The sequence below is a fragment of the Agrococcus sp. GW821-FHT14H11 genome (assembly GCF_058803545.1).
In genome coordinates, this window is the sequence record NZ_JBXAPA010000001.1 from 1 (window position 1) to 109792 (window position 109792).

Annotated in this window: 111 protein-coding genes, 5 tRNA genes and 3 pseudogenes (1 of these 119 cut by a window edge); 55 read left to right on the forward strand and 64 right to left on the reverse strand. The window is 71.7% G+C overall.

The window, feature by feature from the left end; genetic code table 11:
* The first annotated feature begins 104 nt into the window (after window positions 1-104).
* Window positions 105-800, forward strand: a complete 696-nt coding sequence (locus AC1RNL_RS00005; RefSeq protein ID WP_492934072.1) for an SGNH/GDSL hydrolase family protein — start codon at window positions 105-107, stop codon at window positions 798-800.
* A gap of 129 nt (window positions 801-929) precedes the next feature.
* Here the strand turns inward: AC1RNL_RS00005 and AC1RNL_RS00010 are convergent, their stop codons facing one another.
* Together AC1RNL_RS00010 and galU are read right to left on the reverse strand one after the other, a co-directional pair.
* Window positions 930-1286: a histone-like nucleoid-structuring protein Lsr2 gene (locus AC1RNL_RS00010; RefSeq protein WP_492934073.1), complete on the reverse strand. Its 357-nt coding sequence runs from the start codon at window positions 1284-1286 to the stop codon at window positions 930-932.
* Window positions 1287-1342: 56 nt separating this feature from the next.
* Complete coding sequence (gene galU, locus AC1RNL_RS00015) at window positions 1343-2236, reverse strand: UTP--glucose-1-phosphate uridylyltransferase GalU (protein ID WP_492934074.1); 894 nt, start codon at window positions 2234-2236, stop codon at window positions 1343-1345.
* A 519-nt stretch (window positions 2237-2755) separates the two neighbouring features.
* On the opposite strand from galU, the gene AC1RNL_RS00020 reads away from it, so the two are divergent.
* From AC1RNL_RS00020 to AC1RNL_RS00050, 7 genes are all read left to right on the forward strand, one after another.
* Window positions 2756-4066, forward strand: a complete 1311-nt coding sequence (locus AC1RNL_RS00020) for a glycosyltransferase (protein WP_492934270.1) — start codon at window positions 2756-2758, stop codon at window positions 4064-4066.
* Between the two features lie 147 nt (window positions 4067-4213).
* Entirely contained in the window at window positions 4214-5089 is an 876-nt protein-coding gene (locus tag AC1RNL_RS00025; protein WP_492934075.1) for an ABC transporter permease, read from the forward strand.
* Window positions 5082-5918, forward strand: coding sequence for an ABC transporter ATP-binding protein (locus AC1RNL_RS00030; RefSeq protein WP_492934076.1), 837 nt, complete (start codon window positions 5082-5084; stop codon window positions 5916-5918). Before AC1RNL_RS00025 ends, AC1RNL_RS00030 begins: the two co-directional genes overlap by 8 nt.
* 35 nt (window positions 5919-5953) lie before the next feature.
* On the forward strand, window positions 5954-7192 hold the full coding sequence (gene wecB / locus AC1RNL_RS00035) for a non-hydrolyzing UDP-N-acetylglucosamine 2-epimerase (RefSeq protein ID WP_492934077.1): 1239 nt from the start codon (window positions 5954-5956) through the stop codon (window positions 7190-7192).
* The gene (locus AC1RNL_RS00040; RefSeq protein ID WP_492934078.1) at window positions 7189-7914 is read left to right on the forward strand and encodes a DUF6270 domain-containing protein; all 726 of its coding nucleotides are present in this window, start codon (window positions 7189-7191) and stop codon (window positions 7912-7914) included. Before wecB ends, AC1RNL_RS00040 begins: the two co-directional genes overlap by 4 nt.
* Before the next feature lie 22 nt (window positions 7915-7936).
* A complete protein-coding gene (locus tag AC1RNL_RS00045) occupies window positions 7937-9823 on the forward strand; it encodes an FkbM family methyltransferase (protein ID WP_492934079.1) in 1887 nt (628 codons plus the stop codon).
* Window positions 9820-13062, forward strand: a complete 3243-nt coding sequence (locus AC1RNL_RS00050; protein WP_492934080.1) for a glycosyltransferase — start codon at window positions 9820-9822, stop codon at window positions 13060-13062. Before AC1RNL_RS00045 ends, AC1RNL_RS00050 begins: the two co-directional genes overlap by 4 nt.
* Here the strand turns inward: AC1RNL_RS00050 and AC1RNL_RS00055 are convergent.
* Window positions 13059-14309, reverse strand: coding sequence for a glycosyltransferase family 4 protein (locus tag AC1RNL_RS00055; RefSeq protein WP_492934081.1), 1251 nt, complete (start codon window positions 14307-14309; stop codon window positions 13059-13061). The genes AC1RNL_RS00050 and AC1RNL_RS00055 overlap by 4 nt on opposite strands.
* Before the next feature lie 25 nt (window positions 14310-14334).
* Window positions 14335-15579, reverse strand: coding sequence for a UDP-N-acetyl-D-mannosamine dehydrogenase (gene wecC, locus AC1RNL_RS00060; RefSeq protein ID WP_492934082.1), 1245 nt, complete (start codon window positions 15577-15579; stop codon window positions 14335-14337).
* Window positions 15580-15808: 229 nt separating this feature from the next.
* Between wecC and AC1RNL_RS00065 the strand changes: the two genes are divergently transcribed.
* Both AC1RNL_RS00065 and AC1RNL_RS00070 read left to right on the forward strand, forming a co-directional pair.
* Window positions 15809-16552 carry a DUF6270 domain-containing protein gene (locus tag AC1RNL_RS00065; protein ID WP_492934083.1) on the forward strand — a complete coding sequence of 248 codons (744 nt, stop codon included), beginning with the start codon at window positions 15809-15811 and terminating at the stop codon, window positions 16550-16552.
* A gap of 158 nt (window positions 16553-16710) precedes the next feature.
* Complete coding sequence (locus tag AC1RNL_RS00070) at window positions 16711-18879, forward strand: hypothetical protein (RefSeq protein ID WP_492934084.1); 2169 nt, start codon at window positions 16711-16713, stop codon at window positions 18877-18879.
* An 11-nt stretch (window positions 18880-18890) separates the two neighbouring features.
* On the opposite strand, the gene AC1RNL_RS00075 is transcribed toward AC1RNL_RS00070, so the two are convergent.
* Window positions 18891-20774 (reverse strand): glycosyltransferase family protein, encoded by a 1884-nt coding sequence (locus tag AC1RNL_RS00075; RefSeq protein WP_492934085.1) that lies wholly within the window; start codon window positions 20772-20774, stop codon window positions 18891-18893.
* A gap of 83 nt (window positions 20775-20857) precedes the next feature.
* A complete protein-coding gene (locus AC1RNL_RS00080) occupies window positions 20858-21517 on the reverse strand; it encodes an arsenate reductase/protein-tyrosine-phosphatase family protein (protein ID WP_364197771.1) in 660 nt (219 codons plus the stop codon).
* 163 nt (window positions 21518-21680) lie between these two features.
* Here AC1RNL_RS00080 and AC1RNL_RS00085 point away from each other — a divergent pair, with 163 nt between their 5' ends.
* Window positions 21681-22187 carry a VanZ family protein gene (locus AC1RNL_RS00085; RefSeq protein ID WP_492934086.1) on the forward strand — a complete coding sequence of 169 codons (507 nt, stop codon included), beginning with the start codon at window positions 21681-21683 and terminating at the stop codon, window positions 22185-22187.
* A gap of 30 nt (window positions 22188-22217) precedes the next feature.
* Here the strand turns inward: AC1RNL_RS00085 and AC1RNL_RS00090 are convergent, their stop codons facing one another.
* Window positions 22218-22640: a MarR family winged helix-turn-helix transcriptional regulator gene (locus tag AC1RNL_RS00090; protein WP_492934087.1), complete on the reverse strand. Its 423-nt coding sequence runs from the start codon at window positions 22638-22640 to the stop codon at window positions 22218-22220.
* A 130-nt stretch (window positions 22641-22770) separates the two neighbouring features.
* Between AC1RNL_RS00090 and AC1RNL_RS00095 the strand changes: the two genes are divergently transcribed.
* The 3 genes from AC1RNL_RS00095 (at window position 22771) to AC1RNL_RS00105 (ending at window position 26556) form a co-directional block, all read left to right on the forward strand.
* Entirely contained in the window at window positions 22771-24219 is a 1449-nt protein-coding gene (locus AC1RNL_RS00095) for an HNH endonuclease signature motif containing protein (RefSeq protein ID WP_492934088.1), read from the forward strand.
* Between the two features lie 153 nt (window positions 24220-24372).
* A complete protein-coding gene (locus AC1RNL_RS00100) occupies window positions 24373-25899 on the forward strand; it encodes a hypothetical protein (protein WP_492934089.1) in 1527 nt (508 codons plus the stop codon).
* A gap of 60 nt (window positions 25900-25959) precedes the next feature.
* Window positions 25960-26556 carry an NADPH-dependent FMN reductase gene (locus AC1RNL_RS00105; protein ID WP_492934090.1) on the forward strand — a complete coding sequence of 199 codons (597 nt, stop codon included), beginning with the start codon at window positions 25960-25962 and terminating at the stop codon, window positions 26554-26556.
* A 30-nt stretch (window positions 26557-26586) separates the two neighbouring features.
* On the opposite strand, the gene AC1RNL_RS00110 is transcribed toward AC1RNL_RS00105, so the two are convergent.
* Both AC1RNL_RS00110 and AC1RNL_RS00115 read right to left on the reverse strand, forming a co-directional pair.
* On the reverse strand, window positions 26587-27426 hold the full coding sequence (locus AC1RNL_RS00110; protein ID WP_310121741.1) for a phosphatase PAP2 family protein: 840 nt from the start codon (window positions 27424-27426) through the stop codon (window positions 26587-26589).
* Between the two features lie 87 nt (window positions 27427-27513).
* On the reverse strand, window positions 27514-28788 hold the full coding sequence (locus AC1RNL_RS00115) for a glycosyltransferase (RefSeq protein WP_492934091.1): 1275 nt from the start codon (window positions 28786-28788) through the stop codon (window positions 27514-27516).
* A gap of 65 nt (window positions 28789-28853) precedes the next feature.
* Here AC1RNL_RS00115 and AC1RNL_RS00120 point away from each other — a divergent pair, with 65 nt between their 5' ends.
* Both AC1RNL_RS00120 and AC1RNL_RS00125 read left to right on the forward strand, forming a co-directional pair.
* Window positions 28854-29330, forward strand: a complete 477-nt coding sequence (locus tag AC1RNL_RS00120) for a hypothetical protein (protein WP_492934092.1) — start codon at window positions 28854-28856, stop codon at window positions 29328-29330.
* Between the two features lie 164 nt (window positions 29331-29494).
* Window positions 29495-29857: a hypothetical protein gene (locus tag AC1RNL_RS00125; protein WP_492934093.1), complete on the forward strand. Its 363-nt coding sequence runs from the start codon at window positions 29495-29497 to the stop codon at window positions 29855-29857.
* A gap of 257 nt (window positions 29858-30114) precedes the next feature.
* On the opposite strand, the gene AC1RNL_RS00130 is transcribed toward AC1RNL_RS00125, so the two are convergent.
* Both AC1RNL_RS00130 and AC1RNL_RS00135 read right to left on the reverse strand, forming a co-directional pair.
* Window positions 30115-30411 (reverse strand): AzlD domain-containing protein, encoded by a 297-nt coding sequence (locus AC1RNL_RS00130; RefSeq protein ID WP_492934094.1) that lies wholly within the window; start codon window positions 30409-30411, stop codon window positions 30115-30117.
* Window positions 30412-30418: 7 nt separating this feature from the next.
* Window positions 30419-31153, reverse strand: a complete 735-nt coding sequence (locus AC1RNL_RS00135; RefSeq protein ID WP_492934095.1) for an AzlC family ABC transporter permease — start codon at window positions 31151-31153, stop codon at window positions 30419-30421.
* A gap of 6 nt (window positions 31154-31159) precedes the next feature.
* Here AC1RNL_RS00135 and AC1RNL_RS00140 point away from each other — a divergent pair, with 6 nt between their 5' ends.
* Window positions 31160-31714 carry a helix-turn-helix domain-containing protein gene (locus tag AC1RNL_RS00140; RefSeq protein ID WP_492934096.1) on the forward strand — a complete coding sequence of 185 codons (555 nt, stop codon included), beginning with the start codon at window positions 31160-31162 and terminating at the stop codon, window positions 31712-31714.
* A 534-nt stretch (window positions 31715-32248) separates the two neighbouring features.
* Here AC1RNL_RS00140 and AC1RNL_RS00145 read toward each other — a convergent pair.
* Complete coding sequence (locus tag AC1RNL_RS00145) at window positions 32249-32629, reverse strand: histidine kinase (protein ID WP_492934097.1); 381 nt, start codon at window positions 32627-32629, stop codon at window positions 32249-32251.
* A gap of 10 nt (window positions 32630-32639) precedes the next feature.
* Window positions 32640-32909, reverse strand: a pseudogene (locus AC1RNL_RS00150) (SCO6880 family protein); the annotation flags it as partial.
* 321 nt (window positions 32910-33230) lie between these two features.
* Between AC1RNL_RS00150 and AC1RNL_RS00155 the strand changes: the two are divergent.
* Both AC1RNL_RS00155 and AC1RNL_RS00160 read left to right on the forward strand, forming a co-directional pair.
* Window positions 33231-33923, forward strand: a complete 693-nt coding sequence (locus tag AC1RNL_RS00155) for a recombinase family protein (RefSeq protein WP_492934098.1) — start codon at window positions 33231-33233, stop codon at window positions 33921-33923.
* Window positions 33886-34242: pseudogene (locus tag AC1RNL_RS00160) on the forward strand (recombinase family protein); the annotation flags it as partial. The gene AC1RNL_RS00155 and the pseudogene AC1RNL_RS00160, both read left to right, overlap by 38 nt.
* 613 nt (window positions 34243-34855) lie before the next feature.
* Here AC1RNL_RS00160 and AC1RNL_RS00165 read toward each other — a convergent pair.
* The 5 genes from AC1RNL_RS00165 to AC1RNL_RS00185 form a co-directional block, all read right to left on the reverse strand.
* Window positions 34856-34928, reverse strand: a tRNA-Ala gene (locus AC1RNL_RS00165).
* A gap of 60 nt (window positions 34929-34988) precedes the next feature.
* Entirely contained in the window at window positions 34989-36194 is a 1206-nt protein-coding gene (locus AC1RNL_RS00170; protein WP_492934099.1) for a hypothetical protein, read from the reverse strand.
* Window positions 36195-36251: 57 nt separating this feature from the next.
* Entirely contained in the window at window positions 36252-36917 is a 666-nt protein-coding gene (locus tag AC1RNL_RS00175; protein ID WP_128188590.1) for a GNAT family N-acetyltransferase, read from the reverse strand.
* A gap of 10 nt (window positions 36918-36927) precedes the next feature.
* Complete coding sequence (locus tag AC1RNL_RS00180) at window positions 36928-37848, reverse strand: NAD-dependent epimerase/dehydratase family protein (protein ID WP_492934100.1); 921 nt, start codon at window positions 37846-37848, stop codon at window positions 36928-36930.
* Complete coding sequence (locus AC1RNL_RS00185) at window positions 37845-38834, reverse strand: GDP-mannose 4,6-dehydratase (protein ID WP_492934101.1); 990 nt, start codon at window positions 38832-38834, stop codon at window positions 37845-37847. Before AC1RNL_RS00185 ends, AC1RNL_RS00180 begins: the two co-directional genes overlap by 4 nt.
* Window positions 38835-38970: 136 nt before the next feature.
* Between AC1RNL_RS00185 and AC1RNL_RS00190 the strand changes: the two genes are divergently transcribed.
* The 3 genes from AC1RNL_RS00190 to mscL are packed head-to-tail and all read left to right on the forward strand — an operon-like array spanning window position 38971 to window position 40291.
* Entirely contained in the window at window positions 38971-39561 is a 591-nt protein-coding gene (locus tag AC1RNL_RS00190) for a 5-formyltetrahydrofolate cyclo-ligase (RefSeq protein WP_492934102.1), read from the forward strand.
* Window positions 39562-39571: 10 nt separating this feature from the next.
* Window positions 39572-39844 carry an FmdB family zinc ribbon protein gene (locus AC1RNL_RS00195; protein ID WP_492934103.1) on the forward strand — a complete coding sequence of 91 codons (273 nt, stop codon included), beginning with the start codon at window positions 39572-39574 and terminating at the stop codon, window positions 39842-39844.
* Between the two features lie 39 nt (window positions 39845-39883).
* On the forward strand, window positions 39884-40291 hold the full coding sequence (gene mscL, locus AC1RNL_RS00200) for a large conductance mechanosensitive channel protein MscL (protein ID WP_492934104.1): 408 nt from the start codon (window positions 39884-39886) through the stop codon (window positions 40289-40291).
* A 107-nt stretch (window positions 40292-40398) separates the two neighbouring features.
* On the opposite strand, the gene AC1RNL_RS00205 is transcribed toward mscL, so the two are convergent.
* Window positions 40399-40608 carry a hypothetical protein gene (locus AC1RNL_RS00205; RefSeq protein ID WP_492934105.1) on the reverse strand — a complete coding sequence of 70 codons (210 nt, stop codon included), beginning with the start codon at window positions 40606-40608 and terminating at the stop codon, window positions 40399-40401.
* On the reverse strand, window positions 40605-44456 hold the full coding sequence (locus tag AC1RNL_RS00210; protein ID WP_128188583.1) for an ATP-binding protein: 3852 nt from the start codon (window positions 44454-44456) through the stop codon (window positions 40605-40607). The genes AC1RNL_RS00205 and AC1RNL_RS00210 overlap by 4 nt, the downstream gene beginning before the upstream one ends.
* 162 nt (window positions 44457-44618) lie before the next feature.
* On the opposite strand from AC1RNL_RS00210, the gene AC1RNL_RS00215 reads away from it, so the two are divergent.
* Together AC1RNL_RS00215 and AC1RNL_RS00220 are read left to right on the forward strand one after the other, a co-directional pair.
* Complete coding sequence (locus AC1RNL_RS00215; RefSeq protein WP_492934106.1) at window positions 44619-45110, forward strand: DUF305 domain-containing protein; 492 nt, start codon at window positions 44619-44621, stop codon at window positions 45108-45110.
* Window positions 45111-45201: 91 nt separating this feature from the next.
* Window positions 45202-45612 (forward strand): four-helix bundle copper-binding protein, encoded by a 411-nt coding sequence (locus AC1RNL_RS00220; RefSeq protein WP_128188582.1) that lies wholly within the window; start codon window positions 45202-45204, stop codon window positions 45610-45612.
* 79 nt (window positions 45613-45691) lie between these two features.
* Here AC1RNL_RS00220 and AC1RNL_RS00225 read toward each other — a convergent pair whose 3' ends face one another.
* Both AC1RNL_RS00225 and AC1RNL_RS00230 read right to left on the reverse strand, forming a co-directional pair.
* Window positions 45692-46756 carry a lipid II:glycine glycyltransferase FemX gene (locus AC1RNL_RS00225; protein WP_146355413.1) on the reverse strand — a complete coding sequence of 355 codons (1065 nt, stop codon included), beginning with the start codon at window positions 46754-46756 and terminating at the stop codon, window positions 45692-45694.
* A gap of 145 nt (window positions 46757-46901) precedes the next feature.
* Entirely contained in the window at window positions 46902-47423 is a 522-nt protein-coding gene (locus tag AC1RNL_RS00230) for an AAA family ATPase (protein ID WP_281439982.1), read from the reverse strand.
* A gap of 318 nt (window positions 47424-47741) precedes the next feature.
* Here AC1RNL_RS00230 and AC1RNL_RS00235 point away from each other — a divergent pair.
* Together AC1RNL_RS00235 and AC1RNL_RS00240 are read left to right on the forward strand one after the other, a co-directional pair.
* Window positions 47742-47918, forward strand: a pseudogene (locus AC1RNL_RS00235) (IS481 family transposase); the annotation flags it as partial.
* 19 nt (window positions 47919-47937) lie between these two features.
* The gene (locus AC1RNL_RS00240) at window positions 47938-48129 is read left to right on the forward strand and encodes a hypothetical protein (RefSeq protein WP_128188579.1); all 192 of its coding nucleotides are present in this window, start codon (window positions 47938-47940) and stop codon (window positions 48127-48129) included.
* 47 nt (window positions 48130-48176) lie between these two features.
* On the opposite strand, the gene AC1RNL_RS00245 is transcribed toward AC1RNL_RS00240, so the two are convergent.
* Window positions 48177-48248, reverse strand: a tRNA-Arg gene (locus AC1RNL_RS00245).
* 100 nt (window positions 48249-48348) lie between these two features.
* Here AC1RNL_RS00245 and AC1RNL_RS00250 point away from each other — a divergent pair.
* From AC1RNL_RS00250 to AC1RNL_RS00260, 3 genes are all read left to right on the forward strand, one after another.
* Window positions 48349-48768, forward strand: coding sequence for a DUF6153 family protein (locus AC1RNL_RS00250; RefSeq protein ID WP_246990471.1), 420 nt, complete (start codon window positions 48349-48351; stop codon window positions 48766-48768).
* Window positions 48769-48865: 97 nt separating this feature from the next.
* A complete protein-coding gene (locus tag AC1RNL_RS00255; protein WP_128188577.1) occupies window positions 48866-49471 on the forward strand; it encodes a DUF305 domain-containing protein in 606 nt (201 codons plus the stop codon).
* 103 nt (window positions 49472-49574) lie between these two features.
* Complete coding sequence (locus AC1RNL_RS00260; protein ID WP_128188576.1) at window positions 49575-50429, forward strand: WD40/YVTN/BNR-like repeat-containing protein; 855 nt, start codon at window positions 49575-49577, stop codon at window positions 50427-50429.
* On the opposite strand, the gene AC1RNL_RS00265 is transcribed toward AC1RNL_RS00260, so the two are convergent.
* The 4 genes from AC1RNL_RS00265 to AC1RNL_RS00280 all read right to left on the reverse strand — a co-directional run bounded on the left by AC1RNL_RS00265 (window position 50426) and on the right by AC1RNL_RS00280 (window position 54417).
* A complete protein-coding gene (locus tag AC1RNL_RS00265; RefSeq protein WP_246990469.1) occupies window positions 50426-51700 on the reverse strand; it encodes a heavy metal translocating P-type ATPase in 1275 nt (424 codons plus the stop codon). The two genes, AC1RNL_RS00260 and AC1RNL_RS00265, sit on opposite strands and share 4 nt — an antisense overlap.
* A gap of 212 nt (window positions 51701-51912) precedes the next feature.
* On the reverse strand, window positions 51913-52704 hold the full coding sequence (locus AC1RNL_RS00270) for an NlpC/P60 family protein (protein WP_146355419.1): 792 nt from the start codon (window positions 52702-52704) through the stop codon (window positions 51913-51915).
* 99 nt (window positions 52705-52803) lie between these two features.
* Entirely contained in the window at window positions 52804-53601 is a 798-nt protein-coding gene (locus tag AC1RNL_RS00275; protein WP_492934107.1) for a C40 family peptidase, read from the reverse strand.
* Between the two features lie 144 nt (window positions 53602-53745).
* Window positions 53746-54417: an iron-dependent transcriptional repressor DtxR gene (locus AC1RNL_RS00280; RefSeq protein ID WP_246990465.1), complete on the reverse strand. Its 672-nt coding sequence runs from the start codon at window positions 54415-54417 to the stop codon at window positions 53746-53748.
* A gap of 80 nt (window positions 54418-54497) precedes the next feature.
* Here AC1RNL_RS00280 and serC point away from each other — a divergent pair, with 80 nt between their 5' ends.
* Entirely contained in the window at window positions 54498-55598 is a 1101-nt protein-coding gene (gene serC, locus AC1RNL_RS00285; protein ID WP_128188571.1) for a phosphoserine transaminase, read from the forward strand.
* Here serC and AC1RNL_RS00290 read toward each other — a convergent pair whose 3' ends face one another.
* Both AC1RNL_RS00290 and AC1RNL_RS00295 read right to left on the reverse strand, forming a co-directional pair.
* Entirely contained in the window at window positions 55599-56126 is a 528-nt protein-coding gene (locus AC1RNL_RS00290) for a DUF3027 domain-containing protein (protein ID WP_400531512.1), read from the reverse strand. It lies immediately after the preceding gene.
* Window positions 56110-56484: a cold-shock protein gene (locus AC1RNL_RS00295; RefSeq protein WP_146355429.1), complete on the reverse strand. Its 375-nt coding sequence runs from the start codon at window positions 56482-56484 to the stop codon at window positions 56110-56112. Before AC1RNL_RS00295 ends, AC1RNL_RS00290 begins: the two co-directional genes overlap by 17 nt.
* 95 nt (window positions 56485-56579) lie before the next feature.
* Between AC1RNL_RS00295 and AC1RNL_RS00300 the strand changes: the two genes are divergently transcribed.
* The 6 genes from AC1RNL_RS00300 (at window position 56580) to AC1RNL_RS00325 (ending at window position 62969) form a co-directional block, all read left to right on the forward strand.
* Window positions 56580-56891 (forward strand): hypothetical protein, encoded by a 312-nt coding sequence (locus AC1RNL_RS00300; protein ID WP_492934108.1) that lies wholly within the window; start codon window positions 56580-56582, stop codon window positions 56889-56891.
* Entirely contained in the window at window positions 56891-58567 is a 1677-nt protein-coding gene (locus tag AC1RNL_RS00305) for a helicase-associated domain-containing protein (protein WP_492934109.1), read from the forward strand. Before AC1RNL_RS00300 ends, AC1RNL_RS00305 begins: the two co-directional genes overlap by 1 nt.
* Before the next feature lie 25 nt (window positions 58568-58592).
* Complete coding sequence (locus AC1RNL_RS00310; RefSeq protein WP_128188568.1) at window positions 58593-60245, forward strand: DNA repair helicase XPB; 1653 nt, start codon at window positions 58593-58595, stop codon at window positions 60243-60245.
* 64 nt (window positions 60246-60309) lie between these two features.
* Window positions 60310-61005 (forward strand): response regulator transcription factor, encoded by a 696-nt coding sequence (locus tag AC1RNL_RS00315; RefSeq protein ID WP_128188567.1) that lies wholly within the window; start codon window positions 60310-60312, stop codon window positions 61003-61005.
* Window positions 61006-62616 carry a sensor histidine kinase gene (locus AC1RNL_RS00320; protein ID WP_492934110.1) on the forward strand — a complete coding sequence of 537 codons (1611 nt, stop codon included), beginning with the start codon at window positions 61006-61008 and terminating at the stop codon, window positions 62614-62616. It begins immediately after the preceding gene.
* A gap of 62 nt (window positions 62617-62678) precedes the next feature.
* Window positions 62679-62969 carry a WXG100 family type VII secretion target gene (locus AC1RNL_RS00325; protein ID WP_128188566.1) on the forward strand — a complete coding sequence of 97 codons (291 nt, stop codon included), beginning with the start codon at window positions 62679-62681 and terminating at the stop codon, window positions 62967-62969.
* Window positions 62970-63228: 259 nt separating this feature from the next.
* On the opposite strand, the gene groL is transcribed toward AC1RNL_RS00325, so the two are convergent.
* The 3 genes from groL to AC1RNL_RS00340 form a co-directional block, all read right to left on the reverse strand.
* Window positions 63229-64848 (reverse strand): chaperonin GroEL, encoded by a 1620-nt coding sequence (gene groL / locus AC1RNL_RS00330; protein WP_128188565.1) that lies wholly within the window; start codon window positions 64846-64848, stop codon window positions 63229-63231.
* Between the two features lie 110 nt (window positions 64849-64958).
* Entirely contained in the window at window positions 64959-65501 is a 543-nt protein-coding gene (locus tag AC1RNL_RS00335; protein WP_492934111.1) for a LytR C-terminal domain-containing protein, read from the reverse strand.
* Window positions 65498-65851, reverse strand: coding sequence for a DUF3263 domain-containing protein (locus AC1RNL_RS00340; protein ID WP_492934112.1), 354 nt, complete (start codon window positions 65849-65851; stop codon window positions 65498-65500). The genes AC1RNL_RS00335 and AC1RNL_RS00340 overlap by 4 nt, the downstream gene beginning before the upstream one ends.
* A 73-nt stretch (window positions 65852-65924) precedes the next feature.
* Here AC1RNL_RS00340 and msrB point away from each other — a divergent pair, with 73 nt between their 5' ends.
* Window positions 65925-66323, forward strand: coding sequence for a peptide-methionine (R)-S-oxide reductase MsrB (gene msrB / locus AC1RNL_RS00345; protein ID WP_128188562.1), 399 nt, complete (start codon window positions 65925-65927; stop codon window positions 66321-66323).
* On the opposite strand, the gene AC1RNL_RS00350 is transcribed toward msrB, so the two are convergent.
* Window positions 66307-67290 (reverse strand): DMT family transporter, encoded by a 984-nt coding sequence (locus tag AC1RNL_RS00350; RefSeq protein WP_310121821.1) that lies wholly within the window; start codon window positions 67288-67290, stop codon window positions 66307-66309. The genes msrB and AC1RNL_RS00350 overlap by 17 nt on opposite strands.
* 48 nt (window positions 67291-67338) lie before the next feature.
* On the opposite strand from AC1RNL_RS00350, the gene AC1RNL_RS00355 reads away from it, so the two are divergent.
* Window positions 67339-67410 (forward strand) — tRNA-Thr (locus AC1RNL_RS00355).
* A 36-nt stretch (window positions 67411-67446) separates the two neighbouring features.
* Here the strand turns inward: AC1RNL_RS00355 and AC1RNL_RS00360 are convergent.
* Window positions 67447-68436, reverse strand: coding sequence for a DsbA family protein (locus AC1RNL_RS00360; protein WP_492934113.1), 990 nt, complete (start codon window positions 68434-68436; stop codon window positions 67447-67449).
* Window positions 68436-69320, reverse strand: coding sequence for a DsbA family protein (locus tag AC1RNL_RS00365; protein ID WP_128188559.1), 885 nt, complete (start codon window positions 69318-69320; stop codon window positions 68436-68438). Before AC1RNL_RS00365 ends, AC1RNL_RS00360 begins: the two co-directional genes overlap by 1 nt.
* A gap of 173 nt (window positions 69321-69493) precedes the next feature.
* Between AC1RNL_RS00365 and AC1RNL_RS00370 the strand changes: the two genes are divergently transcribed.
* Complete coding sequence (locus AC1RNL_RS00370) at window positions 69494-70567, forward strand: ABC transporter ATP-binding protein (RefSeq protein WP_492934114.1); 1074 nt, start codon at window positions 69494-69496, stop codon at window positions 70565-70567.
* 107 nt (window positions 70568-70674) lie between these two features.
* Window positions 70675-71979: a DUF4032 domain-containing protein gene (locus tag AC1RNL_RS00375; RefSeq protein ID WP_492934115.1), complete on the forward strand. Its 1305-nt coding sequence runs from the start codon at window positions 70675-70677 to the stop codon at window positions 71977-71979.
* A 28-nt stretch (window positions 71980-72007) separates the two neighbouring features.
* On the opposite strand, the gene rlmB is transcribed toward AC1RNL_RS00375, so the two are convergent.
* From rlmB to AC1RNL_RS00395, 4 genes are all read right to left on the reverse strand, one after another.
* On the reverse strand, window positions 72008-72979 hold the full coding sequence (gene rlmB / locus AC1RNL_RS00380) for a 23S rRNA (guanosine(2251)-2'-O)-methyltransferase RlmB (RefSeq protein ID WP_146355478.1): 972 nt from the start codon (window positions 72977-72979) through the stop codon (window positions 72008-72010).
* Window positions 72976-74385, reverse strand: a complete 1410-nt coding sequence (gene cysS, locus AC1RNL_RS00385; protein WP_246990444.1) for a cysteine--tRNA ligase — start codon at window positions 74383-74385, stop codon at window positions 72976-72978. The genes rlmB and cysS overlap by 4 nt, the downstream gene beginning before the upstream one ends.
* Window positions 74386-74491: 106 nt before the next feature.
* On the reverse strand, window positions 74492-75670 hold the full coding sequence (gene ispD, locus AC1RNL_RS00390) for a 2-C-methyl-D-erythritol 4-phosphate cytidylyltransferase (RefSeq protein WP_492934116.1): 1179 nt from the start codon (window positions 75668-75670) through the stop codon (window positions 74492-74494).
* A gap of 134 nt (window positions 75671-75804) precedes the next feature.
* Window positions 75805-76293: a CarD family transcriptional regulator gene (locus AC1RNL_RS00395; RefSeq protein WP_128190352.1), complete on the reverse strand. Its 489-nt coding sequence runs from the start codon at window positions 76291-76293 to the stop codon at window positions 75805-75807.
* 213 nt (window positions 76294-76506) lie between these two features.
* Between AC1RNL_RS00395 and AC1RNL_RS00400 the strand changes: the two genes are divergently transcribed.
* Entirely contained in the window at window positions 76507-76971 is a 465-nt protein-coding gene (locus tag AC1RNL_RS00400; protein WP_310121841.1) for a hypothetical protein, read from the forward strand.
* 6 nt (window positions 76972-76977) lie between these two features.
* Here the strand turns inward: AC1RNL_RS00400 and AC1RNL_RS00405 are convergent, their stop codons facing one another.
* A complete protein-coding gene (locus AC1RNL_RS00405) occupies window positions 76978-77658 on the reverse strand; it encodes a response regulator (protein WP_310121843.1) in 681 nt (226 codons plus the stop codon).
* The gene (locus AC1RNL_RS00410; protein ID WP_128190355.1) at window positions 77655-78800 is read right to left on the reverse strand and encodes a sensor histidine kinase; all 1146 of its coding nucleotides are present in this window, start codon (window positions 78798-78800) and stop codon (window positions 77655-77657) included. Before AC1RNL_RS00410 ends, AC1RNL_RS00405 begins: the two co-directional genes overlap by 4 nt.
* A gap of 140 nt (window positions 78801-78940) precedes the next feature.
* Here AC1RNL_RS00410 and phoU point away from each other — a divergent pair, with 140 nt between their 5' ends.
* On the forward strand, window positions 78941-79642 hold the full coding sequence (gene phoU / locus AC1RNL_RS00415) for a phosphate signaling complex protein PhoU (RefSeq protein WP_310121846.1): 702 nt from the start codon (window positions 78941-78943) through the stop codon (window positions 79640-79642).
* Window positions 79643-79710: 68 nt separating this feature from the next.
* On the opposite strand, the gene AC1RNL_RS00420 is transcribed toward phoU, so the two are convergent.
* Window positions 79711-80457 (reverse strand): phosphoglyceromutase, encoded by a 747-nt coding sequence (locus AC1RNL_RS00420; protein ID WP_492934117.1) that lies wholly within the window; start codon window positions 80455-80457, stop codon window positions 79711-79713.
* 174 nt (window positions 80458-80631) lie between these two features.
* On the opposite strand from AC1RNL_RS00420, the gene AC1RNL_RS00425 reads away from it, so the two are divergent.
* From AC1RNL_RS00425 to AC1RNL_RS00435, 3 genes are all read left to right on the forward strand, one after another.
* Entirely contained in the window at window positions 80632-81108 is a 477-nt protein-coding gene (locus AC1RNL_RS00425; protein ID WP_492934118.1) for a hypothetical protein, read from the forward strand.
* A 77-nt stretch (window positions 81109-81185) separates the two neighbouring features.
* On the forward strand, window positions 81186-81809 hold the full coding sequence (locus AC1RNL_RS00430; protein ID WP_492934119.1) for a DUF305 domain-containing protein: 624 nt from the start codon (window positions 81186-81188) through the stop codon (window positions 81807-81809).
* A gap of 99 nt (window positions 81810-81908) precedes the next feature.
* Window positions 81909-82406, forward strand: a complete 498-nt coding sequence (locus AC1RNL_RS00435) for a DUF305 domain-containing protein (protein WP_492934120.1) — start codon at window positions 81909-81911, stop codon at window positions 82404-82406.
* 25 nt (window positions 82407-82431) lie between these two features.
* Here the strand turns inward: AC1RNL_RS00435 and AC1RNL_RS00440 are convergent, their stop codons facing one another.
* Window positions 82432-83271 (reverse strand): DUF3626 domain-containing protein, encoded by an 840-nt coding sequence (locus AC1RNL_RS00440; RefSeq protein ID WP_492934121.1) that lies wholly within the window; start codon window positions 83269-83271, stop codon window positions 82432-82434.
* A gap of 40 nt (window positions 83272-83311) precedes the next feature.
* On the opposite strand from AC1RNL_RS00440, the gene AC1RNL_RS00445 reads away from it, so the two are divergent.
* The gene (locus AC1RNL_RS00445) at window positions 83312-84151 is read left to right on the forward strand and encodes a class I SAM-dependent methyltransferase (RefSeq protein ID WP_492934122.1); all 840 of its coding nucleotides are present in this window, start codon (window positions 83312-83314) and stop codon (window positions 84149-84151) included.
* A 10-nt stretch (window positions 84152-84161) separates the two neighbouring features.
* On the opposite strand, the gene ygfZ is transcribed toward AC1RNL_RS00445, so the two are convergent.
* Genes ygfZ through AC1RNL_RS00465 form a run of 4 tightly spaced genes read right to left on the reverse strand, consistent with a single transcriptional unit; the run spans window position 84162 to window position 86269 of the window.
* A complete protein-coding gene (gene ygfZ / locus AC1RNL_RS00450) occupies window positions 84162-85229 on the reverse strand; it encodes a CAF17-like 4Fe-4S cluster assembly/insertion protein YgfZ (RefSeq protein WP_492934123.1) in 1068 nt (355 codons plus the stop codon).
* Window positions 85226-85846, reverse strand: coding sequence for a heme-binding beta-barrel domain-containing protein (locus AC1RNL_RS00455; RefSeq protein WP_364195346.1), 621 nt, complete (start codon window positions 85844-85846; stop codon window positions 85226-85228). The genes ygfZ and AC1RNL_RS00455 overlap by 4 nt, the downstream gene beginning before the upstream one ends.
* Window positions 85847-85849: 3 nt before the next feature.
* Window positions 85850-85972, reverse strand: coding sequence for a hypothetical protein (locus AC1RNL_RS00460; protein ID WP_263970107.1), 123 nt, complete (start codon window positions 85970-85972; stop codon window positions 85850-85852).
* A gap of 36 nt (window positions 85973-86008) precedes the next feature.
* Entirely contained in the window at window positions 86009-86269 is a 261-nt protein-coding gene (locus AC1RNL_RS00465) for a hypothetical protein (RefSeq protein ID WP_128190066.1), read from the reverse strand.
* A 79-nt stretch (window positions 86270-86348) separates the two neighbouring features.
* Here AC1RNL_RS00465 and AC1RNL_RS00470 point away from each other — a divergent pair, with 79 nt between their 5' ends.
* The 5 genes from AC1RNL_RS00470 (at window position 86349) to AC1RNL_RS00490 (ending at window position 91473) form a co-directional block, all read left to right on the forward strand.
* Window positions 86349-86990 (forward strand): winged helix-turn-helix domain-containing protein, encoded by a 642-nt coding sequence (locus AC1RNL_RS00470; RefSeq protein ID WP_146355498.1) that lies wholly within the window; start codon window positions 86349-86351, stop codon window positions 86988-86990.
* Complete coding sequence (mshD, locus tag AC1RNL_RS00475; RefSeq protein WP_492934124.1) at window positions 86987-87790, forward strand: mycothiol synthase; 804 nt, start codon at window positions 86987-86989, stop codon at window positions 87788-87790. The genes AC1RNL_RS00470 and mshD overlap by 4 nt, the downstream gene beginning before the upstream one ends.
* A gap of 12 nt (window positions 87791-87802) precedes the next feature.
* Window positions 87803-90061 (forward strand): RNA degradosome polyphosphate kinase, encoded by a 2259-nt coding sequence (locus AC1RNL_RS00480; RefSeq protein WP_492934125.1) that lies wholly within the window; start codon window positions 87803-87805, stop codon window positions 90059-90061.
* Window positions 90058-91005: an NUDIX hydrolase gene (locus AC1RNL_RS00485; RefSeq protein ID WP_492934126.1), complete on the forward strand. Its 948-nt coding sequence runs from the start codon at window positions 90058-90060 to the stop codon at window positions 91003-91005. Before AC1RNL_RS00480 ends, AC1RNL_RS00485 begins: the two co-directional genes overlap by 4 nt.
* 120 nt (window positions 91006-91125) lie before the next feature.
* Window positions 91126-91473 (forward strand): GIY-YIG nuclease family protein, encoded by a 348-nt coding sequence (locus AC1RNL_RS00490; protein WP_492934127.1) that lies wholly within the window; start codon window positions 91126-91128, stop codon window positions 91471-91473.
* A gap of 273 nt (window positions 91474-91746) precedes the next feature.
* Here AC1RNL_RS00490 and pstB read toward each other — a convergent pair whose 3' ends face one another.
* From pstB to AC1RNL_RS00530, 8 genes are all read right to left on the reverse strand, one after another.
* Window positions 91747-92526: a phosphate ABC transporter ATP-binding protein PstB gene (pstB, locus tag AC1RNL_RS00495; protein WP_146355510.1), complete on the reverse strand. Its 780-nt coding sequence runs from the start codon at window positions 92524-92526 to the stop codon at window positions 91747-91749.
* A gap of 7 nt (window positions 92527-92533) precedes the next feature.
* Window positions 92534-93619, reverse strand: coding sequence for a phosphate ABC transporter permease PstA (gene pstA / locus AC1RNL_RS00500; RefSeq protein WP_310121881.1), 1086 nt, complete (start codon window positions 93617-93619; stop codon window positions 92534-92536).
* Window positions 93620-93622: 3 nt separating this feature from the next.
* On the reverse strand, window positions 93623-94555 hold the full coding sequence (gene pstC, locus AC1RNL_RS00505; RefSeq protein ID WP_492934128.1) for a phosphate ABC transporter permease subunit PstC: 933 nt from the start codon (window positions 94553-94555) through the stop codon (window positions 93623-93625).
* A 110-nt stretch (window positions 94556-94665) separates the two neighbouring features.
* Window positions 94666-95769: a phosphate ABC transporter substrate-binding protein PstS gene (locus tag AC1RNL_RS00510; protein WP_492934129.1), complete on the reverse strand. Its 1104-nt coding sequence runs from the start codon at window positions 95767-95769 to the stop codon at window positions 94666-94668.
* 342 nt (window positions 95770-96111) lie between these two features.
* Window positions 96112-96696 (reverse strand): hypothetical protein, encoded by a 585-nt coding sequence (locus AC1RNL_RS00515; protein ID WP_492934130.1) that lies wholly within the window; start codon window positions 96694-96696, stop codon window positions 96112-96114.
* 111 nt (window positions 96697-96807) lie between these two features.
* A complete protein-coding gene (locus AC1RNL_RS00520) occupies window positions 96808-97437 on the reverse strand; it encodes a DNA-directed RNA polymerase subunit beta (RefSeq protein WP_492934131.1) in 630 nt (209 codons plus the stop codon).
* Between the two features lie 32 nt (window positions 97438-97469).
* On the reverse strand, window positions 97470-98054 hold the full coding sequence (locus tag AC1RNL_RS00525) for a hypothetical protein (protein ID WP_492934132.1): 585 nt from the start codon (window positions 98052-98054) through the stop codon (window positions 97470-97472).
* A gap of 65 nt (window positions 98055-98119) precedes the next feature.
* Window positions 98120-100669 carry an HAD-IC family P-type ATPase gene (locus AC1RNL_RS00530; protein WP_492934133.1) on the reverse strand — a complete coding sequence of 850 codons (2550 nt, stop codon included), beginning with the start codon at window positions 100667-100669 and terminating at the stop codon, window positions 98120-98122.
* A 121-nt stretch (window positions 100670-100790) separates the two neighbouring features.
* On the opposite strand from AC1RNL_RS00530, the gene AC1RNL_RS00535 reads away from it, so the two are divergent.
* Window positions 100791-100863, forward strand: a tRNA-Lys gene (locus tag AC1RNL_RS00535).
* Window positions 100864-100879: 16 nt separating this feature from the next.
* Here AC1RNL_RS00535 and AC1RNL_RS00540 read toward each other — a convergent pair.
* From AC1RNL_RS00540 to AC1RNL_RS00550, 3 genes are all read right to left on the reverse strand, one after another.
* Window positions 100880-101710: a MetQ/NlpA family ABC transporter substrate-binding protein gene (locus AC1RNL_RS00540; protein WP_492934134.1), complete on the reverse strand. Its 831-nt coding sequence runs from the start codon at window positions 101708-101710 to the stop codon at window positions 100880-100882.
* A gap of 81 nt (window positions 101711-101791) precedes the next feature.
* The gene (locus AC1RNL_RS00545) at window positions 101792-102463 is read right to left on the reverse strand and encodes a methionine ABC transporter permease (RefSeq protein ID WP_310121903.1); all 672 of its coding nucleotides are present in this window, start codon (window positions 102461-102463) and stop codon (window positions 101792-101794) included.
* Window positions 102460-103233, reverse strand: coding sequence for a methionine ABC transporter ATP-binding protein (locus tag AC1RNL_RS00550; protein WP_310121905.1), 774 nt, complete (start codon window positions 103231-103233; stop codon window positions 102460-102462). The genes AC1RNL_RS00545 and AC1RNL_RS00550 overlap by 4 nt, the downstream gene beginning before the upstream one ends.
* 123 nt (window positions 103234-103356) lie before the next feature.
* Between AC1RNL_RS00550 and AC1RNL_RS00555 the strand changes: the two genes are divergently transcribed.
* Window positions 103357-104004 (forward strand): GyrI-like domain-containing protein, encoded by a 648-nt coding sequence (locus AC1RNL_RS00555; protein ID WP_492934135.1) that lies wholly within the window; start codon window positions 103357-103359, stop codon window positions 104002-104004.
* A 4-nt stretch (window positions 104005-104008) separates the two neighbouring features.
* On the opposite strand, the gene AC1RNL_RS00560 is transcribed toward AC1RNL_RS00555, so the two are convergent.
* Window positions 104009-104590 carry a PepSY domain-containing protein gene (locus AC1RNL_RS00560; protein ID WP_492934136.1) on the reverse strand — a complete coding sequence of 194 codons (582 nt, stop codon included), beginning with the start codon at window positions 104588-104590 and terminating at the stop codon, window positions 104009-104011.
* Window positions 104591-104617: 27 nt separating this feature from the next.
* Window positions 104618-105550, reverse strand: coding sequence for an aldose 1-epimerase family protein (locus tag AC1RNL_RS00565; RefSeq protein ID WP_310121914.1), 933 nt, complete (start codon window positions 105548-105550; stop codon window positions 104618-104620).
* A 108-nt stretch (window positions 105551-105658) separates the two neighbouring features.
* Between AC1RNL_RS00565 and AC1RNL_RS00570 the strand changes: the two genes are divergently transcribed.
* A complete protein-coding gene (locus tag AC1RNL_RS00570; protein WP_492934137.1) occupies window positions 105659-106447 on the forward strand; it encodes a helix-turn-helix transcriptional regulator in 789 nt (262 codons plus the stop codon).
* Here the strand turns inward: AC1RNL_RS00570 and AC1RNL_RS00575 are convergent.
* Together AC1RNL_RS00575 and AC1RNL_RS00580 are read right to left on the reverse strand one after the other, a co-directional pair.
* Window positions 106444-106875 (reverse strand): hypothetical protein, encoded by a 432-nt coding sequence (locus AC1RNL_RS00575; RefSeq protein WP_492934138.1) that lies wholly within the window; start codon window positions 106873-106875, stop codon window positions 106444-106446. The genes AC1RNL_RS00570 and AC1RNL_RS00575 overlap by 4 nt on opposite strands.
* A 104-nt stretch (window positions 106876-106979) precedes the next feature.
* Window positions 106980-107053, reverse strand: a tRNA-Leu gene (locus tag AC1RNL_RS00580).
* A gap of 159 nt (window positions 107054-107212) precedes the next feature.
* Between AC1RNL_RS00580 and AC1RNL_RS00585 the strand changes: the two genes are divergently transcribed.
* The gene (locus tag AC1RNL_RS00585) at window positions 107213-108571 is read left to right on the forward strand and encodes an extracellular solute-binding protein (RefSeq protein ID WP_492934139.1); all 1359 of its coding nucleotides are present in this window, start codon (window positions 107213-107215) and stop codon (window positions 108569-108571) included.
* 68 nt (window positions 108572-108639) lie between these two features.
* On the opposite strand, the gene AC1RNL_RS00590 is transcribed toward AC1RNL_RS00585, so the two are convergent.
* Both AC1RNL_RS00590 and AC1RNL_RS00595 read right to left on the reverse strand, forming a co-directional pair.
* A complete protein-coding gene (locus AC1RNL_RS00590) occupies window positions 108640-109611 on the reverse strand; it encodes a carbohydrate ABC transporter permease (protein ID WP_492934140.1) in 972 nt (323 codons plus the stop codon).
* Window positions 109608-109792, reverse strand: the 3' end of a protein-coding gene (locus AC1RNL_RS00595; protein WP_492934141.1) for a carbohydrate ABC transporter permease. Its footprint extends 721 nt past the window's final position; the window shows 185 of its 906 coding nt (coding positions 722-906); its start codon lies off the right edge, out of view — the gene reads right to left on this strand; its stop codon occupies window positions 109608-109610. Before AC1RNL_RS00595 ends, AC1RNL_RS00590 begins: the two co-directional genes overlap by 4 nt.

Sequence of the window (109792 nt, forward strand, 5' to 3'; positions counted from 1 at the left end):
CAAGGCATCCGAGGAGCCTGTCGAGTAGCAAGTCAGGCGCCCGCGAGGCCGCCGCGCCCATTCTCAATGTCGAGTAGGCGGCCGCAGGCCGCCGTATCGAGACCATGCAGCGCCGCAGTCGGCTCATCGCCCTCACCGCGATCGCCGCCCTCGCCCTCCTGCTGGCCATCGCCCTCTGGCCGCGCCCCACCGCATCCCCCGACCCACAGACGAGCCGCATGCCCGACGCGTCCCTCCCGCCCGACGCCCCGGTCGCCGTCTTCATCGGCGACTCCTACACCGTCGGCACCGGCACGTCGCTCGACGGCAGCGGCTTCCCCGCCATCCTCGGCGAGCGCCGCGGCTGGCGGGTCGTCAACCTCGCGATCCCCGGCACCGGCTACGCCACCGGCCGCGCCGACGGCCGCTGCCCGCCGCCCGGGTGCACCGCCTACATCGGGATGCTGGCGGATGCGACGGCGCACGACCCGGACGTCGTCGTCGTGTCGGGCGGGCGCAACGACCTGGTGCGGCAGCACCTCGAGCCCGCGGTGGTCGCCTTCTACCGCGAGCTGCGGCAGCAGCTGCCGGACGCCCGCCTCGTGGTCACCTCGCCGCTGTGGGACGACTCCCCCACGCCGCAGTCGCTCGTGGAGCTGCGCCGCCTCGTCGAGCGCGAGGCGACGGCCGCAGGCGCTGAGTACCTCGACCTCGGCGACCTCTTCGCCGGCCGTCCCGACCTCATCGCGCCGGACGACCTCCATCCGGACGAGGAGGGCCTCGCGCTCATCGCGGCCCGCATCGACGAGCTGCTGCCCTGACCGCTGGTCGTGTAGCGGTTGACCCCGCTGGCCTCCTCCGCTGGTCGAGTAGCGGTCGGCGCAGCCGACCGCGTATCGAGACCAAGAAGGGCCGCCCACCGGGCGGCCCTTCTCAGACACTGACTGCATTCACCGATTCCGGTAGCGCTCCACGATGTCCGCCGGGATGCGGCCGCGCGTCGCGACCTTCAGCCCCTGCGACTCCGCCCACTCGCGGATGTCTGCGGTCTCGCTGCTGCCGCCGCGACGGCTGGGCGCCGCGTTCGACGTCTTGCGACGCCCGGAGACGCGACGCGATGCGCGGATGTAGCGCTCGAGGTCGTTCTCGAACTCCTCGATGTGCGCATTGTTGAGATCGATCTCGTACTCGGCTCCATCGAATGCGAAGCGCACGGTGCGGCCTGCGCCGTCGTCGATCGCATCGCCGGAGAAGTCATCGACGAGCTGAACCAAGGTCTTCTTTGCCATGCGCAAAAGGTAGCGCATTCAACCCTGTGAACCTATTCCCCGTGGGCGAAGAATAGGGGTACATGCGGAAAGGCTCAGTCGCCGAGCGAAGCGGCGAATTCCTTGAGCCAGGAACGGAGGCCGGGGCCGATGTCCTCCCGCTCGGTCGCCATCTCGACATTCGCCTTGATGTAGTCGAGCCGGTCGCCGGTGTCGTACCGGCGGCCGCGGAAGATGACGCCGTGCACGCCGCCGTCGGAGTCGTCCTCGGCCATCGTCAGCAGCGCATCCGTCAGCTGGATCTCGCCGCCGCGTCCGGGCTGCGTCTGCTCGAGCACGGGGTAGATCTCCGGCTTCAGCACGTAGCGCCCGACGATCGCCAGATTCGAGGGCGCAGAGCCGCTCTCGGGCTTCTCGACGAGGCCGCGCACGCGCACGACGTCGTCCTCGTCGGTCGCCTCCACCGTCGCGATGCCGTAGAGGTGCGCCTGCGACGGGTCGACCTCCATGAGCGCCACGACGCAGGTGTCGCGCACGTCATGCACCTCGAGCATGCGCTCGAGCAGGTGGTCGCGGCCGTCGATGATGTCATCGCCGAGCAGCACGGCGAACGAATTGTCCCCCACATGCGCCTTCGATCGGAGGACAGCGTGCCCGAGCCCCTTCGGATCTCCCTGCCGCACATAATGCACATTCGCCAGATCGGTGGACTCGGCGACGCGCGAAAGGCGATCCTCGTCGCCCTTCTTCATGAGGATGGCCTCAAGTTCCGTCGCGCGATCGAAATGGTTCTCCAGCGCATTCTTGTTCCGCCCGGTCACGAACAGCACATCGGGCAATCCGGCGCGCACCGCCTCTTCGACCACGTACTGGATCGCGGGCTTGTCGACGACGGGAAGCATCTCCTTCGGGAGCGCTTTGGTCGCCGGGAGGAATCGCGTGCCGAGGCCCGCAGCAGGAATCACGACCTTGGTGACGGAATGCGGCATGGGGTCAGGCTAGTGGGTGGAAGAATTGCCGTCATGTCTGAGGTCGGCGCGCGTGACGGGATGTATCGAGAGAGCCGAGCCCGTCGAGCCTCGCGCCTGGCGCACAACGTCGCGATGGCGAGCACCACTGCGTCACGCTCCCTGCTGGAGGACCCGCTCACCTTCGGCGTGCAGGTCGCACGGCGATTCCCTCGCGCTCGCACCGCCCTGCTGTCGCTCGCTCGTGCCACTGGCGGGCCGGAGCGCGAACTCGCCCGAACCTGGCTCTCGGGGGACCTCACCGCCACCCGAGCGATGCTCGATGACCTCTCGGCCAGAGGCCCGCTCGGCCGACTGGCAGCTGAGATCGCGCACGCATCGGGTCGCCCAGAGCTGATCGCCGATGACCCGGCCGTGCATCCGGTCGCTCGCGCGCGTGCGGCCTGGCAGCTGGGCGAGGCGTCGAAGGCGATCGCTCTCCTCGCTGACCGCGCGCCGCGCACGCGGCTCCATCGCGTGCTCCGTGCCGAGCTGGCGCTCATGACGCCAGGGACGCGGCTGCGTTGGAGCCCGCGCGACGACGTCCGCATCGGAGAGCCACGATCGGGCATCCTCCACCTCCTGACGAACTCCCTCCCCCACACGCAATCCGGCTACACCGTCCGGTCGCACGCGGTGCTGGCGGCGCAGCGCGAGGCCGACCTCGCGCCGACCGCGATGACGCGCGTCGGCTACCCGGTGGTCGTGGGCGGGATCGGCGCCGCGGCGCTCGACGTGGTCGACGGCATCGAGTACCACCGCGCGCTGCCGCGCCACCTCGCCGCAACCCCCGATGGTCGGCTCTCGCAGCAGGCGGATGCGCTGCTGTCGCTGGCCAGGCAGGTGCGGCCGTCCGCACTGCACACCACGACCCACTACCCGAACGCGATCGTCGTCCGCGAGGTCGCGCAGGCGCTCGACGTGCCGTGGGCGTACGAGGTGCGGGGCATGCTCGAGCAGACCTGGGTCGCGGGTCTCGGCAGCGAGGAGGCCCGGCATCGCGCGTTGGCGAGCGAGCGGTTCCGCTTGACCCGCGAGCGCGAGGCCGAGCTCGCGACTGTCGCCGATGTGGTGTTCACGCTCTCGGGCAGCATGCGCGACGACCTTGCAGCGCGCGAGGTGCCGCGCGAGCGCATCCACCTCGTGCTCAACGGCATCGACGCGTCGCTGCTCGAGCGAACCCCGCCGCCGGCAGCCGATGCACGCAGCGCACTAGACCTGCCGCGCGCCGGCTTCTGGGTGGGATCCACCTCGTCCCTCGTTGACTACGAGGGCTTCGACGTGCTGCTGGAGGCCGTGCGGATCGCGCGGTCGCGGGGCCACGACATCCGCGTACTCCTCGTCGGCGAGGGCACCGCGCGCGGAGCGCTCGAGGCGCAGGCCGCGGCCGCGGGCATCGCGGACGCGGTGCGCTTCACCGGCCGGGTCGCACGGGATGCCGTCGCTTCCTACCGGGACGCCCTCGACCTCTTCGTCGTGCCGCGGCACGACCGCGAGGTCACCCGCACTGTTTCTCCACTCAAACCCGTCGAGGCGATGGCGAGCGGACGGCCGCTCGTCGTGAGCGCTCTGCCTCCATTGCTCGAGGCCATCGGCGACGAGCTCGTCGCCCTGGGCGCCGCGGTCGCTGCGGGCGATGCGGCCGCGCTCGCCGACACCATCGAGCGCTTGGCGCGCGACGAGCCGACTCGCGCAGGGCTCGTCGCACTCGGCCGGGAGCGCGCCGCCCAGCGGACGTGGACATCCGTCGGCTCGACCTACCGCCGCGAGTTCGGTGCAATCGGCGCAGAACCGTCGATGTGGGAACATTGAGCGGACGCGCCCGGTGCGTGCCACCCCATGCCCCCGAACTCGGATTGCTCAGAAATGCGAATGACCCCTTCGTCGCCGCGACCTGAGTTCAGGGGACTCCGGACGCAGTGGCGACGGGCCTGGTCGACGCGACAAGCCGGCGAGGCGATGCTCTCGACGCCGTTCCGACGCACGCTGAAGGCGGAATACGGCGACCTCTCGGATCTCCGCCGCGTGGGCAGGCGCCCACCGTTGCGTGAGTACGTCACCGAGCTCTGGGACCGTCGCCACTTCATCTGGGCGGGCGCTCGCGGTGAGGCCATGACGCGGTACTCGAACGAACGGCTCGGTATGGCGTGGTACGTCATCCGCCCCTTGCTCGACGCCGCCTTCTATTGGGTCATCTTCGACCTCGTCTTGAACATTGGCGGCGACCTTCCGAACTACTTCGCGTTCGTCCTCATCGGCGTCTTCATGTTCCAGCCGACGTCACGGGCGGTCAGCGGCGGAGCCTCGCTGATCCGCAGCTCCAAGCCGCTGATCCGGGCATTTGCATTCCCCCGCGCCGCGCTCGCCGTCTCGCTCGTGGTGCGCGATGTGCTTAGCTCGCTGCCCGCGCTACTGGTGATGATCGCGATGATCATGGCCATCCCGCCACACGAGCTGCCCACGACCGCATGGTCCCTCTTCCCTGTGATCCTTTGCCTGCAGCTGCTACTGAACCTCGGACTCGCCCTCGTCTTCGGCTGGCTGGGAAGCCTCCTTCCGGATCTCGCACAGGCGATGAGCTTTGCGACAAGGATCATCATGTATGGCTCCGCGGTGATGTTCCCTATCGATCGGTTCATCCACGACCCAGTCGTTCTGGGGATCGTCGAGTCGAATCCGGTCTTCCAACTTCTGCACGCGTACCGCGCCGTGCTCATCGACGGCGCTGTGCCGGGCGGCGCTACCTGGCTGATCCTGCTCGGATGGGTCACCGGGTTGCTGGTCCTCGGCTTCACGGTGTTCTGGCTTAACGAGGAGCGGTATGGCCGTGAGTGAGTTGCACGCGGGATGGCGCCTGAGCGGTGAGCCAAAAGTCACGATCGCGGCCGAGGACATCCGCCTCCGCTACACCGTCCAACGCAACCGCGACGCGCGCTGGTGGCGGGGCGGAAGCCGCCAGTCTGTAACCGGCCCCGTACTCCGGGGCATCAGCCTCGCCGCTCGCGAAGGCGAGTCGATCGGCATCGTCGGCCTCAACGGCTCGGGGAAGAGTTCCCTGCTGCGGGTGCTAGCCGGGCTCCAGCCGGCGACGTCCGGCACCGTCGTCGCCTCAGCGCAGCCGCAGCTGCTGGGCGTCAGCGCTGCTCTCGTACCGGAGATGTCGGGCGAGGAGAACATCTGGCTGGGCACGCTCGCAATGGGCATGTCGCCCGATGAGGCGTACTTCGCCAAGGAACGCATCGAGCAGCTCGCTGACCTTGGCGATCGCATCAGGCAGCCGATGCGCACCTACTCCTCGGGCATGGGCGCGCGCCTGCGATTCGCGATCTCGGTGGCGGCGGATCCGGAGATCCTCATGATCGACGAGGCGCTCTCGACCGGCGACGCCTCGTTCACGGAGCGCGCGAAGGAAGCCATGGACGGCCTCATCAATCGGGCCGGCACTGTGTTCCTTGTCAGCCATGCGGCGAAGACCATCGAGGACATGTGCGCGCGTGCGCTGTGGCTCGACAACGGCGCGCTGATCGCCGACGGCCCCGCGGAGGACGTCGCGAACATGTACCGCTACTACGCTCACAGCATCGCGATTGGCAAGCACGAGGCAGCCAAGAAGGCGTTGGTCAGCGCGACTGCGTCGCACCCGCCGAGCTTTCCGCCTGCCTAACCGACCCTCCCTGTCACGCGTTTGAGGAGATCCTGATGCCCCACAAGGTCATGACCGTGTACGGCACGCGACCGGAGGCGATCAAAGTCGCCACCGTAATCGAGGCGCTCGAGCGCGACCCCCGCTTCGAGTCCATCCCGGTCGTCACCGGCCAGCATCGCGAGATGCTCGATCAGGTGAACGAGCTGTTCGGCATCATTCCCCGGCACGATCTCGACCTCATGCGGCCCGGCCAGTCCCTCAACAGCATCGTCTCGCGCGCGATCGCCGGCATCGATGAGCTCATCGTCGTCGAGCAGCCCGATGTGGTGATCGTGCAAGGCGATACCTCGACTGCGATGGCGGCGGCGGTCGCCGCCTTCAACCGGCAGGTGACGGTCGTGCACCTCGAAGCCGGCCTGCGCACCGGCGACATCGATTCCCCGTTCCCTGAGGAGGCCAATCGCAAGCTGATTGGCCAAGTCGCCAAGCTGCATCTAGCGCCGACGACCGGCTCGCGGGACAACTTGCTGCAGGAAGCGTTCGACCCGAAGACTATCGTGGTCACCGGCAACACCGTCATCGACGCACTTCTGGAAGCGTCGAAGTGGGATACGGTGCCGACCGATCCAACTGTGGCCGAGGCGATCCGGAGCGGGCGCCCGATCATCTTGGCAACGACGCACCGCCGCGAGAACCTCGGCGACAGCATGGACTCCATCGGCCGCGCGATCGCGGAGATCGCCCGCCGGCACGACGACCACCTCGTCGTGCTGCCGGTCCACCGGAACCCGGCGGTGCGCGGCGCTGTGCTGCCCCACCTCGAAGGCATCGCCAATGTCGTCGTCACGGAGCCGCTGCCGTACGCGGACTTCACGAAAGTCATGGCGGCTTCGCGACTCGTGCTCACCGATTCGGGCGGCGTCCAGGAGGAGGCGCCGAGTCTCGGTAAGCCGGTGCTCGTGATGCGCGAGAATACCGAACGGCCCGAGGCGGTCGAGGCGGGCACGGTGCTTCTCGTCGGCACCGACTTCGAACGTGTCGTGTCTGCGACGACGCGGCTGCTCACGGACGCCGCCGCATACGAGGACATGGCCACGGCAGTCAACCCGTACGGCGACGGCGCGGCATCCGCCCGGACTTTGGAAGCGATAGCCGAGATCCTCGGCGTGGGCGAGCGGCAGCCAGACTTCGACGCAACGCAGTTGCACACGATCCGATTCGGCGCGAGTTCCACTAGCACGGGCGGGACGCTGGCGAAGAGCGCCCGCACGACTGGAAAGGACCGACTGTGACGCAGACGGGACGTAACGACGGCGGCGAGCGCTACTTCATCTACGGCTCGTGCGTCACGCGGGACGCGTTCGCGCTAGATGGAGCACCGCCGCTCACGCACTACTTCGCGAGGTCATCGATGGGCTCGGCGTTCGCTGCGGCCCCCGCAGAGATGCCGGATTTCGACCTCGAGGCGAATCCCTCGGCATTCCAGCGTCGGATGGTGGAGGCCGATGTCCGGAAGCTGCTGCCGAGGCTCCTCGCCTCGGATGCGTTCGACGCCCTGCTCATTGACCTCATCGATGAGCGCTTCGCGCTTCGCCAGATCGGAGACAGCGTGGTCACGCAGTCGCCAGAGATCTCGCCCTGCTTGCCGAAACCCAGGCCTGAAGAGCTTGTGACTTCGGGCTCTCCCGAGCACCGCCGGCGGTTCCGGGAGGGCCTCGATTCGCTGCTCACCATCGTTCCGCCGGATCGAATCATCCTCAACCGGGTCTATTGGAGCGAAGTCGACGAAGTGGGCGAGCCTTTCGCGAACCAGCGAGCGACCGCTGCCGCCAATGCGCTCCTCGATGACTTCTACGAGCTCGCCCGCGAGCGGGGGGTGGTTCGCGAGCTGTCATACTCGCCTGACCTGCTTGTCGCGAACGCCCACCACAAGTGGGGGCGGAGCCCCTTCCACTACGTGCACCCGTTCTACCAGAGCACCCTCGACCAGCTCGCACAAAGCGGCAATCGCTGATCTATCAGGAAGGGCGAGCCAAGTGACTGACGTCGCGCACGAACGCGTGGAGGGCATTGCGACGCTGAGCGTCGGCGACCGCGCGTACCAGGTCGTCGTCCCCGACGCGGGATCGGACTACATCCAGCGAATTCTGGCGAGAGGCGAGATCTACGAGCAGGGGCTGCTTGTCGACATGGCGCGACGCGTCGAGCCGGGGCAACTCGTGCTCGACGTAGGCGCGAACGTCGGAAACCACTGCCTATACCTCGCCGCGAGCGGCATACGCGTGATCGCGTTCGAGCCCGACGCGCACCTCACGCAGGCCATCAGGCGGTCCGTCGCCCTGAACGGTTTCGACGAGCTGCTCGAAGTGCGAGAGAGCGCGGTGGGCGCGCGATCCGGACGAGGAACATTGCTCAGGCGGGACGAGAAGAACCTCGGCGCGCAGTTCGTCCGAGCCGGGGGCGATGAACCCGAGTCCGATGACGTGGCGGCCGTCGGCGAAACAGGCATCCTCACGCTCGACCAACAGGCCTATCCGGATCGGGTCGCCGCCGTGAAGATCGATGTGGAGGGCATGGAGCTCTCGGTGCTGGAGGGTGCCGCGCTCCTGCTCGAGCAGGACCGTCCGCTGGTGTACATCGAGGTGCTCAGCGCCGAGCACTTCCGCCAGGCCTATCAGCGGCTCGGCCCTCTCGGATATCGCTACGAGGCCACGTTCAACTATTCGCCCACGCACCTCTTCGCACCGGGGCACGAGCCTGTCGATGACACGACGATCGAAGCGACGGTGCAGCTCGCCACGCGAATGTACACGGCCGAGGAGAGCACACGGTCGACGCAGGAGCGGCTGAACGCGGCGAACGCGAAGTACCGCGGCGCCACCGAGCTCATCGGCAACTTGCGCTCCGGCGCGACTCTCGCCGGTGGTGGCGCGAACGCCGACGCGGCTGCCCGCGCAGACAGGGCGCTGGAGCTCCTCGCCTCAAGCCAGCAGCGCGAGGTTGAGCACGCGGCACGTATCGTCGAGCTGCGGGAGGCCCTCCTCGCGAGGGACGCCGAAGCAAGCATGCTCCGGCGCACAGAGGAGTCGGCTCGCGCTGCAGTGACCGATCTCAAGGCCAATCAGTCCACGGGCGGCGTAGGCGAGCCAGGCGATGGAGTCCGAGTGGATCGACTCTTAGAGGAGCTCGATCAGGCCCGCTCGCGCGCGGAGCGCGTCGAGCTCGAGCGGGACGTGCTCGCCACTCGGCTCCGAGCCGCGAGCACGCGCCTGGCTGCCCGGCGCAGGCGCGCGTCGCAGGCTCGACGAGAGCTCGATGAGCTCGCTGCTCGCCTGGACGACGAGTTGCAGAGCCGCGATCACGATCGTGCCCTCCTTGTGCACGCGGAGCAAGAGCTGGAGCAGCTCGGCGCTGCGCTCGAATTGTCCCAGCGAGCCGGGGAGAAGCTGCGCGCACGCCTCGCGGTCGCCGAACACGAGGCCGAGGGGGACGCCCAGCGGGCCGCGCGCGCGCGGGATGACCGCCACGTGGTGCGCACGTGGATAGCGGAGGCGCAGGAGCGCGAGCGGCAGCTCGAACGGCGCATTGCGCTACTGACGACGGGCGACGGGATCAAGCCCGATGAGATCGGGCAATACGTCCCGATCGAGACTCTGCACGAGTTGCGCGCTGAACACGCGAGGACGAAAGCACGGCTGGAGCGGCTGGACGAGGCCGAGCGACAGGTGCGCATGTACCGAGCGCGACTCGTCGAGGTGCGCGGGAGCAAGACCTTCCGCCTGGGCAAGGCGTTGCGTGAGGGCGTGACCTCGTTCCGCGGCTTCCTCCGGATGCCGCTCGTCATGCTCCGCATCCTCCGCGAGCCGGCCGACGCCGCTCGCTCTTCGACGACGTCCGCTCAGACCGAGGAGACCCGAGTATGAGCCGTCAGGCAGACTCCAGCGCGCCCGACTTCATCGAGGGTCGGCGACGCTCGGTGGAACCGGTGCCCATCCGGCTGCGGGGCGGCCGCGCCGGCCGCCTGACCGTCGCTTGCGTGCTCGACGCGTTCTCGTTCAACTCGTTCAGCCCTGAGGCAGATTTCGCGCCGCTGACGATGCGCGACTGGCGTGCGGAGATCACCGCCGCTCAGCCCGACCTGCTCCTCGTCGAGTCCGCGTGGCGCGGGTTCAAGGACACGTGGTGGAACACCGTGTCGCGCTGCGGACCGGAGATCCTCGGAATCCTTGACTGGTGCCGAGAGCGCGGCATACCTACCGCCTTCTGGAATAAGGAAGATCCCGTGCACTTCGGGACTTTCCTGAACCTGGCGAGCCGGTTCGATGCCGTCTTCACCACCGACCTCGACTGCGTCCCCCGCTACAAGGCCAAGCTCGGTCATGAACGCGTCCACTTCCTGCCATTCGCGGCGCAGCCGCTGCACCACAATCCGGTCGAGCTGTTCGACCGGATCGAAGGCTGCGCCTTCGCTGGCGCCTACTACAAGAAGTACCCGCACCGGAATCGCGATCTTGATGACCTCGCGACCGCCATCACCGAACTCGGCCGGTTCGACATCTATGACCGGAACTTCGCGAAGCCGCACCCCGACCACACGTTCCCGGAGCGCTACCGCTCGCACATCGTCGGCGGGCTGCTACCCGAGGAGATCGACGTGGCGTACAAGGGGTATACGAGCAACCTCAACTTGAACTCCGTGCAAGAGAGCCAGTCGATGTTCGCGCGCCGCGTGTTCGAGCTCGTGGCGTCGAACACAACGGTAATCAGTAACTTCGCGCGCGGCCTGCGCCTAATGTTCGGGGACCTGGTCATGACGGTCAGCGGCTCCGCCGAGATCCAGCGCCGTGCGGCGGCACTCGATGCAGTCGAGAACGGGCATGAGCGGTTGCGCAACCAGGCGTTGCGCAAGGTGATGGCCGAGCACACCTACAGCGAGCGACTAGCGTACATCGCAAGAATGTGCCGCCTCCCTCTCGATCCGGCGGCCGTCGTGGTGCCTGCGATCGTCGCGCACATAGAGGACGCACCCGCGCTGGCGCACGTCTGCAGGATGGCCGTCCACCAGTCTCACGACGACTGGCGCCTGATCCTCTGGGGGGAGGGCGCGGAGGTCGTGTCGGTCCCGGGTGCCGCGGTCGAAGTGGTGGAGTCGGCGAGTGCTGCCCTCGACGCGGCCCGGGCGTCCGGAGCGACCCATGTTGGCGCCTGGGACGCGTCGAGTTGGTACGGCCCCGGCTACCTCGACGATCTCGTCGGAACGCTCGCTTGGGCGGACGTCGACGGCGTCGGTCACGTCGAGCGCTGGAGCAACGCGAGCGGAGCCCTGGTGCGCCGCGACGGCGGATCGGCCTGGACGATGCAGCGAGCGATCAATCTGGGACGGGGCATTGTGAGGATCAAGGGGCTGGAGGAACTCCCCTCAAGCTTCTCCGGCCTCGCTGTCTCGACGCTCGACTTTTGCGAGGGCGGCACGGAGCTGCCGCTCGACGCGCTGGAGCCGGTATCGGCACTCGACCTCGACGCGGGGATGAGCCTCAGTGCGCTTCGCGACTATGCCGATCGGCTGCACGCCGAGCCAGAGCAGGTCGACGCTTCTCTTGCCGTACCCCTGCCTGAGCTGTTCGAGGGGATCGCATCCCGTGGGCACGTGCGGGTTGCTCGGCTCGACGACGGTACTTTCGCGGTGGAGTCCGATCTCGAAACTCGTCAGCACGAGTATCTGTACAGCCGGACGACGCTGCCGCTCGACGTGCTCCCGAGCGACGACCGTCAGGTCGCGCACTTCACCGCGACACCCGGACTGAATGTGATGCTGGTTGTCGTGTATCTCGACGCGGCGCAGCGGAAGCTCGGGCACACCATGCTGAGCAACGGCAAGAACGTCGCGCTCAGAGCACCCGACGGCACGGCGCGCGTGCGCATCGGGCTCCGCGTCTCTGGAGGCGGCGAGACACGCATCGAGCAGTACCAGCGCGCTCCGCTACAGTCCGCACCGCAGCCGCTCGTGATGCGGACTGAGAACCTGCTCGTCACCAACATCTATCCCTCCTATGACCAGCTCTACCGGAACGGTTTCGTCGCATCTCGTGTTCGGGCCTACGCGCAGGAGGGCTTTGAGGTCGACGTCGCACTCGTCGACGCTCGCATCGATGCGCCCCGCTTCCGCGAGTTCGGTGACGTGGACGTGGCGACGATGAACGCCCAGACCCTTCGGCGCACCGTCGAGGGATCCGGCATCCGTCGCGTGCTCGTCCACTTCCTCGACACCGAAGTCTGGCAGGCGCTTCGGGACGCCGACTCGGACGCGGCGGTGACCGTGTGGATCCATGGCTTCGAGGTGCAGCCGTGGTACCGCCGGTCCTTCCAGCATGCGAATGAAGATGAGCTGACCGCGGCCAAGGAGCGCTCGGCGGAGCGCATGGCGATGTGGCGCGAGGTGTTCGACGCGCCGCCCGCCGGCTGGCAGTTCGTGTTCGTCTCCGACTACCTCGCAGAGCAGACGTTCGAGGATGTTGGCGTTCGGCTGCCGGACGACCGCTACCGTGTCATCCATAACCCCATCGACACGTCTCTTTTCCGCTTCCGCCAGAAGGCCGCCGACGACCGCTACCGGGTGCTCTCTGTGCGCCCTTACGCTTCCAACGTCTACGCGAACGACCTCGCGGTCGCGGCGGTCCTGCGACTGCGCCAGACGCGCCCGGACTTCGAGCGGTTCCGCTTCGCCTTCTACGGCGACGGCCCGCTGTTCGACAGCGTGACGGAGCCCTTGCTTGGCCTGGCCAACGTCGAGCTGCATAAGCGATTCCTGACGCAGCTCGAGATCGCCGAGCTCCACCGGGACTACGGTGTCTTCCTCACCCCCAGCCGCATGGACACCCAGGGCGTCTCGCGCGGCGAGGCGATGTCCTCGGGCCTGGTGCCGATCGCTTCCGACGTTGCCGCCGTACCCGAGTTCGTCGACGAACGATCCGGGATTCTGGTCGCCGCTGAGGATGCGGAGGGACTCGCGGAAGCGATGGCCTGCCTCGTCGACGACCCCGCTCGCTTCGAGGCGCTCTCTCGCGGCGCTGCGGAGCGCGTCGCAGAGCAGGTCGCCGCCGAGCGGGTGATCGCGCAGGAACTTTCGCTCGCGCGCCGCCCCTGGCCGCGGGCTGCGGGCTAGGGGCGGGTCGCCCCGCCCCACTCCGCGACCACTCTGCTCAGCGCGTCGGCGTAGGTGTGCGCCAGCCCCTCGTGCGAGGCGTTGGCGCGCACCCAGGGGATCGACTGCGCTTCGACGTCGAGCCCCGAAGGGTCCTGAGCGAGCCGAGACCATGCCGCGACCAACGCGTCGCAGTCGCCTGGAGCGACGACCGTGCCACCGCCCGAGTCGGCGAGCAGCGCGGCCGCCTCACCCGCGAGTAGGCCGGTGACATGGCGCCCAGACGCCAGGGCGTCGAAAAGTTTCGACGGAATGGTCCATTGCATCGGCTCCCAGGCCCGCAGGGAGACGATGATCGAGTCGGCCCACGCGTAGTGTGTCGACACCTCGCTGGCCGGGATCGGCCCGCGGATGTCGACGTGTCCGCCTAGTCGGCGATTCAGCTTTGTCAGGCGCGCGACATCGGCGCCGTAGCCGACGAACCGGGCTTCGATCGAGACCCCGTCCGCGCGCAATGCGGCGACGGCTCGCACGACCGTCTCCAGGCCCTGGCTGCGCCCCATATTACCCATGTACAGCACACGAAGCGGCTCGTGCGCAGCATCGCGTGGCGGGAGCGCCGCGTATCGGTCCGGGTCAACGCCGTTTCGGACGACTAGCACCTGATCGATGCCGCGTTCTCGCAGCACGGTCGCGAAAGTCGAGGTCGTCGTCACGACCAGCTGCGCCGACTGCTGCCACCGTGTGACCGATTCGTGTATGCGCCGCTTGAGCAGTCCAACAAGCCCTCGTCCGCCCTGAAGACCGGGCGTATGGGAGACGAGATCGGGCCAGGCGTCCCGCATTTCGGCTACGAATGGAACCCCCAAACGCCTGGCGAGCAGCGCTCCTGCCAACAGCGTCGGCACTGCCGGTGCCGTGGCGATAACCACATCCGGCGCGACCTCGCCGCGTGCAACAGCGCGGCGCACGTGCCGCTGTGTCGAGATCGCGGCCACGAGATGGTCGACGGTGCGCGACACGATGCCGCGGCCATGCGGCACGTACGCGACGCGGTAGACGCGGGCGCCGCCGGCGCCCGGGCCCACCGTCCCCGACCGGAGAGATCGGTGCTGCGGCTCGATGAACCCGCGCAAGTAGTGCGGGGGCGGGCAGAACACCGCGACCTCGTGCCCTGCCGCGACCCAGCGCGCGATCAAGGCCGACCACCGTCGTTGCGGGGCCGAGTTCTCCGGCTCGAAGTAGTGGGAGAGGAGCAGTACGCGCATGGGGTGGGCTGCCAGCGTCAGTCAGTCATCGCCACAGGCCCTTGGTGTCGATCACGATCTTGCCCTGGAGCGCGGCGCGGTCGATATCCCTGAACTGGTGGTGGTCGACGAGGACAGTGACGATGTCAGCCCGTTCGAGAGCCTGGGTTGGCGACACCAGCTCGACGTTGGGGAGATCAACCAACGACGCGGGCAGCTCCTCGATGTTCGGCTCGACGACAAGCAGGCGGGCGTGCGGTACCTCAGCCGCCAGCTTCTCGACGATCGACTTGGACGGAGACTCGCGCAGGTCGTCGATATCGGCCTTGAACGCGATGCCCAGCATCGCGATGACCGGGTCGCGGAACTTCGCCGCCTTGGCCATCACCTTCTCAATCACGAAGTGCGGCTTGGCGTCGTTCACTTCGCGGGCGAGGCGCACGAGCTTGGCCTCCTCGGGGGCAGCCGCGACGATGAACCAGGGATCGACCGCGATGCAGTGCCCGCCGACGCCCGGGCCTGGCTGGAGGATGTTGACGCGAGGGTGGTGGTTCGCGAGCTCGATGAGCTTCCATACGTCGATGCCGAGGCGGTCGCTGATGACCGACAGCTCGTTCGCGAACGCGATGTTGACGTCACGGTACGAGTTCTCAACGAGCTTCGCCATCTCGGCCGTGCGCGCGTCGGTCATTAGCAACTCGCCCTTGCAGAACGTCGCATAGAGTTCGCGGGCCTTGGCAGCTGCTTGCTCGGTGACGCCACCGATGATGCGGTCGTTGTCAACGATCTCGATCATGATGCGGCCGGGGAGCACGCGCTCGGGGCAGTGCGCGAGGTAGAGGCTGTTGTGCTCGCCTGGCGCCAGCGTGAGGTCCGGGCGGGCTACGAGAATGTACTCGCCCATCTTCTCGGTGAGGCCGGGAGGCGAGGTCGACTCGAGGATTACGAGCTCGCCGCCCCGCAGCCGCGGGGCGATTGACTCGGCTGCAGCCTGCACGTACTTCGGGTCGACATCGTAGGACTCGGTGAACGGCGTCGGCACCGCCACGATGTACGAGTCGGCGTGCGGCATCTCCACCTGCGCCTTGAGGCGCCCCTGGGCGACGACACCCGCGACAACCGACTCGAGGTCGGGCTCGACGAACGGCACTCGTCCGGCGTTGATCTCATCAACGTGACGCGGGTTGACGTCGACGCCGATCACGTCGTGATTGTTCGCGGCGAGGATGGCGGCCGTGGGCAAGCCGATGTAGCCGAGACCGACGACGCAGACGGTCTGTGTGGGTTCCATAGTGCTATTCCTCGCAAGTATCGTTCGTCAGTCCCGCCCTGGGCGAGCGCGGCAGCGTCACCATCCGCGCGCGCCTGGGAGCGCGCATCAATTCAAATCTACCCACTGCAGGGCGCAGGGGTCGAACGCCTCGTGGCCGGATACCCTTGCTGGACACGCGCTGGGTTTCCCTGGCGCCCTGATCTGCACCTGGAGCGCTGTGACCGGAAGCGATGATCACGCGACTCGAGTGCTCGTCTACGGCAGCTGCGTCGCACGCGACGCGGTTGATTTTGCGTCCCCGGCATCAGTCGACCTCCGCGGCTATATCGCGCGCCAGTCGCTCCTCTCGGCCGGGAACGACGCGTCAGCGCACCTGCCCGACCACCTGACGGTCTCGTCGAAGTTCCAGGAGCGGATGATCCGCGCCGACTTCTCCGGCGGGTTGTTCGGGCGGCTCGAGGCCCTAGCCACCGAAGTCGATGTGCTGCTCTGGGATCTGGCCGACGAGCGGCACGGCGTCTACCGCTTCAGCGACGGCACCGTGGCCACCCGCAGCATCGACACCATCCGCATCCCTGAGCTGGAGGAGCGATTCGAGGACGCCGAGCACATCGAGTTCGGCAGCGACGAGCACCTCGCGATCTGGGCGAAGCACGTCGCAGACTTCGAGCAGCGGCTGCGCGCCCTCCGCCTCTTCGATCGCACGGTGGTGCTGCAGGTGCCCTGGGCTGTGCTGACGACCGAGGGCAAGCCGTCGCCTTGGAGCATGGGCGTGCGCGCGGCCGACGCGAACAAGCGCTTCAAGCGCTACTACGCGCAGCTGCGCAACAGAGGCTTCCGCATGCTCGAAGTCGACGCGTCGATCGTGGTCGCCGATCCCAACCACAAATGGGGGCTTGCCCCGTTCCACTACTCCCACGCGGTATATCGCGACGTGCTGCGCAGACTGAGCGACGATTTCGGCTACACCGCGATCCAGAAGCGCCACTAACACCTGCAGCGTGGGATGCCCCGCTGGGCGCTGTCTCGCGACAGCCGCCATCGCTTCCTAGTAGCCTGAGAGCGTCACAGCAAGGCTCTTCCAAAATCACTGCGCGTGGAGAGGCCGTGCCGCAGTGCGACACAGCGACCAGGAGGAGTGGAGTGCCCGTGGACCTTCCCGAACCTGAGGACTTGGAAACCTTCCGTCTCGGCCGACGGGTGATCGTCGGGGAATGGCGTCACATTCACGCTGACATCGGCGAAGGAATATACGTAGACGCGCTTCTGCGTTTCGCAGATGCATCCGCGCCACTCCTGTGCTTCCTGCCTGCGGCGCAGCCCCGCGAGAATCGACGCAACCCGGTCTATCACCGATGGACCTGGGCCGACGAGTTCGCTGACGTCAACATCGCGATCCTGAGTGAATCTACGCTCTACGCGAGCGAGACCCTTCTGGCGGGCTGGATGATGCACCCGACGCTAGACATCCCAACCGAGGTCGCCAGCGTGCTCGACGCGGTTCGAGCGACGTGGAAGTTGCGGAACTCGGCGACGCTGTTCTACGGGTCATCTATGGGTGGCTTCGAGGCGCTGCAGATGGCCTCGGTGACGCCCGGGTCCCGGGCCGTCGCCGAGGTGCCCCAGTTGGACATGGTCCGATACGCGTTCCCGCAAGCCCTCGAAGACATGGAGCGCGACCTCCTCCGTGGCTCCTTCATGCGGCACCGTCGCGTCCACCCTGAGCAGGTGTCGATCCTGGAGCGGTTCCGCCACAGCGCGCGCGTTCCCTCCGCGCGCCTAATCACTAATGCAGCCGACCACACGGTCGAGGACATCCTCCGACTTCCGCTGGAGGCAGCACAGCTCGAAGTCTCGGACCGAGGGCTGGTCTCGGTCGATCTCTGGCCCGACCCGATCGGCCACCGACCGTTGAGTCGAGAGTCGATCGTGCCCGTACTGCAGCGGGAACTGGCAGACCTCAGGCCCAGCGCGTCCGCGACGGCGAGTCCCCCGACGCAGGTCTCAGAGAAGCCGAAACCGCCCGTCCTCGCGGACTTCCGCCCGCTACTCGAGCAGGGCCTGACCCTCGCGGCCAGCGTGGAGCTCACCAGGGATGCGGAGGATCGGCAGCGCTACGAGGCTGCGCTCGCGGCACTGTTCGCGGCGGCCGAAGCCGACCCGACCCAGGATCTCCCGCTCCTCCGAGCATGCTCGCTCATGAAGGTCTGGGACATGAACTACTCCGCGCGGTACCTCGAGACTGCTCGCCGCGCCCTGGCGCGCCGAGAGTCCGTGGCCGCGGCGTCCTTCGTGGCGCGGGGACTTCTCGCCAGCGAGCCCGCACCGGATGCGCTGCGCAGGATCGAAGAGCTGCGGGGCGGTATCCAGGATCAGGACACTGCGTCAATCCTGGGCATCTTCCGTGCGATCGCCCTCTACAACGCTGGCGAGATCGCTCGCTATGAGGACGAGGTCCGAACCGTACGACAATCGCTGCGGCGAGATTTCGAGAGCTACATCCTGGTCCCGTTCTCGACCGTGATGCTCCCGTCCGACATGAGCGATGCGGTGCCCGACCCGGAGCTGGTCGGCGCTCTGGAGTACGGGCTCGAGGGGGTCGAGTTCGGGGGCGTTCAGCGCGAGTACAGCGTCGTGATCTCGTGTGACCTCACCTACTTGCAGGCATTCGGCCCGATGCTCGTGTCGTCGTTCGAGCAGGCATGTAGTCCGGGTGCGCGTCTTGTCATGGTCGTGCTGGGCTCTCGAGAGAGCGCGGAAGCAGAGGTCGAGCGCCTGCAGTCGCTGTCCGACCGCTGCGAGTTCGTGTTCATCGACGTCGAACCCGGAGCGAACCTAGGGCCGCTCGCGTCACTGGTGCGATTCGTCGTCACGCCGAAGATACTCGCCTCGACAGCGTCTCCAGTAATTCTCATGGATGTCGACGCTGTCATCCTGAAGGACCTCTCCTCCCTCATCGAAAGCCTCGGCGATGCCGATCTGGGAGTGCGACTACTCGGAAGCAGCCCGGCGCCGTGGGAGATGTACGCGGCCGGGGTCGTCGTGTTCAGGCCGACGCCCGCAGGACGATGCGTCGCAGACGCGGCGGCTGCGGGTGCTTTGCACAAGGCGCGGCGCGGCGCGGCCCAGTGGTGGATCGATCAGAACGCTCTCGAGTTCGGCATCCGTTCTGCTCAAGCGGCGGCCCCGTCCAAGCTGATCGTCCACGATTTGATGGGCGCATCGAATGCTTGGCTCGTCCTTCCCACAGGCCCCCGGGACACGAAGGTGAAGGTGCTTCGGGCGGCCTTGGATCGGGTCGCCCCATCGTCCCGCTGACGCCTTCCGGCTCAGAGCAGCACGTGCTCCGCGGCCAGCCCGAAGCTCAGCACCTGGCTGTTCGCCAGGATCCGCTCGTCCTCGGTGCTCCAGGTGTGCCCGTCCCGGGCGCCGCGCATCTGGATGAAGCCGAAGCGGTCGGCGCTGTAGATGCCGCCTCCAGCCGCGAGGATGCCGCGCTGGAAGGTGGTGTCCTCCCCCAGCGTGCGATCCTCGAACGGCGTCGCGAGCCACGTCGCGCGCGGCCCGACCATCGTCGGGCCGCCCACGAGATCGACCCAGCGGTGCTCGCGGTGCGGATTCTGCAGCACGGTGGCTCCGACCGCCTCGAGGTGGAGGTATCGCGCCTCCTTGCCGACCAGCTCGGCCCCCGAGTAGTCGAGCGCGAAGCACGCGTCGGCGAGGTAGTGCTCGCCGTAGAGGTCGTCGTCGTCGAGCTTCGCGATCACGTCGCCGTCGCTCGCCGCGACGAGCGCGTTGAGGTTGGCGCCGAGCGAGCGATCCATGCCTGCGCGCAGCACGACCAGCTCCGCGAGCCCCGCCTCGCGCGCGAGCGCCTGCAGCTCGGCCTCGTCCTGGTCGAAGCCGTGCAGCAGCAGCAGCAGCTGCACATCGACGCCCACCTGCTTCGCCGTGGTGCGGATGATGCCGGGCACGAGGTGCGGGCGGATGGTCGGGGCGATCACGCTGACGCTGGGCCGCCGCCACGCGGCGGGGTCGTCGATCCCGAGCGCGCCGAGCACCTGCGTCGCCCGGTGCGAGAAGGTGTGGTGCCGCCAGATGTGGCGTTGCGCCAGGTGCACCTGCCGGTCGCGCAGCTCGGGGCTGCGCACGAGGGCGCGCAGCATGAGCTCCGCCTCCTCCCGATCGTCGACGATCGTCACCTCGCCGCGCGGGAACCAGTGCTCGACTGCGGCGCTGCGCGTCGACACGACGGGCGTGCCGCTCGCGAGGATCTCGAACACGCGGCGGGCGAGCATCGTGGGGCTGTCGACGACCGAGTTCACGTTGAGCATGACCTTGTGCGCGCGGTACGCGGTGAGCATGCGCTCGTAGTCGAGCGAACCGCGCACGTACGGCAGGAAGGCCTCGGGGAAGCGGTACTTCGGGTCGTCCTCGAAGCGCGAGTAGATGTCGAAGCCGATCCCACGCCGCTCGGCGACGTCGGCGGCCGCGCCCAGCAGCAGATCCATCTGTGCCTGGCGCTCGGGGAACTTGTGCGACCAGTAGCTGCCGCCGAAGCCGATGTCGCGCACCTGGTGCAGGCCCTGCTGCCGCATCGGGTGGTGCAGCGCCGGCTGCGCCGCGAACGCGAGCTCCTCGACCCGGTCGTGGCCGAGCGCCTCGCGGTAGCGGTCGATGAGCGCCGCGTCGGTGGTGAACACCTGGTCGAAGATGCGCGCCGTGTCGAGGAAGTCCTCGAAGTGCGGCGGATCCTCCTTGTTCCAGAAGGCGGTCGGGATGCCCTGCTCGCGGCAGTGCGCGACGAGCGCTCGCAGGGGCTCGCTCGGGGCCTTCGAGCCCGTCAGCTGGTAGCGCCAGGCGCCGCCGGAGCCGGCCCACGCCGACTCCACGAGCAGCAGGTCGATCGGCGCCTCGCCGAGCTGCCGCCGCCAGCCGTCGGGCGTGAGCTCGACGACCGCGAACTCGTAGCCCCACGCGCTCGCCGAGAAGGTGTCCATGATCACGCCGACACGCACGCTCGGGCGCCGCGTCGGCCGGTCGACGACGGGCCAGATCGGCATGTCGTCGGTGAGGCTCCGCGCGACCGCCGGATCGCCGTTGCGCGCCGCGGCCCCGCGTCGCAGGCGCCACGAGCGCAGCTGCTGCACGCCTCCCTTGCGCAGATGCCACAGGCCGGTCCTCAGGGTCTGCAGCGTCTTCACGGTCTCCATCCACGGTCGCGTCGTGCTCTGCCCGCCATCCTAGGCGGCGGGCGGCCGCGCGCCCTGGGCCCGCGCGGGCCGTCGCGCTCGGCTCAGGCCGCGTTCGCGCGCGCGAGCGAGGCGAGCGCGACGACCAGCCGGTCGACCTGCCGGGCCACGGCATCCGCCGACCGCCGGTAGACGGCGGCCGAGCGCCGGTAGGGGTCCTCGATGTCGAGGTCGGCCCGCTGCGCGTGGTCGATCATCGAGCGGTCGGCGCACGCCGCGACGACGCGCGATAGGAAGGCGGGGATGCCGTCCTCGCCGAGCGGCCGCACCTGCGCGCCGCGATGGCCGGCGGCGACCCGCTCCGTCAGGCAGGCGAACTCGACGAGCGTGAACGCCCGTCGGTGCGCGGTCGGCGCCGAGGCGACGGCGGCGCTGCGATGCTCGCGCGCCAGGGCGAGCACCAGGTCTGCGCGCTCGACGAGCGCGGGCTGCAGCCGCCGGGCGCGGTGGCCGTCGGCGCCGTGCAGGCCGAGACGGCCGGCCTCCGCCACCGCGAGCGGCTCCATGCGATGGCCGTCGAGCGCCATCGTGCCGGCGCTCGTCACCTCGATCACTGCCGGGTCCCACCCGGGGAAGGCGCTCGGCAGACGCTGCCGCAGCAGCAGCTCGGCCTGCGGCGAGCGGCAGATGTTGCCGGTGCAGACGGTGAGGATGCGGAACACGGGCGCCGTCGACCGGATCATCGCGTGTCGAGGTCCCGTCATGATCGGAACGCTAGACCCGCCGTCGCCGCGCCGGGCGGTGCTCGGCGAGGACTGATCGAGGCTTCGCACACGGGTGCGGATGCGGTGTGGTCGGTGCTGAGGATCGGTGCCGTTGCGCGCCCTTCGTCAGGTCGCGCAAAGCCGCCCGCGACAGACTCGACGGGTGTCCTCCGAGCCTCGCGTCGTCGTCGTGCCCCGCGCGCGACGTGCGCCGCTGCGGCGGCTCGGCATCGTCGGACTGCTGCTCGGCATCCCTGTGGTGCTCGTCGTGACGCTGTGGCCGACGCACTTCCTGCTGCGGGCGAAGCCGCGCGTCGTGCGCGGCATCGAGTGGCTGCAGGCGCGCGACCTCGCCGACTGGCTGAGCTGGACGCGGCTCGAGGTGCTCGCCAACGTCGCGATGTTCGTGCCGCTCGCGCTCTTGCTCGTCTTCGTGCTCGGCGCCCGGCGCTGGTGGATCGCGGTCGCGCTCTGCGTCGCGCTCAGCCTCGGCGTCGAGGTCGTGCAGCACTTCCTCCCCGGGCGCGTGGCCTCCGTGCGCGACATCGTCGCGAACGGCATCGGTGCGTTGCTGGGGGCGCTGCTCGCCGTCGCCATAGAGGCCGTCGTGCGGTCAGTGCGGCGTCGGTCGGCGTTAGCGGAGGCGCAGCGCCGAGCCAGCACGGGCTGAGACGCCCACGAGTCGCCGCGACCGCGCGCGTCAGGGCCGGTCGCGCTCGAGCGTCGATGCCAGGATCAGCGCCGCCCGCTCCAGCGCTGCGCGCTCGCGCCGCCCGAGGTGGGTGAAGCGCGGCTCGAGCAGCACGCCGTCGGCCTCGCGCTGCTCGTCCCGCGCGGCGATCCCCGCGGCGGTCGGCTCCAGCCGGGTCGTCCGTGCCGAGCCGCGCCGGCGCATCCAGCCCGCCTCCTCCGCCTGCCGCACGAGCGCCGTCATCGTCGGCTGCGCGACGTGGCAACGGCGGGCGAGCGCGGTGACACCCATCGGGCCCTCGAACTGCAGCACGACGAGTGCGCGCACGGTGAGCGGCGACATGCGGTGCGCACTGCGCTCACCTGCGAGCCGACCGAGCAGGTGGCCGCTCTCGGCGAGCCGCACGAGGGTCGCTGCGAGTCTGGTGGGCATGGCGCGACTCTATAGCGATCGGATGCCTGAACGGCACCCCTCGCAAGTGCGGGAGAGATTGTGGAAAGTTCGCGCGTGTCGTAGATACGTTCGATAGACTAGCCGCATTCCAACGTTGGAGGGGGCGACCATGGCACCGCAGCCGACCAGCCGCACCTCCGATGCGCTGCGCTCCCTTGACGTCGCACTCGACGCCATCGCGGCCGCCGCGGGCACCCTCGACGCCCTGCTGCCGCACCTCGACGACGCGCAGCGGCGCGACGTGGTGGCACGCGTGGGCGACATCGGTCGCGGAGGCGACGCGCTCAAGGTGCGCGTCGCCGACGACCTCGCGAAGCGCCACGACGGCCTTCCGAAGGACGAGCGCTTCCCGCTGTGCTGCGGCTACAAGGATCCGCTCGAGATGCTCACCGCCGAGCTCGGCGCGTCCCGGCGCACGGCTCGGCAGCTGCTGCGGGCCGCGAGCGCCACGCGGGCGTCGATCGGCATCACCGGGGCCACCGTGCCCGCGAGGTTCCCGATCCTGGGCGGCGCGCTCGAGACCGGCGCCATCTCGCTCGAGGCGGTCGGGGCGGTGCTCGATGCGCTCGGCGATGCACCCGATCGTGCGCACGCCGACGACGTCGCGGCCGCCGAGGAGGCGCTCGTCGCATCCGCCATCGGCGACCGGAGCACCCACCGCGACGACACCGGCACCGATGCGCCGATGCCGCCCGAGCTGCTCGCGCGCCTCGCACGCATGTGGCGCGACGCGATGGATCCGGATGGCGCCGAGCCCCGCTACGAGCGGCAGCTGGCCGAGCGGGGCTTCAGCTTCGGCACCCGTCCCGATGGCATGGTGCAGGGCCGGCTCATCTGCACGCCCGACCAGGGCGCCGTGCTCGCCGCCGCCTTCGACGCGTTCACCGGCCCGCGCACGAAGCCGCGCTTCCAGAGCGACGACGAGCGCGCCGCAGCAGCGCTCGAGGTCGATGATCGCTCGCGGCCGCAGCAGATGGTCGACGCGCTCATCGCCATGGTCGGGCGGTCCGTCGAGCAGCGCGACGTGCCGCGGGTCGGCGGTGAGGCGCCGGTCGTCGTCGTGCACGTCGCCAAGCAGAGCCTCGAGGCCGCCGCAGCGGGCACCCCGGGCTGCACAGCGACGGTCGAGCGCACGGGCGACTGCATCCCCGTGCACCTCGCCGCCGCGATGCTGTGCGACGGCCGCATCCAGAGTGCCGTGACCGGCGCCGACGGCCTCCCGCTCCACCTCGGCCGCACCGACCGCCTCTTCTCCCGTGCCCAGCGGCGCGCGCTCGCCATCCGCGACGGCGGCTGCCGCGCCCCGGGCTGCACCTTCCCCGTCGGCTGGACGGAGGCGCACCACATCGTGCCGTGGGAAGCAGGCGGCCCGACCGACCTCGACAACGGCATCCTCCTCTGCTCCCACCATCATCACGAGGTCCATCGCGGCACGCTCGAGGTGCAGTGGGCGTCCGGAGGCTGGGTCGTCGTGCCGAGGACCAGGCGCGCCACGCGCATCCGCGGCTTCGGTCGCCGCATCACCGGCGCCCCGCCGCAGCTGCAGCCCACCGCGTAGGCACTCGCCGCCACCGGCGTGCGCAGCGTGTCCCGCATGCGGCTTGCGCAGCGCTGCCGAGCCGCGCCGCGCAGGCAGCCGTCGGATACGCTCGATCGAGCCGCAGCGACCCGGTCGCGACCGGCGCACGACGCCGACCACGGGAGCCCGACGATGCTGGAAGCGCTGCTCGGCGACCGCCACGAGCGCCGGCAGCGCCAGGCGATGCAGGCGTTCCGCCGACGCGAGCAGCAGCTGCGCCCCGCGTACAAGATCTGGGGCTACAAGAACGTCTTCGCGAAGGGCTTCCTCGTCACCCGCGGTCCGACCGCCCACGCGCCCGTCGAGACGTGGGAGCACGACGCGGTCGGGCCCTGGCACGTGCGCGTCGACCCCGTGCTCGACCGGCAGGTGGCGCGCTCCGAGCGCGCCGAGGTGCTCGTGCTCGGGCAGGCGTTCGACGACGGCGGCCCGAAGACCCGCGACCGCGTGGTCGAGCGCATCCTGCGCGCGGTCACCGCGCATCCCGACTCGGCCGCGCAGACGCGCGCGCTCGACGAGACGATCGCCTGGCTCTCGGGCCGCTATGTCGTGCTCGTCGCCCGCGGCGAGCGGCTCGACGCCTGGGGCGACCCACTCGCCACCCGCTCGCTCTACTGGCACCGCTCCGCGACCGGCGTCGCGCTCGCCTCGCACAGCGCGATCCTCGCCGACATCGCCGGCGGGCTCGACAGCAGCCGCATGCGCTGGGTGCTCGAGCACCCGCACTACCGCTCCCCCGCCGGCCGCTGGCTGCCGGGCCTCATCACGCCGCACGACGAGGTCGGGCAGCTCTACGCCAACGGGCGGCTCACCGTCGAGGGCTCGACCGTCTCGAACGAGCGCTTCTTCCCGCTCGCCGACCGCGTCGAGCTGAGCACGGCGGATGCGTCGGCGCGTTTCCGGGACGACCTGCGGCAGCAGGTGCGCAACTGGATCTCGGTCGCCCCCGTCACCGTGCTCTCGCTCACCGCCGGCCGCGACTCCCGGGCCGTGCTCGAGGCCGGGCTCGTCGACCTGCAGCGGGCGGGTGCGCTGACGCTCACCTACCACCCGTTCCACGTCGCCTCGAAGAGCACCTACGCCGACTTCCTCACCGCCGGGCGGCTCTCCGCCGCCGCGGGGCTGCCCCACATCGGGCTCGACGTGCCCATCCTGAAGCCGACCTCCGAGATGGCGCGCCTCTACCGCGCCACCTTCCCCACCTGGCAGCGCTACGCCAACCTCGCCGGCGCGCTCTACCTGCACGCGCCCGCGCGGGCGGCCACGATCTTCGGGGTCGGCGGCGCCATCGTCACCGGCATGTGGAAGGACACCTCGGTGCGCGAGCTCACCCCGCAGCTGCTCGCCGCCAAGTACGCCGCATCGCCGTTCCAGCACGACCCCGAGCTGCACGACGAGCTCGCCCGCTGGATGGACTTCACCGACTTCTCCGACGACGCCCTGCGCGGCTACGACTTCTACGACTTCTTCCACTGGGAGCACCGCATGACCAAGTGGGGCGGCAGCGGCTACAGCGAGTACGACCTCGCGACGATCCCCGCACCGGTGCTCAGCTCCCGGCGCCTGCTCGCCGCGGCGCTGTCGCTCCCCAAGGAGCAGCGGGTCGCCGCCGAGGTCTACCGCGCCATCTCGGAGGCCGGCGCGCTCCCCGCCCGGTAGCGCCCCGCGCATCCGCCACGCACTCTCGACGCATCCAGGGAGCGGGTGCAGGCTGGAGCCATGCCTGAGACCTACAGCCACGAGCCCCCGTACACGATCGGCGTCATCTGCGGCAGCATCGCCGCGTCGTCGATCAACCGCCGCCTCGCCCGCGCGCTCATGAAGCTCGCGCCCGCCGACCTCGAGTGCTCCTTCATCGAGATCGACCAGCTGGCCCTCTACGACCGCGATCGCGACGACGCGTACCCGCCCGAGGCGACCGCCTTCAAGGAGGCCATCCTCGCCGCCGACGGCATCCTCATCGTCACGCCCGAGTACAACCGCTCGATCCCCGGCGCGCTCAAGAACGCGATCGACTGGGCGTCGCGCCCGTACGGCGAGAACGCCCTGACCCGCAAGCCCGTCGGCGTCATCGGCGCCTCGCCCGGCGGCATCGGCACGGCCGTCGGCCAGCAGCACCTGAAGACCATCCTGTCGTTCTGCAACGCCCCGATGATGAACGAGATCGAGGCCTACGTGCAGTACCCCGACGGCCTCGTCGACGACGACGACGAGGTCACCGTCGCGTCGACGAAGGAGTTCCTCAGCACCTACATGCAGGCCTACGACGACTTCGTGCGCCGCGTGCTGACGGTGGTGCCGCAGCAGCAGGCCTGAGCGGCGCCGCCGCGCGAGGCCGGGTCCGCCCTACGGCGCCGGCACGGCCTCGCCGTCGGGCTCGACGGATGCGCGCCTGACGGTCAGGTAGAGGCGGTGCGCCGTGATCACGAGCACGAGCCACGCCGCCCCGAGCGCCCACGCCGCGACCACGTCGGTGAGCCAGTGGTGTCCGAGCACCACGCGGCTCAGCCCGATCGTGATCGCGAACACCGCGGCGACCGCGATCGTGAGCACCCGCTGCCAGCGGCGCTCGAGCCGCAGCACGATGAGGTACGCGACGATGCCGGCGATCACGGTCGCGTTGAGCGTGTGCCCGCTCGGGAACGAGGCGGAGTGCTCGTACGGCGGCACCGCGAGCTCGAGCGGCGGCCGCGAGCGGCCGATGAAGCCCTTCGCGACGATCGTCATGAGCAGCGAGCCGAGGCCCGCCGACAGCATGAGGATGACCGGCGTCCACGAGCGGCGTCGGATCGCGAGGAGGAGCATCACCGCGATCGCCAGCACCGGCATGCCGATGACGCCGGCGACATCCGTGTAGGCCGTCACCGCCGGCCCGAACCACCCGGGCCGCCAGTCGGCGAACCACGCCGTGATGGGCATGTCGAGGTTGGCGAGGCCGTCCTCGTCGGTGACCGCCTCGTACACCTCCGCACCGCCCGCGGCGAGCCCGGCCGCGACCGCCAGGCCGATCGCGAGCGTCAGCAGCAGCGCGGCGTGGGGGCCGAGCCTGCGCCCGATCTGCTCGACGAGCCGCGCCACCACGCGACCGACGCGCGTCGTCCAGTGCGTGAGGTCGCGCCCGCCTACGTAGCGGTCGCGGCGCACCTCCCCCGCCGGTCCCTGCTCCGGTCGCGCGTCGTCGTCCATGCCCACCCCGTCCCGATCGTGGCGACGATCCTCTCGCGCGCGCCTGAGGACCAGCCCGCAGCGCGTCGGCGCTCCGTCGCCCGGTGCTCAGTCGCAGTGGGGCGTGGGCACGAGCAGGCACTCGACGAGCTGGGCCGCCCGCGACGCCCCGCCGAGCGCCGCGAGCTCGTCGGCGATCTGCCGCGCGCGCGTGCGGTAGCGCGGCTCGCGCAGCACCTTGCGCACCGCGGCGAGCACGCGCGGCGGCCTCGGCCGCCCCGTGCGCAGGTCGATGCCGGCGCCCGACCACGCGACGCGCGCGGCGACCTCGGGCTTGTCGGCCGAGCCGCCCGCGACCACGAGCGGCACGCCGCACGCGAGCATCTCGAGCACGCCGCCCCAGCCGCCGTTCGTCACCCCGACGTCGGTGTGCGGCACGACCGCCGAGTAGGGCACGAAGTCGACCAGCCGCGCGTTCGCCGGCACCTCGCGGTCGATGGTGCGCCCGGCCGTCGTGCCGATGACGCGCACGGGCACATGGGCCAGCGCGTCGAGCGTGGGCAGCAGCAGCGCGGTCGGGTCGGTGTCGACCGTGCCCTGCGTGACGAACACGACCTGGCGCGGCTCGTCGGCGAGCGTCTCGGCCCAGAGCGGCGGCGGCGCGAGCGGCCCCGTCCTCGGCTCGAGCCAGCCCACGAAGCGCACCGAAGCGGGCAGGTCGCCGGGGTCGTACTCGAGCGACGGCGAGCCCGTCGCGAGCACGAGCCGCGGCGAGTAGAGCGCCTCGTCGAACGGACGCCCGGGCCCGAGCCCCAGCTCGGCGCGGGCGGCGCGCAGCGAGCGGTCGAGGGGGCCGGATGCGTTGCGCACGACGGCGCGCAGCATGCGGTCGCGCGCCCGGCCGAGCCACGTGCGCGCGGGCTGCATCGCGAGGCCCGGCGGCGGCAGGTCGCGGCTGCGCATCGTGAGCGGCATGAGCGACACGCTCGCCCACGGCAGCCCGAGCACCTCGGCCGCGAGGCCGGTGCCGACGGCCATCACGTCGCCGACGAGCGCGTCGAAGGGCGTGCGCTCGTGCGCGGCGCGGATGTCGCCCACCTGGCCGGGCGCGGTGCCGATGAAGAGCTCGCCGAGGTTGGCGAGCGTGCCGAGGGGCCCCGGGGGCGCGACGCCGGGGAACGCCTCGGCGAGGCGGTGCTCGTCGAAGTCGAGCGCGTCGCGCCAGACGAGCGTCTCGCAACCGAGCCGGTCGAACGCCTCGACGTGGCGATCGCCCGTGTAGGCGGTCACCCGGTGCCCCCGCGCGAGCAGCGCAGCGGCGACTGCCGTCATCGGCCGGACGTGTCCGGCGAACGGCATCGCAGTCACGAGCAGGTGCGCCACCTTCGCACGATACGCCCGCGACGACCCGATTGAGGGGATTAGTAGAACACTGTTATGGTTACCCTGTGCCTCGAGCCCTGCAGCTCGCCCTCGGCATCGTGGCGGTCGTCGTCGGGCTGTCGCTGGGTGCGATCATCATGACCGTCTGGCGGCCCTGCGCCGCGGCGGTGATGCCGCTCGACCCGATCACGTCACCGGCGTGCGCGCACGTCGCGAGCGGTCCGAACACCGCGTGGATCGGCCTGCTGCTGTGGCCGGTCGCGCTCGCCGCCGCCGGCCTCGCCGCGATTCGCGCGATCTCGCGCGGCTGGGGCGCCGTGACCGCCGCGGTGGTGGTCGTGCTGGCGCTCGCCGCGCTCGCGGCGAACCCCATGGTCGAGTACGTGCTGCTCAACCAGGTGCCGCAGTCGTGGGACGAGCCGCCCGGCACCGGGTCGCTCACCGCCGCCCTGTTCGTGCTGGCGGGGCTCGTGATCGCCACGACGCTCGTGCCGCGGCCGCGCGGCGGGCCGCGCATGGCGGAGGAGCGGCGCTGGGTCTGACGGATGCGCAGGAGACGACGACAGCCCCGCCTCGCGGCGGGGCTGTCGATGTGGTGGACCTCCGTAGAGAGTTCGAGAACCCCTGCCCGGCCCTGAAAACTGTGACTTCTCGCCGGTCGCGGGGCGTCTACCAGCGGGACCGCAGGCCCCTGGAGCCGTCTGTAGTGGACGAGCGGGGTCGGATGGTGCGTGCAGTTGGGATGACTCAAACCTTTCTGAGCCCGGCACAGGTAGACGAGCTGGTAGCTCTCTACCAGGAGGGCGCGACGCTGGTGGAGTTGAGCGAGCGGTTCAGCGTTCACCGCCGCACGGCGGCGGCCCATCTGGTCCGCCGTTCGATCCCGATCCGCAGGCGCGGTCTTGATGAGTGCGACCTCGCCGCAGCCGTCGAGCTGTACGACGGCGGGTTGAGTCTTATGGAGGTCGGCCTGCGGTTCGGGGTCAGTCAGCAGGCGGTTAGGCGCGCTCTGGCAAACGTCGATGTGCCGATCCGCGCCAGCGGTAGACGGGCACGAGCATCGGCATGACCGGCTGTGGCTGGGTGTCGATGCCACTGCAGAGCGTGGATTTCCACGCTGCTCCTCTCTGAAAGCATGGGAAACAGGGCCTCCTGAAGCTGGTGTGTGGTCAGAGACCACCAGCATCCAGAGGCCCACCTCATGCGACGGAGCGACCCAGAGTGAGGGGATTTGATGAGCAGAACTGGGGAGATTCAGTGAGCGCCATCAACGAACGCGTCGTGTTGAACCGGCTCTGGCTGCTCATTCTGTGGTTCCTCGTTTCGTCATGTGAACAGTCGCAGGAACGCTGTTGTCAGGCTGGCGATAAGCACGACGAGGATGAGCGGTAACCGGAGGACGGCCGCGGTACCTGCGGCGAGTACCCCGGCAGTGCGGGTCCAGTCGGCCAGGTCTTGCCCGTCGTACAGGGCGGAGGTTGCTGCGACGGCGGCAAGGAGTATGGCGACGGCTTGTTCGAGACCCTGGTCCAGCTTCTCGGGGATATCTGTCCCCCCTGAGGTGGTGCCAGCGAGCCTAACGACGTACGTGCCAACGGCGAGCACTACGCATGCGGTGAGCATTTGGGAATCAATCACGCTGAGAACCTCGCTTCCACCCCAGACCGAGGGAGACCAGGGCCGCCAGCGGCGCGACTCCAGGCGGCACGAAGGGTGTGACTGCGACTGCGAGCAGAACTCCACAGGCCACGATGATGGCCGCATGCTTGCTGCGCACAGCGCCTAAAACCATCGCGAAAAGGATCGCGGGAAAGACCGCGTCCAATCCCAGCGCCGAGACATCGGTGAGGGCTCGGCCGAGGAGCACACCGATCGCGGCACCCGCAGGCCAACTGAGAAGAATCGCCCAGCCGAGCACCCAGAAAGCTCGCCGACGACGTGGAGAGTCGTGCTGCGCCGATGCGTAGGCAACCGTCTCGTCGTTGACGAAGTGTGCCGCGAGCAGGCGTGTCCATCCTCTGTGGAGGAACCGGGATGCGGCGATCCCGTACACGCCGTTGCGCAGGTTCACAAGCAAAGCGCCCGCAGCGGCCGCGAGTGGTGCCGCGCCGGCGAGGATCGAGGCGATGAACATCAACTCGGCCGAGGCAGCGAGGACCGCGACGGCCAGAGCAATCACGAGCCACGCAGGCAGTCCGACCTCCGAGGCCAACGCACCGAAGGAGACGCCGACCACCAACACCGCGGAGGCGATCGAACCGACATCGCCCACCATCCTCCGCACGGACCATTCTGATGAACTCACGTCTATTATCATGAACGACTCCCCGCGGTTCGTCAATCCGTACGGTTCGTTAGCTATCATGAACGCATGGTTGGTGACTCAGTGCGGCAGCACATCGGTGGGGCGGTGCGCCGCGAGCGGACCCGCATCGGTTGGAGCGCCGCCGAGCTCGCCCGCCGAGCAGGTATCTCCAAGGCCAGCGTCTCCCAACTCGAATCGGGCGCCGGCAACCCAAGCGTCGAGACCTTGTGGTCTCTCAGTGACGCCCTCGGTGTACCATTCTCGACGCTCGTCGACCCCGGCTCCGCAGGCCCGACGCTGATCCGCGCTGCCGATGCCCAGCCGATCACGGCGGTGGGAAGCGCCTACTCCGCCTCTCTGCTTTCGGCGTGTCCGACCGGAGCCCGACGCGACATCTACCTGGTGACGGCCGAGCCAGGTGAGCCTCGTTGCTCCGCACCTCACCAGGACGGCACCACCGAACATGTCATCCTGGTCACCGGCTCAGCCGATGTCGGGCCTCCCGGCGATCCCCAGCGCCTAGGACCCGGCGACTACATCTCGTACCGAGGCGACTCCGAGCACATCTTCGCTGCCCATACCTCGGGCACGGTCGCGATCCTGATCTCCGAACTGCGGTAGTCAGACGACTCGTGTGTCCGCGGCGACAGGCTCCGTCCAGCCAATCGCCTGACAGGCGATAACATCACGACGCAAGAGCGCGCCCATCCGCCACCGATTGGCAGGCATCGCTCGCCTGATGAGGTCCCCTTCCAGCCGACCTCATCAGGCGAGCGGTTCAGCGTTCACCGCCGCACGGCGGCGGCCCATCTGGTCCGCCGTTCGATCCCGATCCGCTGGCGCGGTCTTCATGAGTGCGACCTCGCCTACGCCGCAGGACTCGCAGGCGGCCCTCTCCTCACCGGCTTCACCACCGCGATGGTCATCACCGCGGTCGTGCTCGCCGTGATTGGCGGAACATCACTCGCTCGGCTCCCATGAGCACCCCGATGAGAGAACACACCCCGCGCGAAGAGTGCGAGCTTGGAAGCACGTGTCTACGGGTGGAGTGCTGAGGGGAAGCCTGCGCGCCCGTATTCGAGAGGCTGGTGCACGTCGCCGGGATCGAACACGCGAGACCCCGAGCTGGACCACGCGCCAGGAGGAACCGACTGCCTACGTCGCGGCACGGTAGCCCTCACCGGGACAGGCCTCACTCGATCGGCGAGCGTAGCCACGCTCGCGGCGGTCCGGGGCCGACCGCGAACAGCACGCCTCAGTGAGGTTCGCGGTGGCGGCCCGTACGGTCATCAGCCCGAGTCCGTGGGACGCGAGGTCGTGCAACTCGCGGGCGATTCGCAGCCGCTCAGTCTGCGCGGCTTTCTCCGCAGCCCAGTCGGTCAGCTGATCCTCGTAGGCGCGGCGCTGGGCGCGGGTTCGCAGCAACGCCCAGGTGGCAACGATGACGGCAGTGGCGACGATGAGCGAGACCGCCACGACCAGGTAGGGCGAATCCTGCCCGAGAGCCAGGAGGGCGAGCAGGAGCACGACGAGCACGCCCGCCGCCCGCGTGGTGGGCGGAGTCGGTGCGCAGCCGGGCCCAGGACTCGTTGACGGCCACCGGACCTGCGGTGGCGAGGTGCTGGCCGAGTTCGCCGTGGCGCTCCAGGGTGGCGGCGATGGCCGGGTCGTACGCGCTGCGCAGGATGACCGCGATCTGCCCCGGGGTCAACCAGCCGGAGGGTTTCAGGTCGGCGGAGCGTAGCGCTGCGACCAGGGTGGACATCTCCTGGCGCAGGACGGCGGCGGCCCCGCGGATGCCGCCGCCAGCGATCCTGGCCGTCAACGTCGCGGTCGGTGACACCGACGCTGAGGGCCTGCACCTGGCGAACTCCCCGAAGGGCTACTACGCCAGACTCGGCCGGGCCACCAACCGGCGCAACAGCGAGTGTCGCAAGACCGTTGGTAGAATGAAACAAGCAAAAGCCTCGCGTACGCGGGGTGTTGTGGTCCTAAACCCCGCCTCTGGCGGGTAACACGCACCGTGACCCCGTCGGGTCTCGTCCTACAGTCACACCGATGGCTGCTCTCACGACCAACATCCCCTCCCAGGCATCTGGGGGCGCGAGGGACGAATCGTGTGAGAGGCAAGGACCCGATGACCACCACAACTCCTGCTGCTGATCCGGCGGCCAGCCTGATCGACCCGCCCACCAGCACGGCAGCTGCCATCTCCTATCTGCGGGTCTCCACCCGCGAACAGGCGTCCAAGGGCGGCACCGACGAAGGCTTCTCCATTCCCGCCCAACGCGAGGCCGTGCGCCGCAAAGCAGACCAGCTCGGTGCAACCATCATCGAGGAGTTCGTCGACGCCGGAGCCTCAGCGAAGTCCGCCCAGCGGCCCGACCTGATGCGAATGATCCAATACGTCAAGGCCAACAAGGTCGCCTACTGCATCGTCCACAAAGTCGACCGGCTCGCCCGCAACCGCGCCGACGACGTGACCATCCACCTTGCCCTCCAACAGGCCGGGGTCATGTTGGTCTCGGCCACCGAGAACATCGACGAGACTCCCTCCGGCATGCTGCTGCACGGCATCATGTCCACCATCGCGGAGTTCTACTCCCGCAACCTCGCCACCGAGGTCACCAAAGGCATGACACAGAAAGCAATCGGCGGTGGCACCCTTGGCAAAGCCCCAATCGGCTACCTCAACGTCCGCCTCCGCGACGACCAGGGCCGCGAGGTCCTCCGAGTGGGCATTCAAGGCCTACGCCTCGGGGAACTGGACCGTCAGCCAGCTTCACGACGAACTCACTTCCCGTGGCCTGGTCAGTGTCCCCACCCCTAAGCGGCCACCGAAGCCGCTCGCGGTCTCCTCCGTGCATCGACTGCTGACCAACCCCTACTACAAAGGCGATGTCGTCTACCGCGGCACCCGCTACAAGGGCACCCACCCCGTGCTCGTCCCGCCTGAGGTCTGGTACCAGGTCCAGTCCGTCCTGACTGCCCACAAGAGTGCTGCCGAGGCCACCCAGGTCCATGACCACTACCTCAAAGGCACCGTCTACTGCGGCCAGTGCGGATCCCGGCTGATCGTGTCCAACGCCAAGAACCGCCACGGCAACGTCTACTGCTACTTCGTGTGCTCCGGTCGGCACTCCAAGCGCACCGACTGCACGCGAGGGGCGATCCTGATCGAGGACGTCGAGAGGCTCATCGAGGACTACTACGCCCGCGTGCAGATCAGCCCCGCCCAGCGCGATGCTCTGTCCGGGATGCTGCACCACGAGTTCGACGGGCTCATGGCCGCCGAGACCGACGAACTCGAACGCCTGACCAAGCACCGCGACCGGCTCGAACACGAACAAGACCGGCTCATGCAAGCCCACTACGCCGACGCCGTGCCGCTGCCGGTGCTCAAACGAGAACAGGACCGCATACTCGGCGATCTCGACAGCCTCAACCGGCGCATCGACGCCCACCACGGCGACTACGCCGACGCTCGTGCCCACCTTGATGACGCGTTGAACCTGCTGGCCGACTGCGGCGACATCTACCAGCGCTGCGACGACGCCAACCGGCGCCTGTGCAATCAAGCCTTCTTCACCAAGGTTTACATCGACGAAGACGGCGAGCTTCGGGTCGAGAACAACCGCCCCTTCGAGATGCTCCTCGACCCCGAAGTCAACGCCAACGCCCTCAACTGGGTTCAGGACAGCGACAAGGCCCGTACCCGAGCCAACGATTCCGTTGGCAAGGGTCCGAGCCTTGTGCGTGGGGTGGACCCGGGGGGAATCGAACCCCCGACCTTCTCATTGCGAACGAGACGCGCTACCAACTGCGCCACGGGCCCGGACCGGTTCAGAGTACCCGACACCCGCCCCAGCGGCGAAATCGGGGCGACGGCTCCGGCTCAGACGACGCGACGGGCGAACGCGGCGTGCACGTCGAGCCCGTCGAGGTCGTCGTCGACGAGCCCCATGGCGGCGAAGCGGGAGCCGCCGGCGGGCGCCGGGCGGCGGACCGGGTCCTCGCGACGGATCGCGTGCTCGTCCTCCTGCGTCTCGAGCGGCGCATCCGAACGCACGACGTCGAGCGACTCGGCCGCGCCGATCGCGGCGCCGAGCTGCACCTCGCGGATCGGCACCGCGGGCGCGGTCGGCGCCATGCGCCGCTCGGTCTCGGTCGGCACCTGGGCGAGCTCGCCCGTGACGATCTCCTCGAAGCTCGGCTCGAGCTGGGTGACGCGCGCGAGCGGGCCGGAGATGGCCTTGCGGTCCTCGGCGAGCTGCTGGCGCGCCCGCCGCAGCAGGTCGTCGCTCGGCGACGGCGGCTGGTACTGCACCCGCGCCCGCGGCTCGGGCAGCGGCTGCGGCGACCATGCGCGCGAGGCCAGCACCTCGTCGGTGCGGAGCGCGGCCGGCGTGGCGGCGGCGACCCGCGGCGCCTCGCCCGTGCGCGACGCCTGCCGCGCCACGACCTGCTCGGCCATGCGCGCCTCGGACGCGACCGCCTCGGCCGCGACCTGCCGTGCCTCGACGAGCGTGCGCACGTGCGGCGCCGTGGCCTCGGCGACCCGGCGCATCCGCGCCGACGACGCGTTCACCGTGACGAGCCCGGCAGCGCCGAGCACGGCGACCGCGCCGCCGACCGCGAGCAGCACCTGCATGCCCGGCACCGCGGCGCCCACGACCATCGCGGCGACCGCGACGAGCACGAGCGCGAAGCACGCCAGGCGCGTGCGGCGCAGCCGCTGCGCGCGCGACACCGACGACTTCACGGCGGCGCGCACCTCGCGCTCCACCGCCTTGATCTGCTCGTCGAGCTCGCGGGCGCGGGCGACGGCCTTCGCGTGCTCCATCGCCTGCTTGAGGCGGGCCTCCTTCGCGACCGCGCGCTGCTGCACGGCGATGGTGCGCGCGTCGGCCTCGAGCCGCACCTCCTCCGGCGACTCGGCCGACTCGGCCATGATGCGGAGCGTCTGCTGCAGCCGGATGGCGTTGCGCTCGGTCGCCAGGTACTCGCGCTTCCGCGTCCACACGGGCACGAGGTAGACGACCCAGAGCACGACGGCGACGATGAGGATGAGGGTCGTCCCGAGACCTGCGAACTCTGGCATGTCCTGCACGGTAGTGGCGCGGCGCACCCGATCACGGGAGGGCGCGCGGCGGTTCGATCAGGCGCGCGGCGAACTTCCCGCGCGCGGGTCGCCGCCGACCGGCACGGGGTAGACCGAGCGGTCGAACGGCGGCACCCGGCCGGCCTCGAAGCGCTGCAGGAGCGGCTCGGCGAGCTCCTCGCGCACGAGCGCGAAGCACAGGTGGTCGCGCCAGTCGCCGTCGATGTGGATGTAGCGGCGACGGCAGCCCTCGTAGCGGAACCCGAGCTTCTCGACCACGCGCAGGCTCGCGACGTTCTCTGGCCGGATGCAGATCTCGACGCGGTGGAGACCCATGCCGAGCATGAGGTGATCGGTGACGAGCGCGACCGCCGTGGTCGTCGCGCCGCGGCCCGCGAAGCGTCGCGCGATCCAGTAGCCGAGCGTCGAGGAGGCGAGCGCGCCGCCGGAGATGTTGGCGACGTTCAGCTGGCCGGCGAACTCGCCGTCGACCTCGATCGCGAAGGCGAGGCCGCTGCCGTCGCGGTCGCTCTCGAGCAGCGAGCGGATCGACGAGCGGGTGTCGAAGCGGCCGCTCGGGCGCGTGCCCGGCAGCGTCGCCTCCCAGCGCTCGAGCCAGGGCCGGTTGGCGAGCAGCTCGCCCTCGAGGGTCTTCGCGTCGCGCATGCGGATGCCTCGCACGGTGACGGCGCCGTGCGAGAGGCGGGGCGCGCTGTCGAACACGCTGTCGAGCCTAGAGCGTCGCCGCGCGCATCCCCTGGGCCGCGAAGTCGCGCACCGTGTCGGCGAGGCCGATCCGCGGCTGCCAGCCGAGCTCGTCGCGCAGGCGCCCCGCGTCGCCGACCACCTCCTGCGCGTCGACCGGGCGCCGCTCGCCCGCGATCCGCACCCGCGGCGGCATCGGCACGCCGAGCGCCGCGCAGAGCTCGGCCAGCACCTCCTCGCCCGATCGGGCGACGCCCGAGGCGACGTTGTAGAGCGGATGCTCGAGCACGGGTGCCTCGCACAGGGCGAGGTAGGCGGCGGCGACGTCGCGCACGTCGGTGTAGTCCCGCCGGGTGGTGAGGTCGCCGACGGGCAGCGCCTCCCCTGACCGCAGGCGCCGGAGCCCCGCCGCGAGGTCGGGCAGCAGGAACCCCTCGCCCTGGCCCGGCCCCAGGTGGTTGAAGGGCCGCACGGCGATCGTCTCGAGCCCGCGGCCGCGGTAGTAGTCGAGCTGCAGCTCGACGAGGAGCTTGCTGACCGCGTACGGCGACGCGCACGCGGTCGGCGCCCGCTCGTCGAGCGGGCCGTCGCCCGGCGCGTAGACGGCGCCGCTGCTCGCGCCGATGAGCCGCGGCCGCTCGTCGGCCTGCAGCAGCGACTCCGCGAGGTGCGTCACCATCGCGGAGTTCTGCTCGAGGTAGCGCTGCGGCTGCGCGAACGACGGCCCCACGGCGGCGAGGCCCGCGAGGTGCAGCACCACGTCGACGGGCGGCAGGGCGGGCGCCGCGTGCGCGAGGTCGGCGACGACCGCCTCGTCGAGGTCGGGCGGCGCCTCGCGCCGCTCGGAGCGCAGCACCCCCACCACACGATGGCCGCGCTCGGCGGCGAGCCGCGCGACGTGCCGTCCGACGAAGCCGTCGGCGCCGGTGATCGCGATCCTGAGGCTCATGCAGGCACGCGCCCGCTGGCGAGCTCGCGGTCGTGCGCGACCATGCGCCGCACGAGCCCCTGGAAGTCGACGTCGCGGCGCCAGCCGAGCAGGGCCTCCGCCTTCGACGGGTCGCCGAGCAGGATGTCGACCTCCGCCGGCCGCATGTACTCGGGGTTCTGCCGCACGTAGGGGCGCCAGTCGTCGACGCCGATCTCGGCGAACGCGCGCGCGAGGAAGTCCTCGATCGAGTGCGTCACGCCGGTGGCGAGCACGAAGTCGTCGGGCGTCGGGTGCTGCAGCATCTGCCACATGCCGCGCACGTAGTCGCCGGCGTAGCCCCAGTCGCGCTTGGGCCACAGGTCGCCCAGCTCGATCGCGTCCTGCAGGCCCGCCTCGATGCGCGCGACCCCGTCGGTGATCTTGCGGGTGACGAACTCGACGCCGCGGCGCTCCCCCTCGTGGTTGAAGAGGATGCCGCAGGAGACGAACATGCCGTAGCTCTCGCGGTAGTTCTTCGCCGTCCAGTGGCCGTAGAGCTTCGCGACGCCGTAGGGGCTGCGCGGGTGGAACAGCGAGTCCTCGGCGTAGCCCCGGCCGGGGCGGTTGTAGTCGAGGCCGCCGAACATCTCGGAGGTCGACGCCTGGTAGAAGCGCGTCAGCCCGCCGCGGCCGGTGACCCGCACCGCCTCGAGCAGGTTGAGCACGCCCTTGCCGGTGACCTCGGCGGTCAGCGCCGGGTTCTTGAAGGAGTAGCCGACGTGGCTGATCGCGGCGAGGTTGTAGAGCTCGTCGGGCGCCGCCATCTCGACGGCGCGGATGAGCGAGGTCGGGTCGGCGAGGTCGCCCTCGAGCAGCGTGACGGCCGGGAACTCCTCCCGGACGGCGTGGCGCTTCGGGTTGTGCTGCCCGCGGATGAGCCCGAACACCTCGTAGCCCTGCGCGAGGAGCAGCTCGGCCAGGTGCCCGCCGTCCTGCCCGGTGATGCCGGTGACCAGCGCTCGCATCGCACCCTCCGTCGCTCCTGCCCTCACAGTACGGTTTGCGTCACACCTTTATCAAACAGTGTTCCACAACGTCGGCTCAGGAGAGCGGCAGGGCCACCACGAGGCCCGTTCACCGGCACGCGCTAGATTCCGGGGCGTGAGCGACCCGGAGCACGACGTCGAGGAGGCCAAGCGCGCCCTGCGCCGACGCCTGCGCACCGAGCGGGCCGAGCGCGGCGCCGCCTTCGCCGGAGAGCGCGCCGACGGCCTCGCCGCCAACCTGCAGGCGCTCACGCGCGCGCTCGGCGCCCGCACGATCTCTGCCTACCTCTCGCTCCCGGAGGAGCCCGACACGCGCGCCTTCCTCCGCTGGGCCGACGCCCAGGGCATCCGCGTGCTGCTGCCGGTCATCCGCCCCGACGGCCTGCTCGACTGGGCCGAGCACGACGGCACCGAGACCGTCGAGGCGACGCTCGGCATGCCCGAGCCCACCGCGGACGCCCTCCCGCCGACCGCGCTCGACGAGGTCGACCTCATGCTCGTGCCCGCGACGGCGGTCGGCCGCGACGGCTCGCGCCTGGGCGGCGGCCGCGGATTCTTCGACAAGACCATCGCCGCGATGGCAGAATGTCCTCCGGTCTATGCCGTCGTGCACGACGAGGAGCTGTTCGACTCCGTGCCGCACGCGGCCTACGACCAGCCGGTCGACGGCGTCGTCACGCAGTCCGGCATCCACCACACGTCCTGAGGAGCGCCCCGTGCCCGTCTACGCCTACGCCTGCACCGCCTGCGGCCACGCCTTCGATGCGCGCCAGAGCTTCGACGAGCCGTCGCTGACCGTCTGCGAGGCCTGCGGCGGCGCGCTGCGGAAGCAGTTCGGCACCATCGGCGTCACCTTCAACGGCTCCGGCTTCTACCGCACCGACTCGCGCGCGAAGAGCGCACCCGCTTCCGGATCCCCCCAGCCCGGTATGGCGAAGACGTCCGCATCGACGACCCCGTCGTCGGGCGGCGCCGGCACGGCCACCTGACCGCGCCGGGTTCCCCGCACCCACACAGAGGAGGACCCCATGGAGGGCTTCAAGAAGTTCCTGATGCAAGGCAACGTCGTCGAGCTCGCCGTCGCCGTCGTCATCGGCACGGCGTTCACGGCCATCGTCGCCGCGTTCACCGAGGCGATCATCAACCCACTGCTGGCGCAGGCCTTCAACGCCGACGACCTCGCCGGAGCAACGGTCGGCATCTTCAAGATCGGCCTGCTCATCGCGGCCATCATCAACTTCCTCGTCATCGCCGCCGTCGTCTACTTCGTGCTCGTGCTGCCGATGGCGAAGCTCAAGGAGCGCCAGGACCGCCGCCGCGGCGTCTCCCCCGAGGAGCCGGCCGAGACCGACGTCGACGTGCTGCAGGACATCCGCGAGCTGCTGCGCGCGCAGCAGGCGCCGGGCGCCGCGCCCGGCACCGCGCCGCGCGGCTGACGCAGCTACCGCGAAGCTCGGGCCCGTAGCGGATGTAGGGCCAACGGCTCCCATCGGGCCGCCCTGGCATCCGCCTGCACCTGCATCTGCGGGTGCAGGCGGATGCGTCAGCCCCAGTGGGGCGGGACGTCACGACGCAGCTGCTCGTCGTTCTCGCTCGACTGCTGCCGCCGCTCAAGCAGAGGCTCGCCCGTGTACCCGGGCGACGGCTCGGTCGAGACGCGCCTGCCGCGACGGCGGATGACGAGCGGCGCGGGCTGCGGCGTCGCCGGATCCGCTGCCTCCCCGCCGTCGGCCGGGCCGCCCTCCTGCGTCACGACGACGCATCCGCCCCGACGAGCTCGGCGATGCGGTCGGCGACGCCCTCGGGGTCGGTGAACAGCTCGAAGGCGTGCACGCGCATCGTGTGCCAGCCGAACCGGCGCAGCACCTCGGGCCGCAGCCGCAGCGCCTCGCGCAGCGTGCGGTCGCCGTCGTCGTGGTCGGCCTCGATCGCGGCGCAGATGCCGCCGTTCGCCACCACGAGCGGCAGCTGGTCGTCGTAGGAGACGTCGGCGCGGAGGCCCCGGCGGCGCAGGCGCGTCGCGAGGTCGACCATGAGCGGGTCGCCGCCGAAGAACGTCGGCGCGCGATCCTCGGCCGCGATGTCGAGCAGGATCTCGCGCAGCATCGCCGCGCCGTGCGCGAGCCGCTCGGGGTCGAGCTCGGCCGCGTCGAACGACGTGACGATCTGCAGCGCCTTGCGGGCGCGGGTCATCGCCACGGCGAGCAGGCGCTCGCCGCCCGGCTGCCCCAGCGTGCCGAAGTCGACGTTGCGGCCGTGCTTCGTGCGGCCGTAGCCGACCGAGAAGATGACCCGGTCGCGGCTGAGCGCGCTCGCGTGCGTGACGTCGACGATGACGAACGGCTCCTCGCGGTCGGCGACCACGAAGTCGGTCAGCTGGTTCGACGACGCGAGCGCCGCCATGACCGCCTGCTGGATGCGCACCTCGTGCTTCTCGTTGGCGGTCACCACCATGAGCGACTCCTGCGGCCGCGAGCGCGCGTGCTGCGTGACGAGCTGCACGACCCGGTCGACCTCGGCGTCGGGGCTCTCGACCGTCGCCGCGCCCTGCTCGGGCAGCCCGTGGGCGCCGTGCACGATCGAGGCGGTGAGCGAGGCGTGGCCGAGGTAGGCGCCCGCCCACGGCAGCGCCTCGATGCGGCCCTCGTAGAAGCGCTCGTTCACGGCCGCGACGAGGTCGGCGCCGCCCGTGCGGTACGAGCGCGTCAGGTGCAGCGTCGGCAGCACCTGCCCGAGCCGCGACAGCGCCGACTCGGCGTGCAGCTCGTCGGGCGTCGCGAGCTCCTCGCTCGGGCGGATGCCGAGGGTCGAGATGCCCACGTCGAACGGCGCGGGCGTCTGCGTCGCCGAGTCGCCGAGCGCGATCACCTGCCGCGCGCGGCTGATGGCGCCGGCGGCCTCGGCGATCGTGATGGCGCCCGCGTCGGCGATGATCACGGCGTCGAAGGGGATGCGCTTGGGCACCCGGTGCAGGTCGTACGGCGAGGCGAGCCACACGGGCGCCACCGAGCGCGTCAGGTGCGGTGCGAGGCGCTGCAGCTCGTCGGCGTCGACAGGACCGGCCTTGATGAGGCGACGCAGCGCATCCGCCTCGTCCGGGTGGTCGTCGACCGCGAGCCGCCAGCCCTGCGCGACCTGATGCGCGAGGCGCGCGCTCGACGCGTCGACGTGCGCCTCGTCGACGAGCGCGAAGTCCTGCTCGAGGCGTCGCAGCACGTCGGTGTTGCCGCGCAGCAGCGCCCGCTCCCGGCCCAGCATCGACTGCAGCGCCGACTGCCACCATGCGAGGTCGAGCTCGTGCTCGACCTGGTCGTCGGCGACGTGCCGGTCGGCGAAGTCGGTCAGCAGCGCGTCGAGGCCGAGCCGCTCGACCGAGCTCATCAGCTCGGCCCGCTCCTGGATGTTCTGCAGCGCGTCGCTCGGAGCCGCGAGCTCGGCGATGCGGGCCTCGAGCTCCTCGATCGGCAGGTCGACGCTGCGCACCTCGGGCTTGAGGGCCGCGTCGAGCCGGTCGAGCCGCACGACGACGTCGCGCAGGCGCGCGTCGAGCGCGGCGAGGCCCGCAGGCACCGACGGGATCGAGCCGTCGGGCGCGAACTTCGCCCACAGCCGCCGCTGCTGCTGCGCGGCGACGAGCACGTCGTGCAGGTCGGGCACGTGGCTGCCGGGGCGGATGTACTCCTCGGCGAGCTTCTTGAGCCGCCGGCGCTGCATCGCGCCGAGCGACTGGATCGCCTCGCGGCGCGGGCCCGTCGCCGTGATGAGCTCGCCGAGCGGGCGGTCGTAGAGCGACGGCGTCATGACGTCGAGCGTGGCCCGCACGTCGGTGAGCAGCGCGACCTGGATGCCGAGCTCGGCGAGGGTCGCCGCGGGCCGCAGCTTCGTGTCGCCGATCACGCGGCGCGCCTCGGTGAGCAGCGCCTCGAGGTCGCCGCCGGAGGTGCCCGGCCCGGTCGTCGCCGACCCGGCGAGCGCCTGCGAGTCGGCGAGGGCGGCGGATGCGTCGCCCGAGGAGTCGAAGGAGGCCCCGTACCAGGGCGTGTCGCTCGGCCCGTAGCGGAACTGCCCGAGGGCCGCGGCCTTCCGCATCGTCGCCGCCACGCGAGGCCGGTCGGTCGCGAGCGCGACCGTCGCCTGCTCGCTCAGCCGCGCGCGCGTCGACGGCGGCGTCGGCAGCATCGCGAGCCGCGAGAGCTCCTTGAGCGCGTCGAGCACTGACACCTGCAGCTTCGGGTCGACCCGCTGCAGCGCGGCGCGGTAGTCGAGCAGCACCTTCCGCAGGCGCAGCATCGCCTCGTCGATCTCGCCGGTGTCGGGGCGCTCGGACTGCTCGATGCGGCGGATCGCGCCGATGAGGTCGCGCCGCAGCGTCGCCTCCGAGACGGCGAGCGACTCGAGCTTCGTGCTCGCGAGCCGGTCGCCGATGTCGCGGAGCGTCGCTCGGCGGGGGCTGACGACGAGCACGCGGCGGTCGTCGCCCACGAGCGCCGCGATCACGTTGACGATCGTCTGCGTGAGGCCCGTGCCGGGCAGCGCCTCGACGACGAGCGAGTTGCCGGCGGCCGCCTCGGCGATCACCGCGTCCTGCTCGGCGTCGGCGTCGAGCACGAGCCGGTCGACCTCGGGGTCGCGGCTGTCCTGCGGCGTCTCGTCGACGCCCGCGCGGCCCTCGCGCACGCGCCACGCGGCCTGCTCGTCGCCGCGCACGGCGTCGAGCACGTCGTGCGGCTGCTGCTGCAGGTCGGCGGCCATCGGCTCGCCGACGTCGGCGAAGGTCGAGGCGAGCAGCCGCGCCTCGACGGTGAAGCCGGGCACGTGCGCCGCCGCCTGGCGCAGCGCGTCGAGCACGGCGTTGGGCGTGAAGGTGCCCTCGCCGGAGCCCAGCTCGATCAGCTGCCGCTCGTCGAGCCGCACGCCGTGGTGGCCGCGCAGGATGCTCGCGATGCGCGGGTTGACGAAGGGGCGGCCGAGCAGCTGCAGCTCGAAGTCGCGCCCGCGGCGCCGCACGACGAGCGGCCGCAGCAGCACCGGGCCGTAGACCTCGCCGCGGCCGCCGCCGGCGTCGGCGTGCGGGAACCGGGCCATGCCGATGCCGAGGTGCACGGCGTCGATCGAGCGGGCGGCCGCGAGCTCGATGCCCTTCGAGGCGATCGCCGCGGCAGCCGAGCGGGCGGCGCGGAGCGCGAGGTCGTCGCGGATGAGGCTCGACAGCGCGGTCGGCCGGCCGGTGATGAACTGGGCGAGGCCGCCCGGATGCGTCGTCGAGAGCTCGATGCGGGTCGCGGTCGTGTCGATGAAGTCGGTCAGCGGGCTCCGCCCGCCCACGCGCCGGAGCGCATCCGCCCACGCCTGCCACTCCCCCTCGCGCCGGCGCACGCGCGGCGCCGGCTCGGCGGCGGCCGGCTCGGGCGCGAGGCTGCGGTCGGCGCCGGGCTCGGGGGCGTCGTGGGCGTCGAGGATCGCGTCCTCGGCGGCGTCGGCCACGGCCTCCGCCTCGTTCAGCGCAGCGCGGTCGACGGCGGCGCCGCGGGCGCCCGCCGTCTCGTGCGTCGCCTCGTCGACGGGCCCGTCGCCCCGGATCTCGGTCTCGTCTTCACGCACACCGTCACGATAGCCACGCGGCCGGGAGCCGCGCGGGTGCCACACCGCCGGGTGCCACGGCGCGTGGAGGACACTCCAAGGTGGACCCGGTTCCATGGCCTGCGTCAGCGGCGGGCAGCTGGGTGCTGCCCGATCCGACACCCCGACCACGGAGGAGCAGCCATGACCCGCTCGGAACAGACCGACGCACACGAGCAGTCCGGGCATGGCCCAGCACGGATGTACCTGAAGTTCGGCGCGATCCTGCTCGTCAGCCTCGGGCTCATGTGGGTGCTCTCGATGTCGATGATCCGCGAGCTCGGGCACTTCACCTTCAACATCAGCAACTTCTACATGGCGCTCATCATGGTCGCCGCGATGGGGATCGTCATGACGATCGGCATGTGGTCGATGTTCCCCAGCAGGAAGGCGAACATCGCCATGGTCGTCGGGTTCGCTGCCCTGTTCGTCGTCGCCCTCCTCATGGGCAGGAGCGAGGCGTTCGTCGGAGACAAGGGCTTCCTCGAGTCGATGATCCCGCACCACTCGCGGGCGATCCTGGTGTGCCAGGAGGCCGACATCACCGACCCGGAGATCGTGCAGCTGTGCGACGACATCGTCGAGGCCCAGCAGGAGGAGATCGCGCAGATGGAGGAGATCCTCGAGCGCTACTGACGTCGGACGGGCCGGCGGCGCGAGCTGCGCCGCGGGACCGGACGGACAGGCTGCGACCGTCGCAGCCGAACCGGAAGAAGGAGAGAGAACGATGACCCATCACGTCATGTCGATGCTCGACACCTATCCCAAGGACCTCGGAGGCGTCGACCGGGACAAGCTCGCCGCATGCATCGAGGCATGCTTCGAGTGCGCCCAGACCTGCACGGCGTGCGCTGACGCGTGCCTGGCGGAGGACATGGTCGCCGAGCTGACCACGTGCATCCGCACCAACCTCGACTGCGCGGATGTGTGCGAGGCGACCGGCCGCATCCTCTCGCGTCGCACCGGTGCCGACGCCGCGGTCACGCGCGCGGTGCTGGAGGCCTGTCAGGCCGCGTGCAAGGCGTGCGCGGACGAGTGCGAGCGCCACGCCGACATGCACGAGCACTGCCGGGTGTGCGCCGAGGCCTGCCGGAAGTGCGAGCAGGCCTGCGCCGACCTTCTCGCGTCGCTCGGCTGAGCCGGACTCGACTGCCCTGGCGAGTCCTCGTGGACGCGCCAGGGCAGTCGAGCGCAGGCGTCGGGACGAGCCGCGCCGCTCAGAACCAGGCGTCGCCCGTGCGGCGGGTGTAGACGGCGCGCAGCCAGCGGCCCGCCTTCTGCCACAGCGCGTAGCGGCCGGTGAGCGGCAGCTCGAAGGTGGGCATGTACGTGACCGGCTCCGCCGCCCATGCGGTCTTGAAGGTGTAGAGGCCGCGGATGTCGCTCGTCTCCCACTCGGCCGGGTCGGGGATGTTCGCGAGCTCGTAGAGCGTGACGCCCTGCGCGTGCAGGTCCTGCATGATCTTCCACTGCATGAGGTAGGGCGCGAAGATCTTCGCGTTCTCGCGGATGCTGCCGGCGTCCTTGTACCAGGCTGTGTCGCCGAAGCGCATGACGAACGCCATCGACTGCACCTCGCCCTGGTAGTGCGCGACGTAGAAGTGGCCCTGGCCGACGGTCTTGTAGACGTCCCAGATGCGCTGGAAGTACTCGGGGTGGCGGAAGTAGCCGCCCGAGCGCTCCTTCGTCTCGCCGATGAGCCGGTGCATCTCGGCCTCGTGCTCGGGCGTCATCGCCACCTTCTCGACCGTCACGCCGAACTTGTTCTCGGCGGCGCGGTACGAGTTGCGGGCGCGCTTCTTGAAGCGCGCGGCGACCTCGTCGAGCGTGCCGGTGAGGTCGACGGCGACCGCGTGCTGGTACTGGCTCGAGGCGGCTCGCACCCAGCCGTTGCGCTCGAACGCGGCGATGAGCTCGGGGTCCTCCGCCTGGAACGTCTCCATCTTCAGGCCGAACCAGCGCTTGGGGTAGGCCTTGGCCCGGGCGGTGATCGCGTCGACGGCCGCGGCGTCGATGCCGGCCACGCGCGGCAGGAAGAGGATGCGGCCGGCAAGCGGCACGCTGCGCTCGAAGAGCTGGATCGGGAGAGGCCGCTCGCCGCCGGCGACCGGCACGGTCACGACGTCGCGGAGCGCCCGCCACGGGCTCTCCTCACGGGTGCGGGCCCACGCATCCGACTGCATGTAGTGGGCGCGTGGCTGCCCCTCGAGCACCTGCGCGTCCCACGCGGCCCCGTCGGTGGCCTTCGCGGGCCTCGGCTCGGCCGCAGCGGTGATGCTCATGCGCTCGCTCTCGTCGTGGGACTGCCTGGATGATCCGCTCGGGCGGCCCGGTCCCGGGCTCGCCGGAGCGGCGGATGCACGGGGCCGCGCATGCGTGGCCCGTCGCGCTCGATGCTACCGGCGTGCGGAGCGAGGGCATGCGCAGCTAGAGCCGATCGAGGATGAACGCGACGCGATCCGCCGGGCTGAGCACGGGCACGGTCACCACCGGGCTCGGGAGTTCGCGGTACACCTCCGTGAGCAGGGCATGGATCCGGGACTGGGCTGCGGCATCCTCGATGCGAGCGTAGTCAGGGGCGAGCGGCAGCAGGTCGAGGATGAAGACCTTCCGATACGACACCCGTGGGAGCGCGTCGAGCAGTTGGGCGTGGGGCTCCAGATCGAGGAATCGATGGTAGGCCAGCGAGTCAGGGAGGGCGCGGTCGAGGAAGACGGTCTCATCGGGGTCGAGGCTCGCCTCCTGCTCGAGCTGCATGGCGAAGACGCCGCACTGGAACTCGCGCTGCCGCCCGCGCACTTCCTCGACGCTCCTGCCCTCGATCCGCTGGAGGTCGATGTAGTGACGGGCGTGCTCGACGGTCGTGGCGTAGCCGCGCTCATGCAGCAGGTTCACCGTCGTGGTCTTCCCCGAGCTCGGCCCGCCGGTGATGACGTACCAGTTGCTCATGTCGCCCCTTTCACCCGGCCGGCGCCGGGACTAGCGTCATCGACGAGCACCGTACACCGATGCAGGCGCGGACCCGGCGCTGGCGGTGTGGCTGACATCGCTCACCGTGTCTCGAGGACAGGCGGGAGCTGCCTGCGCGGCTGACAGGAGGACTGGGACGGGATGGATGCAGTGGTCTAGAGGTCTTCGAGCACGAGCTCTGCGTCCGGACGAGCCACCTCCGGCCGCGGCGGACGCTCGCCGATGCCCGGTTGGGCGCCCGCGCACGCGGGCCAGCCCCCCTCCCCCCCTGCGACGGGAGCCGCCTGTCTCGATGAGCACGGCGCGCCCGCCTCGACGCTGACCGACAACGGTCGCGTCTTCACCGCCCGCCTCGGCGGCGGCCGCAACGCCCTCGAGTACGTGCTGCCGCTGCTGGGCGTCCGGCAGAAGAACGGCAAACCCGGCCATCCGCAGATGCAAGGCAAGATCGAACGCTTCCGCACCAGCTACAAGCCTCCGCCGAGCTGGCCGCATGCACCACCTCGCCATCGGCGCAGCCCACCGAGGCCGACGCATCCTCGCCCTCATCGACGACACCACCGCCACCGTCATCGACCTCGACACAGGCGAGATCCTCGCCACCAACACCATCGACCCGGCACGCAGCTACTGGCGCAACACGAGAAGAGCCCCCGGCCGATGGCCAGGGGCTCTCTCTTCGTGACACATGTCGCGACTCAGGTGAGACCTATGTCGCGACTCATCACAGCGTGCCCCTGGAGGGACTCGAACCCCCAACCAGCTCCTTAGGACGGAGATGCTCTTCCATTGAGCTACAGAGGCCAGGCTCACCGAGCCTATCGCGGCACCACGGTGCCGCAGGACTGGTGCACAGGGATCACCCCGACTCGGCGACTATCCTCGAAGAGGAGAGGGGGCGGACATGGGCGCTAGCGGCATCGTCGCGAGACGGTTGCTCCTGCGCTGGCTCCCGGTGGCGGTCCTCCTCGTCGCCGCCCTGACCATCGGCCTGCTCGGGATGCACACGGTCAGCGGCCCCGACGGCCACCGCCCGGCCGTCTCCGATGCGTTGCCGCTGGCGGCATCGGGAGCGCCGACACTCCCGGAGCACGCGCAGGCGCAACCGTGCGAGTGCGCCGCTCCGTCGCCTGATCACTCGTCGGTGCTGATGTCCTGCGTGCTCGCCCTCCTCGCGGGGCTGCTCGTCGTGACCCCTCGCCGATGGACCGGAGCCCTCACCATCCCGTTGACGCGCGGCGGCGCGATGCTCGAGCATGACCCGGGCGCGATTCCCCGTCCACGGCCTCCCTCATTGATCTTCCTCTCGATCAGTCGGACCTGATACGGGCAGCACCGCGCCGGATGCGTCCGGTACGCCGCCGCGTCCTGTGGGACGCGAGACCCATCTGCAATCCGAATGATCGAAGGACAGAATGACTATGAAGAAGCACTTCCGCACCATGACCATCGCTTCCGGCCTCATCGCATCCGCTGTGATCCTGGCTGGATGCTCGACCCAGGGGGGAACGGCCGCAGGCACCTCCGAGAGCCCGGGTGCCAGCACCTCTGCAGAAGCATCCGCCGACTTCAACTCGGCAGACGAGATGTTCGTCACCATGATGATCCCTCACCACGAGCAGGCGGTCGAGATGGCCGATGTCGTGCTGGACAAGAACGGCGTCGACCCGCGCGTGCTGGACCTCGCGCAGCAGATCAAGGACGCACAGGGTCCCGAGATCGAGACGATGCGGGGCTGGCTCGAGGCATGGGGCATCGAGTACGAGGACAGCTCGATGGGCGGCATGGATCACGGCGACGGCATGATGACCGATGACGACATGCGCCAGCTCGAGGATGCCGAGGGTGCAGAGGCGAGCCGCCTGTTCCTCGAGCAGATGGTCGTGCACCACGAAGGAGCAGTGGAGATGGCCGAGGTGGAGGTGGAGACGGGGCAGAACGCGGAGGCGGTCGCCCTGGCCGAGCAGGTGATCGAGGACCAGACCTCGGAGATCGAGACGATGCAGGAGCTGCTCGAGCAGCTCTGACCTTGACCGGCACGGGGAGGCCTGCGGCTGCGCGCCCGGGCCCGGGCCTCCCCATGCCGGCACCGACCCGACCCCTGGTTCGACACCCCTGGAGGCACCGACGATGAAGACCCCCCGCTCGCGAGCGCTCCTCGCCATTCCTGTGCTCGCGCTCATGCTCGCCGGGTGCGCCCAGGAGCCCGCTCCGGACGCAGCCGCAGCTCCGCTGCACGACGATCCGTTCGCACACGTCCACGGCATCGGCGTGCTCCCGGGCGACCCCGACATCCTCGTCGCCAGCCACGCAGGCGTCTACCGCGTCGACTCCGCCGGCGAGGCGGAGGGGCCGCTCGGAGGCGAGGACTTCGACGCCATGGGCTTCACCGTCGCCGGCGGCACCCTCTTCGCCTCAGGGCATCCGGGAGCCGCGACGTCTCCCGAGCTCGGCGCTCCCAATCTGGGGATCGTGCGCAGCGTCGACGGAGCGGCGACGTGGGAGCCCGTCGCGCGGACGGGGGTCGAGGACTTCCACGTGCTCACCGGCGGCCCCGACGGCAGCCTCTTCGGGATCGGCTCATCGTCGCCCAGCGTGCAGGCGAGCAGCGATGCCGGCACCACCTGGACCGCCGGGGCAGTGCTGGCAGCCGCTGACCTCGCCGTCGGCGCGGGCGACGAGCTCTACGCGGCGACCGAGGACGGCCTGCAGGTCAGCGTGGACGGTGCTGCGACGTTCGCTCCGGTGCCCGACGCGCCGCTGCTGTTCCAGATCGCCGCCGGCGCCGACGGCACGCTCGTCGGCGCGGGCATCGACGGCCAGCTCTGGCGCGCGCAGGACGGCCGCTGGACGGGCGGCGAGCGCTTCAGCGGCGCGCTGCAGGCACTCGCCGTCGGTGAGGGAGGCTCGCTGCTGCTCGTCGACGACCGCGGCCTGGTGCGCATCGATGCGAACGGCGCCGACGTGATCCGTCCCGCCGGCTAGGTTCGGCGACCGACGCTCACGCGGGTTGCGGCTGCACCGCGTCTGAGCTGTCGCGCCCGACGCCGTACGAGAACTCGCGAGCCTGCCCGGCATCGAGCGGTGCTGCGACGCCAGACACCCGTACTCGGATGGGTGGAGCCGATCCCGGGTGCGAGCGCAGCCTCGCACGGTCGCTGCACGAGCTGCACGATCTGCGCCAGCGCTGTATCGGCGCCGATCCTGGTCGCACGCACCCGCAGCGTGCCCACGGTGTTCACCGTCGCTCCGATCACCTCGGATCCGGGCTCCTTGGCCACGGGCATGGACTCGCCCGTCACCATCGACTCGTCGACCTCGGAGACGCCCTCCTCGACGTCGCCGTCGGTCGGGATCTTCGCCCCGGGCCGCACCAGCATGAGATCACCGGGCATGACCTCGGACGTGGAGACCTCCACCTCGACGCCGTCTCGGATGACGACCGCCCGTGGCGGCGCGAGCTCCAGCAGCCGGCGGATCGCGTCGTTCGCCCCGCCTCGGGCGCGCATCTCGACCCAGTGGCCGAGGAGCACGAAGGTCGCGAGCACGGATGCCGCCTCGTAGAAGACCTCGCCGCCGCCCGTGAGCGTGACCACCAGGCTGTACAGCCAGCCCGCACCCACGCCGACGGCTACCAGGACCATCATGTCGAGGGTCCGCTCGCGCAGCGCTCGCCAAGCACCGTCGAAGAAGATCCAGGCGGCGTAGAAGATCACCGGCAGCGAGAGGATCAGCGCGAAGACGTCGTCGCGAAGCCCGAACGGGGCCGGGATCGCGAACCCCAGCACCTCCCGACCGATCGGCGACCAGAGCGTGATGGGGATCGAGAGCAGCGCGGCGACCACGAAGCGGTTGCGCATGTCGCGCGTCATCGCCGCCATGGACATGTCGGCGTTGTGGCCTCCATGTCCCATGACATCCTGCGCGGACGGCGCAGCCTCCTGCTGTCGGCTGCCGTGGTCGATCAGGGCCGACGGTCCCTCGTTCCCGCCGTGCATGGCGGCGACTGGATCGCAGATGTGGTCCGGCACGGACTGCCCCGAGCAGTGATAGCCGCACTCGATCACCCAGTCGCGGAGCTGCCCGACGCTGGTGACTCGGGGGTCGTAGGTGACGTTGGCGGTCTGCGCGACCGGGTTGGCGTCGACGGCGACCACCCCCGGCCGGCGCAGCAGCGCGGCTTCAGCGACGGACTTCGAGGACGCCCAATGCACCCCGCTGACCTCGAGGACGACGGTGCTCGGCTCGGCGGTCACCGGGCCCACCGCGGACGAGCGTCGATCGCAGCGCGTCGAATCGGACGATCGAGCTGATCCTGCACCAGCGAGCGCGGCATCGGCATGGGCGGCCTCCTGTCCGAGACCATGCTCACCGTGTTCCGGAGGCGCGTGCACGGGCCTCCTTCTGCTGCATGGGCTGCACCCGGAGGATCGCGAGGCTCGTCCTCACAGCGCTTCGTCGTGCAGGGTCAGGTGATGTCGATGAACACCGGTGCCGTACCGCCGATGTTGACGCCTGCGACGACCGTGTTGTAGCCCGACCAGCCGCCGTGCACGGCCTGGCCACCACCGATGTAGATGGCGATGTGCGCGCGTCCCACGCCGCCGTCGGCGTAGTAGATGACGTCGCCGGGCGAAGCCTGGGACATCGGGATGGTCGGGCCGAGGTTGAACAGCGAGCCCATGCCCGAGTACGGGAGCCCCGCAGCGCCGATGGCCTTGCGCACGAGCTGCACGCAGTCCTGCGAGACGCCGACCTGTGCGAGCGCGGTGTTGGCGATGACGCTGCCGGACGCCCCGGCCGACACCGCGGCGGACGGCGCGCTGGAAGCGGGCGAGGAGGAGGCTCCTCCCGCCGTGCCCCCAGCGGTCGCCTGCTCGGCATCCTGCTGCTGGGCCTGCTGCTCCTGCTCAGCCTGCTGACGCTCCAGCTCGGCCTGCGCCGCAGCCTCGAGCTCCGCTCGGATCTGCTCGAGCTCCTCCGCCGTCGTGGCCTGCACGTCGAGACGAGCCTCGAGGCCGGGGCCCCCTGCCGTCACGACGCCCGAGACCGACTGTGCGTCCTGCGCGACGATGGACGAGTACGAATCGGAGGCGTCGGCGTTGGAGCTCGACGCGAAGGCGGGGAGGGCGAGGGGCGTGGCGAGTGCCGCAGCGACAGCGATCACGCCCACACGACGGGCGTTGCGCACCACCGACGCGCGGGTGAAGCGCTTCTTGTCGGTGGACTCGAAGCCGGTCATCTCGGTTGAGGTCGTCACAGGCTGATACTCCAAAAATCTCGGTGGAACGAAGCGCCGACAGGCGGCACTTCGACCCACGTTACCAAATCGTTATCGTTTTGTCACCCGACGTGCAGGTCAGCCGAACCGGCGGACCTCGGGCGTGCCGAACGCCGCGACCATGGCCGCATAGTTCGAGTACTTCACCGGCTTGCCGCTCGTCGCGGCATGCACGATCTGCCCACCTCCGACGAACACGGCGACGTGCCCGTTCCACACCAGGAGGTCACCGGGAGCGACCTGCGACGCCGGCACCGGAGTGCCGTAGCCGGCCTGGGCGTTGGACGAGTGCGGCAGGTAGTGCCCTGCCTGCCCGTACACCCACACCGTGAAGCCGGAGCAGTCGAAGCCCGTCGAAGGGCTCGAGCCGCCCCAGACGTAGGGCACGCCGAGCTGCGACTGCGCGATCGCGGCGATCGAGCCGTTGGCGGGGATGCTCGCCGCCGCAGGCGTGCTGACGGCCTCGCCGCCCGTCGCCGCAGCGGAGGCGACCTCCGCTGCCTGCTCCCGCGCCTCGGCCAGCTCGGCCTGGCGCGCCTCCTCGGCGGCGGCGGCGGCCTCCTGCAGCTCGGCGAGCTGCTCGGCGGTCGTGCCGGCGATGCCCTCGCGAGCGACGAGGTCGACGCGCGCGTCGGCGGCGACGGTGACGGTCTGCGAGTTCTCGGCGACGATGCTCGCGAGCTCGTCGGCGGAGAACTGCTCGCCCTGCGGCCCGAAGGCCGCCGCCGGCAGCGAGAGCGCGCCGACGAGGGCGGCCGCGATGCTGACCACGCCGACGCTCTTCACGCCGCGGCGGAGCGGCGCGAGCGCGCGCTCCCTCGGAGCAGGTCGTCCGGCCATCGGGACGGCGATGGCCGTCGAGTGCTGCTGATCCATGCTTCGGTGTTCCCCCAGATGCGTGCAGATCCCCGCACCACGGTGCAGGGCTGACGCGGCGAGACTAGCCGACCGTTACCAATCCGTCACAATCCGTCCACGCCCGTCGGCGAGCCTCTGAGGGGCCTGGACGAAGCCTGGACGTCACGCCTCGAGGTAGATGTGCTGCGCGAGCTCGACGGGCAGGTCGATCGCGGCGCCGCCGACCACGGAGAGGCGGATGCGCGGGCCGACGTCGGTCACGGCGACGCGCGCGCCGGGGACCACACCGGCCGCCTGCAGCTCGGCGAGCCCCTCGATGTCGTGCTGCACCGGCTCCCCGAGCCTGCGCACCACGTGCTCGCCCCGCGCATCCGTCGCCGGCACGACGCCCGCGAGGAACGCCTCGGCAGGCTCGAGCCCGAGCTCGGCGAGGCCCGGGATGGGCGTGCCGTACGGCGACTCTCGCGGGTTGCCGAGCAGCGCGAGCAGCCGGCGCTCGACCTGCTCGCTCATGACGTGCTCCCAGCGGCACGCCTCGTCGTGCACGAGGCTCCAGTCGAGCCCGATCACGTCGGCGAGCAGCCGCTCGGCGAGGCGGTGCTTGCGCAGCACGCGGATCGCGAGCGCGCGGCCCTCCTCGGTGAGCTCGAGGTGGCGGTCGGGGGCGACGACGACGAGGCCGTCGCGCTCCATGCGCGCGATGGTCTGCGACACCGTGGGGCCCGAGTGGTGCAGCCGCTCCGAGATGCGGGCGCGCAGGGGCGTGATGCCCTCCTCCTCGAGATCGAGGATCGTGCGGAGGTACATCTCTGTCGTGTCGACGAGATCCGTCACCCGCAGCTCCCGCTTCCTTCGCCCCGTCCGCCAGCCATCCGGCTCCACCCTATTGTCGCCGCGCTCGTAGGATCGTCAGCGTGAGCGACATCGTCATCCCCGCCGACCTCCTGCCCGCCGACGGACGATTCGGCTGCGGCCCGTCGAAGGTGCGGCCCGAGCAGGTCGCGCGCCTGCAGTCGAGCCTCGACCTGCTCGGCACGAGCCACCGGCAGGCGCCGGTGAAGGGTCTCGTGCGCTCGGTGCGCGAGGGGCTCGCCGAGCTCTTCTCGCTGCCCGACGGCTACGAGGTGCTGCTCGGCAACGGCGGCTCGACCGCCTTCTGGGACGCCGCGGCGTTCAGCCTCATCGAGCGCCGCTCCCACCACCTCACGTTCGGCGAGTTCGGCGCGAAGTTCGCGAAGGCCGCCGCCGCGCCGTGGCTCGAGGCGCCGAGCGTCGCGAGCGCCGAGCCCGGCTCGCGCCCGGCGCTCGAGGACGTCGAGGGCGTCGACGTCGTCGCCTACCCGCACAACGAGACCTCCACGGGCGTCTTCCACCCGGTCGTCCGGGGACAGGCGGATGCGCTCACGGTCGTCGACGCCACGAGTGCGGCGGGCGGCCTGGCCGTCGACGTCGCCGAGAGCGACCTCTACTACTTCGCGCCGCAGAAGAACTTCGCCGCCGACGGCGGCCTGTGGCTCGCGCTCGCCTCCCCGGCGGCGATCGAGCGCATCGAGCGGATCGGCGGCTCCGGCCGCTACATCCCGGAGTTCCTGTCGCTGCAGCAGGCGGTGACGAACTCCCGCCTCGACCAGACCCTCAACACGCCCGCGCTCGCGACGCTGCTGCTGCTCGACGAGCAGATCCGCTGGATGCTCGCCTCCGGCGGCCTCGACGCGATGGCTGCGCGCACGGCCGAGTCGGCGTCGACCCTGTACGCCTGGGCCGAGGCGCGCCCCGAGGCGACGCCGTTCGTCGCCGACCCGGCGCACCGCTCCGACGTCGTCGTCACGATCGACTTCGACGAGTCGGTCGATGCTGCCGCGCTCGCGAAGGCGCTGCGCGCCAACGGCGTGGTCGACACGGAGCCGTACCGCAAGCTCGGCCGCAACCAGCTGCGCGTCGCGAGCTTCGCCGCGATCGAGCCGGCCGACGTGCTGCAGCTGACCCGCTGCCTCGACTTCCTGCTCGAGCGCTAGTCAGCGGTCGGCGCCGGCGGCCTCGTCGTCGGCGTCGTCCGCCTCGTCGTCGTGGTCGCCGAGGTCGTGCTCATCGTCGATCGCGAAGTCGTCGTCGAAGTCGTCCTCCAGGTCGGCCTCGAGATCCGACTCCAGCTCCTCGTCGTCGACGAAGTCGTCGTCGTCCGCGCCCTCGGCGCCCGAGGCCTCCTTGGCCGCCAGGTAGTCGGCGAGCCGGTCGGCCCACGGCACCCAGGCGGGCGCGAGCAGGGAGCCCTCGCCGGGCAGCAGCGCCACCTCGAGCACGGTCGGGCCGCCCTCGAGGCCGCGCGAGAGCAGCACCGTCCACGACCAGTCGGGGTAGCCGCCGAGCGTCGAGGCGTGGCGGATCGCGAGCACGTGGTCGCCCTCGGCGAACGCGTCCTGCACCTCGCCCACGGCGCCCTTCGGCGCGACCTCGTCGAGCGCGGCGATGGCGAGCTCGAGCTCCTGGAGCGTCGGCGTCGCGGGCACGGGTGCGGGCGCGTCGGCTTCAGGCATCGAGGTCATCGGCGACCCTCCGGAGCATCTGCGCGACGGTCGAGCCGTGCGCGGCGCTCGGGTAGCGGCCGCGACGGAGGTCGTTGCCGATGGTGTCGAGCAGGCGCACGAGGTCCTCGACGATGATCGCCATGTCCTCCGTGTCGCGGCGGGCGGCCTTCACCGCGGCGCCGCCGACCGTGCGCAGCGAGAGCGCCTGCGGGCCGCGACGGCCCTCGGCGATGCCGTACTCGACCTTCGCGCCGGGCTTGATGACGACGCCCTCGGGCACCGCCGACGCGTGCAGGAACACCTCGACGCCGTCGTCCCCGGCGATGAAGCCGAAGCCCTTGGCCTCGTCGAAGAACTTCACCCTGCCCGTCGGCATGGCACCCTCCCCAGCGTCTGCACTGCGGCGCCCTGCCGCTTGCGCCCCAGCGTAGTCGGCGCCGGATGGGCGGATGACCGCGTTATCCTGGTCGGATGCCGAAGGCGAGCAGCAACCCGACGCAGCGCCCCAGGAAGCGGGAGCGCGGCACCGCGACCGAGGAGCGCTCCGCGCGCGGCCTCGCTGAGCGCGTGCTCGCGATCGGCGTCGTCGCCTTCGCCGCGATCGCCCTGCTCGGCTTCGCCGCCACCATGCTCCACGTCGGCCTCCGCGACTCGGTCGAGCTCTTCGCCGCCACGCTGTGGCAGTGGGCGTTCTGGCTGCCGCTCGTGGCGCTCCCGCTCATGATCGTCTGCCTCGTCGCCCTCGTGATCGTGAGCGCCGCCGGCAAGTCCCGCAGGCGCTGATGGACGTCGTCGCGCTCGCCGCCCGCATCCAGGCGATGCCCGACGACGCGCTCGACGCGCTCGTGGTCGAGCGGCAGGCGCCGCTGCAGCTCTCCTCCACGTTCGACCTCGCCGAGCACCTGCTGTCGGATGCGTCGATCGCGCAGGCGCTCCGGTGGCGGTCGGCGGCCGAGCTGGCCGCGCTCGCCGAGGGCGGCTCGACGCCGAGGCTCGAGGCGCTGCTGCTCGCGGTCGACGGCGTCGCGCTCGCGCCGGTGCGGGCCGCCGCGCGGGCGGCGCTCGAGGCCGCCGGCCTCGACGAGGCGGCCCCGCGCGCGAGCGAGCCCATCGAGAGCCCGACCGCGCCGCAGCTCGCGATCGACGAGGCGATCAAGGTCGCCGAGCTCGTGCACCGCATCGCCGACCACCCCGTCGTGCTCCGCAGCCGCTCCCAGCTGCCCGCGGCCGTCGCGCGCGACCTCGCCGAGGCGGTGGACGCCGACCCGGCGCAGCTCGAGGAGCGGCTCGAGCCCGCGCTCCTGGCCGGCCTCGTCGACCGCTCCGACGGGCGGCTGCGCGCCACCGTCGACGCCGACGCCTGGCTCGCCGCCCCCGTGCCCGACCGCTGGCTCGTGCTCGCGCAGGCCTGGCTCGCCGCCACCCCCGACGTGGAGGCGGTCGCGGGCGACCCGCGCACGGGCTTCCCGCTCGCCGGGGACGCCGAGCGCGCGGTGCGCGAGCGGCAGCACCGGCAGGCGCAGCGGCTCGGCATCGTCGATCGCGGCGCGCTCACGACGCTCGCCGCCGACCTCCAGGGCGGGCGCACCGCCGACGGCGAGCCGGCCGCCCGCGCCGCGCTCGCCGCCCACGTGCCGCCGGCCACCGCATCCGTCTACCTCCAGCCCGACCTGTCGGCCGTCGCGCCCGGGCCGCTCACGCCCGAGGTCGAGTCGCGCCTGCGCCGCATCGCCCGCATCGAGCGCGCCGGCATCGCCTCGCAGTGGCGCATCACGGCGCAGAGCATCACCGCGGGCCTTGCCGGCGGCGAGACCGCCGAGGGGCTGCTCGCCTTCCTCGCCGACGCCTCGCTCACGGGGCTCCCGCAGCCGGTCGCCTACCTCGTGCGCGACACCGCCGCCCGCTTCGGCAGCCTGCGCGTGCGCGCCGTCGACCCCGTCGCCGAGGGCGGCGCCCGCTCGCAGGCGCGCAGCGACGACGCGCAGCTCATCCGCACCATCGCCGTCGACCGGGCGCTCGCCGCGATCGGGCCCGCGCAGACCGGGCCCCACCGCGTGACCTTCCGCCCGAGCGCCGAGGAGGCGCTCGACGCTCTGCTCGACGAGCGCTACCCCGCGGTGCTCGAGGACGAGCGCGGCGAGCTCGTCGTGCGCGTGCCCGAGCGCGCCCCGCGGCGCGAGCGCGGGCAGCACCGGCTCGTGGCGCGGCTGCGCGACGCCGGCTTCGAGGTGGGCGAGCACGAGCGCGCCTGGCTCGAGCGGCAGCTGCAGACCGCGGTGCGCGAGCGCGTGCCGGTGCGGCTGACGCTCATGACCGCCACCGATCCGGTCGACATCGAGCTCGTGCCGCTCGCCGTCGCGAACGGCCGGCTCCGCGCGCGGGACGCGAACCGCGACGTCGAGCGCACCCTGCCGCTCAGCGCGATCACGAAGGTCGCGGGGCTGGGCGCGGCCAGGTAGCGCCGCCGCAGTAGGCTGGAACGCTATGGATCAGCCCGGCCCGCTCATCGTCCAGTCCGACAGGACTGTGCTGCTCGAAGTCGCCCACCCCGACGCCGCCGCCGCGAGGCAGGCGCTGCAGGTGTTCGCCGAGCTCGAGCGCGCGCCCGAGCACATCCACACCTACCGCGTCACGCGCCTCGGCCTGTGGAACGCGCGCGCCGCCGGCCACACCGCCGACGAGATCATCGGCACGCTCGACCGGCACGCGAAGTTCCCCGTGCCCGCCGGCGTCGCGCAGGACATCCGCGAGACGATCGGCCGCTACGGCCGCCTCGTCATCGAGCGCGACGACGAGGGGCTCGTGCTGCGCAGCCAGGACCGCCCGGTGCTCGAGGAGGTGCGGCGCTCGCGCAAGATCGCGCCGCTGCTCGGCGGCCCCGCCGGCGACGGCATCCGCGTCGTCGACTGGGCGCGCGGCGAGCTGAAGCAGGAGCTCGTGAAGCTCGGCTGGCCCGCCGAGGACCTCGCCGGCTACACGCCCGGCACCCCGCTCGAGATCGACCTCGTCGAGGACGGCTGGAGCATGCGGCCGTACCAGTCGGATGCGGTGACGCACTTCTCCGAGGCCGGCTCGGGCGTCGTCGTGCTCCCGTGCGGCGCGGGCAAGACGATCGTCGGCGCTGCGGCCATGGCCGCGACCGACACGACCACGCTCATCCTCGTCACGAACACCGTCTCGGCCAGGCAGTGGCGCAGCGAGCTGCTCGCCCGCACGAGCCTCACCGAGGACGAGATCGGCGAGTACTCCGGGCAGAGCAAGGAGATCAAGCCGGTCACGATCGCGACCTACCAGATCCTCACCGTCAAGCGCGGCGGCGAGTACGCCCACCTCGGCGTGCTCGACGCGCTCGACTGGGGCCTCATCGTCTACGACGAGGTGCACCTGCTGCCGGCCCCGGTCTTCAAGCTCACCGCCGACCTGCAGGCGCGCCGCCGCCTCGGCCTCACCGCGACGCTCGTGCGCGAGGACGGCCGCGAGTCCGACGTCTTCAGCCTCATCGGCCCGAAGCGGTTCGACGCGCCCTGGAAGGAGATCGAGCAGCAGGGCTTCATCGCGCCCGCCGCGTGCTTCGAGGTGCGCATCGACCTCGACGAGGACGCGCGGCTCGAGTACGCCGCGTCCACCGACCGCGACCGCTACCGGATCGCCGCCTCCAGCCCCCGCAAGATCCAGACCGTGCGGCGCATCCTCGACCAGCACCCCGACGAGCCGACGCTCGTGATCGGCCAGTACCTCGACCAGCTCGACGAGCTCGCGGCGGCGCTCGACGCGCCGCTCATCACCGGCGAGACACCGGTCTCCGAGCGCGAGCAGCTGTTCCAGGCGTTCCGCGACGGCAGCGAGCGGGTGCTCGTGGTGTCGAAGGTCGCCAACTTCTCGGTGGACCTGCCGGACGCGTCGCTCGCGGTGCAGGTCTCGGGCTCGTTCGGCTCCCGGCAGGAGGAGGCGCAGCGCCTCGGTCGCCTGCTGCGGCCGAAGGGCGGCCGCACCGCGAGCTTCTACACCGTCGTCGCGCGCGACACGGTCGACCAGGAGTTCGCGCTCGGCCGGCAGCGCTTCCTCGCCGAGCAGGGCTACGCCTACACGATCCTCGACGAGCACGACCTCGGCGTCGCCGACCACGCGGTCGTCTGACCGCACGTACCGACGTCCCACTGACTTTCAGGAAGCACTCAGCGGACGACCAGAGACTGAGCCCATGACCGAACCCAGCGCCAAGATCCTCGTCGTCGACGACGAGCCCCACATCCGCGACCTGCTGACCACGAGCCTGAGGTTCTCGGGCTTCGACGTGCGCGCCGTCGGCGCGGGCGCCGCCGCGATCTCGGCGGTGCTCGAGGACGAGCCCGACCTCATCCTGCTCGACGTGATGCTCCCCGACATCAGCGGCTTCGGCGTGACCAAGCGCCTCCGCGCATCGGGCTTCACCTCGCCCATCCTCTTCCTCACCGCGAAGGACGACACGGAGGACAAGATCACCGGCCTCACCGTCGGCGGCGACGACTACGTCACGAAGCCCTTCTCGCTCGACGAGATCATCGCGCGCATCAAGGCGATCCTCCGCCGCACCATGGCCGAGGCCGACGACGCCACCATCCACGTCGGCGACCTGGCGATGAACCAGGACACGCACGAGGTGACCGTGCGGGGCGCCGAGATCGAGCTCTCCCCCACGGAGTTCAAGCTGCTGCGCTACCTCATGCTCAACGCCAACCGCGTGCTGTCGAAGGCGCAGATCCTCGACCACGTCTGGGAGTACGACTTCAACGGCGACGTCGGCATCGTCGAGTCGTACATCTCGTACCTCCGCCGCAAGATCGACGACGGCAGCAGCGACCCGATGATCGTCACGAAGCGCGGCTTCGGCTACATGCTGAAGTCCCCCAAGGCGTAGGTGGTCGAGCGCCTCAGGAGCCTGCTCGGCCGCATGTCGCTGGCCGGGCGCATCAGCGCGCTGACGGTGCTCGTGATGGCGCTCGGCCTCGCGCTCGCGGGCGTCGGCACGCTCGCGATCATCCGCGACGCGCAGCTCGCCGAGCGCGACATCGAGATCGAGCAGGCGATGCGCGCGTTCACGAGCGAGCCGGTGACGCGCTCCGACTCGCCCGAGCAGTGCGACCTGGCGCAGCGCATGCCGAACACCTACTTCCTGGGCGTCGCCGACGCATCCGGCACCGTCCTGTGCGACAACAAGCTCCCGGGGCCGGCCAACCCCGACGTGAGCGGCATCGACATCGGCACGGTCGTCAGCGAGGAGGAGGCGTTCACCGTGCCGTCGATCGACGGCCAGACCCGGTGGCGGATGCTCGTGGCGCCGACGACCGTCGAGGGCTCGGGCGAGCTGCTGGTCTCGATCGTCGCCGCCGACATGACCTCGATCGAGACGTCGACGGCCACCTTCACGCTCGTGTTCGCCGGGTTCTCGGTGCTCGCGATCGTGCTGGGCGCGGCGCTCACGCGCATCCTCGCCGTCTCGACCCTGCGCGGCCTGCGCCGCGTCGCGTCGGAGGCGCAGCGCTTCGCCGACGGCGACTACGACACCCGCCTCACGGGCGAGCACCCGCACACCGAGGTGGGCTCGCTCCAGCAGTCGCTCAACGCCATGCTCGACCGCATCGAGGCCGCGATCGAGCAGCGCGACGAGTCGGTCGCGCAGATGCGGCAGTTCGTGGGCGACGCGAGCCACGAGCTGCGCACGCCGCTCGTGTCGGTGCGCGGCTACGCCGAGCTCTACCGGATGGGCGCGATCACGAAGCCCGAGGATGTCGGCAGCGCCATGGAGCGCATCGAGGGCGAGGCGAAGCGCATGGCGCGACTCGTGGAGGACCTCCTGCAGCTCGCGCGCCTCGACGAGCGCCGGCCGCTCGACCTGCAGCCGCTCGACCTCGTGCCGCTCGTCAACGACGCGGCGAGCGACACCCGCGTCGGCGCTCCCGAGCGGCACGTGCAGGTGCTGCCGGTCGACGCGGACGCGCTCGGCCCGGTCGCCGGCGCGGAGGACGACGCGCCGACCGCGCTCTTCACGCCGCCACCGCTCACGCCACCCGCGATCGTGCTCGGCGACGAGCTCTCGCTGCGGCAGGTGATCTCCAACCTGATCGGCAACGCGCTGCGCTACACGCCAGAGGGCAGCCCGATCGAGCTCGGCGTCGGCGTCGCGACGCGCCGCCGCGAGGCGATCGTGCTCGTCATCGACCACGGGCCCGGCGTGCCGGAGGACCTCCGCCACCGCATCTTCCAGCGCTTCTACCGCGCCGACCCGTCCCGCACCCGCGAGAGCGGCGGCAGCGGGCTGGGCCTCGCGATCGTGCGCGGCATCGTGCGCGCCCATCACGGGCGGGTCGACGTGGTCGACACCCCGGGCGGCGGCGCGACGTTCCGCGTCGCCATCCCGCTCGCCGACGACCGCGCCGTCATGGCGCTCAGCGAGCGGCTGCGCCCCGACGCGAGCACCACCACCGGCGGCGGCCGCGATCCACAGGTGCCGCTGCGCGGGCTCGCCTGAGGCGCCGAACTCCGTACGGTGTGCCCTCGAGCGCGGATGCGCCGCGCAGGAGAGAGGGCATCATGAGCAGGTTCGTCGTCGACGCCGACGCCATCCACGGCGCGCACGTGGCGGTGCGCGGCACCGCCTCGCGGCTGCAGTCCGAGGCCGCCGCCATGCACGGACAGCTGCAGGCGCTGCAGGACTCGTGGACGGGGCAGGCGTCCGTCGCGTTCCAGGGCGTGCTGCAGGACTGGCGCGCCACCCAGCTGCGGGTGGAGGAGTCGCTCGCGAGCATCAACGAGGCGCTCGCGCACGCCGGCAGGCAGTACGCGGAGGTGGAGCAGGGCAACGCGCGGATGTTCGCCGGCTGACCCTCGCTCCCCACCCGCTGGTCGAGCCGCGGCCGCAGGCCGCGAGTCGAGACCCCCGCCGCACGGCGCCCCGCTGGTCGAGCCGCGGCCGCAGGCCGCGAGTCGAGACCACGACCGCACGGCAAAGGGCCCCAGCATTGCTGCTGGGGCCCTTCGCTCTGACGGAGCTCCTGGGTCTCGATACGGCGGCCTGCGGCCGCCTACTCGACCCTGATGCCTCCGCGCTCAGGTCCGCTGCGCGGACCTGAGCGCTGCGGCATCAGAAGTCCATGCCACCCGTCGGGTCGGCCGGCATGGCCTGCGCCTTCTCGGGCTTGTCGGCGACGACGGCCTCCGTGGTGAGGAAGAGGCCGGCGATCGACGCGGCGTTGGCGAGCGCGGAGCGCGTCACCTTCACCGGGTCGGCGATGCCCGCGGCGAGCATGTCGACGTACTCGCCCGTGGCGGCGTTCAGGCCGTGGCCGACCGGGAGGCCGCGCACCTTCTCGGCGACGACGCCCGGCTCGAGGCCGGCGTTCAGCGCGATCTGCTTCAGCGGAGCGTCGACGGCCACGCGCACGATGTTCGCGCCCGTCGCCTCGTCGCCCGTGAGCTCGAGGCCCTCGAACGCCGTCTTCGCGGCCTGGATGAGGGCGACGCCACCACCGGCGACGATGCCCTCCTCGACGGCTGCCTTCGCGTTGCGCACGGCGTCCTCGATGCGGTGCTTGCGCTCCTTCAGCTCGACCTCGGTCGCGGCACCCGCCTTGATGACGGCCACGCCGCCGGCGAGCTTCGCGAGCCGCTCCTGCAGCTTCTCGCGGTCGTAGTCGCTGTCGGTGTTCTCGATCTCCGAGCGGATCTGGCGCACGCGACCGGCGATCGCGTCGGCCTCGCCGGCGCCCTCGACGATGGTCGTCTCGTCCTTCGTGATGACGACCTTGCGCGCACGGCCCAGCAGGTCGAGCGTGGCGTTCTCGAGCTTGAGGCCGACCTCCTCGGAGATCACCTGGCCGCCCGTGAGGATCGCCATGTCGGCGAGCATCGCCTTGCGGCGGTCGCCGAAGCCGGGGGCCTTGACGGCGACCGACTTGAAGATGCCGCGGATCTTGTTCACGACGAGCGTGGCCAGGGCCTCGCCCTCGACGTCCTCGGCGATGATGACGAGCTGCTTGCCCGCCTGGATCACCTTGTCGACGATCGGGAGCAGGTCCTTGATGTTCGAGATCTTCGAGTTGACGATCAGGATGTACGGGTCCTCGAAGACCGTCTCCTGGCGCTCGGGGTCCGTGACGAAGTACTGCGACAGGAAGCCCTTGTCGAAGCGCATGCCCTCGGTGAGCTCGAGCTCGGTGCCGAAGGTGTTCGACTCCTCGACGGTGACGACGCCCTCCTTGCCGACCTTGTCGATGGCCTCGGCGATGAGCTCGCCGATCTCCGGGTCGGCGGCCGAGATCGATGCCGTCGCGGCGATCTCCGCCTTGGTCTCGACCTCCTTGGCGTTGGCGAGCAGCTGCTCGCTCACCGCGGCGGTGGCCTTCTCGATGCCGCGCTTGAGGCTGATCGGGTCGGCGCCCGCAGCCACGTTGCGCAGGCCCTCGCGGACGAGCGCCTGAGCGAGCACGGTCGCCGTCGTCGTGCCGTCGCCGGCGACGTCGTCGGTCTTCTTCGCGACCTCCTTGACGAGCTCGGCGCCGATCTTCTCGAACGGCTCCTCGAGCTCGATCTCCTTGGCGATCGAGACGCCGTCGTTCGTGATGGTGGGGGCGCCCCACTTCTTCTCGAGCACGACGTTGCGGCCGCGCGGGCCGAGGGTCACCTTCACCGCGTCGGCGAGCGTGTTGAGTCCACGCTCCAGCCCGCGACGGGCCTCCTCGTTGAATGCGATCATCTTTGCCATTGCAGTTCGTCCCTCCTGGACGCTGTGGACGTTCAACTGGCACTCCGACGAAGGGAGTGCCAGTAGCCAAGTCTGGCACTCGACCCATGCGAGTGCAAGCCGCGCGAGGCTCAGGGCTCGGGCGCGTGCGAGACCTCGCTGTCGACGCCCGGCTCCGTGCTCGGCGCGGTGCCCACAGCATCCGTGCCGAGCACCACCGTGATGGGCGTGCCCGAGATGCGGCCGTCCGACTGCAGCGCCTCGCCGACCCCGAGCTGCTGGGCGATGCCGCGCGCGACCGGCTCGAGCTCGGGCGCGTCGAACCACACGACCGTGCGGTCGTCGCCGCCCGTGCTGCCGCCGGTCGCCACGACCGGCCAGCCGGCGTCCGCGAGCGCCTGGCCGACGCCCGCCGCGAAGGCGTGGTCGTCGCCGTCCTCGTCGAGCACGGTGATGGATGCGTCGAGCGCCGGGTCGATCTGGCTCGGGTCGGTCACCACGGCCGGCGCGGCCTCGGTCGGCACCGGCGCCTGCGGCCGGAGGCGGTCGAGCACGAAGAGGCCGACCGCCGTCAGCACGACGGCGACCGCGAGCGCGCCCAGCAGGATCGCCCAGCGCGGCCAGCTGCGCGTCGACGCCGATCGGTGGGCGCCGACCCGGTGCGGCCGGCTCACCGGCCCTCGCGCAGGCTGAGCAGCCGCCGCACGAGCATCGGATCGTGGCGCAGCGCCTCGGTCGTCTCGAGCACGCCGTCGAGCACCTGGTAGTAGCGGGTCGTCGTCCAGCCGAACTCGGCGCGGATCGCGCGCGCCTTCGCGCCGCCGTGGCTCGACCAGCCCGCCTCGAAGTCGAGGAGGCGGCGGATGCGCGCCTCGCGCGCCGCCTGCAGGTCGTGCGCCGACGCATCCGTCACCGCCGCCGGGCCCGGCGACGCGGGCTCGGTCTGCGAGTCCGCGGCCGCGAACGCGAGGGCGGCCGCCTCGTCGGCGGAGGCCTCCCTGCGCGGGCGAGGGTCGGTCGGCATGCCCTCGATCCTACGACCGGCGCAGGCGTCCGCTCACCGCGAAACGCGAGCCGGGCGGGCGTAGCATCGAGGCATGACCCCTTCGATCGATCGCTCCGACGCCGAGTGGCGCGAGGCCCTCTCCCCCGACGCCTACCGGGTGCTGCGCGAGGCCGGCACCGAGCGCCCCTGGACGGGCGCGCTGCTCGACGAGCAGCGGCAGGGCGTCTACGCGTGCGGCGCGTGCGGCAACGAGCTCTTCGACGACGAGACGAAGTTCGACTCCGGCTGCGGCTGGCCGAGCTTCTTCGACGCGCGCGACGACGCGGTCGAGCTCATCGAGGACCGCTCGCTCGGCATGGTGCGCACCGAGGTGCGCTGCGCGAAGTGCGGCAGCCACCTGGGCCACGTGTTCAAGGACGCGCCGCAGACCCCGACGGGCGACCGGTTCTGCATGAACTCGCTCGCGATGACCTTCACGCCCGAGGACTGACCCGGGGCCTCCTGCGCCGCATCGCCGAGACGGCGACCGCGACGATCGTGAGCGCGGCGCCGATGAGCGACCACACCGTCACCGGGTGACCGGCGGGCAGCAGCGCGTCGAGCAGGAGCGACGTGACGACCTGCCCGCAGATGACGCCGAGGCCCATCGTCAGCACCCCCAGGTGGTGCACCGCGACCGACATGAGCGCGATGAACATGATGCCGAGCAGCCCGCCGGCGTAGAGCCACGGCTCGGTCGGCAGCGGCTGCGCGGTGACGCCCGCGGCGGTCTGCACGAGCACGATCGCGCCGAGCGCGATGGTGCCGACCAGGAAGTTCGAGACCGTCTGCGCCATCGCTGAGCCCGAGCGGCGCTGCACGATGCCGCCGAACGCCTGCTGCACCGACTGCAGCAGGCCCGCGATGAACGGCAGCACGACGAGCCAGGCGCCCTCGAGCCGGCCTGCGCCGACGAGCGCCACCCCCACCGCGACGAGGGCGAGCAGCGCGCCGAGCACGCGCTGCGGCGTGATGTGCTTGCGCGCGAGCCCGCCGATGCCGAGGCGGTCGATGAGCAGGCCGCTGACGGTCTGGCCCGCGACGACCCCCACCGTGTAGAGCGCGACGCCGGTCGTGCCGACGACGAGGCCCTGCGTCGCCACGAGGAACGCGCCGAAGAGGCCCGTGGAGGCGAACCACCACGGCAGCGTGCCGTCGCGGAGCACGCCCACGAGTCGTCGCACGCCGGCGCGGATGCCGGGCGAGACGGCGAGGAGCGCCGCGAGCACCGCGAGCCCCACGCCGAACGAGATGAGCGCGGCGAGCATCCCGTGCTCCAGCCGGGCGCCGAGCTCGCCGTTGATGCGGCTCTGGATCGCGAGGCCGGTGCCGGCCGTGACGGAGGCGAGCACCCACAGCAGCCCGCCGAGGCCGGGCGCCGCGTCGCGCTGGGTGCTGGACGGGCGCAGTCGACTCACCGGTCAAGCCTAGAATGGCGGGGCGCCGCGGGCGAATCCGCCCGCCCGGCCTCCTTAGCTCAGTGGTAGAGCAACGCTCTTGTAAAGCGTAGGTCGTCAGTTCGATCCTGACAGGGGGCTCCCTCGCCCTGCGGTCCCATGCGGCGCGCGGCGCGCCTAGGAGGGCTGCTGCTCCGCCACGAAGGCGGCGAGCGCCGCGGGGTCGCTCACGTCGCCGGCGAAGGTGACGCCGTCGACGATCACCGTCGGCACCCCGCGCAGCGGCTCGACGCCCTGCAGCGGCTGCTCGATCGCACGCACGGTCGCCTGCCGCACCCACCACGCGAAGTCGGCGCCGTCGATGCACGCGCCCACGTCGGCGCCGTGCTCGGCGGCGAGCGCCGTCACCTCGCTCGCCTCGAACGGCCGCTCCTGCAGGTGGGCGACGAGCGCCGTCTGGAAGGGCCGGTACGCCTCGGGCGCGCCGTCCGCGACGCACGCGAGCGCGTTCGCCCCGAGCGTCGACGCGTAGCCGTTCTCGATCTGGTCGCCGAGCGACACCGGCAGGTACGCCACCCGGGCCTGCCCCGCATCCGCCATCGCCGTCAGCTGCTCGCCGCTCGCGGTCAGCAGCCGCGCGCAGTACTCGCACGACGCGTCGAGCACGACGAGGATGTCGTGCACCCCGGATGCCTCGGGCAGCGCCTCGGGGGCGCCGTCGGCGGGCACGGGGTCGGCTTCGATCGCGCCGCCCGCCTCGAAGGCGATGGCGTCAGCCATGTTCGCGGGCCCGTCGGCCGCTCCGAGCGTGACGATCTCGCCACCGAGCTCCTGCTGCAGCGCCTCGAGCGCCGGGTCGCGGATCACCCAGCGGCCCGACACCAGCACCGTCTGCTCCTGCAGCTGGCGCTGCGTGGCGATGGCCTGCGCGGCGTCGGCGTCGGCGGCGAGGATCAGCTCGGTGTCGGCGCCGCACGCGGCGACCACCGGGTCGTCCTCGGAGGCGCGGTACTGCTCCACCAGCTCGGCGCACTCGCCGCCGGCCTCGAGGTAGGCGGCGCCCAGCTCGCCGATCGTGGTGATCGGCGGCGGGGGCGTCGCGGCGCACCCTGCGAGCAGTGCGAGCGCGGCGACCGCGCCCCCTGCCAGCAGGGTGCGCAGGCGCATCAGCCCTCGCTCGGGGCGGGCGTCTCGGTCGGCTCGCCGCCCTGCTGGCCGGCGGCCGCGGTGACGAACGCCTGGAAGCCGGCGGCGTCGGCGGGCGAGCCCGGGTACTTCTGGCCGTTGACGATGACCGTCGGGGTACGGTCGGCGACCACGCCGTCGGTGCCCGGCAGCGGCTGCGTGCCGGCGCGCACGGTGGCGTCCTCGGCCCAGCTCATGAAGCGGCCCTCGTTGATGCAGTCGGCGAGGCCGCCCTCGGTGTCGATGCCGGCGCCCTGGGCGAGGCCGATGATCTCCTCGTTGGTGAGGCCCGCGGTCGACTCGGCCGGCTGGTTGTCGTACATGGCCGAGTTGAAGGCCCAGAACTGGTCGGGCGCGAACTCGGCGACGCAGCCGGCGGCCGACGCGGCGCGGGTCGAGAACTTCGTGCCGAGCGAGGCGCGGTCGAGGATCGTGATCGGGTGGATCTCGACGGTGGCGGCGCCCGTCTGCATGAGCTGCTCGAGCGTCGCGCGGTTGGCCTCGTCGAACGTGCCGCACACGGGGCACATGTAGTCCTGGTAGATCTCGATCTGCACGACGTCGTCGCGCGGCTCGGTCGGCGTCGGCTCGGCGTCGGCGGGCGTCGCGGCGGTTCGCTCGGCGACGAAGTCCTGGCCGATGACGATGCCGTTCGAGGCCATGTTCTCGGGGCCGGGGCCGGCGGGCCGGATGCTGTTGACGATCACGACGGCCACGATCGCCACGATCGCCACTGCGGCGACGATGATGCCGCCCACGGTGAGGCCCTTCTTCAGGCGTTCGCGCCGCTGGCGCTCCTCCTGCATCTTGCGGGCCTGCTCCCGCGCCTGGGCGCGACGCTCGTTCTTCGTCAGCTTCTCGGTCATGCGTCCTGTCCTGGGGTCGGCCGGGATGTGTCGGCGGTCGGCGCTGAGGGATCGCACCGTCCTCTAGGGTACCGGGCCGCTGACGTGCCAGGATGTCCCTGCGGGCGATGCCGCCCGTCCTCACCACTACGGATCGTCCGGCACGTCCCTGCCGGTGGAAAGGAAGCACGACGATGGCGTCTGTGACGTTCGACAACGCAACCCGGCTCTATCCGGGGAGCACCAAGCCCGCGGTCGACTCGATCGACCTGGAGATCGCCGACGGCGAGTTCCTCGTCCTGGTCGGCCCCTCCGGCTGCGGCAAGTCCACCACCCTCCGCATGCTCGCGGGCCTCGAGGAGGTCAACGACGGCCGGATCATGATCGGCGACCGCGACGTCACCGACATGCCGCCGAAGGACCGCGACATCGCGATGGTCTTCCAGAACTACGCGCTGTACCCGCACATGACGGTGGCCGAGAACATGGGCTTCGCGCTCAAGATCGCGGGCGTCGCCAAGGAGGAGCGCGCGAAGCGCGTCGAGGAGGCGGCGAAGCTGCTCGACCTCGAGCCCTACCTCGGCCGCAAGCCGAAGGCGCTCTCGGGCGGCCAGCGCCAGCGCGTCGCCATGGGCCGCGCGATCGTGCGCCAGCCGCAGGTGTTCCTCATGGACGAGCCGCTGTCGAACCTCGACGCCAAGCTGCGCGTGCAGACGCGCACGCAGATCGCGTCGCTGCAGCGCCGCCTCGGCGTCACGACCGTCTACGTCACGCACGACCAGACCGAGGCGCTCACGATGGGCGACCGCATCGCGGTGCTGAAGGACGGCATCCTGCAGCAGGTCGGCACGCCGCGCGACCTCTACGCGAACCCGGCGAACGTCTTCGTCGCCGGCTTCATCGGCAGCCCGGCCATGAACCTCATGTCGCTGCAGATGAGCGACCAGGGCGTGCACTTCGGCCAGCACCTCACCACCATCGAGCGCGAGCGGCTCGCGAAGGCGAAGGACGGCGTCATCGTGGGCGTCCGCCCCGAGGACGTCTCGGTCTCCGAGCAGGGCGACGGCCTGCCGGTCGAGGTCGACCTCGTCGAGGAGCTCGGCGCCGACGGCTACCTGTACGGCCACGCCGACGTCGAGGGCAAGCGCGTCGACATCGTCGCGCGCGTCGACGGCCGCAACCACGCGACCGCAGGCGACACCGTCTACATCACGCCCGACCCCGAGCACCTGCACGTGTTCGACAAGGAGTCGGGCACGCGCCTCTGAGCGCGCACCGAGCGACGGGCCCCGGCATCGCGCCGGGGCCCGTCGCCGCGTCCGCGGGCGCCGGGGTCGCCCCTGGGCGGATGCGCGGGCGGGCCTACGATGGCCGCATGCGCTCCGACATGCGGATCACCTCCTCGGTGATGGACGCGACGCTGCTCGACCTGCCCTGGGATCTGCCGCTCGACGAGTGGACCGAGGACGACGTCGTGCAGCTGCCCAAGGGCATCTCGCGCCACCTCGTGCGCTTCGCGCGGCTGAACGGCCGGGTCGTCGCCATCAAGGAGACGACCGAGGAGATGGCGTCGCGGGAGTACGCGATGCTCCGCACCCTGCAGCGCCTCGACGTGCCGTGCGTCGAGCCGCTCGCGGTGATCGCGGGGCGCTCGGACGCCGACGGCGAGCCGTTGAACGCCGCGCTCGTGACCCGGCACCTGCGCTTCTCGCTCCCCTACCGCGCGCTCTACTCCTCCTCGATGCAGCCGTCGACCGCGCAGCGCCTCGTCGACGCCCTCGCGGGCCTGCTCGTGCGGCTGCACCTCGTGGGCTTCTACTGGGGCGACGTGTCACTGTCGAACACACTGTTCCGCCGCGACGCGGGCGCCTTCGCCGCCTACCTCGTCGACGCCGAGACCGGCACCCTCGAGCGCGACGGCCTCTCGGACGGCCGCCGCGAGGACGACCTCGAGGTCGCGCGCGTCAACATCGCGGGCGAGCTGCTCGACCTCGCCGCCGGCGAGCGCCTCGACCCCTCGATCGACCCCGTCGCCGTCGCCGGCTCCATCGTCGAGCAGTACCGCTCGCTCTGGCACGAGCTCACCACCGAGCAGGTGATCCCCGCCTCGGAGCGCTGGCGCATCCGCGACCGCATCGAGCGCCTGAACCTGCTGGGCTTCGACATCGAGGAGCTCTCGATCAGCACGGGCGACGGCGGCACGACCGTGCGCATCCAGCCCAAGGTCGTCGACCCCGGCCACCACCACCGGCGGCTGCAGTCGCTCACGGGCATCGACGCGCAGGAGAACCAGGCGCGCCGGCTGCTCAACGACCTCGACGAGTACGTCGCGGTGCAGCACGACCAGCGCCCGAACGTCGGCGACGAGGCGCTCGCCAACGAGTGGTTCGAGCAGGTCTTCGCGCCGATCGTCGAGTCGGTGCCGCTCGAGCTGCGCGGCAAGCTCGAGGGCCCCGAGGTGTTCCACCACGTGCTCGAGCACCGCTGGTACCTGTCGGAGCAGCGGCAGTGCGAGGTGCCGCTCGTCGAGGCGGCCGCGAGCTACATCGAGACGCAGCTCGCGTACCTGCGCGACGAGGCGGCGCTGCTCAACGTGCCGACGACGATGACGATGCCGATCGTCACCCTGCAGGACCTGCAGGACGACGAGGACGACGGCGACTGGCGCGACAAGGTGTGACGCCCGGCGCTGCGCCGAGCGCGGCGGCTCAGCGCTCGGAGCGGCGCTTCGCGACCTCGTAGAGCGTGACGGATGCGGCGATGCCGGCGTTGAGCGACTCGGTCATCGACTCGATGGGGATCGAGACGATCGCGTCGCACGTCTCGGCGACGAGGCGCGACAGCCCCTTGCCCTCGCTGCCCACGACGATGACGAGCGGCCCGTTGGCGAGCTCGAGCTCGTGGAGCGCCACGTCGCCGTCGCCGTCGAGGCCGATGACGAAGCAGCCCTGCGACTTCAGCTCCTTGAGCGAGGCGGTGAGGTTCGACGCCATCGCGACCGGCACGCGCGCGGCGGCGCCGGCGCTCGTCTTCCAGGCGCTCGCGGTGACGCCCACCGAGCGGCGCTGCGGCACGATGACGCCCTGCGCGCCGAACGCGGCGGCCGAGCGGATGATCGCGCCGAGGTTGCGCGGGTCGGTGACGCCGTCGAGCGCGACGAAGAGCGGCGTCTGGCCGCGGTCGACGACCTGCTCGAGCAGGTCGATCGGGTGCGCGTACTGGTACGGCGGCACCTTGAGCGCGACGCCCTGGTGCACGGTGTCGTGGCCCGAGATGCGGTCGAGCTCGGGGCGCATCACCTCGAGGATGGGCACGCCGCGCTTCGTCGCGATCGAGAGGATCTCCTTCACGCGGTCGTCCATCTCGAGGCGCGCGGCCAGGATGAGCGACGTCGCCGGGATCTTCGTGCGCAGCGCCTCGAGCACCGCGTTGCGGCCGGTCACGAGCTCGGAGTCGTCCTTGGCCGACGTGGGCTTGCGGTGCCGCGGCGGCTGCGACGGGCGGCCCTTCGACGAGGCGGCCTCGTAGCGCTCGCGCGCGGCCTTGCGCTTGCCGGCGACGTGCCAGGAGCGGTCCTCGGCCTTCGGCGTGGGGCCCTTGCCCTCGAGGGCCTTGCGGCCGTGGCCGCCGGTGCCCTTGAGGGGGCCCTTCTTGCGCGGCGTGCGCTGCGGCTTGCTCATGCGATGCTCCAGGTGGTCGTGTGCTTGCCGTCCTCGACGAGGATGCCGGCGGCCGCGAGCGCGTCGCGGATGCGGTCGGAGGCGGCGAAGTCGCGCGCCTCGCGGGCCGAGCGGCGCTCCGCCAGGAGCGTCTCGACGAGGCTCGCGAGCGCGCCCGCCTCGGCCGACTGCCCAGAATGCCACACCTCGTCGCCCGGGTCGAGCCCCAGCACCCGCAGCATCGCGAGCACCTGGCCCGCTCGCTCGAGGGCCGCCCGGTCGTCGCCGGCGTCGAGGGCGATGTTCGCGGCGCGCGCCGTGTCGTGCAGCACCGCCACCGCCTGCGGGGTCGAGAGGTCGTCGTCCATGGCCGCGCCGAACGCATCCGGCACCGCCTCGTCGGGCAGCGCGCCGATGCGCGCGGCGCGGTCGAGCATCGCCTCGATGCGGCCGAACGCCGTCTCGGCCTCGGCGAGCGAGCCGCCCTCGAGGCTCCCGTCGGCGGTGCGCAGGTCGATCGTCGAGCGGTAGTGCGGCGCGACGAGGAAGTAGCGCGCGACGATCGGGCGCACGGCGCGCAGCAGGTCGGCGGCGAAGATCGAGTTGCCGAGCGACTTCGACATCTTCTCGCCGTCGACGTTGACGAGCCCGTTGTGGCTCCACACGCTCGCGAAGCCGAGCCCCGCCGCGGTCGACTGGGCGAGCTCGTTCTCGTGGTGCGGGAACCGCAGGTCGAGGCCGCCGCCGTGGATGTCGAACGCGTCGCCCAGGTAGCGGCGCGCCATCGCCGAGCACTCGATGTGCCAGCCGGGCCGGCCGCGGCCCCACGGCGACGCCCACGACGCCGACTCGGGCTCGTCCTCCTTCTGCGCCTTCCAGAGCGCGAAGTCGCGCGGGTCGCGCTTGCCGCGCGGATCGGCGTCGGCGGCCGGCTCCATCTTCTCGACCGACTGGCGGGTGAGCGCGCCGTACGCCTCCCACGAGCGCACGTCGAAGTAGACGTCGGCCGAGCCGTCGAGCGCCGGGTAGGCGTGGCCGCGCTCGATGAGCAGCGCGATGAGCGCGTGCATCTCGGGCACGGATGCGGTGGCGCGCGGCTCGTAGGTCGGCGCGAGCACGCCGACGGCCCGGTAGGCCGCCGAGAACTCGAGCTCGACGCGGTACGCGAGCGCCCACCACGGCTCGTCGACGGCGTTCACGAGCACCTTGTCGTCGATGTCGGTGACGTTGCGCACGAACGCGACGCGCAGCCCGCGGTGCTCGAGCCAGCGGCGCCACACGTCGTAGGCGACGGCGCTGCGCACGTGGCCGATGTGCGGCGACGACTGCACCGTCGGGCCGCAGACGTACATCGACACCCGGCCCGGCTGCAGCGGCTGCAGGTCGACGACGGCCTGCTGGCGGGAGTCGTAGATGCGCACGGTCACGGGCCCAAGGCTACTGCGCCGGGCTACGGCGACCCGTTCCACCGGGAACGACCCGGTGCACCGGGTCGGCGCGGGTCGAGGGGGTCGGACGCGCGGCGGCGGCGTATCAGGACCTGTGGATGAGCGCGGTCGCGATGGCCTGGACGCCCTCGCCGCGCCCGAGGGCGCCGAGCCCGTCGGTGGTGGTGCCGCTGACGCTCACCGGCGCGCCCACCATCGCCGAGAGCACCCGCTGGGCCTCGTCGCGCCGGCTGCCGATGCGCGGGCGCACGCCGAGCACCTGCACCGCCACGTTCGTCGGCCGCCAGCCGTGCTCGGCGAGCAGCGCGACCGCGGCGCCGACGAAGACCTCGCCGCGCGCGCCCGCGTAGCGGGGGTCATCGACACCCACGAGTCCGCCGATGTCGCCCAGGCCCGCCGCCCCCAGCAGCGCGTCGACGATCGCGTGGCAGACGACGTCGCCGTCGGAGTGGCCCGCGAGGCTCTGCCCCTCCCATGCGATGCCCGCCAGCATGAGCGGCCCGTCCCCGCCGAACGCGTGCACGTCGACCCCGATGCCCGTGCGCAGCTCCTGCACGGCGCTCCCCTCCGGCGCGAGCAGCGCCTCCGCCCGGTCGGCGTCCACCGCCGTGGTGATCTTGAACGCGAGCTCATCGCCGTGCACCGAGACCACCTCGGCGCCGAGCATCTGCACGAGCTGCGCGTCGTCGGTCGCGCCCGCGCGCAGCTCGCCGGCCTCCGAGTACGCGCGCCGCAGCAGCGCCGCATCGAAGCCCTGCGGCGTCTGCATCGCTCGCAGACCCGAGCGGTCGACGATCGAGCCGAGCGACTCGACGGCGTCGTCGCCGCCGGAGCGCGCCGAGCCGTCGACGGCTCGCACGGTGTCGATGACCGGCAGCACCGGCACGACGGCGGAGGCGCCGGCCTCGAGCGCGCCGAGCACGCGCGAGAACGGCGTGGCAGGCGTGAGCGCGCGCGCCGCGTCGTGCACGAGCACGAAGCGGGCATCCCCGGCAGCCTCCAGGCCCGCCGCGACGGAGTCGGCGCGCGTCGCGCCGCCCGCCACCACCGACGCGACCACCCCCGCGCGCTCGGCGATCGCCGACGCATCCGACTCGAATCCGCCCGGGACGACCACGACGATGCGGGCGGGCACCCAGTCGAGGCCGCGCAGCGCGTGCTCGAGGATGGTCGCGCCCGCGACCTCGGCGAAGGCCTTCGGCACGCCGCGGCCGAGGCGCGTGCCGCTGCCGGCGGCGACGACGATGAGGGCGGTGTCGGTCACCCGGTCAGCCTAGGGCGCGCGGGGCGGCTCGGTCTCGAGACGGCGACCCTGCGGGACGCCTCCTCGACCGCCGGAGGGCACAGCAGAAGAGGCGCCCTGCCTTGGGGACAGGGCGCCTCGGTCTGCGGTGCGGCTCAGCTCGCGGGGGCGAGGGCCTCGTCGAGGCGCGACGCAGCCGCGTCCTCATCGGTGTGCTCGGCGAGCGCCAGCTCGGACACGAGGATCTGGCGCGCCTTCGCGAGCATGCGCTTCTCGCCCGCCGACAGGCCGCGGTCCTGGTCGCGGCGCGACAGGTCGCGCACGACCTCGCTCACCTTGATCACGTCGCCCGAGGCGAGCTTCTCGACGTTCGCCTTGTAGCGGCGGGCCCAGTTGGTCGGCTCCTCGGTGAAGTCGGCGCGCAGCACCTCGAACACGCGGCCGAGGCCCTCCTCGCCGATCACGTCGCGCACGCCCACCATGTCGACGTTCTGCGCGGGGACCTCGATCGTCAGCCCGCCCTGTGCGACGTTGAGCTTGAGGTAGGTCGTCTCGACGCCCTTGATCTTGCGGACCTTGACCTCGGTGATCGTCGCGGCGCCGTGGTGGGGGTAGACGACCGTCTCTCCGACCTCAAAGTTCATCGAATGCTCCTCGTCATAGCCAGAACCTTGATTTTATCACAGCGTGTCGCTCGCGAGCGCGTACCCGAGGGTGGTTGGATCGCGCTCCGCGCTGGCTCCTGGCCCGCGTCGACCGGTCGCCCCGACGCCCGTCGCGGCGGGCGGCGTACTAGAGTGAAGCCCGACCGGCGGCGCATCCGAAGCAGCGCTGCCGGCCTCGTCGAAAGGGTCCCCGTGCGTCACCGCTCCCTCGCCGCAGCAGCCGCAGCCGTCGTCGTCGCGCTCGCCGCGACCGGCTGCAACATCCTCACGCCGCAGGCGACGACGATCCAGTACGACGCTTCCGACGGCATCTCGGGCCAGACCGGCACGGTCGAGTTCCACAACGCCATGCTCATCGGCGAGCCCGAGGGCGACGCGCTCAACCTCGCCGTCACCTTCACCAACGACGGCGAGGCCACCTTCGTCGAGGTGCGCGTCGACGACGAGGCGCAGCAGGTGCGCATCCCGAGCGGCGTCACCACCTACGGCTTCCCGGAGCAGCAGCTCGTCTTCGAGGCGGGCGGCGACATCGAGTTCGGCGCGCAGCGGAACGTCTCGTTCCAGGCCGACGGCGCCGAGCCTGCGGGCGTGGGCGTGCAGGTCTTCTCGACCGAGTTCCCCGACTACGCCGACTTCGCGCCCGTCGCGGGCGAGTGAGGCGGGCTACCGCTCGAAGCGGTAGCCGAGCCCCCGCAGCGTGACCACGCGGGTCGGGTTCGAGGGGTCGTCCTCGATCTTCGCCCGCAGCCGCTTGATGTGCACGTCGAGCGTCTTCGTGTCGCCGAAGTAGTCGCTCCCCCACACCCGGTCGATGAGCTGGCCGCGCGTCAGCACGCGCCCGGCGTTGCGCATCAGGTACTCGAGCAGCTCGAACTCGCGCAGCGGCATCGCCACCTCGGCGCCGCCGACGGTGACGGTGTGGCTGTCGGCGTCGAGGCGCACGGGGCCGACCTCGACCACCGAGTCGTCGTCCTCCTCCTCGGCCGCGCGGCGGCGGAGCACGGCACGGATGCGCGCGACGAGCTCGCGGGACGAGTACGGCTTCGTCACGTAGTCGTCGGCCCCCAGCTCGAGCCCCACGATCGTGTCGACCTCGCTGTCCTTCGCGGTGACCATGATGATCGGCACCTGCGAGGTGCGGCGGATGTGCCGGCACACCTCGGTGCCGCTGCGACCGGGGAGCATCAGGTCGAGGAGGATGAGGTCGGCGCCGTCCTGCTCGTACATCTGCACCGCGCGGTCGCCGTCGTCGGCGTGCGCCGTCTCGTAGCCCTCGAGCTCGAGCAGGTACGACAGGGGCTCGGCGAGCGCGTGCTCGTCCTCGACGATCAGGATGCGCGTCATGCAGTCTCCTTCGCGGGGGCGCCGGCGACCGGCAGCCGCAGGGTGAAGGTCGAGCCCTGACCGGGGCGCGACCAGAGCGTGATCTCGCCGCCGTGGCTGGCGGCGACGTGCTTCACGATACTGAGGCCGAGGCCGGTGCCGCCGGTCACCCGGCTGCGCGCGGGGTCGACGCGGTAGAACCGCTCGAAGACCCGCTCCTGCTCCTCCGGCGCGATGCCGACGCCCTTGTCGGTCACCGCGATCTCGACGATGCCGTCGGCGACGCGCACGCCGACGCCGACGTGCGTCGCCTCGGGCGAGTACTGCACGGCGTTCGCGACGAGGTTCTGCACGGCCATCGTGACGAGCTCCTCCGAGCCCAGCACCTCCGCCTCGTCGAGCACCCGCGGGATGATGCGCATCCGCTTCGCCGCCGCCTGCACCTTGTTGCGGTCGATCGCGACGTCGACGATGCGGCTGATCGAGACGCGCTCCGCGTGCGCGAGGGGGTCGGCGGCCTCGATGCGCGACAGGTCGATGAGCTCCTTCGACATGCGCGCGAGCCGGTCGGCCTCGAGCTGCATGCGGCCGGCGAAGGCGCGCACGCGGGCGGGATCCTCGGCGGCCGCCTCGATCGCCTCGGCGAGCACCGCGACGGCGCCGATGGGGGTCTTCAGCTCGTGGCTGATGTTGGCGACGAAGTCGCGCCGCACGCCCGCGAGCCGCAGCTCCTCGGTGCGGTCGGCGGCGAGCACGAGCATGAAGCGGTTGCCGAGCGGCGCGACGCGCACGCGCAGGTGCATCTCGGTGCCCGTGCCGATGCGGCCGCGGCGGTGCACGAGGTCGAGCACCTCGGCCTCGCCGGTGCGCCACACGCGCCGCACCGCGGCGAGGATCTCGGGCGAGCGCAGCGCGCGCCCGTCGACGAGGTCGAGCGCGACGGCGCCCGGGGAGGAGAGGATGACCTGGCTCGAGCCGTCCATGACGATGCCCGCCGACTCGAGCACGTGCACCATCGCGGCGATGCCGTCGGGCACCGGCTCGCTCGCGATCGCCATCACCCGGCGGCCGCGCTGCGCGGCCACGCCGAGCAGATGCACCGAGGCCGCTCCGATCGCGAAGCCCAGCAGGAGCGCGAGGAGCACGTACCAGGAGGCGTCCACCCCGCCAGCGTAGTGGCGCGCGATGTACCCCCCTGGGGTTCAGACTGCGGACACCCCCCGGTAATCTGGCGACGAAACACTCGGTGTCCGACCATGCCCGTGCTGCGACGCAGTGGGCGGCACAGCAAGGAGCAGGAGCAATGCGCGACGTCTTCCAGCAGGAGCTCGCCGAGGTGCAGGACCGCCTCGTCGACATCGCCAACCACGTCATCGTCTCGATCGAGGCGGCGGTGCGGGCGTTCGGCGACTCGAACGTGCAGCTCGCCGAGCAGGTGATCGCCGCCGACCCGCTCATCGACGACAAGGCGTCCGCCCTCGACGAGCTCGCGATCGACATCATCGCCCGCCAGTCGCCGGTCGCCCGCGACCTGCGCATCGTGGTCTCGGCGCTGCGCATCTCGGCGTCGCTCGAGCGCATGGGCGACCTCGCCCGGCACATCGCGATGCTCGCGCGCTACCGCTTCCCGATGCAGGTGGTGCCCGAGTCGCTGCAGCCGACCTTCGCCGAGATGGGCGCGAGCGACATCGAGATCGCCAAGCTGCTGCGCGACCTGCTCGCGACCCAGGACCTCTCGATCGCCGAGCGCATCGAGGCCTCGGACGAGCACGTCGACCAGCTGCACCGCGACGTCTTCTCGCACGTGCTCGGCACCGAGTGGCAGGGCGCAGCGCACACGACCGTCGACGCGACGCTCGCGAGCCGCTACCACGAGCGCTTCGCCGACCACGCGGTCGGCATCGCCAAGAAGGTCAAGTACCTCGCGACCGGCGACTGGGTGGGCGACGAGGATGCGCACGCGGCGCTGTCGCCGGAGCCGGTGCAGCCCGCCGACCTCGGCTGAGCCGCCCCGCACGACGAGAGGGCCCCGCGATCGCGGGGCCCTCTTCGCGTGCTCGCGTCAGCGCGAGGTCAGTGCTTGCCCTGGCTCGCCACGGCGGCGGCACCAGCGGCGGCGGCCTCCGGGTCGAGGTACTCCCCCGGCCCGAGCGGCATGTTGTCGTCGCCGAGGCGGTAGACGAGCGGGATGCCGGTGGGGATGTTGAGGGCCGCGATGTCGTCGTCGGAGATGCCGTCGAGGTGCTTCACGAGCGCGCGCAGCGAGTTGCCGTGCGCGGTGACGAGCACGGTGCGGCCCGCGTCGAGGTCCTTCGTGATCGTCGACTCCCAGTAGGGCAGGAAGCGCTCGATGACGTCCTTCAGGCACTCCGTCTTCGGCACCTCCCCGTCGATGTCGGCGTAGCGCGGGTCGTCGGCCTGCGAGTACGGGTTGTCGTCGGCGATGGGCGGCGGCGGGGTGTCGAACGAGCGGCGCCAGAGCATGAACTGCTCCTCGCCGTACTGCTCGAGCGTCTCGGCCTTGTCCTTGCCCTGCAGGTCGCCGTAGTGGCGCTCGTTGAGCCGCCACGAGCGGTGCACGGGGATCCAGTCGCGCTCGGCCGCGTCGAGCGCGATGTTGGCGGTCTTGATCGCGCGGGTGAGCAGCGACGTGTAGAGCACGTCGGGCAGCACGCCGTGCTCGCGCAGCAGCTCGCCGCCGCGCTTCGCCTCCGCCTCGCCCTTCGGCGTCAGCGGCACGTCGACCCAACCGGTGAACTGGTTGCTCTCGTTCCACGTCGACTGGCCGTGGCGGAGCAGGATGAGGGTGCGCTCGGTCATGCCGCCAGCCTAGCCCGCGAGCGCGTGCCGGAGCCGGGTGCGGCCGCTGGGGCGGCTGCGCCCGAGCGGGGCCGGCGCGCCCGCCCCCGTCGGGCGCAGCGGCCCCCGTCGGCGGCGGCGCCTGGGGCCCGGCTGCGCGGCCGGGGTAGCATCGACGCCGACGGAGGGGACGCGATGGAAGCGCTGCGCAGGCTCGCTCCGCGAGGGCCGCTGGCCCCGCGGCGGCTGCTGCTCGCGCTGCTCGCCGTCACCGCGATCCTCGTGGGGCTGCTCGCGATGCACACGCTCTCCGGCGGCGGGCACGCCGCCCACGAGGCGGGCATCGCGCAGGCCGCCGCCCCCGACGGGCACGCCGCACCCGCTGCGGCCGCCGCCCACGGCGACCACGCCGGGCACGCGATGCCGGCCGCAGCGCCGGCCGAGCCGGCCGGGCTGCTCGCCGCCCTCGACTGCAGCGACGACGGGTGCGAGGGCCTCGCCGCGATGGCCGCGGGCTGCGTGCTCGCGCTGCTCGCGCTCGTCCTCGTCGTGCGGCCCTCCGTCGCGGCGACGCTCCTGCGGCTCCCCCGCGGCGTCCTCGCCGAGCGCGCGCCGCCGCGGCGCCCGGTGCCCGCCCTCACCCTCGTCGAGCTCTCGATCAGTCGGACCTGATGGCGCCCGCGCGCGCTGCGGCATCGCCGCGGCGCGCACCGAGCCCACCGCATCCGATCGACCGAGAGAGAACCCCGATGAAGACGACCACTCGCGCGCTGCTGCTCAGCGCGCTCACGACCGCGCTCGTGCTGACCGGCTGCAGCAGCAGCCCCGACGCCGAGCCCGCCTCGACCCCCACCGCCGCCGAGACCGCGCCCGCCGCCACGAGCGGGGCGGATGCGTCGGAGGGCAACCAGCACGACGTGACGTTCCTCGAGAACATGATCCCCCACCACCAGCAGGCCATCGACATGAGCGAGATCGTGCTCGCGAAGGACGACGTCGACGAGCGCGTCGCCGACCTGGCGGAGCGGATCCGGGCCGCGCAGCAGCCCGAGATCGAGGAGATGACCGCCCTGCTCGAGGAGTGGGGCTACGAGGTGGACGCCTCCGGCGGCCACGGCGGCCACGGCATGGGCACCGGCGGCGGCATGATGATGTCCGAGGACGACATGGAGGCGCTCGAGGCCGCCGACGGCGCCGAGGCGTCGCGCCTGTTCCTCGAGCAGATGATCGTGCACCACGAGGGCGCGATCATGATGGCCGAGGCGCAGCTGAGCATGGGTCGCGCCGACGCCGTGGGCGAGCTCGCCCAGCGCATGCTCGACGACCAGACCGCCGAGATCGCCGAGATGCGGCAGCTGCTCACCGAGCTGTGACCCAGGGCGGGGGCGGCCTCCGAGCCGTCCCCGCACGCCGCGCGACTCCCGCGCACGACGAACCGAACCGTCCACCGCCGATCCCTCGAGGAGGACCGCATGTCCCACCATCACGACCAGTCCCGCCACGGCGCATCCGGCCACGGCAGCCCCGCCCGCATGTACGTGAAGTTCGGCATCATGCTCCTGCTGAGCCTCGGGCTCATGTGGGTGCTCTCGATGTCGATGGTGCGCGAGCCGGGCCACTTCATCCTGAACCTCAGCAACTTCTACATGGCGCTCATCATGGTGGCCGCGATGGGCATCCTGATGCTCGTCGGCATGTGGTCGATGTTCCGCAGCACGAAGGCCAACGTCGCGCTGCTCATCGGCTTCGCGGCGCTGCTCGTCGGGGCGTTCGCGCTCGGCCGCAGCGAGGCCTTCGTCGGCGACCGCGCCTTCCTGGAGTCGATGATCCCCCACCACTCGCGGGCGATCCTCGTCTGCCAGGAGGCCGACCTCAGCGACCCCGAGGTCGTCGCCCTGTGCGACAGCATCGTCGAGGCGCAGCGGGAGGAGATCGCGCAGATGCAGGGCATCCTCGACCGGCTGGAGTGACGCGAGGCGCGTCGGCACGCTGTCGCTAGGCGGGTGCCGAGCCCGCCGGCCGGCCGAAGCGGGCAATGAGGTGCCAGACGCGCTTGAGCGCCTGCGGGTCGTGCTCGCCGCGCGCCGCCGCGTCGCCGAGCGTGCGGGCGACGAGCGCTCCGCCGTCCGCGAGCTCGAGCGCGAGGCCGAGCGTGTCCATCCCGCGGTACGCCTCCAGCGACTCGAGCCGGTCGACCTCGAGCACGAGGCCGGCGTGCCATGCGACGGGCACCGCGAGCCGCGCCGCCTCCGCCTCGACCGCGGTGCCGCGGTACGACGGGTCGAGCACGAGCCGCGCCGCATCGCGCGCGACGACGAGGCCGCCGTGCAGGTGCGCCTCCACGTAGTCGTCCAGCGGGTCGGCCGCCGTCGCATCCGCCATCGCCAGGAGGTCGCCCGCCCGCGCCGGCGTGCCGAAGCGCTCCGGCTCGAGCACGCTGTCGGGCCAGCAGAGCGTGACGCGGTCCCACGCCTCAGGGCGGACCTCGAGCCAGCTCGAGCCGAAGCGGATGGCGCCGCCGGTGGCGCCGCGGCGGTGCTCGACGGCTCCGTACACGGGGCGCTCCTCGGGACCGGCGTCGTCGTAGGCGCCGCCGAACATGCGCGACTCCCAGCGCCAGCGGTCGCCGCCGGGATGGGCCGTCAGCCCGCCGTTCGAGATGCCGGTGACGAACTGGGAGCGGTAGGCGCCGCCGGCCGCGAGGCGCTCGATCACCGAGCGCCCGCCGAGGAGCCGGTCCGGGTGGAAGTGCACGGTGATGCGAGCGTCATCGGGGAGCGGCCCGCCGACCGAGCGAGCCGCGACGTGCGCGATCGCGCGCCGCCACGCATCCATGCGGCAACCCTAGCGCGGCCGCGCACGGGAGGATGGAGGCGTGGCGAAGCCGACTGGGCGCATCACGCGCGGCACGACCGGGGTGAACCGGCTGCGCCGCGTCGACCGCTGGATCGCCGCGCAGCCGGCCGCGCGCGTGCCCGGCTGCCTCGTCGTCGACCTCGGCTACGGGGCGAGCGCCACCACGAGCCTCGAGCTGCACGAGCGGCTCGCGCGCGGCAACCCGACCCTCGAGGTGCTGGGGCTCGAGATCGACCCGGAGCGCGTCGCCCTCGCGACCGCCGAGCTCGCCGCGGCCCGCGAGGCGGGCCCGACGCGGTACGGCCGCGCGATCGCGGCGGACGCGCGGGTGTCGTTCGCGCTCGGCGGCTTCGAGGTGCCCGCGCCGCGGCCGCCGCACGTGATCCGCGCGATGAACGTGCTGCGGCAGTACGACGAGCACGAGGTCGCCGGCCACTGGGCGACGATGCTCCGGCGGCTCGCGCCGGGCGGGCTGCTCGTCGAGGGCACCTCGAACGAGGTCGGCCGGGTGTGCTCCTGGGTGGCGCTCGACGCCGCCGGCCCCCGCTCGCTCACGATCGCGCTCAAGGTCGACGAGCTCGGCTCCGACGCGATGGAGGCGCCGTCGGTGGTCGCCGAGCGGCTGCCGAAGGCGCTCATCCACCGCAACGTGCCGGGCGAGCGCGTGCACGCGCTGCTCGCCGAGCTCGACCGCGCGTGGGCGTCGCATGCGCCGCTCGCCGACTTCGGCGCGGTGCAGCGCTGGCAGGCGACGGTGCGGCGGATGCGCGACACCGGCTGGCCGGTGCTCGGCACGGCGGCGAGGTGGCGGCTCGGCGAGCTGACGGTCGCGTGGGAGGCGGTCGCGCCGCGAGCGTGAGCCGCGCGCGCTACGCCGGCGGCGCCGGCCGGCGCACCGCGCCGAGCCGCGGCAGGCGCGGCGGCCGGTGCGCGTGGCCCGCCGTCGGCGGCACGAGCACCTGCTGGGCGGCGGCGACGAGCACGCCGTCGGCCGTGCGCACCGCGAGGTCCTCGTCGGCGGGCGCGCCGCGCTTGACCACCGCGAGGGCGATCGGGCCGAGCTCGTCGTGCATCGCGGCCGAGGTGACCGTGCCGACCTCTGCGGCATCCTCGCCCGGCCGCACCACCGCATCCCCCGCCGCCACCGGCGCGTTCTCGGAGCCGTCGAGGTGCAGCAGCACCACGCGGCGCGGCGGGGCGCCGAGGTTGTGCACCTTCGCGACCGTCTCCTGCCCGCGGTAGCAGCCCTTCTGCAGGTGCACCGCGGTCGTGAGCCAGTCGAGCTCGTGCGGGATCGACCGCTCGTCGACCTCGGCGAGCGCCGGGCGGCCGGCGGCGATGCGCAGCGCGTCGGCGGCGAGCGTGCCGACGAAGCGCGCCGGGTCGAGCGCGGCGGCCTCGTCGGGTGCGAGGATCGCCTCCGACCAGCGCCACGGCTCCCCCGTCGGCTCGCCGTAGCGCACGCCGCCGGGCGCGACCTCGGGCCAGCCGTCGATCCAGGCGAGGTCGGCGGCCGGCTCGCCCGCGGTGCCGACGACCACGACCTCGGGCCGGTCGATCTCGACCTGCTTGAAGAAGCGCATCCGCGTCAGCCACGCCTCGAGCGCGTCGCCGGTGCCGGCGTCGACGAGGATCCAGAGCTCGTCGCCCGTCCACCGCAGCCGCAGCGCGTGCTCGATGCGCCCCTCGGGCGAGAGCACGAGCGTCTCGGCCGAGTCGCCCGGCGCGAGCGCCGTGAGCGCCTGGCTCGTGATCGAGTCGAGCCACGGGAGCGTGTCGGGGCCGCTCATGCGCAGCACGTCGCGCGGCAGCAGCACGAGCGCGCCCTGCCGCAGCCGGCGCTGCTCGGCCATCGGGTTGCCGACGTGCAGCGGCAGTCCCGAGGCCTCGTCGAGCACGGCGCCCGGGATCGCGGCGGTGAGCGCGGCGGCGCTCATCGGCCCTCGTTCGCCTCGCTCGGCGTGACCCGGGCGAGCCTCGCCGAGGCGTGGCTCTCGAGCCCCTGGCCGAGCGCCGCGAGATCCCACGCCCACAGCAGGTGCTGGTCGACGAGGCCGAGCATGCGGGTGGAGGCGGTGTGCTCCTTCGCGCCCGCGCCGCGCAGCACCGCGTCGGTCGCGAGGTCGATGCGCGGGCCGTCGATCGTGCCGAGGTAGAGCTCGGCGACGCCGGCCGGATGCGCGATGAGGGCCTGCAGGTCGAAGGCGCCGTCGGGGCGGCGCAGGGCCTCGACCGCCTCGGCGGAGTCGTAGGCCGGGGCGCCCTCGGGCGGCAGCATGCCGGGGCCGGCGTCGGCGTCGGCCGCGGGCCGGGCGAGCCGCCAGAAGCCCGTCTCGGCCGCGAGCGGCGTCAGCTGGTCGTCGAGGATCCAGGCGTACGCCTCGTACGCGAGGTAGGGGTGGCCGTGGTGGGCGAACGAGACGCGCTGCCCGAACTCGCGCTCGACGGTGCGGTCGCCGACCGGGAAGGAGAGCACGCCCGTGCCCTCCCAGCTGCCGATCAGCCACTGCAGCGGGCCGAGCTCCGCCGGGAGCGTGGGATCGAGCTCGAGCACCGGCTAGCGCTGGCCCTTGAAGAGGTTGCGGATCACGACGAACGAGACGCCGAGGATCGCGACCATCGCAAGGCCGAGCAGACCGAGGAAGAAGATCTCGAGGGCGACGACGGGGATTCCTGCCATGCGTCGATCCTAGCCCTCCCCCGGCGGCCGCCCGGCCTACAGCGCCGTGAGCGGCACCAGGATCGCGCTCGCGAGCGCCAGCACCACGACCGAGCCGAAGACGGCCGCCGCGAGCCGGTCGACGAGGCCCGGCACCGTCGGTCCGCCGAGCTGGATCGCGAACGCGGTGAGCGTGCACACGCCCAGCACGATCGGCAGCCAGACGATGCCGTCGTCGGGCTGCAGCAGTGCCACGAGCACGGCGCCCACGGCAGCGAGCAGCCACACCGGCCACACGCTCGCCCATCGCCACGTCATGCCGCTCATTGTGTCGCAGGTCGGGCGGCGGCGCAGGCCGCACGCGGCGCTGGGTAGGATCGTGCTGGCAGGAGGCTGGATGGCGCACGTCGTGATCTTCACCCGCCGCGACCAGGGCGTGCTGCCGAGCATCGAGCTCCTCGAGCATCGCGTCACCACGCTCCCTGGCACCGCGGCCGCCGTCGCGCACGCCCCCGACGCCGACCTCACCATCGTCGACGGCGCGGTCGAGCTGGCCGCCGCGAAGGCGATCTGCCGCCTCCTCGACGGCGACTCGACGCCCGTGCTGCTCGTGCTGTCGGAGGGCGGCTTCACGGCCGTCACCGCCGACTGGGGCGTCGACGACATCGTGCTCGACTCCGCCGGTCCCGCCGAGCTCGAGGCGCGCATCCGCCTCGCCTCCTCGCGCCGCCACAAGGCCGGCCCCATCGTCACGAGCGGGCTCTCGATCGACGAGGCCAGCTACCAGGCGAAGGTCGACGGCAAGCCGATCGACCTCACCTACAAGGAGTTCGAGCTGCTGCGGTTCCTCGCCTCGCACCCGGCGCGCGTCTTCACCCGCGAGCAGCTGCTGAGCGAGGTGTGGGGCTACGACTACTTCGGCGGCACCCGCACCGTCGACGTGCACGTGCGGCGGCTGCGCGCGAAGCTCGGCGACCTCGAGAGCGTCATCGGCACCGTGCGCGGCGTCGGCTACCGGTTCGAGCTGGTGGACGAGTGATCGTCGAGGCGCGGTCCCTCGCCGACGCGTGCGCGGCGCACGACGGCAGCCGGCCGTTCAACGACCAGGCGCTCGTCGAGCTCGAGCGCGGCGAGCGGCGCGTGATCGGCGAGGCCGGCGCGCTCGCGGTCGTGAGCGACGCCGAGCGCGAGGTCGAGCTCGCCGTCGCGCCCGAGCTGCGCCGCCGAGGCCTCGGCCGTGCGCTCGCCGAGCGGGTCGCCGCCGAGCTCGACGGCTTCGACGCGTGGGCGCACGGCGACCTGCCCGGCGCGCGCGCCATCGCCGAGCGGCTCGGGATGACGCAGGTGCGCACGCTCCTGCAGCTGCGCGCGCCCGTGCCGGCCGGGGCCGACCGCCTGCCCGACGGGGTGCGGCCCTTCGAGCCCGCCGACGCATCCGCCCTCCTCGCGCTCAACGCCGCCGCCTTCGCCGACCACCCCGAGCAGGGCCGCATGTCGGCCGACGACCTCGCCGCGCGCATGGCCGAGCCGTGGCACGACGACGCGAACCTCGTCGTCGCGCCCGGCGAGCAGGGCCTCGACGCGTTCGCGTGGGTCAAGCCCGACGGCGACGTCGCCGAGCTGTACGTGCTCGGCGTCTCGCCCGCGCGCCAGGGCGCGGGGCTCGGGGCGCGGATGCTCGAGGCCGCGTTCGCGCGCATGCGGGCGATGGGGGCCGGCACCGCCCACCTCTACGTCGAGGGCGAGAACGCCGCGGCCCTCGCGCTCTACCGCCGGGCCGGCTTCGACCAGTGGGCCATCGACGTGCGCTGGCACCGCGCGGCGTTCACCCAGCGTTGACACAATGGCGGCATGACTGACGTCACCGCCCCCGGCTCGGCCCCCGCGACCGACGAGCCGCCCCTCGAGCGCCGCACCCGCTCGCTCGAGGAGGAGCAGAGCTTCCACGACGCCAACGAGGCCGACTTCGACGACTACGACGACGAGTCGAGCTGGTCGGCCGAGATGCAGGGCACGCCCACCGACGACGGGCTGCCCGCCGACCGCTTCCTCGACCGCGAGCTGTCATGGCTCGCCTTCAACGAGCGCGTGCTCGAGCTGGGCGAGGACCCGCGCGTGCCGCTGCTCGAGCGCGCCAACTTCCTGGCGATCTTCGCCTCCAACCTCGACGAGTTCTTCATGGTGCGGGTCGCGGGGCTGAAGCGCCGCATCACGACCGGTCTCGCCGTGCCCACGAACGTCGGCATCGCCCCGCACGAGCTGCTCGACCAGATCGTGCACCGCGCGCACGAGCTGCAGCAGCGGCACGCGCGCGCGGCGCAGCAGTCGTTCGCGCCGGAGCTCGAGGCGGCTGGCGTCAGCATCGTCACGTGGGGGCAGCTGAGCGACGTCGAGCGCGAGGCCATGTCGGCGCGCTTCGAGGCCGAGATCTTCCCCGTCCTCATGCCCCTCGCGGTCGACCCGGCGCATCCGTTCCCCTACATCTCGGGGCTCTCGCTCAACCTCGCGGTGCGCGTCCGCGTGCCCGACGAGGAGGAGGAGCAGTTCGCGCGCCTCAAGGTGCCCGCGGTGCTGCCCCGCTTCGTCGAGCTGTCGCGCGGCGGCGACGGCTCGCAGCGCTTCCTGCCGCTCGAGGAGCTCATCGCCAACAACCTCGACGAGGTCTTCTCGGGCATGGAGATCGTCGAGCACCACGTCTTCCGCGTCACCCGCAACGAGGACGTCACGATCGACGAGGACGACACCGAGAACCTCATCAAGGCGCTCGAGCACGAGCTCTCGCGCCGCAAGTTCGGCCCGCCCATCCGCCTCGAGGTCGCCGAGGACATGGACGACGACACGCTCGACCTGCTCGTCGACGAGCTGGGCATCACCGACCGCGAGGTGTACCGGCTGCCCGGGCTGCTCGACCTCAGCGGCCTGTTCCAGCTCGCCGGCATCGACCGGCCAGACCTGCACTACACGAAGCGCGTGCCCGTCACCGCGCCCTCGTTCCTGCCCGGCGAGCAGGACGACCAGCCCGACCTCTTCCAGGCGATCACGCGCAAGGACGTGCTCGTGCACCACCCGTACGAGTCGTTCGCGACGAGCGTGCAGGCGCTGCTCGAGCAGGCGGCCGACGACCCCGACGTGCTCGCGATCAAGCAGACGCTCTACCGCACCTCCGGCGACTCCCCCGTCGTCGCGGCGCTCATCCGCGCGGCCGCCGCCGGCAAGCAGGTGCTCGCGCTCGTCGAGGTGAAGGCGCGCTTCGACGAGCAGGCCAACATCCGCTGGGCGCGCCAGCTCGAGCGCGCCGGCGTGCACGTCGTCTACGGCATCGTCGGGCTCAAGACGCACTGCAAGCTCATGATGATCGTGCGGCGCGAGAACGGCCGGCTGCGGCACTACTGCCACATCGGCACCGGCAACTACAACCCGAAGACGAGCCGCATCTACGAGGACTTCGGGCTCTTCACCGACAACGACCAGGTCGGCCGCGACATCACGCGGCTGTTCAACGAGCTCTCGGGCTACGCGAAGGAGAAGTCGTTCCAGCGGCTGCTCGTCGCGCCCCGGCACCTGCGGAAGGGACTGCTGCAGCGCATCGAGCGCGAGACCGCCGCCGCCACCGCGGGCCGCACCGCGCGCATCCGCCTCAAGCTCAACTCCATCGTCGACGAGCAGGTCATCGACGCGCTCTACCGCGCGAGCCGCGCGGGCGTCGAGGTGCAGATCTGGGTGCGCGGCATCTGCTCGATCAAGCCCGGCGTGCCGGGGCTGAGCGAGAACATCACCGTCCGCTCGATCGTCGGCCGCTACCTCGAGCACTCGCGCGTGTTCGCGTTCTGGAACGACGGCAGCGAGGAGGTCTTCATCGGCTCGGCCGACATGATGCACCGCAACCTCGACCGCCGCGTCGAGACACTCATCCAGCTCACCTCGAGCGAGCACATGCGCGACATCTCGCAGCACTTCGACAAGGCGATGTCGCCCCAGACCGCCGCGTGGATCGCCGAGTCGGACGGCACGTGGACGCGCCGCTTCTACACCGAGGACGGCGCCCCGCTCGACGACCTGCACCGCGACCGCATGATCCAGATCCAGCGCCGGAAGCGGACGAACCGGTGACCGACGTGCCCGCGACGCCGGTGCTCGCCGCCGGCGCCGTGCTCTGGCGGCGCGTCGACGGCGAGGTGCTCGTGCTGCTCGTCGAGCGCACGCAGCACCGCGACCACTCGCTGCCGAAGGGCAAGCTCGACCCGGGCGAGACGCTGCCCGAGTGCGCGGCGCGCGAGATGGAGGAGGAGACCGGCCTCGCGATCGTGCTCGGCGCGCCGCTCGGCCACAGCGAGTACCGGCTGCCCGACGGCCGCGACAAGGTCGTCTACTACTGGCAGGCGGCCGTCGACGAGGCGACCGTCGCGGCGTCGGCGTTCGCGCCGAACGACGAGATCCTCGAGCTCGAGTGGCTGCCGATCGCCGACGCGAAGGCGCGCTGCAGCTACCAGCACGACGTCGCGATCATCGAGCGGTTCGAGGAGCGCCTCGAGCGCGGCCACGAGCGCACGTTCCCGATCGTCGCGCTGCGGCACGCGAAGGCGGCGAGCCCGTTCTCCTGGGAGGGGGCGGATGCGTCGCGCACGCTCACGGAGCGGGGCGAGCGGCAGTCGCGGTCGATCGCGCCCGGCATCGCCGCCTTCGGCCCGGAGCGCATCGTCACCTCCGACGCCGTGCGCTGCCGGCAGACCGTCGAGCCGCTCGCGGCGCTCACGGGGCTCGAGCCCAAGGCGACGGCCGACATCAGCCAGGAGTCGCCCGTCGACCCGCGCGATGCGCTCGCGCGGCGCATCGGCAAGGCGGTGCGCAAGCGGCGCGGCACGGTGCTCTGCTCGCACGCGCCGATCATCCCCGAGATCGTGACCGCGGTCGTGCACGCGACGGATGCGCTGGAGTCGGAGCGCACGCACCGCGCGTCGATGCTGCACACGGCCGAGTTCACCGTGCTGCACGTGAGCGCCGGCGACGAGCCCGCGCTCGTGGCGCTCGAGACGCACTGCTCCCCCGAGCGCTGACCCCCGCTCGTCGAGTAGGCGCCGCAGGCGCCGTATCGAGACGAACCGGAACCGCACTTTCTCCACAGCCCCGACGCATCCGCACCCCCGCGCCACCGCCAGAGCCGCACGATGACCCGCATGCCCTGGGTCTACATCCTCCGCTGCAGCGACGGCTCCACCTACGTCGGCAGCACCTGGGACGTCGAGCGCCGCCTCGACCAGCACCAGCGCGGTGAGGGTGCTGCGTACACGAAGCGGCGACGCCCGGTCGAGCTGGTGTTCGCGCACTTCGACGACTCCATCGCAGCGTGCTTCGCGCTCGAGAAGCAGCTGCAGGGCTGGAGCAGGGCCAAGCGCGAGGCGCTGATCCGGGGCGACTTCGCAGCGATCTCCGCGGGCGCGAAGAAGCGCGACTGGGAGGGCTACCGCGAGCGCCGGCGGGCGGGAGGGCGGGCGGAGGGGCCGCCTCCTCCGCGCGTCGAGTAGGCGCCGCACCCTCCGCTCGTCGAGTAGGCGCCGCAGGCGCCGTCCCCACCCCGCTCGTCGAGTAGGCGCCGCAGGCGCCGTATCGAGACGAACCCGCGCCGGTCTCGATACGGCCGCTTCGCGGCCTACTCGACCAACGGGGCGGGGGGTCTCGATACGGCCGCTGCGCGGCCTACTCGACCAACGGAGGGTGGTGGTCTCGATACGGCCGCTGCGCGGCCTACTCGACCAACGGGAGTGGGGCAGGAGGGCCGCTCGACCGACGGCGGCGGATCAGCCGAAGCGGCCCGAGACGTAGTCCTCCGTGGCCTGCACGGACGGGTTCGAGAACATCTTCGTGGTCTCGCCGAACTCGATGAGCTTGCCCGGCTTGCCGGTCCCCGCGATGTTGAAGAAGGCGGTCTTGTCGGAGACGCGGCTCGCCTGCTGCATGTTGTGGGTCACGATCACGATCGTGTACTCCTGCTTGAGCTCCTCGATGAGGTCCTCGATCGCGAGCGTCGAGATCGGGTCGAGCGCCGAGCACGGCTCGTCCATCAGCAGCACGTCGGGGCTGACCGCGATCGCGCGCGCGATGCACAGGCGCTGCTGCTGGCCGCCGGAGAGGCCCGAGCCCGGGATGTTGAGGCGGTCCTTCACCTCGTTCCAGAGGTTGGCGCCCCGCAGCGAGCGCTCCACCAGGTCGTCCTGGTCGCTCCTCGACATGCGGCGGTTGTTGAGCAGCACGCCGGCGAGCACGTTCTCGCGGATCGACATCGTCGGGAACGGGTTCGGGCGCTGGAAGACCATGCCGATCTGGCGGCGCACGTTGACCGGGTCGACGCCCGGGCCGTAGAGGTTGGCGCCGTCGAGCAGCACCTCGCCGTCGACCCACGCCCCCGCGATGACCTCGTGCATGCGGTTGAGCGTGCGGAGCACGGTCGACTTGCCGCAGCCGGAGGGCCCGATGAACGCGGTCACGCTGCGGGGCTCGATCTCGACCGAGACGCCCTCCACCGCCTTGAAGCTGCCGTAGTAGACGTCGAGGTCGTTGACTTCGATGCGCTTGGACATGTCGGGATTACCTTCCGGCCTTCGGTGCGAAGAAGTGGGCGATGAGGCGCGCCAGCACGTTCAGCACCATGACGATGAGGATGAGCACGAGCGCGGCCGTCCAGGCGCGGTCGAAGTAGGCCTGCTCCTGCACGCCCGGGCTCACGTACTGGTTGTAGGCGAACACCGGCAGCGTCATCATGCGGCCGTCGAACACGTTGTAGTTCATGTTCGTGGTGAAGCCGGCGATGATGAGCAGCGGCGCGGTCTCGCCGATGACGCGGGCGATGGCGAGCGTCACGCCCGTGACGATGCCGGCGAGCGCGGTGGGCAGCACGACCTTGGCGATCGTGAGCCACTTCGGCACGCCGAGCGCGAGCGACGCCTCGCGCAGGTCGTTGGGGACGAGCTTCAGCATCTCCTCGGTGGAGCGCACGACGGTCGGGATCATCAGCAGGCTGAGCGCGACCGCGCCGCCGAAGCCCGAGCGCACGCCCTCGCCCGCGAAGAGCGCGAAGAGCGCGTACGCGAAGAGGCCCGCGACGATCGACGGGATGCCGGTCATGACGTCGACGAAGAAGGTGATCGCCTTCGACAGCGCGCCCTTGCCGTACTCGACGAGGTAGATCGCGGTGAAGATGCCGACGGGCACCGAGATGATCGCCGCCCAGAGCGTCACGAGCAGGGTGCCGATGATCGCGTGCAGCACGCCGCCGCCCTCGCCGACGATGTTGCGCATCGTCCAGGTGAAGAACGTCATGTCGAAGCGGGCCGCGCCGTTGATGACCACGGTGACGATGAGCGACACGAGCGGCACGAGCGCGAGCGCGAACGCGCCCACGACGACGCCGGTGACGAGCCGGTCGGTGGCCTTCCGGCCGCCCTCGATGAGCTGGCTGACGACGGTGATCGCGACGAGGTAGATGACGTAGCCGATGACGACGGTCGAGACGATGCTGAAGTCGGTGCCGGAGGCGCCCGCGACGAGGCCGGAGACGGCGGCGCCGATGAGCACCGCGACGCCGAGCAGCGCCCACGGGCCCCACGCGGGCAGTTGGCCCGCGGTGAGCGGGTTCGACGTCTCGCGGCGGGGAGCGGTCGTGGTGGTGGTCATGGCCTACCTCCCTCCGTCCACGGTCGTCTTCGCGATGATGATGCGCGAGACGGCGTTGACGATCAGCGTGATCGCGAAGAGCACGAGGCCGGAGCCGATGAGCATGTTGACGGTGAGCCCGTGCGCCTCGGGGAACCGCAGCGCGATGTTCGCGGCGATCGTCGAGGGGTTCTGCGAGCCGACGAGCACGAACGTGACGGCGCCGGAGGAGGCGAGCACCATCGCGACCGCCATCGTCTCGCCGAGCGCCCGGCCGAGGCCGAGGATCGAGGAGGCGATGATGCCGGAGCGCCCGTGCGGCAGCACCGCCATCGTGATCATCTCCCAGCGCGTCGCGCCGAGCGCGAGCGCCGCCTCCTCGTTGAGGCGCGGCGTCTGCAGGAAGATCTCGCGGCAGAGCGCGGTGATGATGGGCAGCACCATCACGGCCAGGACGATGGATGCGGTGAGCACGGTGCGGCCGGTGCCCGAGGCGGGCGGGCTGAACAGCGGCAGCCAGCCGAGGTTCTGCGCGAGCCAGGCGTAGGACGGCTGCAGGAACGGCGCGAGCACGGCGATGCCCCACAGCCCGTAGATGACCGAGGGGATGGCGGCGAGCAGGTCGACGAGGTAGCCGAGGCCCATCGCGAGCCGGCGCGGTGCGAAGTGCGTGATGAACAGCGCGATCGCGATCGCGACGGGCACCGCCATGAGCATCGCGAGGAACGCCGACCAGAGGGTGCCGAACGTGAGCGGCCACACCCAGGCGAGGAAGCTGTCGTCCTCGGGGAGCGGTCCGATGAGCGCCGGGACCGCCTGCGCGACGAGGAAGATCGCGACGCCCGCGAGGGCGACGAGGATCAGCACGCCGGCGGTGGTGGAGACCGCCTTGAAGATGACGTCAGCCGGCCGGTTCGGCGCGGCTGCGCGCGTCGCGGGCGGTGCTGCGGTGGTCATGGGGCTCCCAGCGGGCTCGGGGACGGACCAGGGCATGGAATCCGGCCGGGGCGAACGTGCGCCCCGGCCGGACGGTGCAGCCCGAAGGCTACGGAGTGATGATGCCAGTCTTACTGGATGGTGTCGATCACAGCCAGGACCTCGTCGCGCAGCGCGTCCGAGATCGGCGAGTTGCCGGCGTTGGCCTCCGCTGCCGACTGTCCCTCGGCCGAGACGATGTACGACAGGTACGCCTTCACGAGCTCGGCGGTCGCGTCGTCCTCGTAGTCGGTGCAGGCGATGGCGTACGAGATGAGCACGAGCGGGTAGACGCCGGCCTCGGTCGTCGTGCGGTCGAGCTCGACGGCGATGTCGCCCTCGTGACGGCCCTCGATGCGCGGCGACGCGTCGACCGCGGCAGCGGCGGCCTCGGCCGAGAACGGCACGAACTCCTCGCCGACCTGCAGCGCGACCGTGCCGAGCCCGCCCGCGCGCGACGCGTCGGCGTAGCCGATGGTGTTGGTGCCGTTCGTGACCGCGTCGACGACGCCCGAGGTGCCCTGGGCGCCCTCGCCGCCGTAGGCCCACGTCTCGAAGACGCCCTCGGTCCAGACGTCGGGAGCCGTCGCGGCGAGGTATTCGGTGAAGTTCTCGGTGGTGCCCGAGTCGTCCGAGCGGTGCACGGCGGTGATCGGGGCGTCGGGCAGCGTCACGTCGGGGTTCAGCTCGGCGATGGCCGGGTCGTTCCAGTTCGTGATCTGGTCGGAGAAGATGCCGGCGATCGTCGCGGCGTCCATGTTGAGCGACTCGACGCCCTCGACGTTGAAGATGACCGCGATCGGGGAGATGTAGACGGGCAGGTCGACCGGGAGCGTGTCGGGCACGCAGGCGCCGAAGGTCCCCTCGAGCTCGTCGTCGCCGAGGATCGCGTCGGAGCCGGCGAAGCCGACGCCACCGGCGATGAACTGCTCGCGGCCCGCGCCGGAGCCGGCGGGGTCGTACGTGACGTTGACGTCGGGGTTGGCCGTCTGGAAGCCCGCGATCCAAGCCTCCTGCGCAGCACCCATCGACGAGGCGCCAGCGCCCGCGAGGTCGCCCGAGAGGGTCGACTCGGCGGCGGGGGTCTCGCCGGCGGTCGGCTCGGTGGCGGCGGGCTCGTTGGCGGCGCAGGACGAGAGCAGGAGCGCGCCCGCTGCGGCGACGACCGCAGCGCGGCCGAGCTTCGTGAACTTCACAGTGTTCCCTTTCGGAAAGTGTCGGTGCAGGGGCTGAGGATCCCCGGGACTGGGCGCACGATCGCGCGCCAGGGACCACGGTAGGCAGGCCGGGTGGCGACGAGGCTCCGCGAAGGTGAACAGCGGGTGAACGCGGCCGCAGGGTTCCGGGCATGAGAGTGCCGGACCGCGAAACGCCTCTCGGCGGAAAGGCCGCTCGTAGCGGCGAATATTGGAGCCCGGGGTGACGCGGCCCGGCCTCACCAGGGTAGCGAGCCTCGGCGTGACACGCGGGCGGATGCGCTCCCCGCGAACGCCGCAGGGGCGCCCGGAACCCGGGCGACCCTGCCGCTCAGCGGTCGGTCACTGCACGTCGATGACCGTGTCGGGCACGTCGGGCTCGCCGTAGACGGACCGGAAGATCAGCTGCGCGGGCGTGACGCCCTCGGGCAGCTGCACGGCCGCGCGCGCGCCGGTGAACGACTGCGTGTCGGCGTAGAAGATGTCGTCCTCGGCGGTCGCGGTGCCGATCGTGTCGGCCCAGTCGTACTGCTCGCCGTCGCTGCCGACGACGAGGATGTCGAAGCAGCCGGTGAAGTCGACGCTGCCCTCGAGGTGCTCGCCGTCGATGACGATGCCGATGAAGGCGGTGCCGGGCTCGGGCTCGGCGAACTCCATGGGCGGGTCGGCCTCGACCGCGACGACCGAGAAGGTCCACACGTCGCCGAGTCCGTCGTCGACGGTGAACTCCTCGCCAGCGACCTGGCCTCCCGTGCCGGGCTCGGCGGTCGCGCCGGGCTCGGTCGACTCGGTCGGCTGCATGGGGTCGCCCGGCTCGACGGGCGCCGTGGGCGCCGCGGGGACCGCCGGGGGCAGCGGGATGCAGCCGGTGAGGGCGAGCGCGCCCGCGGTGAGGATGATCGCTGCGGCGAGGGTGCGGCGTGCCATGTCGTGCTCCTTGGTCGGACGCCGGCGCCCGTGCGCCGACCCGGCCGTCAGCCTATGACGGATCCTCATCGGCGACGCTGAGGCTGTGCACAGGCGCGCCGCGTCCGCGGCTCAGACGAGGCTCTCCGAGCGCCACATGCGCGCGCAGACCTGCAGGTCGCCCGCGATGTCGGCGAGCGACGCCGCCATGCGGGTGCGCTCGCCCGCGCGCTCCGGATGCGTCGCCTCGTCCCGGTGGGCGGCCTCGACGGCCCCGGCGGCCGTCACCGTCGCGAACGCGGCGGCGCGCTCGAGCGCGAGCGCGAAGTCCCCGGCGAAGACGCCGCGGAGGATCGTCTCGGTGAGCGCCCGGAGCTCCGCGGGGCTCGCCGGTGCCGGCACCCCCGCGACGACCGGCGCGGCCGAGTGGAGCGCATCCGCCCCCTCCTGGTAGAGCGCGGCCGCCTCGGGCGCGCGCTGCGTGACGAGGGCGTGCAGCAGGTTGACGCGCCACAGCGCCCCCGGCAGCGAGTGCGGCCGGGCCTGCGACCAGAGCTCGGCGACCGTGTCGATGCCGTCCTCGCGCGCGACGCGCAGGATGCGCTCGACGACGCCCGGGTCGGCGCCGCTGCGCACGCGCGCGAGGAGCGCCTGCGCCGTCTCGCTCGCCAGCTGCAGCCGCACCGCGGGGTCGACGTCGCCCTCGACGCGGTCGAACCAGTCGTTCGAGAAGAACGTGGGGCGGGTGAAGTCGTCAGCCATCCGCCCCATCATCCCGGATGCGCCCGGCGGCGTCAGCCGGTGAAGTCCCAGACGCCGCCCTGGTCGGTCGTGACGCGCACGTGGTTCAGCTCGACGGTGTCGGGGATGTGGAAGATGCCGACGCCGTCGACGAACGACGGCTCGGTGCCGGTGGTGAACAGGTCGCCCTCGGCGTAGTAGTTCGATGCGGAGCTGAGGCCGTACTGCGAGCCGGTGGCGTCGTCGACGATGTAGATGTGGAAGGCGTGGAAGAAGTCGGCCTCGTCGCCCTCGAGCATCTCGCCCGACACGAGCACCTCGACGAGCTGCTTGCCCGGCTCCGCCGCGTCGCCCGCCGCGTCGGTCTCGACGACGGCGATGTCGGTCACCTCGAAGCTCCAGACCGAGCCGTCCTGGCCCTCGGCGGTGATCTCGTAGGGGCCCTCGGCCGGCGCGGCGGTGTCGCTCGGCGCCGCGGTCTCGGTCGCCTCGGGCGACTCGCTCGGCGCCGGCTGCGCCTGGGTCTCGGTGGGCTGCGGCGGCGCGGCCGGCGGCTGCGGCACGCACCCGACGGTGAGCATGGCTGCGGCGGCGCCGACGAGCAGCGCGAGCGCGGGGCGGCGGAGGGACAGGGTCATGGCGGCTCCTCGAGTGGCGGTCCTGCGAGCACGATAGGCGGCGAGGCTGGACGCGCGCCGCGCCCTCAGGCCGTGTCGCCCGCCGTCCGCGGCGCATCCGCGACGATCGCCGGCGGCAGCTTCGGCGCGAGCCGGTGCCACAGCTCGATGAGCACGCTCGCGACGAGGCCGAGGCCGATCGAGCCGAGCAGCAGGTCGGGCTCCGGCGGCCGGAACTCGAAGAAGTCGCGGGTGGGCGGCAGCAGCACCGCGATCACGAGCGACGCGGCCATGACGGCGACGATCGCCGCACGCGTGGGCGTGAAGGGCCGGCAGGCGATGCCGAGCACCCACAGCCCGCAGACGGTGAGCGTGATGACCGCCGCGGTCTGCACCTGGCGCTCGTCGGCGCCAGCGGCGCGGCCGAGGAGCGTCGTCGCGAGGATCGCGAGCGCCACCGTCACCCCCGATGGCACGGTGAAGCGCAGGCTGCGGAACAGGAAGCCCGGCACGTAGCGGGTCGCGGCGGGCATGAGCGCGAGGAAGAAGGCGGGGATGCCGATGGTGAGCCCGTCGGTCGCCGACAGCTGCCGCGGCAGGAACGGGTACTGCAGCAGCAGCGCCCCGAACAGCAGCGCCATCGTGAACGCGTACGTCGTCTTCGTCAGGAAGATGCGCGAGACGCGCTCGATGTTGGCGATCACCTGCCGCCCCTCGGCCACCACGCGCGGCAGGTGCGAGAAGCGCCCGTCGAGCAGCACGAGCCGCGCGACGGCCTTCGTCGCGGGCGCGCCGGACCCCATCGCGATGCCGAGGTCGGCGGTCTTGAGCGCGAGCGCGTCGTTCACGCCGTCGCCCGTCATGGCGACCGTGCGGCCCATCGCCTGCAGCGCCTCGACGATGCCGCGCTTCTGCCCCGGCGTGACGCGCCCGAGCACCCGGTGCTCGGCGAGCACCGCCGCGAGCGCCGCGGGCTCCGCCGGCAGGTGCCGCGCGTCGAAGGCGTCGCCGGGCAGGTCGACCCCCACCTGCCGCGCGACGGCGCCGACGGTGCGCGGGTGGTCGCCCGAGAGGATGCGCACCTCCACGCCCTGCGCGCGGAAGTAGTCGAGGGTCAGGGCCGCGTCGTGCCGCACGTGCTCGCCGAACGCGAGCACTGCGACGGGCCGCGCCGCGGGCAGCTCCTGCCGCTCCGCCTCCTCGGGGGAGATCGGATGCGGTGCGTGCGCGAGCACGAGGGCGCGGCGTCCGCCGGCGGCGATCTCGAGCGCGCGGGCGGCGACCGCGGGGTGCGCCGCCTCGTCGCCGACAACCGACTCGGGGGCGCCCAGGATCCAGGTGCCGCGCATCCGCCCGGCGGCGAACGCGACGGCGCTCCGGCGCCGCGCGGAGGAGAAGCCGATGACGGCGCTCGCGCGATCGGCGGGCCTCGGCAGCGCGGGGGCGATCGCCTTGGCGGTGGCGTTGGCGCTCTCGTCGTGCCCGAACCAGGCGAGCGCGTCGAGCCACGCGCCCGACGCGCGCCCGAGGTCGTCCGGGGTCAGCGCATCCCCCGGGCTCCCGTCGTCGCCGACCGGCGCGACCGAGAGCAGCTCGACGTCGCCCTCGGTGAGGGTGCCGGTCTTGTCGAGGCAGATGACGTCGACGCGCGCGAGCCCCTCGACCGCGGCGAGCTCCTGCACGAGCACCTGCCGGCGGGCGAGCTTCACGGCCGCGACGGCGAACGCGATCGACGTCATGAGGATGAGGCCCTGCGGCACGGAGGCCGAGATCGCGGCGGTCGCGAGCACGACCGCGTCCTGCCAGGCGCCGCTCTCGATCGCCGCGGCCCAGCCTCCGCGCGCCTGCATCTGGCCGTTGAGCACGATCGCGATGAGCGGCACGAGCGCGATCGAGATCCAGCGCACCACGCGGTCGAGCGCCGCGCGCAGCTCGGAGTGCACGAGCGAGAAGCGACGCGCCTCGGCGGTGAGGCGAGCCGCGAACGAGTCGCCGCCGACGCTCGTGAGCTGCACGGCCGCCGAGCCCGCCGAGACGGCCGAGCCCGAGAGCACGCCGTCGCCGACGTGCTTGAGCTGCGGCTCCGACTCGCCCGTCAGCAGCGACTCGTCGACGTCGATGCCCTCGGTCGCGACGATCACGCCGTCGGCGGGCACCTGGTCGCCGAGGCGCAGCAGCAGGATGTCGTCCTGCACGAGCTGCTCCATGGCGACGTCGAGCCGCTCGCCGTCGCGCACCACCGTGCTGCGCTGCACGTGCAGCAGCGCGAGCGAGTCGAGCTTGCGCTTCGCGCCGTGCTCCTGCACGACGCCGATGACGACGTTCGAGATCGCGGCGAACGAGAAGAGCGCGTCCTGCCAGCGGCCGAGCAGCAGCAGCACCGCCGTGCAGACGGCGATCACGAGGTTGAACAGCGTGAACAGGTTGGCGCGCAGGATCGACATGAGCGTGCGGCTGGAGGCGTGCGCGAGCCGGTTCGCGCGCCCGTCGGCGACCCGCTGCGACACCTCGGCCGTGGTCAACCCGACCTCCGGATCGGTGGTGGTCAGCAGCCGCTGCCGCACGGGCTCGCCGGCGATCGCCGCAGCCGTCGCGTCGTCGGCCGACGACGGGCGCGCGGGTGTCTCGGCGGTCATGCGGCCTTCCTGGAGGGGCGGGTCGGGCCAACTCTGACGGATGCGCGCCGCGCTCACCAGGGGGAGCGACCGGAATCATCCGCGCGGCCGACCCCCGTGCCGCTCGGTACGCTGGAGCGAGGGGCCTGTAGCTCAGTCGGTAGAGCGTCGGACTTTTAATCCGCTGGTCGTGGGTTCGAGCCCCACCGGGCCCACCGCATCCGCTCGTCGTCAGCCGAACGCGACCTCGATCGTCGGGTTCGCCTCGATCACCTCGCGCACCCCGTCGCTCGAGAAGGCGTCGATGAGGGCCGCGGTCGCCTCCGAGTCCGCGTCCTCCTCGCGCACCACCAGCTGCAGCGCGAAGGTGCCGTCGAGCTCGGTGATGAGGCCGTCCTCCTCGGGGGTGAGGCCGAGGGCCGCGATGTGCGACGGCCACTGGAAGACCAGGTCGGCCTCCTCGTAGGCGGCGTTCAGCGACGAGATCGGCACCTGCAGGAACTCCAGCTGCTTCGCGTTCTCGGTGATGTCGTCGACCGTCGCCGCGTACGGGTCGACCGCCGGGTCGAGCGCGATGACGCCCTCGCTCGCGAGCAGCTCCAGGGCGCGGCCGGTGTTCGAGGCGTCGTCGGGGATCGCGACGGTCGCGCCGGTCGGGAGCGCGGCGATGTCGTCGAGCGTCTTCGAGTAGAACGCGATGACGAAGTTGTAGACGGGCTGCACCGCGGTGAGGGTGCCGTCGTTGGCCTCGTTGAAGAGCTCCATGTAGGGCACGTGCTGCGAGAAGTTCGCGTCGGCGTCGCCGGCGTCCACGATCGTGTTCGCGGTCACGTAGTCGGAGACCTCGACGAGCTCGATCTCGTAGCCCTCCTCGATGGCCTCGCCCGCGGCGAGCACGACGTCGGTCATCGGGCTCTGCACGGCGGCGACCTGGATCGTGACGGTCTCGGCGGCGGGCGCGCCGGACTCTGCGGCTTCCGGTGCCGACTGGGCGCTGCAGCCGGTGAGCAGCAGGGCGGCGGCGAGGGCGGGCGCGAGGGCGCGGGTCGAGGTGCGTCGCATGGATGCGTCTTCTTTCTTCGGGAGGGACTGGGTCGTGGGGAGGTCGAGGGGTGTCGGGGTGTGAGGGGGTGTGAGGCGCGGTCAGCGGTGGTCGAGGCGCACCGAGATGCGGTGGCCGACGGCCTGGATCGCCAGCACGACCACGACGATGACGGCGATCGTGAGGTACATGAGCGCGTCGTCGTACTCCTGGTAGCCGTAGCGCATCGCGAAGTCGCCGATGCCGCCGCCGCCGACGACGCCGAGCACCGTCGAGAACGACAGCAGGCTGATCGCCGCCGACGTCAGCGCGTAGAGCAGTCCGGAGCGCGCCTCGGGCAGCAGCACCCGGAACACCGCCTGCGGCAGCGTGGCGCCCATCGCGAGCGCCACCAGCGAGATGCCGGGCGGGATCTCCCGCAGGATCTGCTCGACCAGGCGAGCGTAGATCGCCACCGCCACGAAGCACAGCGGCAAAGTGGCCGCCTGCGTGCCGAAGCTGGTGCCCATGACGGCACGCGTGAAGGGGATGAGGAACACCACCAGCAGCAGGAACGGGAACGAGCGCACGACGTTGATGTACAGGTTGGCGATCGACCACACCGGGCGGTGCTCGGCGATGCCGCCGCGCTGCGTGAGGAACACCGTCATCCCGAGCGGCAGGCCGATCACGACCGCGGCGGCCAGGGAGACGACCATCATGTAGCCGGTCTCGGCGAGCGACTCGAGCAGGTCGGCGCCGTGCTCGGCGAGCAGGTCGGCGAGCCAGGTCATGCCTGCAGCTCCCGTCGTACCTGCTCGGCATAGCTCGGCAGCGACCGGTAGTCGCTCCTCGCCACCGTGAGCACCTCGCGCAGGGCGCCCCGCTCGAGCAGCGCCGCGCGATCGCAGATCGCCTTCACGACGTCGAGGTCGTGCGTGATGACGACGACGGTGGTGCCCAGCTCGTCGCGCGCCCTCGCGAGCACGCGCAGCACCTCGGCGGTCGTGGTCGTGTCGAGCGACGAGGTGGGCTCGTCGCACAGCAGCAGCGAGGGGCGGCCGACGAGCGCCCGGGCGAGGCCCACCCGCTGCCGCTCGCCGCCGCTCAGCTGCGCCGGGTAGTGGTGCGCGCGGTGGCCGAGCCCGACGAACTCGAGGATCTCCGCGACCGCCCGCGCCTCCTCCTGCCGCGACTGGCGCTGCGCCCGCGGTGCGAGCTGCAGCGGCAGCGCGACGTTCGCCGCCACCGTGCGGTTGCTGAGCAGGTGGATGCCCTGGAACACCACGCCGATGTCGCGGCGCAGCTCGCGCAGGCCGCGGCGGCCGAGCCCGCCGACGTCTCGGCCGGCGACGGTGACCGTGCCGGCGTCAGCGGTCGTGAGCCCGTTGACCAGTTGCAGCAGCGTCGACTTGCCTGCGCCGCTCTCGCCGATGACGCCGAAGATCTCGCCGCGGTCGATGCTGAGATCGACGGCGTCGAGCGCCGGGCGGGCGTCGTCACCGCGCCGGTAGCGCTTGGTGACGCCCGCGAGCGCGATGATCGCCGTGCCGCTCGCATGCATCAGCTCGTCCGCTCCCATTCCCCGCGGCACTCGCCGATCAGACTTCTTGTACTCAGGTCAACTATACCCGCAACGGCGGTGCGCGGGTCCCCGCGAAGGCGTGCTGCCTGGCAGGGTGAGGGCGTGGAGAAGATCGATCTCAAGCGGCAGCTCGATGCCTACCGGGCGAAGCGGGGCGAGTTCCGCACCGTCGACGTGCCGCCGCTGCAATACCTGATGATCGACGGGCACGGCGATCCGAACGGCGCCCCGTTCGCCGAGGCGATCGCGTCGCTCTACCCGCTGGCGTACGCCCTGAAGTTCGCGAGCAAGCGCGAGCTGGCCCGCGACTACGCGGCGATGCCGCTCGAGGGGCTGTGGTCTGCGGCCGACCCGGCGTCGTTCACGACGGCCCGCGACAAGGCGCGGTGGGACTGGACGCTGCTCATGCTCGTGCCCGACTGGATCGACCGCGGGCTGCTCGCGCAGGCGATGGATGCGGTGCGCAAGAAGGGCGCACCGGCGCGGTTCGATGACGTGCGGCTCGAGACGCTGGCCGAGGGCCGCTGCGTGCAGACGCTCCACGTCGGCGCCTTCGACGACGAGGGTCCGGTGCTCGCGCGGATGCACGAGGAGTCCATCGCCGGCGCCGGGCTGCGGATGACCGGACGGCACCACGAGGTCTACCTGAGCGACTTCCGCCGCGTCGAGCCCGCTCGCCGTCGCACCATCCTGCGGCAGCCGGTCGCGGCCGCCGAGCGCGGCACGGCGGCGGGGGCCGGCGCTCGCTGACGCGTCAGTCGACGCGGAGGATCGACCCGTCGGCGACCGCGACGTAGACCTCGAGCTCGTCGTCGAACTTCACCTGCCATGCCTGCCCGTCACCGTCGTCCTCGAGCGTCGTTTCGTCGAGTGGCGCGCCGCCCGCCTCCGCAGCCGCGGCCTCGATCGCGTCGGCGAGCGAGATCCCTGCGGCGTCGAGCGCGGCGCGATCGTCGCCGTCGACCTCGTCGTCGCGCTCGGTCGACAGCACGGTGGCGCCGTCGCCGCTGACGTGCACGCTCACCTGCGTGGTGCCTTCGGCGAGCTCGACCTCCCACGAGCCGTCGTCGTCCCCGTCGTCGAGCTCGTAGGCGACCGCGCCCGTCTCGCGCTCGGCGAGGGCGATCGCGGCGAGCGCTCCCTCCATGCTCGCTGCGGCGCCGCCCGGGGTCGCCTCGGGCGACCCCGATGCACTCGCGCTGGGCAGCGCGTCACCGGTCGGAGCCGTGCCGGACGGCGCGGAGGGCGTGGCCGAGCCGCACGACGCGAGCGCGATGGTGGCGGCTGCGGCGAGCGTCAGCAGGAACGGCGTGGGCAGCTTCGAGTCGGTGATCATGCGGCCGACGCTAACCTGGCCGACCCGTCAGAAGCCGACCGGCGCGATGCCCCACTGGCCGCGCCAGGTCTCGCCGGGCTCGAGCCAGACGAGCCCCTGCCTGGAGTTCAGCGCGTTCGCCGGCGCGCTCATCGGCTCGACCGCGACGGCGTGCCGGGCCCCGTCGACGGCCGGGAAGTCGCGCGGCGTGAACACCACCGAGTACGGGAAGGCGGCGTCCTGCCAGAGCTCGACGCCCCGCCCCTGGTCGTCGACGAGCGACGCCGTCGCCACCCCGCCGACGAATTCGAGCCCCGCGTAGTTGTGGTCGACGTCGAGCTCCGCCAGGCGACGGCCGCCCCGCAGGTCGGGGGCCGACGCATCCATCGCATCGACGAGCGTCTCCTCCGTCGGGATCAGGTCGACCGCGTTGAAGACCCGCGCCGCGGGCACCGTGAGGGTGAGCTGGTCGGCGGGCGTCGCCCCGACCGCGAGGTACGGATGCGCGCCGCATGCCCAGGGAGCGCGCTCGGTGCCGCTGTTGATCGCCTCGTGCGTGACGGTGAGGCCGTCGTCGGTGAGCTCGTAGGCGACGAACGTGTCGACGAGGAACGGCCAGCCGGTCTGCGGGTAGATGGTCGCCTGCAGCAGCACCTTCGACTCGGTCTGCTCGAGCAGCCGGTAGGGCGAGAAGCGCAGCAGCCCGTGGCTGGCGTTGCCCTTGTCGCGCTCGGTGATGGGCAGCCGCTGCGTCTCGCCGTCGAGCTGCCAGTCGCCGCCGGCGACCCGGCCGCCCCACGGCGCGAGCACGATCCCCTGCCCCTTCGCCGGGCGCTTCTCCTCGGCGAACGGCTCGACGAGGTCGACGTCGTCGACGGTCAGCTCGCGGAGCGTCGCCGCCACCTCGGTGATCGTGGCGCGCAGGCGGCGCCCGTCGACGTCGCGGGTGATGGTGAACTGCTGTCCTGTGGGCGGGCGCATGGGGCGAGCCTAGGAGATGGCGTCCCGATCCCGCTCGTCCCGACCGCCGGCACCGGCGCCGGAACCGGCCTCTTCCCCGCCGCGCGGCGCGGATCTAGGCTTCGCGCCATGCACGGTCGGATCGTGGACGTGGTCGCCGACGTCCTCAACGAGCAGGACGTCGCGATGGCTCGGGCGCTGCTCGCGGAGGCGATGCTCGCCGACACCGACACCGAGATGGCCACGCGCGTGAGCGTGCGGGCGGGTCAGCCCGACGCGGTGCTGCGGATCCACGGCCACGGCTTCCGGCCGGCGGCCGAGCAGCTGCCGTGCGCGGCCGAGATCCGCGCGCACCCGCTCTACCGCTATCGGGCGCACACGGGCGACACCCGCCCCACGCGCCTCGAGGACGCGGTGCGCGCGGGATGGCTGCTCGGCGAGGCGACGCGGCGCGTGTTCGAGACGCTGCAGATCTCGGCGCACCAGGTGGAGGTGACGACCGCGCCCGGCCGCGAGTACGACGGCTGGACGCTCATCGCACCCAGCCCGATCCGGCGGCTGCAGCTGCGCCCGCTCGAGGAGCACGCGCGGCTGCTGCGCGGCCTCGACAGCCACATCGAGCTGCTGGCCCGCATGCGCGCCCTCGCGCCCGCCGTGCCCGCCGCCGACGCCCCGCTCCTCACCCCGCGCGAGCAGACGGTGCTCCACCTCATGCACGCGGGCCGCACCGCGGCGGCCATCGGCACGCACCTCGGCGTCTCGCCGCGCACGGTGCACAAGCACCAGGAGCACCTCTACCGCAAGCTCGGCGCCTGCGACCGGCTCGGCGCGGTGCTCGTCGGGCAGCGGACGGGGCTCCTCCCCTCCCCCGTCGCCGGGGAGGAGCCCGTCGCTGCCGGCGGCGCGCGCCGGGTCTAGCGCAGCTCCGCGGCGCAGGCCTCCACGCCCTCCATGAGCGCCATGCCGAGCACCTCGAACTGCGCCTCGCTCAGGTAGCTGAAGGGCATGTTGCCCTTGCCCTGGTAGGCGGCGCCGCTGCCGACGGTCGCCTTGGAGTGGATGAGCGGCTCCTGCGTCAGCCCCTCGTCGGCCATCCAGTCGGCGACGACCTCGTCGGCGACCCAGCCGCAGTCGGCCTGCAGCTCGGGCGGGATGATGAACATGGCGCCGAGGTCGCTGAGCGACACCCACGCCGTGCCGCCCTGGATGTGGTGCTGGTAGGCGGCGGCCGCCCACTGGTCGCGGTAGCAGTGGTGCGCTGAGGCCGCGGCGGCCCCGACCATGCTCATGGCGGCAGTGAGCGCGACGGCGGCCGTGGCGCGGCGCGCGAATGCGGCGCGGTTCATGTGTCCTCCTCGACAGTGCCGGGAGCTGGGGCGCCCCGGTTCCCCTCGATCATCGGCGCGCCGGGGCCGCGTGGGAATGCGCAGAGGTGCGTAGTCCTGTCCGGTGCCCCCGCCGGGATTCGAACCCGGACTGCGCGGAGTTTAAGTCCGCCGCCTCTGCCGGTTGGGCTACGGGGGCCGGGCCGCTGCCCGCTCCTACGGTACGCGGCGCTCGCGTGCGGGAGCGGCGGAGCGGTTCCTGGGAGAACCGCTTCCCTCTGGGGGACAGGATCGGGTTACGATCCAGCCAGGGCCGACGCGGGCCGCGCTCGGCCATCCCTGGCAGAAGGAGAACGACATGCGAGCACGGGCGGGCGCGGCAGGCGCCATCGCAGCAGCACTGCTGCTGACCGGGTGCGGCGGCGGCGGGGCGGCGGCCGACGCGGACTTCACCGCGGACCCCACGGGCGCGATGACGGGATGGGGCTTCGAGAACACCGACGACGTCGGGCAGGCGCGCCTCGACCACGCGGCCTCGCAGCTGGAGGGCGTCGAGATCGAGCTCGACCAGACCGCGTTCGACGCGCAGAAGTTCACGACCCTCGCCGCCTCCGGCAACATGCCGGACGTGGTGCAGATCGACCGGCAGTTCGTGGCGACGTACGCGGCGCAGGGCCTCATCATGCCGCTCGACGAGTGCTTCGCGGCGCACGAGGTCGACGCGCAGCAGCGCTGGTACCCGCAGGTCGTGCAGGACGTCACGTGGCAGGACCAGGTGTGGGCGGTGCCGCAGTTCTACCAGCCGCCGCTCATCCTCACGAACACCCGCGTCATGGAGGAGGCCGGCGTCTCGGCCGACGACCTCGACCCGAGCGACCCCGAGGCGCTCATCGCGGCCGCCGAGGCGATGACGGTCTCCGAGGGCGGCTCCATCAGCCGCGTCGGCTTCGACCCGCAGGGCGTCTCGAAGGCGGCGATGTGGATGCTGTCGTTCGGCGGCGGCATCGTCGACGAGTCGGGCGCTCCCACGCTCGACCGCGAGGAGAACGTCGCGGCCGCGGAGTTCCTCATCGAGCTCTACGACGCGCAGGGCGGCTTCGCCGAGGTCACCGGCCTCGTCGAGTCGTTCGACATCTTCGGCGACGGCAACCCGTACGTGACCGACGGCGTCGGCGCCGCCGTGTTCGACCAGTGGTACGTCAACGTGCTCACGCCGTACGCCGAGCAGATCGAGATCGGCGCGGTGCCGATCAGGAACCAGGAGGGCCAGCCGTTCACGGCGACCGGCGGCTCGTCGTTCGTCATCCCGGCCGGCGCCGAGAACCCGTCGGCCGCGTGCGCGTGGGCGCTCGCGCTGACGGACCCCGAGGCGTGGCAGGCGGCCGCGGAGGCGCGTGCCGAGACGACCGAGGCGGAGCCCGAGCGGCTCGGCATCAACACCGGCCTCTTCACCGGCTCGCCCGAGAGCGACATGCAGATCCGCGACGAGTTCGCCTCTGCGGAGGGCTTCCCCGGCTTCGAGGAGGCGATCGAGGCGTACTACGCGGTCGCGGCGGAGGGCGCGTCGCTCGGCGGCTCGCCCGCCGGTCAGCAGATCCAGGGCGAGCTCGAGAACGCCATGCAGTCGGCGCTCCTCGGCGAGCGCTCGGCGCAGGAGGCGCTGACCGCGGCCCAGGAGGCCGCGCAGCGCGCGTACGACCAGGTCGCGGGCGGCTGACGCGGCGCTGGACGGAGCGACGGGGCGGAGGCGACTCCGCCCCGTCGTGCTGTCTGCGCCCGGGCCGCTCAGCCCTTGCGGCCGGAGGTCGCGAGGCCCTCGATGAACGAGCGCTGCCCGAAGGCGAACAGGATGAGCATCGGCAGCGTCACGATGAGCGCCGCGACCATCACGTACTGGTAGTCGCCGTGGCCGCCCGAGGTGGGGCTGTACTTCGTCATCGCGCTCGCGATGCCGAGCGGCACCGTGTAGGCCTCCGGGGATCCGGCGTTCAGGTAGATGAGCGCGCCCTGCAGGTTGTTCCAGCTGGCCTGGAACTCGAAGAGGAACACGATCACGAACGAGGGCACCGAGAGCGGGAACGCGATGCGCCAGAACTGCCCCCACGCGCTCAGCCCGTCGATGCGCGCCGCCTCGAACAGCTCCTTCGGCAGGCTGAGGAAGAACTGGCGCTGCAGGAAGATGTAGAACGCGGAGCCGAAGAGGTTGGCGCCCCACAGCGGCACGTGGGTGCCGACGAAGCCGAGCTGGTTCCAGATGAGGAACTGCGGCACGAGCGTCACCGCGCCCGGCAGCATCATGGTCGCGAGCACGACGCCGAAGAGCACCTTGCGGCCGGGGAACCGGAAGTAGGCGAAGCCGAAGGCGACGAGCGAGCTCGACACCGTCACGAGCGCGGCGGCGAGCACGGCGATGAGCAGGCTGTTGCCGAGCCACGCCACGAGCGGCAGCTCGTCGAAGACCTGCACGTAGTTCTCGGGCTGCCACGTCTGCGGGATGAGGCGGTTGTCGAAGACCTCGCCGCGCGGCTTGAAGCTCGCGGCCAGCAGCCACGCGAACGGGTAGAGGAACAGCGCGCTGCAGCCGAGCAGCAGCACCCACCGCAACGCCTCCCCCACGCGGCCGAGCGGCGTGAGCGCCGGCCCGGGACGGCGCCGGCGCCGGCGGGGCGACGCGTCAGACCGCTCGACCGATTCCGCCGGCTCGGGCGCGACGACGTGCGCCTCCTGGATCTGGCCTGGCTGCACGGGCGAGCTCATCGCGCGTCCTCGCTCTCGTAGTAGACGAACCGGTTGCCGACCCGCATCTGGATGAGCGAGATGACGAGGATGATGAGGAACAGCAGCCACGCCATGGCCGCCGCGAAGCCGAAGTTGAACTGCCGGAACGCCTGCTGGAAGAGGTAGATGGCGTAGAAGAGCGACGCGTCGGAGGAGCCCT

Bases quoted from the DNA above. Each gene is read 5' to 3' on its own strand.
- AC1RNL_RS00005 (WP_492934072.1), top strand. From the start codon at position 105: ATGCAGCGCCGCAGTCGGCTCATCGCCCTCACCGCGATCGCCGCCCTC.
- AC1RNL_RS00010 (WP_492934073.1), bottom strand. From the start codon at position 1,286: ATGCGCTACCTTTTGCGCATGGCAAAGAAGACCTTGGTTCAGCTCGTC.
- galU (WP_492934074.1), bottom strand. From the start codon at position 2,236: ATGCCGCATTCCGTCACCAAGGTCGTGATTCCTGCTGCGGGCCTCGGC.
- AC1RNL_RS00020 (WP_492934270.1), top strand. From the start codon at position 2,756: ATGACGCCAGGGACGCGGCTGCGTTGGAGCCCGCGCGACGACGTCCGC.
- AC1RNL_RS00025 (WP_492934075.1), top strand. From the start codon at position 4,214: ATGCTCTCGACGCCGTTCCGACGCACGCTGAAGGCGGAATACGGCGAC.
- wecB (WP_492934077.1), top strand. From the start codon at position 5,954: ATGCCCCACAAGGTCATGACCGTGTACGGCACGCGACCGGAGGCGATC.
- AC1RNL_RS00050 (WP_492934080.1), top strand. From the start codon at position 9,820: ATGAGCCGTCAGGCAGACTCCAGCGCGCCCGACTTCATCGAGGGTCGG.
- AC1RNL_RS00055 (WP_492934081.1), bottom strand. From the start codon at position 14,309: ATGCGCGTACTGCTCCTCTCCCACTACTTCGAGCCGGAGAACTCGGCC.
- wecC (WP_492934082.1), bottom strand. From the start codon at position 15,579: ATGGAACCCACACAGACCGTCTGCGTCGTCGGTCTCGGCTACATCGGC.
- AC1RNL_RS00075 (WP_492934085.1), bottom strand. From the start codon at position 20,774: ATGGAGACCGTGAAGACGCTGCAGACCCTGAGGACCGGCCTGTGGCAT.
- AC1RNL_RS00080 (WP_364197771.1), bottom strand. From the start codon at position 21,517: ATGACGGGACCTCGACACGCGATGATCCGGTCGACGGCGCCCGTGTTC.
- AC1RNL_RS00090 (WP_492934087.1), bottom strand. From the start codon at position 22,640: ATGCCCACCAGACTCGCAGCGACCCTCGTGCGGCTCGCCGAGAGCGGC.
- AC1RNL_RS00095 (WP_492934088.1), top strand. From the start codon at position 22,771: ATGGCACCGCAGCCGACCAGCCGCACCTCCGATGCGCTGCGCTCCCTT.
- AC1RNL_RS00100 (WP_492934089.1), top strand. From the start codon at position 24,373: ATGCTGGAAGCGCTGCTCGGCGACCGCCACGAGCGCCGGCAGCGCCAG.
- AC1RNL_RS00105 (WP_492934090.1), top strand. From the start codon at position 25,960: ATGCCTGAGACCTACAGCCACGAGCCCCCGTACACGATCGGCGTCATC.
- AC1RNL_RS00110 (WP_310121741.1), bottom strand. From the start codon at position 27,426: ATGGACGACGACGCGCGACCGGAGCAGGGACCGGCGGGGGAGGTGCGC.
- AC1RNL_RS00130 (WP_492934094.1), bottom strand. From the start codon at position 30,411: ATGCTCACCGCATGCGTAGTGCTCGCCGTTGGCACGTACGTCGTTAGG.
- AC1RNL_RS00135 (WP_492934095.1), bottom strand. From the start codon at position 31,153: ATGATAGCTAACGAACCGTACGGATTGACGAACCGCGGGGAGTCGTTC.
- AC1RNL_RS00140 (WP_492934096.1), top strand. From the start codon at position 31,160: ATGGTTGGTGACTCAGTGCGGCAGCACATCGGTGGGGCGGTGCGCCGC.
- AC1RNL_RS00155 (WP_492934098.1), top strand. From the start codon at position 33,231: ATGACCACCACAACTCCTGCTGCTGATCCGGCGGCCAGCCTGATCGAC.
- AC1RNL_RS00170 (WP_492934099.1), bottom strand. From the start codon at position 36,194: ATGCCAGAGTTCGCAGGTCTCGGGACGACCCTCATCCTCATCGTCGCC.
- AC1RNL_RS00180 (WP_492934100.1), bottom strand. From the start codon at position 37,848: ATGAGCCTCAGGATCGCGATCACCGGCGCCGACGGCTTCGTCGGACGG.
- AC1RNL_RS00185 (WP_492934101.1), bottom strand. From the start codon at position 38,834: ATGCGAGCGCTGGTCACCGGCATCACCGGGCAGGACGGCGGGCACCTG.
- mscL (WP_492934104.1), top strand. From the start codon at position 39,884: ATGGAGGGCTTCAAGAAGTTCCTGATGCAAGGCAACGTCGTCGAGCTC.
- AC1RNL_RS00215 (WP_492934106.1), top strand. From the start codon at position 44,619: ATGACCCGCTCGGAACAGACCGACGCACACGAGCAGTCCGGGCATGGC.
- AC1RNL_RS00220 (WP_128188582.1), top strand. From the start codon at position 45,202: ATGACCCATCACGTCATGTCGATGCTCGACACCTATCCCAAGGACCTC.
- AC1RNL_RS00225 (WP_146355413.1), bottom strand. From the start codon at position 46,756: ATGAGCATCACCGCTGCGGCCGAGCCGAGGCCCGCGAAGGCCACCGAC.
- AC1RNL_RS00230 (WP_281439982.1), bottom strand. From the start codon at position 47,423: ATGAGCAACTGGTACGTCATCACCGGCGGGCCGAGCTCGGGGAAGACC.
- AC1RNL_RS00240 (WP_128188579.1), top strand. From the start codon at position 47,938: ATGCACCACCTCGCCATCGGCGCAGCCCACCGAGGCCGACGCATCCTC.
- AC1RNL_RS00250 (WP_246990471.1), top strand. From the start codon at position 48,349: ATGGGCGCTAGCGGCATCGTCGCGAGACGGTTGCTCCTGCGCTGGCTC.
- AC1RNL_RS00255 (WP_128188577.1), top strand. From the start codon at position 48,866: ATGAAGAAGCACTTCCGCACCATGACCATCGCTTCCGGCCTCATCGCA.
- AC1RNL_RS00260 (WP_128188576.1), top strand. From the start codon at position 49,575: ATGAAGACCCCCCGCTCGCGAGCGCTCCTCGCCATTCCTGTGCTCGCG.
- AC1RNL_RS00275 (WP_492934107.1), bottom strand. From the start codon at position 53,601: ATGGATCAGCAGCACTCGACGGCCATCGCCGTCCCGATGGCCGGACGA.
- AC1RNL_RS00290 (WP_400531512.1), bottom strand. From the start codon at position 56,126: ATGACCTCGATGCCTGAAGCCGACGCGCCCGCACCCGTGCCCGCGACG.
- AC1RNL_RS00295 (WP_146355429.1), bottom strand. From the start codon at position 56,484: ATGCCGACGGGCAGGGTGAAGTTCTTCGACGAGGCCAAGGGCTTCGGC.
- AC1RNL_RS00300 (WP_492934108.1), top strand. From the start codon at position 56,580: ATGCCGAAGGCGAGCAGCAACCCGACGCAGCGCCCCAGGAAGCGGGAG.
- AC1RNL_RS00305 (WP_492934109.1), top strand. From the start codon at position 56,891: ATGGACGTCGTCGCGCTCGCCGCCCGCATCCAGGCGATGCCCGACGAC.
- AC1RNL_RS00310 (WP_128188568.1), top strand. From the start codon at position 58,593: ATGGATCAGCCCGGCCCGCTCATCGTCCAGTCCGACAGGACTGTGCTG.
- AC1RNL_RS00315 (WP_128188567.1), top strand. From the start codon at position 60,310: ATGACCGAACCCAGCGCCAAGATCCTCGTCGTCGACGACGAGCCCCAC.
- AC1RNL_RS00325 (WP_128188566.1), top strand. From the start codon at position 62,679: ATGAGCAGGTTCGTCGTCGACGCCGACGCCATCCACGGCGCGCACGTG.
- groL (WP_128188565.1), bottom strand. From the start codon at position 64,848: ATGGCAAAGATGATCGCATTCAACGAGGAGGCCCGTCGCGGGCTGGAG.
- AC1RNL_RS00340 (WP_492934112.1), bottom strand. From the start codon at position 65,851: ATGCCGACCGACCCTCGCCCGCGCAGGGAGGCCTCCGCCGACGAGGCG.
- msrB (WP_128188562.1), top strand. From the start codon at position 65,925: ATGACCCCTTCGATCGATCGCTCCGACGCCGAGTGGCGCGAGGCCCTC.
- AC1RNL_RS00360 (WP_492934113.1), bottom strand. From the start codon at position 68,436: ATGCGCCTGCGCACCCTGCTGGCAGGGGGCGCGGTCGCCGCGCTCGCA.
- AC1RNL_RS00365 (WP_128188559.1), bottom strand. From the start codon at position 69,320: ATGACCGAGAAGCTGACGAAGAACGAGCGTCGCGCCCAGGCGCGGGAG.
- AC1RNL_RS00370 (WP_492934114.1), top strand. From the start codon at position 69,494: ATGGCGTCTGTGACGTTCGACAACGCAACCCGGCTCTATCCGGGGAGC.
- AC1RNL_RS00375 (WP_492934115.1), top strand. From the start codon at position 70,675: ATGCGCTCCGACATGCGGATCACCTCCTCGGTGATGGACGCGACGCTG.
- rlmB (WP_146355478.1), bottom strand. From the start codon at position 72,979: ATGAGCAAGCCGCAGCGCACGCCGCGCAAGAAGGGCCCCCTCAAGGGC.
- AC1RNL_RS00395 (WP_128190352.1), bottom strand. From the start codon at position 76,293: ATGAACTTTGAGGTCGGAGAGACGGTCGTCTACCCCCACCACGGCGCC.
- AC1RNL_RS00405 (WP_310121843.1), bottom strand. From the start codon at position 77,658: ATGACGCGCATCCTGATCGTCGAGGACGAGCACGCGCTCGCCGAGCCC.
- phoU (WP_310121846.1), top strand. From the start codon at position 78,941: ATGCGCGACGTCTTCCAGCAGGAGCTCGCCGAGGTGCAGGACCGCCTC.
- AC1RNL_RS00420 (WP_492934117.1), bottom strand. From the start codon at position 80,457: ATGACCGAGCGCACCCTCATCCTGCTCCGCCACGGCCAGTCGACGTGG.
- AC1RNL_RS00425 (WP_492934118.1), top strand. From the start codon at position 80,632: ATGGAAGCGCTGCGCAGGCTCGCTCCGCGAGGGCCGCTGGCCCCGCGG.
- AC1RNL_RS00430 (WP_492934119.1), top strand. From the start codon at position 81,186: ATGAAGACGACCACTCGCGCGCTGCTGCTCAGCGCGCTCACGACCGCG.
- AC1RNL_RS00435 (WP_492934120.1), top strand. From the start codon at position 81,909: ATGTCCCACCATCACGACCAGTCCCGCCACGGCGCATCCGGCCACGGC.
- AC1RNL_RS00440 (WP_492934121.1), bottom strand. From the start codon at position 83,271: ATGGATGCGTGGCGGCGCGCGATCGCGCACGTCGCGGCTCGCTCGGTC.
- ygfZ (WP_492934123.1), bottom strand. From the start codon at position 85,229: ATGAGCGCCGCCGCGCTCACCGCCGCGATCCCGGGCGCCGTGCTCGAC.
- AC1RNL_RS00460 (WP_263970107.1), bottom strand. From the start codon at position 85,972: ATGGCAGGAATCCCCGTCGTCGCCCTCGAGATCTTCTTCCTCGGTCTG.
- AC1RNL_RS00465 (WP_128190066.1), bottom strand. From the start codon at position 86,269: ATGACGTGGCGATGGGCGAGCGTGTGGCCGGTGTGGCTGCTCGCTGCC.
- AC1RNL_RS00470 (WP_146355498.1), top strand. From the start codon at position 86,349: ATGGCGCACGTCGTGATCTTCACCCGCCGCGACCAGGGCGTGCTGCCG.
- AC1RNL_RS00480 (WP_492934125.1), top strand. From the start codon at position 87,803: ATGACTGACGTCACCGCCCCCGGCTCGGCCCCCGCGACCGACGAGCCG.
- AC1RNL_RS00490 (WP_492934127.1), top strand. From the start codon at position 91,126: ATGCCCTGGGTCTACATCCTCCGCTGCAGCGACGGCTCCACCTACGTC.
- pstB (WP_146355510.1), bottom strand. From the start codon at position 92,526: ATGTCCAAGCGCATCGAAGTCAACGACCTCGACGTCTACTACGGCAGC.
- pstA (WP_310121881.1), bottom strand. From the start codon at position 93,619: ATGACCACCACCACGACCGCTCCCCGCCGCGAGACGTCGAACCCGCTC.
- pstC (WP_492934128.1), bottom strand. From the start codon at position 94,555: ATGACCACCGCAGCACCGCCCGCGACGCGCGCAGCCGCGCCGAACCGG.
- AC1RNL_RS00515 (WP_492934130.1), bottom strand. From the start codon at position 96,696: ATGGCACGCCGCACCCTCGCCGCAGCGATCATCCTCACCGCGGGCGCG.
- AC1RNL_RS00520 (WP_492934131.1), bottom strand. From the start codon at position 97,437: ATGGCTGACGACTTCACCCGCCCCACGTTCTTCTCGAACGACTGGTTC.
- AC1RNL_RS00525 (WP_492934132.1), bottom strand. From the start codon at position 98,054: ATGACCCTGTCCCTCCGCCGCCCCGCGCTCGCGCTGCTCGTCGGCGCC.
- AC1RNL_RS00530 (WP_492934133.1), bottom strand. From the start codon at position 100,669: ATGACCGCCGAGACACCCGCGCGCCCGTCGTCGGCCGACGACGCGACG.
- AC1RNL_RS00540 (WP_492934134.1), bottom strand. From the start codon at position 101,710: ATGCGACGCACCTCGACCCGCGCCCTCGCGCCCGCCCTCGCCGCCGCC.
- AC1RNL_RS00545 (WP_310121903.1), bottom strand. From the start codon at position 102,463: ATGACCTGGCTCGCCGACCTGCTCGCCGAGCACGGCGCCGACCTGCTC.
- AC1RNL_RS00550 (WP_310121905.1), bottom strand. From the start codon at position 103,233: ATGCATGCGAGCGGCACGGCGATCATCGCGCTCGCGGGCGTCACCAAG.
- AC1RNL_RS00560 (WP_492934136.1), bottom strand. From the start codon at position 104,590: ATGATCACCGACTCGAAGCTGCCCACGCCGTTCCTGCTGACGCTCGCC.
- AC1RNL_RS00565 (WP_310121914.1), bottom strand. From the start codon at position 105,550: ATGCGCCCGCCCACAGGACAGCAGTTCACCATCACCCGCGACGTCGAC.
- AC1RNL_RS00570 (WP_492934137.1), top strand. From the start codon at position 105,659: ATGCACGGTCGGATCGTGGACGTGGTCGCCGACGTCCTCAACGAGCAG.
- AC1RNL_RS00575 (WP_492934138.1), bottom strand. From the start codon at position 106,875: ATGAACCGCGCCGCATTCGCGCGCCGCGCCACGGCCGCCGTCGCGCTC.
- AC1RNL_RS00585 (WP_492934139.1), top strand. From the start codon at position 107,213: ATGCGAGCACGGGCGGGCGCGGCAGGCGCCATCGCAGCAGCACTGCTG.
- AC1RNL_RS00590 (WP_492934140.1), bottom strand. From the start codon at position 109,611: ATGAGCTCGCCCGTGCAGCCAGGCCAGATCCAGGAGGCGCACGTCGTC.